Genomic DNA, 112,045 nt, shown 5'->3' on the forward strand with positions numbered 1-112,045 from the left:
CTGGCCTGCGTGCTGTTCGGCGCGGTGATGCTGGCGGTGGCCTTCCTGCGCCTGCCGGAAACCCTGCCGGTGGTGCAGCCCCTGCCGGGCCTTGCCGGCATGGCCCAGGCTTACTGGCAGCTTGCCCGCCTGCGCTCCTTTCGCTGCTACACCGCGATCACGGCCTGCAGCACGGGTGTGTTCTTCGCCTTCACCGCAGGTGCCCCCCGCGTGGTCATGGATGGCATGGGGCATTCGGCCAGGGCCTATGCGCTGGCCTTCATGGCGATCTCGGTCGCGTTCGGCATCGGCTCCTATGTCGCCGGGCGCTTCTCCGCCCGCATGGGGCTGGAACGGATGCTTCGCTGGGGCCTGCTGCTCAGCTCGGGCGGGGCGTTGCTGGGGGTGCTGATCCAGTGCCTCATGCCGCCGCAGCTGGCACTGTTTTTCCTGCCCATGGCGGTGGTGGCGATCGGCAACGGCATCTCGCAGCCGGCCGCGGTTGCCGCGGCGGTGAGCGTGCGGCCGCAACTGGCTGGCACCGCCTCCGGCCTGATCGGCGCTCTGCAGATGGGAACCGGCGCGGCGATGACGCTGGTAGCCTCGGCCCTGGAATTCGGCGCCGGGATCGGCACGGCGGCGGCCATGGCCGGTTGCGCGTTGGGAGCCCAGTTAGCCATGCGCGGTGCTCGCGCCGCCGGGTGAGGCACGGTTCGCGTTGACCGCGGCACAGCCCTGCGTCACCGTCGAAGCGTGAAGTGCCTCGATCCCCAGATCACCGAACAGCTCGCCGCTGAGTTGCCCGCAAAGGTGTTCCTGCTTGTGCTGGAAACCTATCGGCTCGATCTCGTCCGCCTTGGCGAGGAGATGGGTGAAGCGGTACGGCGGAGCGACAAGGCCGGGTTCCGACGTGCGGCGCATGCCCTGGCTGGTGCCGCAGGCGGCATCGGCGCCACCGAGATCCAGCGGCTGGCGAGGAAGGGCATGGACGAGGCTGCCGATCCGGCACCGATGTATCCGCCTCTGCGCACGGCCATCCTGCAAGCCTGCGAAGCCATCGATGTCTTGGCGGACGGCGTGACCGGCGGACATCCCTCCTGAGGCTTCGAGGGCGCGCGGCAGAATTTCCGGCGAAAAAACCACACAAAGAAAGAATTCAGCAACGCTACTACGCATTAAATAGTCTAGCTGGGAGGATAAGCCCGGCTTCCGCCGGACACCGTTCGCGGAGCCGTTTGGATCGGGAAGAAAGGCACTTCGCCGGATGGATCGGGTCTGGACCTGTCTGACACAGGAACATGACGCCAAGCTGGTGGTGCTGGCGGCTGTGATCTGCATCGGCGGCGCCTTTATCGGCCTGGGAGTGCTGCGCCGTGCCGCCGCCGCCACGGCGCGCGCCCGGGCCGGATGGCTGGTGATGGGCGGCATGACCGCGGGCTCGGCGGTCTGGTGCACTCATTTCGTGGCCATGCTGGCCTATGAGCCCGCTCATTACCTGGGCTTCCAACCCCTGCTGACGCTTGCTTCCCTGGTGCTGGTGATCCTGTCCGCCACCGCAGGCTTTGCCCTGGCCATCAGCAGTTTGCCGGCCGCGGCCATGCTGGGCGGCGCTGTGTTCGGGCTGGGCGCCAGCGCCATGCACTACACCGGCATGGAAGCCTTCGGTGCCAATGGCATTCTGCTCTACGACCTGCCCTTGCTGACAGCCTCCGTTCTACTGTCAGTGCTGCTCTGCGTCGCAGCACTGTCCCAGGCGCTGACACAGCGCGGCGGATGGGATTTGGCCGGGGCGGTGCTGCTGTTCTGCCTCGGCATCGTGGCACTGCATTTTACCGGCATGGGCGCAGTGCTGCTGCTGCCGCTGCCTTACGACCTCCGGGCACAGGGCAATGGCCATGGGGTACTTGCGCTGGCCATCGGGCTGGTGGCCTTGATGGTCATGTCAGCCACCGCCGCGGCCTGGCTGATCGACCATCAGAATCGCGCTGAGGACCTGCTCCGCATGCGCCGCCTGGTGGATTCCGCGATCGAAGGTCTGGCTGTGATCCAGGATGATCGCATCGTCGAAGCGAATGCCAGCCTGCAGGCCTTGACCGGCCTCTCCCGCACGCAGCTCATGGGACAGAAGATGCCGGGCGATCTGTTGCCCGTGCTGGTCATGCCGGAAGGCGAGGCCACGGTGGAGACGCAGTTGCGCAGGCCAGATGGCAGCCTGGTGGATGTGGAGCTGGTGGTTCGGGAAAACGTTCCGCTGCCAGGCAAGCGGGTGTTCGCCCTGCGTGATCTTCGGGAACGACGGGAGCAGGAGCGCCGGTTGCGCCATCTCGCGTTGCATGACGCGCTGACCGGCCTGCCCAATCGCAGCGGCTTCGGCCAGCAGATCGATCCCGTGCTGAGGGATGCCGGACTCGCACGGCGGAGGCTGGCCCTGTTGCGCATCGGTTTGAACAGGTTCAAGGAAATCAACGACCTGCATGGTCACAGCGTTGGAGATGCCTTGCTGCGCGACTATGCGGCGGTTCTGGCGGCGCTGACGCCGCCCGGCGGCCTGACGGCCCGCCTCGGCGGTGATGAATTCGTGCTGCTGCTGCCCTTCGCTGAGCTGCATGAGGTGCAAAGTCTGGCGGCTTCGATGGTTGAGGTCGGAACAAAGGCACGGCCGCAGGGTTCAGGCACCACCGCCGCCATCGGGATCGCCCTGTTTCCGGATGATGCCGGGGACGCCGAGGCTCTGATGGCCAATGCCGATGTGGCAATGCGCCGGGCGAAGTCGACGCCGGCGGCCGATATCTGCTTCTACCAGGCGAGAATGGATGCGGTGGTGCGGGACCGCCGGCGACTGGCGGATGACCTTCGCATGGCGCCCGGGGCGGGGCAGCTGAGCCTTCACTACCAACGACAGGTGGAGACTGGCACTGGCCGCGTTTCCGGCCACGAGGCGCTGATGCGCTGGCAACATCCGGTCCGGGGCTTTGTTTCACCAGCCGAATTCATCCCCGTGGCCGAGGCAACCGGTTTGATCCTGATGCTGGGCGAATGGGCGCTGCGCACGGCCTGCGTCCAGGCCGTCGCCGAGCCGAGGCTGGGCAAGGTGGCGGTAAATCTTTCGCCCGTGCAGTTCCGCCAGCCTGGCCTCCCGGCGCTGGTAGCGGATGTGCTGCGGCAGACCGGTCTGCCGCCGTCGCGGCTGGAGCTGGAGATTACCGAATCCACCCTGATGCAGGATCCGGCACGCACGCTGGAGATGCTGCGAGAGATCAAATCGCTGGGCGTCAGCGTGGCGATGGATGATTTCGGCACCGGCCACTCCTCGCTGGCGACGCTGCGTGCCTTTCCGTTCGACAAGATCAAGCTGGACCGCAGCTTCATGCCGGAGGTGGACAGCAACCAGCAGGCCCGTGCCATTTTGCGGGCCGTGCTCGGCATCGGACGCGGCCTGGGCATTCCGGTCCTAGCGGAGGGTGTGGAGACCTCGGCCGTGCTCGACAGCCTGCGTGACGAAGGCTGTGCCGAGGCCCAGGGCTACCTGCTCGGCCGTCCTCTCCCGGTGCAGGCCCTGGACTTCCCGGACACCAGCAAGGAAGCCGCCTGACCGACCTTCCCGTGCCCGGCTAACCTTCGGCCTCAGCCGCGCCGGATCATGAGCGGCCCAAAGGTCTGGCAGACCGGCATGAGCTGGAGGGTGTTGATGTTCATCCGCGCGGGCCGTGTGGCAACCCAGTGCACAGTCTCGGCAATATCCTCGGGCGTCAGGGGCTCCGTGCCCTCATAGACTTTGGCGGCCTTGGCATCGTCGCCGCCGAAGCGAACATTGGAAAACTCGGTTCCGCCCACCAGGCCGGGCTGAACATCGGTGACCCGGATGGCCGTGCCGCCGAGATCGGCTCGGAGATTCAGGCTGAACTGGTGAACGAAGGCCTTGGTGGCCCCATACACGTTGCCGCCCGGATAGGGCCATTCGGCCGCGGTGGAGCCGATGTTGACGATGTGGCCCCGGTTGCGCGCCACCATGCCCGGCAACACGGCATGGGTCATGGCGACCAGCCCCTTGACGTTGGTGTCGATCATGGTTTCCCACTCGGGGAGGCTGGCGCGCTGGGCCGGCTCCAGCCCCAGGGCGAGTCCGGCATTGTTGACCAGCACGTCGATCTCCGCCCATTCGGCCGGCAGGTCAGCGATAACAGCCGCGAGGGTGGCAGTGTCGCGCAGGTCGAGCACCATGGGATGCACCCGCTCCGCGCCGAGCTCGGCGGCCAGGGCCTCCAGCCGATCGGCACGCCGGCCGGCGGCGATGATGCGGGCGCCGTCGGCGGCGAAGCGGCGCGCAATGGCGGCGCCGAAACCGGCGGTCGCACCGGTGACGAGGATGATCATGCTGCGAAGCTCCGCTTGAACAGGTTTCCGGTATGGCAGCGCCCGGTGCGTACGGGAACCCCCGGGGACTGGCGGGCCGCGGTCAGTCGGCACCGGCCCGCAGCAGGGCGGGGCCATGCGCGCGCAGCCAGGCCTGCGCAGCCTCGCGATGCGGGCTGAGTTCCGCCAGATGCGCCCAGAACCGGTCGGAGTGGTTCATCTCCCGCAGATGCGCCACCTCATGCGCCACGACGTAGTCCAGAACCCAGGGCGGGGCCATGACCAGCCGCCAGGAGAACGCTAGTGTTCCGTCAGCGGCGCAGCTGCCCCAACGACTGCGGGTATCCTTGAGGCGGATGGTTCGCGGCCGCACCGCCAGGGTTAGGGCATGAAGGCGGGCACGCGGCGCGATGCGCAGCGCCGCCTCGGTGCGCAGAAGCGCCCGGACCCGCAGCGGCACGGCCTCAAGCCGTCCGCCGACCATGATGCCATCCGCCTCCAGCACAGCGGGGCCGCGCCGCGTGACACTGTGCCGGATCGGGTGGGAGCTATCGCCGAGCGGTACCTTGGCGCCAGGCACGAAGCGCAGCGGCGTCGGCAGAGCGCGCAGCCGGCCTGCCACCCAGTCGGCATGGCGGCGCAACAGCGCCAAGCCGGCCTGGCGCCCTGCTCCGGGCGGCAGGGTGATGACGGCGCCCCCCAGCACCGGGTCGATGCGCAGCGTCACCCGCTTCGCACGCGAGGAACGCCGCCAGCGCAAGGGACAGTCAAGAGCAACGTCCGCATCCCGCCCCACCGGTGCAAGCAGGATGCTGTCAGCCTTCATCCATGGCGCGCCGGATAGCCTGCCGCAGATCGGGGCCGAGATAGGGCTTGGTCAGAAAAACCGCGTTGGGAACCGCCTGCGCGGCCTCGGTCGCCCCGTAGCCGGAGGCGAACACCACCCGCAGCGCCGGCAGCCGGGCCCTTGCCTGCCGTGCCAGTTCCAGCCCGGACATGCCGGGCAGCCCGATATCGGTGAAGAGGACGTCGAACTCATGCCGGTCCAGCTCCCGCAGGGCGCTACGCGCATCGCGCGCCCCGATGACGCGGAAGCCGTAGCCGGACAGCAGATCCTCGCTATCCATCAGGATCAGCGGGTCATCCTCTACCAGCAGGACGCGGGCGGAAGGCGCGGGCGCAGCCGGTGGCTGCTCGGGCACGGCAAGATCGGCTGCGCCGCTGCGCTGCTGGGCCAAACCGGCCAGCATCTGGCGGTGGTTGTTGAGCGTGTGGCGCAGCTTCCGCGCTAGATCCTCCCGCCGGTAGGGTTTGGACAGCAGCGCCACACCGGCATCGAGCCGGCCGCCATGCACAATGGCGTTCTCGGTGTAACCGGATGTGAAAAGCACGGCGGCACCGGGATGGAGGGCCTGTACCTGGCGGGCCAGATCAGGGGATCGCACCGGGCCCGGCATGACCACGTCGGTGAACAGCAGGTCGATGGCGATACCGCTTCGCGCGATGGCCAGTGCTGACTCGCCATCCTGCGCCTGCAGCACCGTGTAGCCGAGCCCGGCGATCAGATCGACCACGACCTCCCGCACCACCGGGTCGTCCTCGGCCACGAGAATGGTTTCGCGCCCGCCGGTCACGGGTCCGGTCAGCGGTTGCTCCAGGACGGCCTCCGCTTCGTGCGAGCGTGGCAGGTAGAGCCGGATGGTGGTGCCCTGGCCAGGCTCGGAATAGATCTTGATGTGGCCTTGGCTCTGCTTGACGAAGCCATAGACCATGGACAGGCCCAGCCCCGTGCCGCGCCCTTCCCGCTTGGTGGTGAAGAAAGGCTCGAACACCTTCTCCATCACCTCGGGCGTCATGCCGCTGCCGGTGTCGGAAACGGCCAGCATGACGTAGTCTCCTGCCTCCACATCCCCATGGCGGGCCGCATAGGCTTCGTCCAGCACCGCATTGACGGCCTCGATGGTCAGCTTTCCGGCATCGTCCATGGCATCGCGCGCGTTGACGGCCAGGTTGAGCACCGCGTTCTGCACCTGAAGCGGGTCGGCCAGGGTGTTCCAGAGCGCGTCCTCGATCACCAGTTCGATCTCGATCGCCTCGCCAATGGTCCGGCGTAGCAATTCGTCCATCTCGCTGACCAATCGGCCCAGATGCATCACCCGCGGCTCCAGCGGCTGCCGGCGCGCAAAGGCGAGGAGCTGGGCGGAAAGCCGTGCGCCACGCTCTACGGCACCCTGCGCCACGCTCATCCGGCGCAAGTCCTCGGGCGCCGAAAGTGCCGGTTGCAGCAATTGGAGATTGCCGCTCAGCACCTGCAGGAGATTGTTGAAGTCATGCGCAACGCCGCCGGTAAGCTGACCGATCGCCTCCATCTTCTGCGATTGACGAAGTGCCTGCTGGCTGGCTTCCAACTCGGCGGTGCGGCTGCGCACCATTTCCTCCAGGTGATCCCGGTAGACAGCCAGCTCATCCGCGATGCGTTTCTGCTCCGACACATCGTAGCCAAGCACGAAGATACCGGAGACCTGCCCCTCGCCGTCCAGGATGGGCTGAAAGACGAAGTCAAGAAAGCGCTCCTCAAGCGTGCTGCCATCCGGGGCACGCAGCCGGGCCGGCATGGACAGGGCGTTGAAAGCCCGGCCAGTGGCATAGACCTGGTCGAGAATGCTGAGGAAGGGCTGTCCATCCAGCTCCGGCAGCGCTTGCCGCACCGGATGGCCCAGAATGTCAGCGCGGCCCACGATGCGCAGATAGGCCGCATTGGCAATCTCGAAGACATGCTCCGGTCCACGCAGGAAGGCGGCAAAGGCCGGCGCCTGCTCGACCAGCCGGCGCAGTTGAGTCCGCTCCGCATCCAGGACGAGGTTGGTGCGTGCCACGGCCTCGGCTCTGCGCATAACGTCGGAGCCGTTGGCGCTGCTGAAACTGATGGTGGCGTCGCGCTTCAGTGCAGTGACGTCGTCGGTCTGCTGCAGAATCTGTGCGAGCCGCCCCTCCTCATCGAAGATGGGAGTGTGGGTCGCACTCCAGAACCGTTCGTCAAACTCGCCGCCCGGCATGGGAATGGCATAGCGGATCAGGGCGATGGTATGCGGCTCACCCCGATCGAGCACAGCGTCCAGAGAAGCGCGCAATTGCCGCTCCGCCTCGCCCCCCGGATCGTGCCCGTTCGATGGAAAGGCGTCGAAGACATTGCGGCCGACCAGGGCATCAAGGGCGCGGCCGGTAGCCGCCAGATATGCCCGGTTAGCCCAGAGGATGGTCAGTCTCGCATCCATGACCATGTAGCAGCGAGGCGCCGCATCCAGCAGCGCCCGGAAATCCAGGTTTGCCATCGCAGCGTCGCTCAGCCGGGATGGGCCTTCAGCTCGATCTCCACGAAGCTGAAGGGTTCCTGGCCGGCATTGACGACGTTGTGCTCGGCGCCGGCTGGGCGCTCATAGCTGACCCCGGGGTTGATGGTGACTTCGTTCATCGTACCGCCCGGAAGCTCCACCCGCATGGTGCCGGCCTGGATCGGCACAACGATGTAGGCCCAGCCATGCCGGTGCCAGCCGGTCTCGGCACCTGGTGGGAAGTCCCATCGCGTCACCCGCATGATCTCGGTATCGATCTGCAGCGTCGCCGTGGCTGGCGGGCGGCAGCGCAAGGGCTCGGGGGCCGGCTTGCCGCCGGAGAATGTTGTGTCACCCATGACTGCCTACTTTCCCCTGACTTGGTCGTCCGGCCATTCCCCCGGCCAGTCCACCACATGGTCTTCCAGGTCGCCCGCCCGCCGCTCGGCAATGGCTCGGCCGCGGACCGAAGCGCCGGACTGGTGAACCGTTTCGGCCGAGCCGGAGACCAGCGGATGCCACCAGGGCAGGTCCCGCCCCTCCTGCACCAGACGGTAGGCACAGGAGGGCGGCAACCAGTCAATGGCCGCCAGGCGCCTCGGCGTCAGCTTCACGCAATCAGGCACGTGGGCACGGCGGTTGGCATAATCGCTGCACCGGCAGGATTGGAGATCCAGCAGGCGGCAGGCGACGGCGGTGTGCGCCAGCGCCTCCGTTTCCTCATCACGCAACTTGTGCAGGCAGCACCGCCCGCAGCCGTCACACAGGCTTTCCCATTCGGCCCGCGTCATAGCGGACAGGTTCTTGCGCTTCCAGAACGGCAGTTCGGCACCCATTCGATCAATCTAGGCCTCGCAGGCTTGACGCGGGAGGGAACGGAGAGCGAACATAGCACGTCATGTCGGAACTATCCCCCCCAGAACGCACTTTGCGCGTATGTCGCGCCGCTGCCCGGCTTTGCGGCAGGCTGAGCTGGGCACCGTTGCTGGAGGTGCCGCTGCCGAGCGGCCGACGGCTCGACATCCTAGCACTGGATGCCGAGGGCTGCCTCGCCGCTATCGAGGTGAAAAGCTGCGCCCGCGATTTCCAGGCTGATCTGAAATGGCATGAATACCGGGAATGGTGCGACCGCCTGTACTTCGCGGTGGATTTGGATTTTCCGCAATCCTTGTTGCCGGAGGATGTGGGGCTGATCGTCGCCGACGAGGGAGATGCCGCCATTTTGCGGCCGGCGCCGGACCACAGGCTGGCACCGGCGCGGCGCCGGTCGCTGCTGCTGCGTTACGCCCGGCTCTCGGCCGGACGGCTGCACGGCATGATCGATCCGGCGGGCGCTCTGGAACTGCGCGCCGCGCTCAAGGTCGAATGAAACGCAGGGGAAAGCCTTCAGGCGATTTCGGCGGGAAAGAGGTGCGTGCCGTCCGGTTGCAACGGCAGCGGCATGGCCCATCTTACGGCTGAAAGCGGCAGCTTGCCATAGAGGTGCGGAAACAGGCCAGGGCGCGATCCCTCCGAAGCCTCCCAGCGGAGGGTGGTGCCAAGAGCCTCCGCATCCGCCGCCACCAGCCAAAGATCGGGCTGCCCGGGGCGGTGCCGCGCAGCGCTCTCACGCAGTTGCGCGGCAGTGGAGAAATGCAGAAAGCCGTCATGGGCGTCCTCGGCACTGCCGATGTAAGCTCCGGCGGCGCGGGCTTCCTGCCAGTCCTCGTCACGGACCATGGTGTAGATGATGGAATCCATGGATACCGGTGTAGCGCGCCATGACCGAGGGGGGAAAGGCACGCCAGAGCGTCAGCGGGGCATGATGCGGTAAAACAGCAATCCTCCAATCTCCTGAACTGGCGCCTCGGTCACGGCCCAGGACGGCAGTTCCTCGACGGGATGGGCATGGGTGGCGCCTCCGGTAGGGTCGGCCAGCATCCCGGCGGCGGCACGGGCGGCAATGCGGCGACAGATCGCCATGGCCGGATCGCCCGGCGGGATGGACAACATCAGCAGGTGCCGGATGTGGTTCCGGTTCCAGCAGGAGAACTGGAAGGGCGCACGGCACACTGCCGACACGCCCCGGCCCCAATGCGTGGCAGCCCCGCTCTCGGCCAGGGCCACGCGATTCATGATGGTGGCCGCAAGCGCTTCGATGGCGCGGACCGGTTGGGTACCGGCCTCCGCCCAGAGGGTCATGGCCAGCACCTCCTGCGACGTGAGGATCTTGGCGTCGGCGACGGCGTCTTGCTGGGCGAAGCGCATGGGAGAGAAGCCTTTCGGGGAAGGATCAGGCGCGGTCGTGGGAGCGCTGGCCAAGCTGCGCCGCCTGGATGGCGGCGGTCGCGGTGGCAGCGCGGGTGGCGGCGTCCAGCTTCTCCTCGATGCGCAGCAGGTGCTGGCTGAGGCGCTGATCCACGTCGCGGATCAACGACAGCGGGACATAGGTGCGGGCGACCTCCAGCTTGAAAGCCGCTAGGTCTTCGCGGGTTCGGGCGAGCGCGTCGGCCGGAACCGGCAGCTCGCAACGCGGGGAATTTTCGGGCGCATCGCAATGCTGGCCGGGCAAACCGCGGCGCAGCCCGTGCAGCATCCAGAACAGCAGCGCCAGCATCGGTGTTTGCACGATGGTAGCAAGCGTTTCAGGCTGCAGATCGAGCGGGTTCATACGGGCCCTCCTCGGCCTATCGGAACGGCAAGGCACCGGCCGCGCGAATGCGGGCCGGGGCTGCGCCGGGTTGAAATTATGGAGACATGGAGAAGCCCGCCCCTTCCAGTGGGGACAGGAACGGGCGGGCTCAGGGGGGTTACCAACAGGGGGTCAGGGCGTTCGGAGGAGGGTCCGTCGCCGGCGGGCGCAATTCACCCGCTGACGCAGCCATCCATAATCCAGGCACTGCAGCAATGCAAACAAAAAGAGAACAAATTCGGCGTTGCCCGATGGCTCCATCCGTCCGGATGCAATGCGGCCGGCCGGAAAACGCTTCGGCTCAGCGCCCATGTTCGATCCACGTTCCTGGTCGCGAAGGGGCATCATCAACACGCCCAAAGGACGTGGCGGCGCTGGGGCAGGCAATATGCTGATCGGACCCGGCTCGATCGGTGCCTGGGCCCTCAACCAGGCCGGATCAGACCCCTCGCCATCCCGCGCCACGCACAACGGCTGGCGCACCCGGCAGGCGCACCGGTTCAGCAAGAATGCAGCCGGAGAGGGCATCGAGTGCATCGTCGCGCGTGCCTGCGGCATCCGGCTTCCACTCCGCCATCTCCACCGGAAAGGGTGTGCGGAATACCCGCTCATGCGCATGCAGTTTACGCGCCGCCAGCAGCGGATCGAGCGCTGAAAGGATGCGCTCCTGCTTCGCCCGACGGCTATGGCTCTCCACCACGGCACAAGCAGCACCGGCGCGTGCCATCTCTCGCTTCAGCAACGCGGGCAGGAAGCGTCCGATGCCATTGGTCTCGACACGCAGCACCGGCAGCAGAAGCTCCCGTGCTGCCGTGGCGACCATCCGGCATTGCTGCGTCGCCGGATCCATCGCCGCATCCGGCTCGTGCGTCAGATAGGCCAGGCGATGCAGGTAGTGGTTTCCCTCCTGATCGGCGTAGGTCGCGGCCAGCACACTGCCATCGCCGCTGCCCGGCCGGCCATAGGCGGGGTCCCAGAAGCCGCCACCCGAAACCAGGCGGCGGCCCAGCAGGTGCAGCACAGGCCGCTGCTGCGCCTCCGAATACTCGGTATCCTCGGCGTAGCGGATGATGCGGGACGGATCGAGCCGCGCCGCTCCCCCTGCCACGGGCCGCAGCATCATCTGCCGCCCGAAATGGATCGGCCCGACGCGCTCGGACAATCCCGCGATCATGGCCTGCGAGAAGCGCTCTGGCCAGGCGCTACGTCCAGCACCGTCCAGCAGCGGCACCACCATGCGGTGGTAGCCGCCGAGAAAAGCCTCACCCTCAGAAGGAGCGCGATAAAGGCTCTCGGCGCAATGCGGCGTCCCGACGTAGAGGATGGTGCCGCCGGGAGTCAGAATGAACTCCGTTTCCGCCAAACGCTGCCGCAGATCCTCGCGCTTTCCAGCAGTGTCGCAATTGCCGGCGACCTCGACATCATCGCAGATGATGACGTCGGCGCGTGTCCCGGTGATGTTGCCATAGAGGCCGGCGGCCAGCATGGATGGATCCCGCAACGCGCCAGCCCGCTGCACGGTGAAGCGATCCACGGCCCAGGCTTCCGGCGCTTGGGGGATCAAATGCCGGCACAATGGGTGCCGCTCCAGGATGCGCCGTACCGACGCCACCATTTTTGTGGCCAGCATATGATCGGCAGCCACAACCAGAATGCGCGTTTCCGGCCACCGCGACAGAAGCCAGGCGCAGTACAGCCCGACCAGCGTCGACTTGCCGCAGCCACGAAAGGCCATCAGCAGCAAGCGGCCGTCGCCGCAGCTTCGCCGGGCTTCAAGCCAGCGCAGGATGCGGCGATGAACGATAGGGGTACCTTGGCCGGCCTCGCTGTTCCAGATCCAGACGAACTCCGTGAGGTCAGCCGGAGGATTCGTCATCGCGCTCGCGCTCCTCATCGTCCGGAGCCGCAGCGATGGCTCTGCGTGCGCGGCGCAGCAGATCGGCGGCGTGATCAACGTGACTTTCCTGATCTCCCGACGCAGCCGCTCTCGCCAGCTTCAGAAGATGCTCCAGATGCGCGAGGGCCGACTTTGCGGCGGCATGATGCGCAGCAAAAGCCTTGGCGTCATCATGCGTACCTGGTGCCGGCCCGCGCTCCAGAAAGGCGTTGTAGTCTTCGACGACGCGGCGGATGGCGCGCTGGACTTCCTCCGGCGGCAGATCATCCTTCCGGCTTGTGTGACGCGCCACTTGCGGCATGGTGGTTCAGAGCCTCGGTTTGGTGCAGGTGACGTAGAGCTTGCTGGCCGGAATCGAAACCGTTGCGGCAGACAGGTTCTCGATCCAGACAGTTGCTGCATCGCTGCCCGTGCAGATCGCTGCAAGGCGAAGCTGGGAGATGAAGCCAGTCTCGTTGTTGTCCGGGTAAATGCCGACGGTTGCGGCATCGCCGCCTCGCGCCCGAGGCAAACTCACGGGAATGGAGATACGTGCGCCTGCGGCCAGGCCTTGCATCGCGACCGGCACAACAGCCGTGCGCTCGCGCTGCCCCCAGGAGCGGCCACCGCCATAGATCAGCGCCGGCGACCGGGTGGGATCGCAGTAGAGACGCAGGCTTCGCAGCAATGCACCCGCCTCACCGCCCCGCACACCAATGATGGCATAGGCGCAGGACGCATGTAGCCGGATACGCTGCAGCTGGTTCACACCCTCCACAACATCGACGACCGAGCCCGCGTAGTTGATGTTGAGGGCTTGGTCGAGATTGACATTCATCTCCCACCAGTAGGAGCTGCCAAGCCCTTCCACGACCTGCTCCGCCGCGTTGCGTCCCGGATTCCAGAGCATGTTTGCCGCCGACAACGTCACTGGCGCGGACTGGCCAAGCAGGTTCTCCGCCGCGTCGAACTGCATGACGACCAGGCGGAGCTTGCTGCCATCCGCCGCAACCACGATCTCCTTGCAGTCCCGCGTGTTGACCACGAAGCCCAATGCGCGCGACGTGTTCAAACCGACGGCATCCCCGGTCAGCAGGGTGTTCGTGCCGTCGATCAATGTCAGGCCAGCGAAGGCGGCGTTGCTCAGCGTGGTCGGCGCCGTGCTTGGACTCCCGGCCAGCACCGCCATCTCATCGAAGCCGATGGCACCGGTCAGGCCCGCCCCAGTCACCGAAACAGTTGTATCCCGGTATGCGCGCGCGCGTACATTCGCCGCACTGGCAAAGAGCCGTGTGGCTGTAACGGCACCGAGTGCAAGATGCCTAGGCTGGACTACGACACCGTTACGAGCGACACCGGGACCGTAGAGGACGTCGTTGCCGACCCATCCGTAAGTCCCCGTGTAGCCAACAGAGAAGAAGCAGTCCGAAACCTGCCCAGTCACCTTGGCGACGTAGCGGGAACATCCCTCCATACGCAGATCATGTCCGGCGATGGTGCGAGCGTCACCCACTTCGAACAGAAACGGAATAGCCTCCACAGTACCTGGATTGCCTTGTCGCTGAAGCTCGAAGCCAGGTCCGTGGAACACATGTGCATTATGGCGATCATATGCGCCCGGCGCGGAGGAAAAACGCACGCCGAATCGGCTCATGGTCGGATGAACACTGCTGGCATTGGCAAAATGGCCGCCGATGTAGCGGATCGAGTTGTTCCAGGCAGCCGCCGTTTCAGTCCTCACATCGAGACCGATGCGATTGTTCACGATGCGGCCGAGATTGATCGTGCTATCCTCGAAACCGAGCTCCACACCCAGGGTTCGTATGCCGATGGTGAAGCCTTCCACCTGACGGATCTCCACCTGGCAGGCATCAAGGTTGCGCAGAACAATGCCGATGTCTCGCTCGTCCAGCCAATCGGAAATGGTGGCCCGCAGCACGCGGAGCCCGCTGTAATGCTTGGCCTGGTTGCGCATGGCGGCGCCGTCGCCGATGGTCAGCGCCGCGATGCCCGCAGGCCCTGCATACAGGATGCTGCCGCGCATGCTGAGACCGGCGGCCGCACCTGGCAGAACCAGCGGGATGGTGGTGCGATGCACCCCCTCTCCAATGTCGAGATATTTGGCCGAGGCTGCCGCGGCGTTCATGGCTGCCTGCAACGCCGGTCCATCGTCGGTGATGCCATTGCCAGTCGCGCCAAAGTCCCGGGCCGAGAGCCGCTCTCCCAGCTTATCCTCGACAGTCCGAGGAATGGCGCCGCCGAACGGCGCCAGCAGCACCGGATCACGCGGCACTGCGGTGATGGCACCGAGGCTATCGAAGCCCAATAGTCGATTGGCTCGGCCATCGCGAAGTGGCAGCACCAAATCCGCGGGGCTATCGCCCGGATCAATACGGATCGCGTTCGACAGATCCTCTCGAACCTCCTGCAACGAGGCGACCTGCCGGTCCATCTCGTCGTTCAGCACGCGTGCGCGCAGGACGCCATTCGGCTGGAAGTCGGAAACACGCTCGATAACCATGCGCCGACGCAGCACAACCTGCCGACCGCTGACAGGTGCCTTGTGGAACACCACCGTTCCGCCCTCAGAGTCACCGGCACCGGTGATGGTGAAGCCTTCGGACTGCACCAAGCCGTCGAGACGGACCTCCAGGTTGTCGGCTTCGAAGATTGGAAACGGGTAGACGAAGATGCTCTGCGCGCCGTCCGCCGCGTAATGCACACGCGGCGCAACGTCGCCGATGCGGATATGATCGGCCATGCGGGATCTCTCATGCGGATAGTGGAAGAAGCGCGGCCAGCCGGCCGCGACGGCAGTTCAGTCCAGCAGCGAGCGGATCGCGCCGCCGAAGCTGTTGCCGGCGCGCAGCCAGGTGGTCAGCGAGCCATCCGTGTTCAGCAGTGATGAGCGACCCGCGGCCATGCGCGCGGCAAAAGCATCATTGCTGTCGGCAGCCGCCTCCGCGGCATCCTGCTCCAGCCCAGCGGTGATGGCGCCGGCAGAGCCTTGGTCAGGGTTCACGCCGGAGGCAGCGAGCCGTGCACGGGTGGAGGCGACAGTGCGTTCCAGCCGATCCTGCCGGGAGCGGGCCTCGCTATCCTGCGCGGCGGCGAGCTGCTGCTGCCGGGCCGCCAGGTTCGCCGCCTCCTGCTGCTGCTGTGCCTTGGCCTGCGCGGCCTGGGCCTGCCCCTGCCGCACGGTGCCATAAAGCGAGGCACCGGTGCCGACCAGGGTAGCGATAGGTGCGAGCTGGGCCATCAGGCGGTCATCCTCGTCTCTGTGGTGACGGAAAGCAGGCTGAGCGGCAGGGGTATGTTGCCTTCGATGCGCCAGAGTGGCGCCAGCGTGTCTCGCTTCCAGCCAAGGCCGCGCATGGCGACATCGCCGGTGAACTCGGGTGGCGCTGCGTCCAGCAACGGAGTGTCCATGCGTCGGAACGGCACAGCCTGAAGGCCGCGCCCCAGATCGGCCGTGAGCGCAGCGCTGCGGAGCAACCTGAAAGTGACGCGCACCAGGCGCATCGGCGCATCTGGCGCACCTCCGGCGGAGGCGACCTGCGGCGGCAGTGGCTCGATCACATGCGAATAGCCGAGCCCGATCTGCACCGTTCGCGCACCGGGCTCGAGGGTCACCGCATTTGCCACGATCCGCGCGGTGCCACGCGGCGCACCATCCGCTACCACCTGCACCTCCCGATCATAGAGGTGCTGCAGCCCGCTCCAGCTTGCGCGTTCGACACCGCTTGCGCCATCCAGCGCCGCGTCTACCTGGAAGGTGTCGTCGAAGCGCTCCAGGCGCATGCCGCCATCACGCTCCACCACACACCAGACCGCGCCGTCTACCTCGGCGATAGTGCGGAAGGCACCAGCGGTGTCCTGCCGTGTCCAGGCTGTCACCTGTTCGGCGCGATACAGCGTCAGCGTGGCGATCCATCCCTCCTTCATCACCACATGCAGCAGACGCCGCTGCTGGTCGTAGGCCATTGCCACGGGTGTCTCCACCAGATGTCGTGCCACCAGCGCCAGATCGTTCGCCTGGTAGGCCTGCTGCACGTCGGTGTAGGCATATTCGTGCACCGCCTGCCCTGTGCGTCCGATGAAGATTGTGCTGCCATCCACGTCGACGGGCTGGATAATGCGTGTGACCGGAGAGCCGATGCGCGTTTGCCTGTGCAGCTGAATGGAGGCCGGCGTCATCGGATCGCCCGTCACCATCCATTCGGCACCGGAGGTGAAGACCTGAAGATGCCGCCCTGAGAAAACAGCACGGATCGCATTCACCTGGTCGGATAGCAGGCCAAACTCGATGGCCTGGTCGTCCAGGCCAGTGCCGAGATCGAAGTTGAAAAGGTCTCCGGACCGCGACAGCCACAAACGGTTCGGCAGATCCCGTGATCCACCCAGCACCAGCCGATCCTGGTGGAAGCAGGCCGTTGCCGGCCATCCGTGCACACCGCTGAAGGCGGCTTCGTCCCAATCCGTGGTGGCGTCGCTGCCGGCAAGCTCATCGATCACCGCCGCTGTCGCAATGGTGGCCGAGGTGATGGACGTGACCACGAGGCGGCGTCCACTGACGCGAAGCTGCGTCCCCACATGTCCGGCAACGAAGAAGGCCGTGTTGCTGGTCAGCGTGATGCTGCCGGTTGTGGCGGACGGCGTCAGTGCCACGCCGGGCGGCGCGAAGCGATAGAAGGGACGCGCCACCCAGGTCCAGGGCGCAATGCTCCAGGCTGAGTGGCCGGTACGGGTGATGCGCTGCGGCTGCATATCTGGATGCAGCAGCAAAAGGGTGTCCGCACTTTGCGTCCAGGCAATCTGGTCCAGCATGGCTGCGGTCCAGGGCGCTGCCAGACTTGCCACTTCGGCATCGCCCATGAAGACCTGCAGGCGCCCATGCGTCAGCGCCAGAAGATAGGTTTGCTCGGTACTGAACTCGAAGCCGATGAGCTTCGCCGCACCAGGCAGCATGGCAACATGGCGGAGGCCGGGCCGCCGCGTAACGCCGCCGGTGGGCTGGATGAAGACATTGCGCAGGCGCCGCGCGCCGTTCTCATATGCACGCAGGTCACCACGCCCCAGCAGATGATCGCCGAGTTCGCCCGCGGTGAAGCTGGTCTTGGTGCTGCGGCCACCGGCCATGATCTTATCCCCTTGCGTTGATCAGCGGGAAGTCGTCCAAGCCCCGCGGCGTGTCCTGCTGGCTGTCCACCAGCCGCGCATGGCGGAACTCGGTCTCCGCGAGGCGCTGCATCATCTCGGCGCGAGAAGTGCTCTCGGTCAGAGGGATGCAGAACTCGGCGGCCAACTTCGCGACCAGAGCACTGGCGAAGAAGGGCGGCAGCGCACTTTCCGCAGGACGGAAGAGATAGGTCAGCGTCACCCGCGATGCATTGCTGTGCAGGCGGTTCTCGTGCAAGCGGTAGTCCACTCCGCGACCACGCCCTCCACTACCAGCCGAGAGTACCCGCAGGAAATCCGCCGGAAGCTGGAATGCATGAGCGTAGTCGGCGCGCGGAGTGGCCAGCAGGCGAGGCAAATCCATCTGGCCAGTGGCAAAGGACCAGGGATGAGCGGAGATCAGCGCATCGCGCGCCGAGGGATAGAGATGTGCGGCGACCTCCGCCTCGGCGGTTCCCTCGTCGAGGGAGGCGATGGGCTGCGCACCGATCTTGAGCAATGCGCGCGAGCAGAGGACGAGGGCGGAGAGCGCCATCGGTCGGATACTCCTGGTAGGAAGGCTCGAGAATGATCCGGGCAGGAGATCGCTCTCCTGCCCGCGCCTTCGCGGCTTACTCGGCGGCCGGCATCCGAACGACGCCCGCCGGGTCGATCAGCGTCGCGCCCTGGCTCATCATGTTGTTGACGAAGAAGGCGGCGTGATCACCGTGCCAAGTGATGTCGCTGGTGACTTCCTGGGCAACGGCGTGGCCCACGGCGGTCTTGTGGTAGAAGTAGCAGAAGCGCTTGCCGCTGTTCAGGGTCAGGCCCGAATGTGGCATCCAGGTTGCGCCCAGCCAGCGCTTCGCCTGCGTACCCTTCCAGGGCAGGTCCTCATCGCCGACATACTGGGTGTTGGCGAATTCTTGAATCTGCAGCAGCTGGCTCCACTGTTTCCAGCCGACAATGGCGAAGCGCTCGCCGTCATCGGGAACATCGGCGGCACCGAGCATCTCGAAGGCCAGCAACACCTTGGCGCGGGTCAGCCCATCCGCGTCACCTGTGCCCGGCGCCGTGCCGACAGCCTGGTTCGGCGCGGTGTCCAAAGCCTGGATGATCAGTTCGTCAGTCTTGCGGCCCAGGGCATAGGCGCCGGCATTGGCCACCACCTGGCGCTCGTTGATATTGGTCTTCAGCTCGTCGAGCCGGTCGATCCAATCGCCGGCATAATAGTCGGACAGGAAGCACTCCACCTGTGAATGGGCCAGGTTCATCACCGGCACAGTTCCGTTGCGGGCCTTGGAGGCGGCAACGCCGCGGCCGACGATCGGGAACAGGGTGGAGGAACCGCGGACGCCGCTCTTGCTGCGCACCGTCGGGCGCAGCTTGCTGCCCATGCGCTGGTAGGCGTCATGCACTTCGGACTGGAACTGCTTCGCGAAAACCTGGTCGATGGAAGCGGACATGCCGATTTCCTTGCGGGAATGGATCAGGGGAATTGGGGGGCGGCAGCCCGGCGCCATGGTTGCTCCCGTTGCCGGGGCCTTGACGCCAAGCACGTCACGGCGCTCCGCGCGGCGGTTGACCGCGCGGGGTTGGTCCATGACGAAATCTGGTGGGAAAGGCTGGGCTCAGCCCTGGCCGAAGAGGCGCTTGAAGCCGTCAGTCACACGCTTGACGTATTCCGGCTCGCGGGTACGCCAGTAACGCGGGTCGCGCATCATCTTGCGCAGCGCGGCTTCGTCCACGGCCTCCGGGGCGTCCGCCTCGCGCGCCAAGCTCGGCTCGCCGCTGCCCATCATACGATGCAGCGCCAGCACGCCCTCGGCGGTGGTGGACAACGCCTCGAAGACCGGCTTCGCCAAGTTGGCGCGGCCCCAAGCGGCGATCTGCGGAGCGACGCGGCGGAACTGCTCCTCGCCACCCAGCGCTTCCGACAGCTTCGACATCTGCTTCTGCGCCTCGTAGTCGGCGGCAGCCTCGGCGATCAGCGGCAACAGCCGCTCGGCCGCCAGGTCGTAGACCAGCTGCACCTGCTCGCAGGTGAAGCCCGCCTCGTGCAGCCTGGCGTTGATTGCGGCATCTGGCCCGCACAACTCGTGCTTTGCCTCGATGCTGTATTCTTCGGCCGTCTCGGGCACGCCGATGGCACGGCGGAAACGCAACCGGTCCTCATCCGGTGCGTCCTTGCCCGGCGCGGCGAAACGCTGTGACAGCCGCTTCTCCAGCTCGCGATACGATTTCAGCAGCGCATCGACGCGCAGCTTGCCGGTCTCGGCATCGCGGAACTTCTCCGGGATGTCCTCGGCGCTTGGCGCCTCCGGCTCCATCGCGGCGTCCAGCAGGTTCTCGGACATGCGGGGGCTTACTCCTGGATAGGGTTCAGGATCCCGGCCGGCGCGGCAAGCGTGCGGGCCAGGTATTGGGTGACGGCCGGGATGTCGAGCTGCGCCGTGGCCTGCGGACCCAGCGCCGCCACCGACTGCAGGAACAGCAGTGTGTTGGCGGCATCGGCCCGCCCCTGGATGCGAGCCAGCGGCGACTGGTAGGTCAGCCGCACCTCTCGCCCATCCAGCAGCAGTGGCGGCACCTCGCCCCTGCGACGCAGGATGGCAAGGCAGCGGCCGATCAGTGGTGTCAGCAACTCGGCCTGCAAACGACCAAAGGTGGCGCCCAACAGGCGGGCGGTTTCACCGCTGCGCTCCAGCACCTCGGTTGCCGTCATGGTTCCGGCACGCGGCGCATTCAGCCGGTCGGCGAGCAGCGCATGCCGGATGCGGCCACGCAGATCGTCGAGCATCAGCTGCGAGACGTCGAAATTGCCCGGCGCCGCCAGCGGCGTGAGCCCGGAGGATCCCGGCGCCTTGGGGATGATCGCGCCGGGCACAAGCCGCACGGTGGCAGGGTTGAGCACCCCGTCATCCTCCGCCTGCCAGATGCCCGTTGCGGCGATGGAAGCGTTCTTCAGCACCAGCTCGACCACCTTGTTGGCGGTTCGGATATCCGGCAATGCCTTCATCACTGGCCCGCGGCCATAAACCTCGCCAGGCACCTTCATCCAACGGAAAGCAATGAACGGATTGTCGTTGAAGCGGCCGGTGGCCAGCGGCACTGCCTCGCCCTCATGGTCCAGCACTGCGGCGAAGCCGCTGCCACCACGATCCGGCCAGACCGCCTCAACAACACGGAAGCGCCGGAGCGTCGCCGCGTCCTCCCGATGCGTCAGCAGAGCCGGCGGCAGCACGGCCTCGGGATAACGCGCGACGATCGCCACCGCATCCAGGCTGACGCTGCGATAAACGGTATCAAGTCGACCGGTCGGACCTTCCTCCAACACCGCCTCACGTAGCGGCACTGCGGTGAAGCGCAGCGCCGAAACGGCGCCAGGCGCGGCTTCTTCCACCAGCAGCACGCCCGTGCCGGCGACCACCAAGTCCAGAAAGGCCTGGTGCATCTCGACCGCGAAGTTGGAGCGGTCAAAATGACCCTGCAGGGTTTCAACCGCATCCTCCAATGCGGCGGCGACCGCAGCGGCATCCGGCCCCTCGGCCAGCGCCCGGCTCGGCGCCAGGCCAAACCAGCGGGACCAGGGCGGCGTCAGCTCCGCCAACAAGCTGGCGGAAAGCTGCTCAGCCGCGTCTGGCGCGGTGGCGTCGTACAAGGCAGGGCCGCCACTGCCCGGTGTGCCGTTCAGCACGTGATCGTAGCAATCCTGCCAGATGCCCTCCCAAGGGCGCCGGCGGGCTTCCGCGGCGGCCTGGCGGGCCAGCAGTGTTTCTGGGGTCAGGCTCATGATGGCCTCACTCGCCCAGAAGGGTTTTGCGCGCGCCTGCCAGGCCTGCTGGCGCCGGCTCCAGCACGCCTCGGGCCGAGGTCGCGATCGTACCGGCGACCCCGCGCCGGGCACGCTCCTGATTTTCCTGCCGCGCAGCCTGAGCGGCGGCTTCGGGAGTCGGTCCGGCAGCAGGGGCCGCGACTGGTTGGGCCGGCGTCACCACCACCGGCTTGGGAGCTTGGAACAGGCCACCCATGCGTGTGCGGTCTCCTCTGCGATGCAGGCTGTTGGGAACAGAGTCCCAAACGACAATGGCCCGCCTGGAGGGATCCAGGCGGGCCGTTGTTCGTTCAGGGAGGATTTTGTCGTCGGGCGCAGTTCACCCGCTGACAAGACTGTATTTAGCGGCTCGCCGGCTCCGCGTCAATGACTTTATTCCTATTGTGAAGAAGTTTTTCCAAAGCCCGGAAGAGTTGCCGCGGAGTCAGGGCAAGAGGAGCTCCACTGCCCAACAATCCACGACAAACTGAGACGCAGGAATAAGGCAGCAAGCTCGGCAGAAAGGAGCAGGCGGGCGCTCCCGGCTCGAAGGGCCCAAGCAGGCTCAGTCCAGCCCGGCGGTAGAAGGCCGGAAGATCAAAGCCCGGCTCAACATCAAGACGCGCAACAAGAAGGCGGCCGGACAATGGTTCCACCACCGTCCAGCCGCGCTCATCCTGCAAAACCGCGAAACAGTGCCGAAAGCCTGGCCGCAGCAGCCGCATCCAGGATCGGTCGGCCCGTCCGCCGAAGCCGATCCACACCCACTGCTCATCCACCGCCAGTCGCCGTGGTGCCAGGCGCGGCACCTTGCGAGAGGCCTGTTTCATGTTACTCCGCCTCATTCAACCGGGCGGAGCGGCAGCGCAACCACAACATCTTCTTCCGCTGCGGCGAAGCCTGGGCCATCCACAATGCCCTTTACCCGCAGCGGCCAGTCCAGGCGCTGCATCGCCTCGTTCCAGATCTTCCAATCGGCCTGCTCGCGCTGGTAGCGAGGGTTCGGTGCCTCGCCACGCTCGCCCCAAATGCGCAGGATGCGGGCATGGGTCATGTCGATCCGGCGCTGGCGGTACAGCCGGTCCAGGCACTTCACCACGTCATCGGGCTCGCAGGGGCGCTGGGTCTTGCCGGCACCAGCCACGATGCGGGCGCCTTCGCGGCGCGCCACCAGGGCAGACATGGTCCAGATCCAGGCCTCGTCCGCGCTGCGGAAGGGCTCCGCCTTGCTCAGGCTGGAGAGAACGGGGGCAGAAGTGGTGCGGAGCGGAGCGGCCATATCGTAGGATCTTTTTCGCCTGTCGGTTGCGATGGGCAGATCATTTACGAAATGGTTGATAGGCGTCAACACCTATTTGTGAGTAATTTCCTATTGCATTCGGCTGCCGAGTTTAGGATAATCCACCCATGCGTCATGACGACATCTGGCGGGCCGTGGATGCGTTGGCCGCTGAGCACGGCCTCTCACCCTCCGGCCTCGCTCGCAAGGCCGGCCTGGACCCGACCGCTTTCAACCCTTCCAAGCGGGTCGGAAGTGATGGCCGCGCACGCTGGCCGTCCACTGAAAGCATTGCCAAGATCCTCGCGGCCACCGATACCGCCATGGACAGCTTCGCCTCCCTGGTCACCGGTGCACCGGCGCTGAGCAGCGTCAGCCGTCCGCAGCCAGGTCGACGCATCCCGCTGATCGGCATGGCCCAGGCCGGTGGCGACGGTCATTTCAGCGATGGCGGCTATCCGGTTGGTGGCGGGTGGGACGAGATCAGCACGCCCGAGCTTTCCGATCCGAATGCTTACGCGCTGGAAATCTCAGGCGATAGCATGGAGCCGGTCTTCCGCGACGGCGACATCGTCATCGTTTCACCCAACTCCCCCGTGCGCCGCGGTGACCGCGTGGTCTGCCGCACGATGCAGGGGGAGGTCATGGCCAAGGAATTGCTGCGGCAATCCGCCCGTCGCGTCGAGCTGGCGAGCCTGAATCCCGCCCATCCGAACTACAGCTTCGACTTGTCGGAGGTCACTTGGCTGCACCGCATCCTCTGGGCCAGCCAGTAAGGCCACGCGGAGGCTATCGCCGCTGGGAGAGCGCCTCCAGCAGGCGCTGCGGATCACGTTCGGCCCGGCAGGCCAGGAAGCGCCCATCGCCCAGCGGCACAGCCGCCAATCCCGTATCCTCATAGGCGCGGAGCAACTCCGGCCCGACCTGCCAGAAGGCATGGTCCACCCCGTTGCGCTCGCACAGGTCGCGGAACCGCCATAGCGCCGCAATGCACGCCGAGGCCTCTCCTGCCGGATCGCCCAGCCCGATCCAGACATCGTCGCGCCGGATAAAAGCAAAGCCGGCGCCCCGTCCTCCCTCGGCGAAGATGGCACCGTCCGCCGCCGCCGGCACCCGTGCCCCCAGCGCCGCAAGCCTCGCCCGGGTCGGCATGTCATAGGACGGCGCACGGATGCGGGCCGGCCGTAGCAGACGGAACGCCGCAGCCAGCAGCAGCACCCCACACAGCCCGACAGTGAAGCGCAGGGTATGCGGGGTCTCGTCTAGGAAAGGCACGGCCCACCAAGGCTCGTCGGCCACCGGCCCCTGCCAGGCGATCTGAGCCAGCACCAGCACCGCCGCCACGCTGGCCACCAGCGGCATCAACGTGCTGCCGGCCAGCGGCTCGCCGGTCAACCTCGCATCGCGGTAGAAGGCGGTGCGAAAGCACGCCAGCAACCCGGCCAGAACCAGGAAGCCGCCCGAGATGAACCAAGGCTCGCCTCGCAGCAGCGTCACGATGGCGCCGAGCATCATCAACACGATGCCTGTGACCCAGGCAATGCGCAGCCGCCGCACCATGCCGTACGCCATGACCAGCAGCAGAGAGCCGATCACTGAGGCCGCGAAATGGCTGGCCAGCGCCGCCCATTCATTTATCCATTGCGCGAGCGGCGAGCCTTTGGCGGGCAAGGCGCCGATGAACAGCAGCGCCGCTCCGGCCAGCCCGGTCAGCCCGGCCATGGCCGGCCCCTCGAAAGCATCCGTCACATCGGAGGTGGCGGCCCCACCGATCAGGTGCCGCCGCTGGTTGATCTCGAAGCCGGCGAAGAGCGCACCAGCCAGGAACAGCGGCACGATGTAGTAATAGAAGCGGAACAGCAGCAGCGCACCGATCACCTCAGGGGCCGGGATATAAGGCTGCAGCCCGATCAGCACCGCGGTGTCGAAGACGCCTAGGCCGCCCGGCACGTTCGCCGCCAGCCCCGCCGTGTAGGCCGCCAGGTAGATGCCGAGGAAGCGCGCAAAGCTCAGCCCCTCCGCCGAGGGTAGCAGCGCATAGAAGATCATCGCCGTCACGGCGACATCCACGCCCGCCAGCACGGTTTGGGCACAGGCCATGCGGAAGCCGGGCAGGTCGATCCGGTAGCCGAATACGGTGAAATGCGGCAGCAGGCGCGACAGCAGGATATAGGCGCCAACAACGCACAGCAGGCCGACACCGACCAATTGCATGGCCCAGTGCGGCAGATGGGCGGCGATCCAGGGCACCACTTCCGGCTCCCAGATCAGCACGAGGCCGCCCAGCGCCATGCCCCCCAGCCCGAAGGTCAGGGATGTGAAAGCGATCACCTTGGCGATCTCGGCGGGTGTCAGCCCCCAGGCGGCATAGAAGCGGTAGCGTACTGCGGCGCCGGACACCGCTGCGAAGCCCAGATTGTGCGCCAGAGTATAGGCACAGAACGAAGCCAGCGAGGTTCGCACATAGCTGACCGGCCGCCCCGCATATACCGAGCCGAGGCGGTCATAAATGGTCAGCACTGCGTAAGCCAGCACCGTCCAACCCGCCGCAATCCACAAGGTCTGCCGCGGCACCGCCCCGATCGCCGCCTGGATCTCGGCCCAGGAAAGGTGACGAACCTCCCGCTGCACCACGAACAGTGCTCCGGCCAGCAGAGCCAGGCCGAAGACAGTTGGCCCGTGCCGGCGCAGCCAGCCGAGCACGCCTCTCACGCCCCCGCCGCTTCCGCCGCCTGCTCCAGCGGCGGCCGAGCCATTGCTTCCTCAATCAGCCGGACGGTCTCGGGAACGCCATAGGCAGCGGCCAGGGAGCCGAAGCGCGGTCCTTGGTCGGCCCCCACCAAGACTTGGTACAAGGCATTGAACCAGCCTCGCGCCACGCCTGGCGAGCCATCCTTCATCACCTGGATGAAAGGCTCGCGTCGCCCGGCATCATAAACATCCGTCTGGATTCGCTCCGCCTGGGGCAGCCCCGGCGGCAGCGCCTCGATTTCTTTCTGGTGCGCGCGCAGCAGGTCGATCAAGGCCTGGAAACAGGGCCTTTCCTCCGGAGTGGGCGCACGCGGCGCCAGTGTCGGCAGGATGAAGTCGCGCGAATAGGCAACGGCATACTCCACCAGCCGTCCCAACAGAGGCTGGCTGTCCGGCGTCACCCCGGGCGCATAGTTGCGCACGAACTGCCACAAACGCTCCGGTGTGTCGGCGGCAGAGACGGTGGCCAGGTTCATCAGCATTCCAAAGGTCAGCGGCGGCTCGGGGGTGTTCGGCAGCTCGCCTGCATGAATGTGCCAGTCCGGATTGGCCGGGTCATTGTTCGCCCGCAGCCTTTCCCGCTGCTGCAGATACTCGTCCGTTGCGCGAGGGATCACATCGAAATGCAGCCGCTTCGCCCGTCCCGGCTGCTGGTACATGAAGTAGGCGAGGCTCTCAGGCGGCGCATACCGCAGCCATTCCTCGATCGTCAGCCCGTTGCCCTTGGACTTCGAGATCTTCTGCCCGTTCGCGTCCAGGAACAGCTCATAGGTCAGGCTGACCGGCGGCTCCGCCCCCAGTACCCGGCAAATGGCCGAGGACAGCTTGACGCTGTCGATCAGGTCCTTGCCCGACATCTCGTAATCGACGCCGAGAGCGAACCAGCGCATCGCCCAGTCGGCCTTCCACTGCGCCTTCACATGCCCCCCCGTCACCGGGGTTTCGAATTGCTCGCCTGTCTCTGGGTCGCGCCACACCACGGTGCCGGAAGAAGGCCGTACCTCGTCCATCGGCACCTGCATGACGATGCCGGTCTTGGGATGCACCGGCAGGAAGGGCGAGTAGGTAGCCCGCCGGTCCGGACCCAGCGTCGGCAGGATCACCTGCCGCACCTCCTCATGCGCCTCCAGCATCCGCAGCAACGCGGCGTCGAACCGCCCCGACTTGTAGTAATCCGTGGCCGATGCGAAGTCGTACTCGAAGCCGAAGGCATCCAGGAACGACCGAAGCCGGGCATTGTTATGATGCCCGAAGCTTTCATGGGTGCCAAAGGGATCGGGAATGGCCGTCAGGCTCTTGCCCAGGTGCATCCGCAGCATGTCGCCATTCGGAACATTGTCCGGCACCTTACGCAGCCCGTCCATGTCGTCCGAGAAGGCCAGGAGCTTCGACGGCAGCCCGGTGATGCGCCCGAATGCGTTGCGCACCCAGCTCGTCCGCGCGACCTCGCCGAAGGTGCCGATATGCGGCAGGCCGGAAGGGCCATAGCCGGTCTCGAACAGCGCCGATTTCTTGCCCGATGCAGTCAGGCGGTCGGCGACCTTGGCGGCTTCCTCGAAGGGCCAGGCCTTGACAGTGCGGAGCGATGGATCGGCGTTCATGTGTGGCCCCATGCCAGCGAGACGGCGCATGGTCAACGCGCGCGGGCCGCGATGAGCCGCTTCCGCCCACGCAGTTTGATCATCTTTGGGGAAAACACTGGTCTCTCGCTGGCCTCGTTCGCGTTTTGCCCCTAATTTCCCGGCGTGACACCCCTACCGGGCGCGAGCGGCGCCCTGCCCCCCCGGTTGCTGCTGCCCGATGCCCCGGCGCTGGTGACGCCGGCCCCCGGCCGCGCCGCGCTGCTGACCCCGGATGGTGAACTTTCCATGCTGCGCCCTCAACAGGTGGCCGCCGCCCTGCGCGAGCTCGGCCCCCCTATCGTGGTGCACGCTCCAGCTACGGCGAAGCGCCTCAACCTCCCTGGCCTGCCCGGCGCCTGGGATCTGCTGGAGCTGTTCGCCTTCTGCCTTCCTGCCCAGCCCGCCCCTCCGACCCCGCGCGGCCTGGCCCTGGCGCTCGACATGCCGCCTCCGGCGGATGCGGAGTCCGCCGCCGCCTTGCTGCCGGAAATCGCCACCGAGTTGCTGCGGCGCCTCGCCCGCGCCCGCAACGCACCGCTGAACAAGGATGCCGCCATTCTGGCGGCGCGCATGCGCGATGCCGCATCCTGGCCCTGGGCGGACTCGGTTCTGGCCGCGCTCGGGCAACCCACGGCACGCGGCAGCAATGACGGGCTCAAGGTCTGGCGCGCCCTGCCGGAATGGGAGGAACCCTCCCCGCCACCACCACCCGGCAGCCATCCCGTCACCCCCGCCGATGCCCGCACCCGGTTGGCTGAGATTCTTGGTGAAGGCGCGGAACAGCGTCCCTCGCAGGCGGATTTCGCCTCCGCCGCCTCCATGGCCTTCACCCCGCGGGAGGTGCCGGGCGAGCCTCGCCTCGTTCTGGCGGAGGCCGGTACCGGCACCGGCAAGACGCTGGGCTACGTAGCGCCCGCCAGCCTGTGGGCCGAGCGGAACGGCGCGCCGGTCTGGATCGCCACCTACACCCGCAACCTGCAGCGCCAGCTCGACCAGGAATTGGCCCGCCTCTACCCCGACCCGGAAGAGCGGCGGCGCCACGTGGTCATCCGCAAGGGACGTGAGAATTACCTCTGCCTGCTGAACTATGACGAAGCTGCCAGCGGCGCCATGCCCGCCCGCCTTCCTGCTCTGGCGCTGGTCGCCCGCTGGGCACTGGCGACGCGGGATGGCGATCTGCTAGGCGGCGACTTCCCCGGCTGGCTGGTGGAGCTCTTCCCGCCCGGCGCCATCTCGCTCCTGGCCGACCGGCGCGGCGAATGCATCCACTCCGCCTGCCCGCACTGGAAGCGCTGCTATGTGGAGCACTCCATCCGTCGCGCCGCCCATGCCCGGCTGGTGGTTGCGAACCACGCCCTGGTCATGGTGCAGGCGGCGTTGGGCGGCGGTGATGATGGTCCTGCCCTGCGCTACGTCTTCGACGAGGGCCACCACTTGTTCGACGCCGCCGACGGCGCGTTCTCGGCCGCCCTTTCCGGCGCCGAGATGGCCGAACTGCGCCGTTGGCTGCTGGGCAATGAAGGCGGCCGGAGCCGCGCGCGAGGCCTCCGCCGCCGGCTCGAAGAAATGCTCGCGGATCATCCGGTGCTGGTGCCGCCTCTCGAATTGACTGAGCGCGCCGCTCGCGCCCTTCCTTCCGCTGGTTGGTGGGACCGCTGGGCCGCTCTGCCGGAAGCCGAAGCGGATCTTGCCGAGGACGAAGGCGCCACCCCGACCGACCCGCGCCCCATCCTTCCCGCGAACACCATCAACCCGGACATCGCCGAGAATTTCCTGCGCGCGGTGCGTGCCCAGATCCTGGCGCGTACCGAGGATGGCGACCCGCTCTACGACGCCGAATGCGATCTCCAGCCCCTGCATGAGGATCTGCCTGCCGCCGCCATTGTTCTTGAGGACGCCCTGGAACGCCTCCGCGCGCCACTCAAGAACCTGTCCAAGCTGCTGAACGACCTGCTGGAAGATCCGGATGAGGAGCTGGAAACCGGCGATCGCATCCGCCTCGAAACCGCGACGCGCTCCATCGACCGCCGCGCCGTTATGCCGCTGACCGCCTGGATTTCCATGCTGGCCCGACTGCGCGAGCCCCCTGCCGAACCTGGGCAGCGTCCGACCTATGTGGACTGGCTGGCGCTGACGCGCCGTGACGGGCGCGACATCGATGCCGGGCTGCACCGCCACTGGCTGGACCCCACCGTTCCCTTCGCGTCGCAGGTGGCAGGGCCGGCCCATGGCGTGCTGATCGCTTCCGCGACCTTGCGTGATGCCGCCCGCCACGACCCCGAAGCCGCATGGCGCGAGGCCGAGGCGCGCACCGGCGTGCAGCACCTGCCGGCACCCGCCATTCGCGCCGCCCTGCCTTCCCCCTTCGACTATGCTGCCAATACCCGCGCCTTCGTGGTGGAGGACATCACGCGCGACAGTCCCGGCCAGATCGCCGCCGCCATGCAGCAGCTTTTCCTGGCATCGGGCGGTGGCGCTCTCGGTCTGTTCACCGCCATCCGCCGCTTGCGCGACGTGCACGCGCGCATCGCTCCGGCTTTGGCCGAGGCCGGCATCCCCCTCTACGCCCAGCATGTGGACGCCATGGACAGCGCCACCCTGGTGGACATCTTCCGGGCAGAGGAAGATTCCTGCCTGCTCGGCACCGACGCCTTGCGGGATGGGGTGGACGTGCCCGGCCAGGCGCTGCGCCTGCTCGTGTTTGATCGCGTGCCCTGGCCCCGCCCCTCCATCCTGCACCGGGAACGGCGCATCCACCTCTCGGGCGGCCGCCCCGGCGCCTATGACGATGCCATCGCCCGTCACCGTCTGCGCCAGGCCTTTGGCCGGCTGATCCGCCGCGCCGATGATCGCGGAGTCTTTGTTCTGCTCGACCCCCGCACCCCAACCCGCCTGCTGGGCGGACTGCCGGAAGGCGTAGTGCCACAACGCCTGGGCCTGGCCGAGGCTGTCCGCCAGACCGCCGCCTTCCTGTCCGGCGATTGAACCGCCGCCGCAGGAGGGCTACGCATATGCCAAAGGAAGAAGCCGATGCCGCACACCAAGATCCGTTTCACGGCCCAGGAGGCGCTGGTCTGCGCCATGGTGCTGATGTCGGCCGCCGACCAGCAGATGTCCGATGCCGAGCTCGGCATGATGTCCCGTCTGGTGCGGGAGCTGCCCGTCTTCGACGGCTTCCAGTTGCATGAGATCGAACTGGTCACCGAATCCTGCCTGACCCTGCTCGCCGCCCCCGATGGGCTGGACCGCGCCTGCGCCCTGCTGCGCGAAGTGCTGCCCGAGCGCCTGCGCGAAACCGCTTATCTGCTGGCCTGCGAGGTGGCTGCGGCCGATGGGGAGGCGACGCAGGAAGAATTGCAATTCCTGCAGGATTTCCGCATCGGCCTGGACCTGGATCGCCTGATTGCCGGCGCGATCGAGCGGGCCGCCAAAGCCCGCTACCAGTTCGTCTGACCGGATGACCGATCCCCGCCCCACCCTTCAGGCGCCTGACGACGACCCTTACCTCTGGCTGGAAGAGGTCGAAGGTGCCCGAGCCCTGGAATGGGTGGCGGCGCAAAACGCGGCGACCCTTGCCCGCCTTTCGGATGCCGCTGTCGCCGCCGACCGCGAAGTCGTGAAAGCGGCGCTGGACCGGCCGGACAAACTTCCCCTGATCACCCGGCGCGGCCCGCATCTGTACAATTTCTGGCAGGATGCGGTGCATCCGCGCGGCCTTTGGCGCCGCACCACCTCAGCCTCCTATGCCACCGACGACCCTGAATGGGAGATCGTGCTGGATCTCGATCTTCTGGCGGAGGCTGAGGGCGAGGACTGGGTCTGGCACGGCGCCACCACTCGCCCCGGCGCGCACGACCTGGCATTGCTGCGCCTGTCGCGCGGTGGCGGCGACGCCGTGGTGCTGCGGGAATTCGATATCGAGGCTCGTGCCTTTCCCCCCGGCGGCTTCACCCTGCCCGAGGCCAAGGCGAGCGCCGACTGGCTCGACCGCGATACCCTGTTGCTGACCTCTCCCCTTGGCACGGATGCGGCGGGCGAGGCCATGGCCACGCAATCCGGCTATCCGCGCGCCATCCGGCTGTGGCAGCGCGGCAGCGACCCGATCACGGCGCCGATCCTGTTCCAGGTGGCCGCCAGCAGCATGGCCGCCTGGGCACAGATCCACCGGGAAAGGGACGGCACAGAGGCGTTGATCTTCATCGATCAGCTCGGCTTCTTCGACACCGTCCTCCACTTGGGCGACAGGACCGGTCCGAAGCAGCGCATCCCCCTGCCCACAGATGCGCGCTCGACCTGGCAGAACGGCTGGATCGCCGCCACACGCCGCACGCCCTGGGAATTGGACGGCGCCACCCACGCGCCGGACACGTTGCTTGCGGCACCGCTGCCCGACCTGCTGTCAGGCATGGCGGGCTGGCGGGTCCTCGACACGCCTACGCCCCGCCGGGCCATCCAGAATTTCTTCTTCTGCAACGGCCGGCTGATCGTGGGCGTGCTGGACCGGATGCGACCTGTCTTCACCGCCTTCCAACCCGGCGATTGGGACGCCACCCCTATCGCCGGACTGCCCGAGATCGGTGTGGTTGGGCTTTGGCCGCTGGACGAGCGGGAGGAGGAATCCGACGGCACGCTCCTCGCCATGGCGCAGGACCCGGTGACGCCGCCAGCCCTGCTGCGCCTCCCACCGCCGCCACGCCGGGCCGCACCGTTGGTGCTGAAGCGCTCCTCGCCCGTCTTCGATGCCAACGGCCTGCGCGTGACCAGGCATGAGGCCGTCTCGTCCGATGGAGAGCGCATCCCCTACGTCCAGGTCGGACCGGACGGTGAAACGGGCGACGCCCCCGTGCACATGACCGGCTATGGCGGCTTCCAGATTTCCATGCTGCCCAGCTACCGCGGCACGATCGGCCAGCTCTGGCTGGCGCGCGGAGGGACCGGCATCGTGGCCAATCTGCGCGGCGGCGGTGAATTCGGAACGCCTTGGCACGAGGCCGGCCGACGCGAGGGCAAGCGCCTGTCCCATGATGACTTCGCGGCCGTGGCAGCCGATCTTGTGAAACGCGGCGTCACCGTGCCAGAACGCATCGCTGCAGAGGGTGGTTCGAATGGCGGGCTGCTGATCGCCAACATGCTCACCCGGTATCCCGAACGGTTCGGAGCCCTGTTCTGCACCATTCCGCTGATCGACATGCGGCGCTACACCAAGTTGCTGGCCGGTGCGAGCTGGATCGCGGAGTACGGCGATCCTGACAGGGCGGAGGACTGGTCGTTTATCCGCCATTTCTCGGCCTATCACACCGCCGGACCAGACCGTCCCTATCCCCCCATCCTGATCGCCACGACCCGGCGAGACGACCGGGTGCATCCTGGTCACGCCCGCAAGATGGCGGCCAAGTTGCAGGCCATGGGCTACCCTGCCCTGTTTCACGAGCCGGCGGCAGGCGGTCATGGCTATGGAAAGGATAATGGGGAGGTGGCGGGCTTCGCTGCCCTCGGCGCTGCCTTCCTGCGCCGCGCCATCGGGTGGCAGGCGGAAAGCGCGCCCTCCTGAGGGAGGGCGGCACGGCGCGTGTACGGCCTCTGGCCGTTACCCGCCGTCAGACTGCATCAGAGCGGCTTGAGGTTGGTGGCGGCGGCCTTGCCCCGCTCCATGGCCACTTCGTAGCTGATCTTCTGGTTCTCGTTCAGCCCCTGCAGCCCGGCCTTCTGCACGGCGGTGATGTGGACAAACACGTCCTTTCCGCCGTCCTGCGGAACAATGAAGCCGAAACCCTTGGTCGCGTTGAACCACTTCACGGTGCCAATCGCCATGCGATGCACTCCTCTTCGCTTGGGTGGGGGACGAGGCTCGCCCCCGACGATCCAGCCCGGTTCCCGGTACGGCTTGATGGGCGCCCGGGTCTCCGGAGGCACGGCAAGGCGGCGGAAGCGGTTGGCCCGTTAAGTGGGGCAGATCGTTAACGAACTGTCAACGTAAACCGTAACGTTTTGGGTAGCCTCCAGGACCCCGGCCACTGGCGGTCCGGCTTGCCCACGGAGAGACGAAAAAGGGGCGGCCCTTGCAGGCCGCCCCCTCGTCTCAATCCTGGATCCAGCTCCCGAAGGAGCTGGCTTTGGGATCAGAAGTCCATGTCGCCCATGCCGCCCATGCCGCCGCCCGGGCCACCGGCCGGAGCCGAAGGCTTGGACGGCTTCTCGGCGATCATCGCCTCGGTGGTGATCAGCAGGGCGGCGATGGAGGCCGCATCCTGCAGGGCAGTGCGAACGACCTTGGTCGGGTCGATGATGCCGGCCGCCACCAGGTCCTTGTACTCGTCGAGCTGCGCGTCGTAGCCATGCTCGTAGGTGTCGGTGCGCAGCACCTCACCGGCGACCACGGCGCCGTCCTTGCCGGCGTTCTCGGCGATCTGCTTCAGCGGCGTCTGGATCGCGCGGCGCACGATCTCGATGCCGACCTGCTCGTCGTTGTTCAGGCCCTTCAGCGAGGCAAGGCCCAGGCCGGCGCGCAGCAGCGCCACGCCACCACCCGGAACGATGCCTTCCTCGACCGCGGCGCGGGTCGCATGCAGCGCGTCGTCGACGCGATCCTTGCGCTCCTTCACCTCGACCTCGGTGGAGCCACCGACACGGATGACGGCAACGCCACCGGCCAGCTTCGCCAGGCGCTCCTGCAGCTTCTCACGGTCGTAGTCCGAGGTGGTTTCCTCGATCTGCGCCTTGATCTGCTCCACGCGGCCCAGGATGTCGTCCTTGGAGCCGGCGCCGTCGACGATCGTGGTGTTCTCCTTCTCGATGCGGACGGTCTTCGCCTGGCCCAGCATCTGGAGAGTCACGGTCTCGAGCTTGATGCCGAGGTCCTCGGAGATCACCTGCCCACCGGTCAGGATGGCGATGTCTTCCAGCATCGCCTTGCGACGGTCACCGAAGCCCGGAGCCTTCACGGCGGCGATCTTCAGGCCGCCACGCAGCTTGTTGACGACCAGGGTGGCCAGGGCCTCGCCCTCGACATCCTCGGCCACGATGATCAGCGGACGACCGGACTGCACCACCGTCTCCAGCAGCGGCAGCATCGGCTGCAGCTGGGACAGCTTCTTCTCGTGGATCAGGATGTAGGGGTTATCCAGCTCCGCGATCATCTTCTCCGCATTCGTGATGAAGTACGGGGAAACGTAGCCGCGGTCGAACTGCATGCCCTCAACGACGTCGAGCTCGGTCTGGATGCCCTTGGCTTCCTCGACGGTGATGACGCCCTCGTTGCCGACCTTCTCCATCGCCTGGGCGATCATCTCGCCGATCTCGGACTCGCCGTTGGCGGACAGCGTGCCGACCTGCGCGACCTCGCCCGAGGTGGTGATCTTGCGGGTCTTGGACTGCAGCTCCTCGACGATCTTCGCCACGGCCTTGTCGACGCCGCGCTTCAGGTCCATCGGGTTCATGCCGGCGGCCACGGCCTTGGCACCCTCGCGCACGATGGCCTGGGCCAGCACAGTCGCGGTGGTGGTGCCGTCGCCGGCCAAGTCGTTCTGCTTCGAGGCCACTTCGCGCACCATCTGCGCGCCCATGTTCTCGAACTTGTCGGACAGCTCGATTTCCTTGGCGACCGTCACACCATCCTTGGTGATGCGGGGCGCGCCGAAGGACTTGTCGATCACGACGTTGCGGCCCTTCGGGCCCAGCGTCACCTTCACGGCGTCGGCGAGGATGTCGACACCGCGCAGCATGCGCTCACGCGCGCCAGCGCCGAACTTAACGTCCTTAGCAGCCATAATTCTTTACTCCGTTCTGATCTGGGATGAAGCGGTTCAGCGGACCTGGATCAGGCCGCGATCACGCCCATCAGGTCGGATTCCTTCATGATCAGCAGCTCTTCGCCGCTGATCTTCACCTCGGTGCCGGACCACTTGCCGAACAGAACGCGGTCACCGACCTTCACGTCCAGGGCGACAACAACGCCCTGCTCGTTGCGCGCACCGGAACCGACGGCGACGATCTCGCCTTCCATCGGCTTTTCCTTGGCGGTGTCGGGAATGATGATACCACCCGAGGTCTTCTCCTCGGCGGTCAGCCGACGAACGACAACACGGTCATGCAGCGGACGAAACTTCATTGGCCCTCTCCTGACGCCCTTAAAGGCGCATTCAGCGACGGTTTCCTCATCCGGGTGGACGAGCCTGTTAGCACTCACCCCCGGTGAGTGCTGACGATCTAGGCTGCCTGCAAAACCGCGTCAAGCACTCAGCAGCACTCTCAAATCACGAGTGACAAGCCTCTGTTTTCAGAAGATTTTGTTTACCCGGGAGAAAGCACGTCATGGCACGCTCAACCTTTCTGCGCGGAAAGGCCGCGCCGCCTTGCCGGAAGGGAAGCTTTCGCATGCTGCTGAAGGATCTCAACACGATCATCCGCATCCCGGATTGGTGCCTGACCACTGCGGAGATCCTCTACCACCTCCCCGACCATCCCGGATTGCTGCAAAGCTTTATCTGGCAGAAGGTCGATCAGGCGCCGGACTTCCCGGAGTTGACCCGCTTCCTGGTATTCTGGCAGCGCGAGATCGAGGGCCGCCTGCACTCCGTACGCGTCGCCTCCAGCGCCCTGATCCGGCCGGCCGAGTTCCGCTTCGCCGGCGGCCAGTTCACCCTGCACTGAGTCTGGCCAGCAGCCCGTTGGCCAGGATCACAGAGCCCCCAGCAACAGGGCCAGTGTCCCGATCGACAGAATGGTGGAGAGCAGCACGGTTGCGCCTGAGCGCTCGGAGCCCGATGCGTAGCGACGAGCCAGAAAAAAGGCGTTTGCGCCGGTTGGCATTCCTGCCGCCAGAACCGCAACCGCCAACGACAGCGGCGGCAACCCGATGCTCTGGCCGATCAGCCAGACCGTGAACGGGAACAACACCAGCTTCAGGGCGGTGCACAACAGGGCCGAGGGCCAGTCACGCCGCGCATCGAAATGGATCAGGCTCGCGCCCAGGCAGAACAGTGCCACGGGGGGGCCGGCCATGCCCGTCATATCAAGGAAGCGGCGCACCACCTCGGGCAATGCCATGCCCAGGCTGGACACAACCAGCCCGGCCAGCACCGCCATAACGATGGGGTTCCGCAGCACGGACAGAATGGTGGCTTCCAGGATCTGCCGTAGCGGCTTGTCCGATGAATGCGCCATCTCCGCCACCACGGTGCCCAGGGGCAGCAGGATCAGAGAATGGAGCCCTACAATGGCCAGCATCTGCGCCAATCCCGCCTGCCCATAAGCCGCCAGCACCAGCGGGATGCCGATCATGGCGGTGTTGCCGAAGGAAGCATTCAGGGCCAGCGTGCCGCTTTCCGCCATGCTCATCCGCAAGCCGTGCCGCGCCAGCAGCAGCGCCAACCCGTAAACAACAAGGCAGCCGGAAAAGAACGCGAAGGCCGTGGCGCCCCCATTCGGATGCGGCGTCGTCGCGCCCGAGAACAACAGGCAGGGCATGGCCAGGGTGAAGACAAAGGAGGTCATGCCCCTCAGCGCCTCGTCCGAGATCCACTTCCGGCGTGCGCTCAGGTACCCGATGCCGATCAGCACAAAGATCGGCGCCACGACATTCAGCAATGTGTTCATGGGCCTGCCCTGGCGGGCAACAGCCGGGCTGTCGCACCCACGTCCTTCACGGCCGCAGCAGGGTATCGATGAAAGCGGGCAGCCAGGGCTGCCGTGATCCCGCCGAGCGTGCGGCATGCAGGATGGCCTGCACCTGCGCCACCGTATCGTGGAACTCGTGGTTCACCAGAACATGGTCGAAATCGGCCCAATGGCTGATTTCATCGCGTGACGCCCTCATGCGACGCGCAATCTCTTCTGCGGAGTCCTGCCCGCGCCCGTGCAGGCGCCGTTCCAGTTCCTCAAGGCTCGGCGGAAGCAGGAACACGCTCACCACGTCGCCCGGCAACGCTGCCCGCAGCAGCAGGTGCCCCTGCCAGTCGATGTCGAACAGCACATCCCGCCCTGCCGCCAACGCCTGCTCCACCGGAGAGCGAGGTGTGCCATAGCGGCGCCCGAAGACATTGGCGGATTCCAGCATCTCGCCAGCGGCGTCCATGGCCTCGAACTGCTCCGGGGATCGGAAGAAATAGTGCACTCCTTCCTGTTCGCCTGGCCTTGGCGCTCGTGTGGTGGCGCTGACCGAAAGGCGCAGTTCCGTCTCCTGCTCCAGCAGCGCCCGGCTGACCGAGGATTTTCCCGCCCCCGACGGTGCCGAAAGCACCAGACAGAGGCCGCGTCGCGAGATCCGGTTCATTCGAGGTTCGCCGCCTGTTCACGCAGCCGCTCGATGGCCGCCTTGAGATCGAGGGATGTCCGGGTCAGCCCGAGGCTGGCCGATTTCGCGCCCAGCGTGTTCGCTTCGCGTCCGAACTCCTGGGTCAGAAACTCCAGCTTGCGCCCTACCGCCTCGCCCAGGTCTAGCAGCGACCGTGCCGCCGTCACATGGGCGGTCAGCCGGTCCAGTTCCTCCCGCACATCGGATTTTTGCGCCAGCACCGCGACCTCGATGGCCAACCGATCTTCCGGCACACGCTTCTCGCCATCCAGCAACTCGGACAGCGCGGCGAGAAGCCGGGCCCGATGCGCCTCCGGCTGGCTCGCCGCCTCGGCAGCGGCGGCTTCGCGCAATGCTGCGATCTCATCCAGCAGAGCGCCCAGAATAGTCCCGAGCTTTGTGCCCTCGGAGGCTCGCGACTCCGCCAGGGCCTCCACCGCAACGCCGAAGCCGGCGGCGATCACCGCGCTGCGGGCGGCCTCATCCTCCGGGTCTTGCGAGGTCGCCTCGGCCCTCAACACACCGGGCAACAACAGCACCGCCTCGGCCCGTGGCGCCGGGCAGCCGGGAATACGTGCCGCCACCTCCAGCGCCAGGGCGATGGCCTGATCAAGCGCCACCGGGTCGGGGGCCAGCCGCGGACCCCGCTCTTCACGCTTTAGCGTCAGCGTGGCGGAAATGTTGCCACGCCTGAAGCGCGCCGCCACCGCTTCGCGCAGCTTCGCTTCCAGCGCATCGTAGCCATTGGGCAGTCGCACCCGCACATCCAGCCCACGGCCATTGACGCTGCGCAATTCCCACACATAACCCGTGCCGTCGGGCAGGGTGCCCGCATCACGCGCAAAGCCTGTCATCGAGGAGAGAGCCATGCCGGCCTTCTCTCCCCCTCCGCGATCGGATGCAAGCCATGTCAGCCCCGCCAGCGGCCCACCCCTGGACTCGCATCGCCATCACCGGCGCTTCCTCCGGCCTTGGCGCCGCCTTGGCGCTGGCCTGCGCCCGGCCGGGCGTGGTGCTGCATCTGTCCGCCCGCAACCGCGACCGCCTGGCCGCAACCGCCGCGGCCTGCCGCGAACAGGGTGCCGCAGTGCAGGAGCAGCAACTCGATGTGCGTCATGCCGGCGCCAGCCGTGCCTGGATCGAATCGATGCCCGGCCTTGACCTGCTGATCGCCAATGCAGGGATTTCAGGCGGAACCGGCGGCGCCACGGAACCGCCCGCACAGATCCGGGCCATTTTCGAAACCAATGTCACCGGCGTGTTGAACACGGCGCTTCCAGCGCTTGAGCGCATGGCTGGCCAGCCACCTCGTAACGGAGTCCGAGGCCGTGTCGCCGTGATCTCCTCCGTGGCCGCCTTTGTTGCCGCGCCCGGCGCCGCCGCCTACTGCGCCAGCAAATCCGCCATTCAGCGCTGGGCCGAGGCCACCGACGCCACCGAGCGCCATCGTGGCCTGCGTATCCACGCCGTCTGCCCCGGCTACATCCGCACGCCGATGACGTCGGTGAATGCCTTTCCGATGCCCTTCATGCTGGAACCGGAAGACGCCGCCCGGCGGACGCTGGATGGTATCCGACGCGGCCGCACCCGGATCGCTTATCCCTGGCCCACCTACGCCATGGCCCGGGTGGCTGGGGCGCTGCCTCTCGGGCTACGAGCCGCCGTGGCAGCGCGGCTTCCCTCCAAGCCGGTGGCAGCGTCCTGACAGCAACGATGATGGTGCGCTCAGGGGGCCGACCGACTCCGCTCGATCGCCCGCCACTTCGCCACGTTGCGGTTGTGCTCCGCCAGGGTGCGGGCGAAGGCATGTCCGCCCGTACCATCGGCCACAAAGTAAAGCTCGTCCGTCTGCAGCGGCTTCAACACGGCCCGCAGCGCCTCGGCGCCGGGGCTCGCGATCGGCCCCGGCGGCAGACCGCGATTGCGATAGGTGTTGAAAGGGTGCTCGCGGTTGAGATCCGCACGGGTGAGCGGCCGGTCCAGCACGCCCCCATCGGCCGCCGCATAGGCCACCGTCGGATCGGATTGCAGCGGCATGCCACGCCGCAACCGGTTGATGAACACCGCAGCCACGCGCGGGCGCTCCTCAGCCTGCCCGGTTTCGCGCTCCACAATGGAAGCCAGGATCAACGCTTCCCGCGGCGTTTCCAGCGGCAATCCGGCTTCACGCTCCGCCCAGAGACGATCCAGTGTTTCCTGCATGGCCGCCGCGGCCCGCCTGGTCACCACGCTCCTGGGATCGCCGTAGGTGAAGGCATAGGTTTCCGGCAGCAAGTCGCCTTCATCCAGCGCCGGCATTGCGCCGGACAAACCCTCCGTGGCCTCGAGAATCGCTGCCATCTGCCTTGCGGTCAGCCCTTCGGGCAGGGTGATGCGGCGCTGCACGGGACGGGCTGTCCGTAACACTTCCAGCACTGTCTGCAGCGAAGCCCGGGCAGGGAAAAGGTACTCGCCAGCGCGCAACGGACCGTCGTCCCGTGTCAGCCACACCGCTGCGGCGAACAGCCGGGGATCTTCAATGGCGCCGCGCTCGGCCAGCAGCAGCGCGATGGCCTGGGTGCCGCCGCCACGGGGTACCACGATGGCCTGGTCTTGCGCCAAGGGCCCAGGCCCCTGCCACGCTTCGCGAGCGAACCAAGCGGCCCCGCCGCCGGCCAGAACCAGCAGCACCAGCAGGATCAGAAGAAATCTACGCATCGCCGCCCTCTACCGGAGCACCCCTGCCCCGCCCCACCCGGCGTCAGATGGGGAAGCCGGAGGCGCTTGGCGCCCCCGGGTGACGCAATCGTCAGGGCTGCCGGCTCAGGGCGCCTTACGGAACAGGATCGAAGCGTTGGTGCCGCCAAAGCCGAAGCTGTTGGACAGCGCCACGTCGATCCGGCGCTCCTGCGGCTGCAGCGCCACACGGTCAACGACGCTTTCACGCGACGGATGGTGCAGGTTCAGGGTTGGAGGCGCCACATTGTCGCGCAGCGCCAGGATCGAGAACACGCCTTCCACCGCCCCCGCCGCGCCGAGCAGATGGCCGATTGCAGATTTGGTGGAGGACATGGCCAGGCCCTGCACCGCACTGCCGAACATCCGCTCCACCGCCTCCAGTTCCAAATCATCCCCCATCGGCGTGGAGGTGCCGTGCGCATTCACGTACTGAACCTGATCGGGTGCAACGCCGGCATTCTTGAAGGCGGCCTTCATGGCACGGTAGGCGCCATCATGGCCTTCGGCCGGTGCGGTGATGTGATAGGCATCGCCGGACATGCCGTAGCCGATCACCTCGGCATAGATCTTGGCGCCGCGCTTCCTGGCGTGCTCCAGCTCCTCGAGTACCAGGATGCCGGCGCCTTCGCCCATGACGAAGCCATCGCGTTCCCTGTCCCAGGGACGGGAGGCTTCCTGCGGGCGCTCGTTAAAGGCGGTGGACAGGGCACGGGCAGCGGCGAACCCCGCCATGCCGATGTCGCAGATCGCAGCCTCGGTTCCGCCAGAGACCATCACATCGGCATCACCCAGCGCGATCAACCGCGCGGCATCGCCCACGGCATGAACGCCGGTGGCGCAGGCCGTGACCACGGCGTGGTTCGGGCCCTTGAAGCCGTACTTGATCGAGACATGGCCGGAAGCCAGGTTGATCAGGGCAGAGGGAATAAAGAAAGGCGAAAGTCGCCGCGCCTTGCCCGCTGCGACGACCTGGGCATTCTCGGCAATGGCCGGAAGCCCGCCGATGCCAGAGCCGATCATCACGCCGGTGGCGTTGCGGTCATCCTCCGATTGCGGCAGCCAGCCAGAATCCTCGACCGCCTCCGTCGCCGCCACCATGGCGAGCTGGATGAAGCGGTCCATCTTCTTCTGGTCCTTGACCGGGATCCACTCGTTGAAGTCGAGCTTCCCCTCGGCCTTCGGGCCAGACGGCACCTCGCCGGCAATCTGCGCCGGCAGGTCCTTGGCATCGAACAGGCTGATCGGCCCGATGCCGCTTTCGCTGGCCAGCAATCGCTTCCAGACATGCGCGACGCCGACGCCGAGCGGGCACGCAATGCCCATCCCGGTGACGACGACGCGACGCGGCGTCGTCAGAGATCCGAACACGCGTCTACCCCCTGATGGTTATTCACCCGGCGTGGCGGAAGGCCTTCAGGCGGCCTTCTGCGCCTCAATATAGTCAATCGCGTCCTTGACGGTCGTGATCTTCTCGGCGGCATCATCCGGGATTTCAACCCCGAAGGCCTCCTCGAATGCCATCACCAGCTCAACAGTGTCGAGGCTGTCGGCACCCAGATCGTCGATGAAGGACGCCTCGGACGTGACCTTGGCCTCTTCGACACCGAGGTGCTCGACAACGATCTTCTTCACCTTCTCGGCGGTATCGCTCATCGCCCGAGTCTCTCCTGCTCTGCAGTCATTGCCACGTATCCGGGTGGAGACCATCCCCGCCCTCGGCCAGCGCGGCATTAACATGGAAGCCATCCGGGGCATAGAGAACCCCGGAACCCCCATTCAGGTCATGGCCATGCCGCCATTGACGTGAAGTGTTGCACCTGTGACCCACCCTGCTTCGCCCGAGGCCAGGTAGGCGACGGCGGCGGCGATGTCGGCGGGGCTGCCCATCCGCCCCATCGGGATGCGTTCCATCAGCCGTGTCTTCTGCGCCTCGTTGAGCGCGTCGGTCATCGGCGTCTCGATAAAGCCCGGCGCCACCACGTTCACCGTGATGCCGCGGCTGGCCAGTTCCTGCGCCAGCGACTTGCTCATGCCGACCAGCCCGGCCTTGGCCGCGGCATAGTTGGCCTGTCCCGGATTGCCGGTGGTGCCGACAATGGAGGCGATGGAGATGATCCGCCCGGTGCGGCGCTTCATCATGCCGCGCATGGCGGCACGGGCCAGCCGGAAGGGAGCGGCAAGGTCCACCTCCAGCACATCGGCGAAGTCCTTGTCCGACATTCTCATGGCCAGACCGTCGCGGGTAAAGCCGGCATTGTTGACCAGGATGTCGAGTTGCCCGAGTCCGGCCTCGACCTGCTCTACCAGCGCCAGCGGGGCGGCAGGGTCAGAAAGGTTGGCTGGCGCCACCAGGGTTCGCTCACCCAACTCGGCGGCGAGCGCCTCCAGCACCTCGCGCCGCGTGCCGGAAAGCGCCACCTTGGCGCCCTGCCGGTGCAGCACGCGGGCGATCTCCGCGCCGATGCCGCCCGTGGCGCCAGTGACCAGCGCGACCTTGCCGTCGAGTGCGAACATGCGGGCTCCGCTCAAACCGTCTTCAAAAAGGCTTCAATGTCGGCAGGGTTGCCAACAGAGCTCGCCGCGGCATCTGGGGCGAGGCGCTTCATCAGCCCAGTAAGCACCTTGCCGGAGCCGATCTCCACGAAGCGGTCGCAGCCCAGCTCCAGCATGGTGCCGATGCACTCGCGCCAGCGCACCGTGCCGGTCACCTGCCGCACCAGCAGTTCGCGGATCTCGGAAGGGTCCGTCGCCTTGGCTGCGGAAACATTGGCCACCACCGGCACCAGGGGCGGCCGCAATTCGGCCTCGGCCAGGGCCTGCGCCATGGCATCGGCGGCAGGTGCCATCAAGGCGCAGTGAAACGGGGCCGAGACCGGCAGCAGCATGGCCCGCTTGATGCCCTGCTCCTTGGCCAACGCCACGGCCCGCTCCACCGCCGGGCGGTGGCCGGAAATCACCACCTGGCCGCCGCCATTGTCGTTCGCGGCCTCGACCACCTCGGCCTCGCCCTCCGGGCCATGAGCGGCCTTCTCGCAAATGGCGCGCGCCTGCTCCATCTCGGCGCCCAGCAGGGCTGCCATGGCACCGGTTCCAGCCGGCACGGCCTTCTGCATGGCTTCGCCGCGCAAGCGCAGCAGCCGGGCGGCCGTGGCCACGTCGAAGCTCTGGGCCGCGCTCAGGGCGCTGTATTCGCCCAGGCTGTGCCCAGCCACCAGCGTCACCCTGGACTTCAGGTCAAAGCCGCCTTCGTGCTCCAGCACCCGCATCACCGCCAGCGACACCGCCATCAGCGCCGGCTGGGCATTGGCCGTCAGCGTCAGTTCCTCGGACGGCCCCTCGAACATCAGGCGAGACAGGTTCTGCTTCAGCGTCTCGTCCACCGCCTCAAACACCTCGCGCGCCGGGGCGAAGGCCTCGGCCAGTTCGCGCCCCATGCCGACGGCTTGGCTGCCCTGGCCGGGAAAGACGAAGGCGATGGGCATGGTGTTGCTGGCTTTCCTTGATGACGGCTGCGATTCGCGCGCCTTACGTTCGATGCAATGGGCGCCGGATCCGGAAAGGCGGCGGGGTAACGGCCTGTTTTTTTCTTGTCAACATTTGGTTTGCATCCTTGGGCGCCCTGCCAGGCGGCGCGCCCGCACTGGCTGAGCCGCCTGGCAGGGCCTTCGTCGCCCCTGCTTTTCCTTGCGCCGAGGGGGGATTCATGATTTACGCCCCGCTCCCCTGCCGGGTGCGTGGCATCGCGCCCGGCTATGCCCGTTTGCCTGCGGCACGGTGCCGCGCGGCCCAGGGCTGAGACAGCCACAGGGAGATCCCATGCCGCTTTACGAGACCGTGCTTATCGCACGTAACGACCTGACGCAGGCGCAGGTCGACACCATCACCGACCAGATCTCCACGATCGTCACCGAAGCCGGTGGCGAGGTGAAGAAGCGCGAGTACTGGGGCCTGCGCGGCCTGGCCTACCGGATCAAGAAGAACCGCAAGGGGCACTATATGCTCCTCGGCCTCGACTGCCCGGCCGCCGCCGAGCAGGAGATGGCGCGTCAGCTGGGCCTCAACGAGGACGTGCTGCGCCACATGACGATCCGCGTGGAAGCGATCGACGCCGAGGCGCCGTCCGCCATCCTGGCCAAGCGTGGTGAGGACCGTGAGCGCGACCGCTCCTTCCGTGGCCCGCGCGCCCCGGCCGGCCGCTTCGCTTCCGGCCGTGGCCGCGAGCGCAACGACGACCGTGAAGAGTATCGCGCTCGTCCGCGCGACGAGAACGAAGCCGCCGGCGGCGAGGAGTAATCGATCATGTCCGACACCAACACCGACGTGAACATCGCCGCCCGCCGCCCGGCTGTCGGCGCTCGCCGCCCGTTCTACCGTCGCCGCAAGTCCTGCCCGTTCTCCGGCCCGAACGCGCCGAAGATCGACTACAAGGACGTGCGCCTGCTCTCCCGCTTTCTGAGCGAGCGCGGCAAGATCGTCCCCTCCCGGATCACCGCCGTGTCGGGGAAGAAGCAGCGCGAGCTGGCCAACGCCATCAAGCGCGCCCGCTTCCTGGCCCTGCTGCCCTACGTCATCAACGACTGAGCGCAGCGGACGGGATTTCGGGACGATAGATCAGATAGGCACGGACAGGTGAGCACAGGCCAGAACCGGAACGGACTGCTGAACGATCCCCGCATTCTTGCGGGCGTCGCAGGCGGACTCGTCTCGGCGGTGGCCGCGCTTTCCGCCTTCAGGGGCCTGCCCATGGGGCTTGGGCTGTTCTGGCTCTCGCCCCTGCCGCTGTTCCTGAGTGGGCTTGCCTTCGGCCACGCCGCGGCCGGGATCGCGGTGGCGACAGGCGCCGCAGCCCTGTTTGTCACCTCCCCCGGCGTGCTGCCGGTGCTGCTCTGGCTGGCTCTCTACGGGCTACCGGCGCTGGTGCTGCTGCATCTTGGACTGGGCGGGAACCCGCTGCGGATTGCAACCACGCTGCCCTTGGTCATGCTCGGGCTCTGGCCCGCCGGGCTCACTCTGCTCGCTGCCTTTCTGGCAGCCGATCAGGGCGGCATGGAGGGCGCGCTACGGGCCTCCGTGGAGCTCGGCCTCGCCCGCATGGGCGGTGACATGCCGCAAGGCATGGCGGACCAGATCGTGCAGCTGATGCCGGCGGCACTGGCCTTGTGGTTCGGGCTCGCCCTCGTTGCCAACGCCGCCGCGGCGCAGGGTTTCCTGCAGCGCCGCGGCTTGGCACTGGCGGCTGCGCCTGGGTGGCGCGAAGCACGGCTGCCCAACTGGTATCCGGCGCTGCCGGCGCTGGCGGGGCTGGCCTGGCTGCTGTCCGGTGACTCGTTGCTGCTTATGTCGCTCTGCCTGGTTCTGGCCGTGCCGCTGCTGTTGCAGGGGCTGGCCGCCATGCACCGACGGCTGGCCAATTTCAGCGGCCGCCTGCCTTTGCTGATTCTGCTCTACGTCCTGATTCTCGTCTTCAGCCTGCCGGGCGCCCTGATCCTTGTGGCGCTCGGTCTCCTCGAACAATACGGGCGCCGCAACCCGCCCGCGAACATGTGAGATCGGGGTTACACCGATGATCGAAGTTATCCTGATGCAGCGGGTCGACAAGCTCGGCCAGATGGGCGAGCTGGTGAAGGTCCGCCCGGGCTATGCCCGCAACTTCCTGCTCCCGCAGGGCAAGGCCATCCGCGCCAACAAGGACAACCTGGCCCGGTTCGAGCGCGAGCGCGCTCAGCTGGAAGCCCAGAACCTGAAGCGCCGCGAGGAAGCCGAGCGCATTGCCGAACGCATGGACGGCCTGACCGTCGTGCTGATCCGCACCGCCGGTGAGGCGGGTGGGCTGTACGGCTCCGTCTCCAGCCGCGACATCGCCGAGGCCTGCAAGGAAGCCGGCCTGACCATTTCCCGCAACCAGGTGCTGCTGGAGCAGCCGATCAAGAATGTGGGCATCACCACCGTCAAGGTCGAGCTGCACCCGGAAGTGTCTCTGCCGGTGCAGGTGAACGTCGCCCGCTCGCCGGAAGAAGCCGAGAAGCAGGCGCGCGGCGAGGACCTGCGGGCGGAGCAGCAGGCCGAGGAAGACAGCCTGGAAGCCGAGCTGGCGGCCGAGCTGTCCGATCTGGGCGCCGCCACGGAAGACTAATCACCCTCCTCCCGCCAGTCGGGAGGACAGGGCATCGAAGGGGCGCCTTCCGATCGGGAGGCGCCCCTTCTTCATTCATGGAGGATTCTTAAGCCGCCCATCGCTTCCGCTTGACTTTACAGAACCGTCATCGTGGCAGGAGCATCAGCGGACCCTGTGACGATTGGAGGCTCGGACCATGCTGTTCGATCGCGTCCTGTCCCGCATGATCCGCCGCGGGACGCTGACCGTCCGTTACCCGGATGGCCAGACCAGCATGCACCGGGGCGCCGATGGCCCCGCCGCCTGCATGCACATCAGAACCGCCCGTGCTGCCCGGCGCCTTGTCACCAATCCGGGCTTGGCCTTCGGCGAGGGCTACATGGATGGCGAGATCGAGCCGGCCGACGGCACGACACTCTTCGACCTGCTGGACCTGCTGGTCCTGAACATGATGGAGAACAGCCATCCCGGCGAGGCGGTGATGGAGAAGCTCCGCTGGCTGCGCCGGCACATCGACCAGCTCAATCCCGTGGGCCGGGCTCGCCGCAACGTGGCGCACCATTACGATCTCAATGGCCGCCTCTACGCTCTCTTCCTGGATCGTGACCGTCAATATTCCTGCGCCTACTTCCCCACGGGAAACGAGACGCTGGAGGAAGCCCAGCTGCTGAAGAAGCGTCACATTGCTGCCAAGCTGAGACTTGACCGACCAGGACTGGAGGTGCTGGACATCGGCTGCGGCTGGGGCGGCATGGCGCTGCATCTGGCCCGCGAGCACGGTGCAAGGGTTACCGGCATCACCCTGTCCACCGAGCAACTGGAGGTTGCCCAGGCCCGCGCAGCCGAGGCCGGCCTTGCTGATCACGTCACCTTCGAGATGATGGATTATCGCAACTGGCGGAGACCGGTGGATCGCGTTGTCTCGGTCGGCATGTTCGAGCATGTTGGAATCGACCACTACAAATCCTTCTTCCGCACTGTGCGGGGGGCGTTGAAGGAGGACGGTGTGGCTTTGATCCATGCCATCGGCCGCTCAGACGGGCCGGGCAGCACCAATCCCTGGATCGCAAAGTACATCTTCCCCGGCGGCTATTCGCCCGCCCTCTCGGAAGTGCTGCCGGCGGCCGAGAAATCCGGCCTGTGGGTGACCGACCTTGAGGTCTTGCGGCTGCACTATGCCCAGACCCTGGCGCATTGGCGCCGTCGCTTCGCTGCCAATCGCGACGCCATCCAGAGCCTCTACGACGAGCGCTTCTGCCGCATGTTCGAGTTCTACCTGGTCGGTTCGGAGCTGGCCTTCCGTCGCATGGGGCACATGAACTGGCAGATGCAACTGACCCGGAAGCTCGACGCCCTGCCGATCACGCGGGACTACATGTACGAGGCCGAGGGCCAGGCCGCTCGCCTGCGCGACGGCGAAGCCCCCGGCACCCCCATGCGCCTGCCGCCGGCACGATAGGCCGTCGCGCGCCCGGATCGACTCGCTCGCCCCCTCGCGCGGGGGGCGGCGGAGGGGCTAGGATGCGGGTATGAACAGCGTACCCCCGCCCGGCGAAGGCCTGCTCGGCCTGTCGCAGCGATTGCCGCCGGCCAATCTTGAAGCGGAGCAGGCCCTGCTGGGTGCCTTGCTGGCCAACAACAAGGCCTATGAGCGTGTTTCCGAGTTCCTGGCCGCGGAGCATTTCGCCGATGCCATCCATGGCCGGATCTATGCCTCCATCCAGCGCCGCATCGAAGCAGGGCAGCTTGCCGATGCGGTGACCCTGCGCGCCGAGTTCGCCCATTCCGGCGCCCTGACCGAAGTCGGCGGGCCCGCCTATCTGGCGCAGCTCCTTTCCGCCATGGTCGGCATCATCAATGCCGGCGAGTACGGTCGCGTGATCCACGATGCCTGGCTCCGGCGCCAGCTCATCGACCTCGGCGAGATGGTGGTGAACCGCGCCTTCGGGGCAGAGGCCGAACTGGATGCCAAGGAGCAGCTCGAAGCCGCCGAGCAGTCGTTGTTCGACCTGGCCAAGGATGGCGGATCCGAGGGCGGCTTTGTTTCCTTCGGCAGGGCGCTCACCGAGGCTGTGAACCTCGCCGAGAAAGCCTTCACCAGCGGTGGCGGCGTGTCCGGCCTGCCCTCCGGCCTGCGCGACCTCGATGCCAAGACCGGGGGGCTGCATCCTTCCGACCTCGTGATCCTCGCCGGCCGCCCCGGCATGGGCAAGACCGCGCTGGCCACCAAGATCGCCTTCGGCGCCGCGCAGTCCCTGATGCGGGACGCCATCGACGCCGACGGCCCTGCCGCCGTGCCGAAAGGCGGCTGCGCCATCTTCTCGCTGGAGATGAGCGCCGACCAGCTGGCCAATCGCCTGCTCTCAGAATCAGCCCGCATTTCCGGCGACCGCATCCGCCGCGGCGAAATCCAGCAGCGCGACTTCGACAAATTCGTCGAAGTCAGCCGCGAGCTCTCCCGCCTGCCGCTCTACATCGACGACACGCCGGCCATCACCATCTCCGCGCTGCGCACCCGTTGCCGGCGCCTCAAGCGAACGCGCGGCCTCGACCTCATCGTGGTGGATTACCTGCAGCTGATGCGGCCCGCCGCCGGTTCCCGGCCGGAGAACCGCGTCCAGGAAATCAGCCAGATCACCCAGGGGCTGAAGGCCATCGCCAAGGAGCTCGCGGTGCCGGTGATTGCCCTGTCACAGCTCTCCCGCCAGGTGGAGAACCGCGAGGACAAGCGCCCGCAGCTTTCCGATCTCCGCGAATCCGGCTCGATCGAGCAGGATGCCGACATGGTCATGTTCGTCTACCGCGACGACTACTACCTGAAGATGCGCGAGCCGAAGCAGACCGACCACGACAACATGGAAAAGTTCGAGGCCGCCCACTCCTCCTGGCGAGAGCGCATGGAGAAGGCCTACAACCGCGCCGACCTCATCATCGCCAAGCAGCGCCATGGCCCCACCGGCACCATCCCGCTCTTCTTCGAGGCCGAGTTCACCCGCTTCGGCGATCTCGACATCGTTCATGGCGGCGGGCCGGATGGTTACTGAGCCCAACCCCTACGGCGGTGAGGTCACGGTCGATCTCTCCGCCATCACCGCCAACTGGCTTGAGCTGTGCGAGCGACACCAGAGCGGCCATGTCGGGGCGGTGCTCAAGGCCGATGCCTACGGGCTGGGAGCCGGTCCGGTCGGCAAGGCGCTGGCCACCGCCACCTGCTGGAACTTCTTCGTGGCGCAGCTTGCTGAGGGCGTAGCGCTCCGCCGCACGCTGAGCCACGGTCCCATGATCGCGGTGCTCGGCGGCTTTGGCCCCGGCGCCGACCAAGGTGCCGGGCTCACGCCGGTGCTGAACACGCCTCAGGATGTCGATGCGCACCGGACGGCGGGGACGCAGGGCGCCATCCTGCATGTCGACACGGGCATGGAACGGCTCGGACTCAATGCGGAGCAGCTGGCGCAATGCGGCGACCTGACAGGGCTGCGCCTGCGGTACGTGATGACGCACCTGGCCTGCGCCGATAACCCGGTCGATCCAATGAACTCCGCCCAGGCGGCCCGTTTCGCCGCTGCCCGTGCACGGCTTCCAGGTGTTGCAGGCAGCTTCGCCAACTCCTCCGGCATTTTTCTTGGCGAGACTTTCGGCTCGGAACTGGCCCGTCCCGGTTGCGCGCTCTACGGCATCAATCCCACACCCGGGCGTCGCAACCCGATGCGGCAGGTGATGCGGCTGACCGTACCCGTGTTGCAGATCCGCGATGTGGCGGCGGGTACGCCCGTCGGATACGGCGCCACCTGGGTCGCGAAACGTGACAGTCGGGTTGCCACCATTGCCGCGGGCTACGCCGATGGCTACCTTCGCCATCTTTCCGGCCGCGGCATCGCCATTGCCGCCGGCCGCGAAGCGCCAATTGTAGGCCGGGTCTCGATGGATCTTATCACACTCGACGTGACCGATGTGCCGGAGCTGCGCCAGGGCGACCGGGTGGAGTTGATTGGTCCGCACCAGACGCCGGACCAGGTGGCCGATCTCGCCGGTACCATCGGCTATGAAGTGCTGACCTCGCTCGGCGCGCGCTATGCCCGCCGCTACACCACGGCATGATGCGGTTGCCCGTATTTTGCTGAACCCGCTTTTCCTTCTGGGCCTCGTCGGCCGTGCCGCGTTGGCGGCCTGCCGCGCGGTGGGCGCCCTGGCCCTCTTCGCGCTGGATGCGGTGTCGCATCTGCTGCGCCCACCTTTTTACCCACGCATGTTCCTGCGCGCCTTTGTTCAGATCGGTTACTTCTCCCTGCCGGTGGTGGCGCTGACCGCGGTGTTCACCGGCATGGTGCTGGCACTGCAATCCTATTCAGGCTTTTCCCGATTCGGCGCCGAGAGCGCGATCGCCAATGTGGTGGTGCTTTCCATCACGCGGGAGCTGGGGCCGGTGCTGGCAGGGCTGATGGTGGCAGGCCGTATCGGCGCTGCCTTTGCCGCCGAGATCGGCACCATGCGAGTCACCGATCAGATCGATGCGCTGACCACCCTGTCCACCAACCCGATGAAGTACCTGGTGGCGCCACGCCTCCTGGCCGGCACCCTGGCCATGCCGTTGCTGGTGATCGTGGCCGACATTCTGGGTGTGATGGGCGGCTGGCTGATCGGCACGACGCAGCTCGGGTTCACCTCGACAACATACCTGACCAACACGATCAACTTCGTGCAGTTCGAGGACGTGTTCTCCGGCCTCGTGAAGGCCGCTGTCTTTGGCTTCATCATCACGCTGATGGGTTGCTGGAGCGGCTACACCAGCCGTGGCGGCGCGCAGGGCGTCGGCGCTGCCACCACGGCGGCCGTGGTGTCCTCCTCCATTCTGATCCTCGCCTTCGACTACATCCTGACGGCGATGTTTTTCGGCTGATGAGCACGATCCCCAAAATCCGCCTTCGCGGCCTCACCAAGCGGTTTGGCGCCAAAACGGTGCTGGATGGTGTCGACCTGGACATTGCGCCCGGCCAGGGCATGGTGATCCTGGGCGGTTCCGGCTCCGGCAAATCCGTCACCATCAAATGCATCCTCGGCCTGATCCAGCCCGATGCCGGCACCATTGAGATCGACGGGCGCGACATGCTGGCCATGCCACGCCGAGAGCGCGAAGCGCTGCTCGATCGTACCGGCATGCTGTTCCAGAACGCCGCATTGTTCGACAGCCTGCCCGTTTGGGAAAATGTCTGCTTCAAACTGCTGGCCCAGAAGCGCATTGGCCGTGCCCAGGCGCGCGACAAGGCAGCGGAAGTGCTGGCGCAGGTTGGTTTGGCCGCCAGTGTCGGCGATCTTTCGCCCTCCGAGTTGTCCGGCGGCATGCAGAAGCGCGTCGGCCTGGCCCGCGCCATCGCCGCAGAGCCCGAGATCATTTTCTTCGATGAGCCGACCACGGGCCTCGATCCCATCATGGGCGCCGTGATCGACGGCTTGATCGTGGATTGCGTGCAACGCCTGGGCGCCACCGCCGTGTCGATCACGCATGACATGGCCAGTGCGCGCCGCATCGGCGAGACGGCAGCCATGATCCACCATGGCCGGATCATCTGGACAGGCCCTGCCGGCCGGCTGGGCGAAACCGGCAATGCCATGGTGGATCAGTTCGCACGCGGCGAGCGCGAAGGCCCGATCCAGATGGAACTGCGTCGCTAGCAGCCTGCCTGGCTCCCGCCTTTCCGGCTCCGTCCTGCGGCCCGCGCTCAGGCGCGCTCCTGCACCTTGGACGGCTGCTGCGACGGGCCACGACGGTCCAGCGGCAGCCCCGTCAGTTCGCGCAGCGCGGCAGCCAGAACCCCTTCCGAGAGCGGCTTGCGCAACAGCGCCGTCCGCCCCTGCCCGCCGCTGGTCGCCCATCCGCCGGGCAGGCTGCCATAGCCGGTGGCGAACAGCACCGGGACGTTCCGGCGCACCAAAAGATCGGCCAGTGGGAACACCGCCTGGCCGTTCAGGTTCACGTCGAGCACCGCACCAGCCAGCTCTTCCTCGCCGGTGGCCAGTTCCATGGCCCGCTGCAAGGTGGCGGCCGGGCCGACGACGATGAAGCCCAGGCGCCGCAGCTTGCTTTCCAGCTCCATGGCTACAAGCGGCTCATCTTCGGCCAGCAGGATGCGGCGCGGGCCCAAAGGCACCGGCATGTCCTGCGGTGCCGGCGGCGCCAGGGCCGGCGTTCCCGAGATGGACACAGGACCGCGCAGCGAAATACGCTCGGCGGCGATGGTCATGGCGCAATGCAGCCCCTCGGGTCGCCACTCATAGGCAATGCGCCCGCGGAACTGGCTGCGCACTGTGGCATCCACCAGCCGCAGCCCGAATCCCCGGCGGGAAGGGCGTGTCAGCGGCGCGCCCGGCCCGACCTGCTCAACCCAGGCGATGCGCAGTGTGCCGTCCGGCGCCGCTTCCCATTGCACGGCGAGCCGTCCGCCCTGCCGCGCCAGCGCACCGTGGCGGATGGCGTTGGTCGCCAGTTCATGCGCCACCATGGAGGCGGCCTGCACCGCCTCGGGCGAGAGCCACACCCCCGGCCCACCGATCACAACCCGCCCGGCGGCAACAAAGGAGGCGAGCTCGGCCTCGAGCAGGTGGCGCAGATCGCTGCCGGTCCAGTTCTCTGCGGCCAACAGGGTATGGGCCCGGGCCAGGGCACCGACGCGCCCCTCCACCACGGCGGCGAAATCGGCCGGGTCCGGCGTCTCGGTCATGCGCAGGATCGACTGCACCACCGCCAGCGCGTTCTTGGCGCGGTGATCAACCTCCCGCATCAGCAGAATCTGCCGCTCCTCGGCAGCGCGCGGATCAGTGATGTCCTCGCCCGAGGCGACAATGGCGGAAAGCCGCCCCTCGGCATCGTGCAGCACGGCATTGTGCCAGGCGATGAGGCGCTCCTCGCCATCCGCCCGTAGCACCACACCCTCGCTATTGCCCCGGATGGGCTCGAAGCTGCCACTGGCGATGCGCCGGTACATCATGCGCATCTCCGGGCGGGCCTGCAGCGGAAGAAATTCGGACACCCAGTCGCGGCCGATCACCTCATCCTCGTGCGACAGGCCGAGCACCTCCAGGCCGCGCCGGTTGATGCCCTGGACCTTGCCATCCGGCCCCAGGATCAGCAGCATCACACCCGCCACGTCGAAATACAGCCGGGCCCGATCGCGCTCCGCCCTGAGGGCCTGGGCCGCGGCTTCCGCCGCCTGCAGCCGGCCCTCCGCCACCGCCCGACTATGGATCGCCTCCGCCGAGCGCCGCAATCCGAGCCGCAACGTCTCAAACTCGGCCACCGGCACGGGGCGGTGCAATTGCGGATGGCTGTGTCCGGCCGCCATGGCCTCGGCCTCCCCGGCCAGGGTGCTGAGCGGATGCAGCAGCCGACGAGCCAGCATCATGGCCAGGATCAATCCGGCCGCAAGCAGGGTGATGCCGCCGATCACCAGTCGCTCCACTGGCGTGCGCCACGCCGCCACATAGGAATCGAGCGGCACCGACACCAGCGCCGTCCAGGGCAGCCTTTCCAGCCGACGAAAGGCACTGACCACGGAACGGCCGTCGATCGTTGTGCCTTCCGCCATGCCATCCCGCTGGGAACCCACGGCCGAAGCGACCCAGAGCGAGGCCGGCTGTCCTCCAGCCGCGGCGTTGCCAAGGCTTCGGGCGATGATCATGCCCTCGGTGGCATGCACGGCAGCCGAAACCTCGCCGGGCCTCGCGCCGGACATCAGCTTCGCCAGGTGCCGCGAGTCGAAGGCCAGCACAACAACAAGCCGCGGATCGCCAAAGGAGGCCGTGATCCCCGGGCGCGGATGCACGGGTGCGAACACCGCCAACATCGGCCGCTGGGTGCGAGGCGTCAGGAACATGTCGCTGACCGCCGACTGGCCACTGGCCAGAACCTGGTCGATCCAGAGGCGGCCGCGGAACAGGGGCAGCTCCGTACCGAGCGGATGCTCGGTGCTGAACAGTTGGGTGCCGTCCTCGCGGACCACGGTCACCCATCCGCTGAAAGCCTCACCTACCAGCGTTGCGTGATCGTAGAACTCCTGGATATCGCCAGGGGAGGCTTTGGCGATGTGCCGCAAGGCTGGCCAAGCGGCAAGACCGGCGGCGCTGGTGGACAGCACTTCCAATTCACGGTCCAGTGCCAAGGCCACCGCCCGTGCTGATCCCCTCAGCCCGATCTCGACTTGCCGGCGCGACGATTCAGCGAGCTGCCAGGCCGTGGCCACGCCGGCGGCCAGCGCGGGCACCAGCACCAGCAGCACCAGCACCAGGAGGTGCAGCCGGAGCCCGAGCCTCGGCGTCAGCCGCTGCGAACGTACCGGTCCTTCACCCGCGCCGCGCAGCATCCCGCTCTCCCTCTCCCGCTGGGGCCTGGAGTTGTTCCGCCATCTGCCGGCCCGTCATGGGGCGCGCGCATTTCATGCAGATGGCCGGCGCGACACGGTTCTCATGTCGGTCCAGGCAGCCACCACCTTCCCCGGAGCCATGAAGCCGGCAGAGGGCAGCATCAGGAAGCGAGTTCGAGCCATCATCACAACCATCAGTATGGGGGCACCTTAACCTTTGCCCTCCCCCCCTGAAACATCTTCCTGAACACCGAAGCGTCAATTCTTGAGGGATTCTGCCCCCTGAGGCAGAAATGCATAGCATCTTAGACGCGCGGCACGACTCAAGATCTCCGGCAAAACACCCGGGTGGGGGTGCCAGACGCCCGCTTCTGTCGCGACGGTGGCGACATCTGCGGCAGCGCCGCTGCCAGATCGTTTCGGCCTCCACTGGCCTCACGCCCTCTGGCCAGCCTGATGACCCATATGGAGGTCGCGCGTCGCCTGTTTCCCAGGGGGAGAACACAATGCCTCGCCAGGGATTGGTGCCGTCACGCCAACGGGACTTCCCCCGCAACACCGGGCGATCCCGAGCCAGTGCAGCAGGGATCCGGCAGGCGCTTCAACCGCGCCTGCCATGCAGCCCCCCATGACCTCAGGGCACCTCGGCCACACGCTGCAACCGGACCCGGCTGGGCCGCCGGCCAGCCATGCTTTCCACCGTCAGCATCAGCTCGCCACCAGCCACGTGATCGCCCTGCACCGGCAAGCGGCCCAGACGCCACATGAGGTAGCCGGCGACGGTAGAATAACGCCCGGCGGCATCCGCCAACCGCGAACCAAGCGCCTGGTCGACGCTGTGGAGGTCGAGTTGAGCATCGACCATCCAGCTTTCCTCGTCCTCCGCCTCCAGCAGCGGCTTCCCGTCCTCGCCTTCCTGGAAGGTACCGGCAATCGCCTCGAAGATATCGGTGGGCGTCGCAACGCCCTCCACCGTGCCGAACTCGTCCAGGATGATGGCCAGCTGCACAGGGGCGCTGCGCAGCCGTTCCATCAGCTGCAGCACGTCCAGGCCTTCATGCACCAGAAGTGGCGCGCGAACCGAACGCTCCGGGTCGATCCGTCCCTTTTCCAGCAGATCGCGCAGCAGATCCTTGGCCAGGGCAATGCCCACGATCTCCTCGATCTCCCCGCGTGCCACCACAAACCGGGAACGGCCGCTCGCGATGATGATCCGCCGATGCTCCTCTGGCGTGGCCTCCACATCGATCCACGCCACCTCGTTGCGCGGCGTCATGATGGACCGCACGGGGCGTTCCCCGAGCCCCATCACGCCCTGCACCATGGACCGCTCCTGCGGTCCGAAGATCGGCTCCTCCTGCGCGGCGCCGGGCTCGTCCCCGGTGCCTGGGGCCGGTTCCTCGGGACGGCCGCCACCCAGCAGGCGCAGCACCGCCATGGCCGTGCGGTCGCGCATGTCGCCGCTGGACAGCAGCTTCTCCCGGTTGCGGCGGGCCAGCTGGTTGAATGCCTCGATCAGCACGGAGAAGCCGATTGCGGCGTAGAGGTAGCCCTTGGGGATGTAGAGGCCCAGTCCTTCCGCGATCAGGCTGAAGCCGATCATCAGCAGGAAGCCCAGACAGAGGATCACCACCGTCGGATGCGCCGAAACGAAGCGCATCAGTGGCTTACTGGCGGCGACCATCACGATCATTGCCGTGATCACGGCGATGTACATGATCGACAGGTGCTGCACCATGCCGACCGCGGTGATCACCGAGTCGAGCGAGAACACGGCATCCAGCACCACGATCTGCGCCACCACCTGCCAGAAGCTCGCCCACACCTTGGGTCCCTGCTTGACCCCGTGATCGCCTTCCAACCGCTCGTGCAGCTCAGAGGTCGCCTTGAACAGCAGGAACAGGCCACCCAGCACCAGGATCAGCCCACGTCCGGTCACCTCGTAGCCGGCGACGTTGAACAGCGGTGCCGTCAGCCCAACGATCCAGGCGATGCTGGCCAGCAGGATCAGCCGCATCCCCAGCGCAAGGGACAGGCCGATGATGCGCGCCTTGTTGCGCTGCTCCGGCGGCAGCTTGTCGGCGAGGATGGCGATGAAGATGAGGTTGTCGATGCCGAGCACCAGCTCCAGCACGATCAGCGTCCCGAGACCCAGCCAGGCTGTCGGGTCGGCGATCCATTCCATGGTCGGTTCAGTTCTCCGGAAGAAAAAGTCGTTGGTCGCGCGGCGTTACGGCAGCCGGGCGGCGAGGCTGACGGCCGTATCGCGCAGCAGCCCGGCATCGGCCGCGCCCGTAAGCGCGAAGCCAAGTCCTTCCTGCCGCCAGTAGGCGACTGGCTCGCCCTCGCGCGGGACGGCGAGGCGCAGACCGCGCTGGCCCTCGGCGTGCTGCACCAGCAGCGAGAAGGGGCCGCCACGCGGCGTTCGGAACACCAGCAGGACGCTCATGCCATGCGTGGCAGGGAAAAGCTGTGCGTCCAGGATGCGCCAGGCGACGGGCCATTCGGGCAAGGCGATCCCGGTGGCCGCCAGCATCTCCGACCGATCGAGGTCGGGCGCCTCAGGCTGCGACGGCATGGCGGCGCGCAGCATCGCGGCGCGGTGCGCCTGCACTGCTTCTTGCACATGGTGCGGCACAGGCCCCGCGGCCTCGCCCACTTCGCCCCGGGCGGCGAGCCAGCCCAGCGCCACGCAGCCCAGGGCCACCGCCGCATGGCGCAGCCCGCGCATCAGCGGCACTCGCGTCAACCCACGCCCCAGGCGCTCGGCCGCCGCGACGCTGCCCGCCCTGGTCGTCGCCTGCTCTCGCGCGGCCAGTCGCAGCGCATCGCGCACCCGCAGATCGGCCATGACCTGGGCCGCCAGCTCCGGGCGGGCGGCCAGCCATTGCTCCACCCGGATACGTCCTGCCATGTCGAGCTGGTCGTTCAGATAGGCGTCCAGCTCCATCTCGGACACGGGTTCATCGATCAGGGTCATGCGAAGCTCCCACGATGCGAAGGGAGGGGCGATGGTCCGCCGGCACCGGCTGTTCCGCGTGGCGCAATCCGGCCCGAACACGGCTGACGCGTGACATCACCGTGCCGGCCGGCACGTTCAGGATCTCCGCCGCCTGTCCGTAGGACAGCCCTTCCAGCGCCACCAGGTGAAAGGCGGCGCGCTGATCCTCGGGCAGGGACAGGTAAGCCCGGTGGATGCGACCGAGTTCCAGCGCGTGCTCCTGGGCCGGGCCGGCATGCTCGACGGCCAGCGTGCCGAGGGCGGCAATGCGCGCCTGTTCGGACGCCCGGCTGCGCCACCCATCGATGAAGGCATTGTGCAGGATGGCCAGCAGCCAGGCCGCCAGGTCCTGTCCGGGCTGGAATCCAGCCCGCCGGTCATAGGCGCGCAGCAGCGCGGTCTGCACCAGATCCTCGGCATCGGCGGCATGCCGCGTCAATGCCCACGCATAGCGTTGCAGCACACCCAGATGCGCCGTGACGTCAAACCGCTTCCAGCCGAGGCCCATGCGCAGCATACGGAGCGGAGCCGCCTTTTCTTCCATGCCCAGTCCGATTTTTTTGCAGACGCGCGGCTGCTATCGCGTGTCCCTGTTTTGTTCTAAAATCAAGCCATGGCCAAATCCGCCTCTCGATTCATCTGCCAGAATTGCGGCGCGGTGCATCCGCGCTGGCAAGGCCGCTGCGATGGCTGCGGCGAATGGAACACCATCGCCGAGGAAAAGCCCGAGCCCATCCGCGCACCCGGTCCGGCCGGCAAGTCGCAAGGCGGACGGGCCCTGGAGTTCGTCGGTCTCAAGGGTCGCGCCGCACCACCCCCGCGCACCCGCACCGGGCTCGAAGAACTGGACCGCGTGCTGGGCGGCGGTTTCGTCCCCGGTTCGGTGGTGCTGGTGGGCGGCGATCCGGGCATCGGCAAGTCCACGATCCTGCTGCAGGCCGCCGCCCGCATCGCTAGCGGCGGAAAGCGCGCTCTCTATATCTCGGGCGAGGAGGCGATCGACCAGGTGCGGCTGCGCGCCCTGCGCCTCGGCCTGACGGAAAGCCCGCTCGGCCTCGCCGCTTCCACCAACCTGCGCGACATCGCGGCCAGCCTGGAGGAGGAGGCGGACTGCACGCTGGTGATCATCGACTCGATCCAGACGGTGTGGCTCGACAGCCTCGACTCGGCACCCGGCACGGTCAGCCAGGTGCGCGCCTGCGCCGCGGAGCTGACGCGGCTGGCCAAAACCCGCAACTTCGCCGTTGTGCTGGTGGGCCACGTCACCAAGGAAGGCACCCTGGCCGGGCCCCGGGTGCTGGAGCACATGGTGGACGCCACGCTGTACTTCGAAGGCGATCGCGGCCACCAGTTCCGCATCCTGCGCGCGGTGAAGAACCGCTTCGGCGCGACCGACGAGATCGGCGTGTTCGAGATGACCGACAAGGGTCTGATGGAGGTCGCCAATCCTTCCGCCCTGTTCCTGGCCGAACGGCGCGGCAACATTTCCGGCAGCGCCGTCTTCGCCGGCATGGAAGGCACGCGCCCCGTGCTGATGGAAATCCAGGCGCTGCTTTCCCCTTCCGCTTCCGGCGGTTCTCCCCGCCGGCAGGTGGTGGGCTGGGATTCGGGGCGGCTCGCCATGCTGATGGCCGTGCTGGAATCACGCTGCCGCGTCAGCCTCGGGCAGAACGATGTCTACCTGAACATCGCCGGCGGCTTGCGCATCAATGAGCCGGCAGCCGACTTGGCCGTCGCCGCCGCCCTGGTCTCGGCTGCGCTGGACCGACCGACCGACCCCGACCGCGTTTTCTTTGGCGAGGTCGGCCTGTCCGGCGAGGTGCGGCAGGTCTCGCAAACCGACCTGCGCCTGCGGGAGGCCGCCAAGCTCGGCTTCGCCGCCGCCACCACCCCCCGCCGGGTGGCCCGCAACGGCCGGGCGCCGGCGGCCGGACCAGACGGGCTGAAACTGTCCGAGGTCGGGCACCTGGCCGACCTGGTCGCGCCTCTCGCCGCCGCCGCTGCGCAGCGCGGCCCGGCGAAGCCCGCCGAGGAGCCGTGACTTCGCAGCCCCGCTTGGCTATAGGCTGGCGGCCATGACCTGGGTCGATGCCATTGTCCTGGCGGTGATGGTCCTCTCGGCCTTCGTCGCCTTCTACCGCGGCTTGGTACGCGAGGTCCTGGGCGTCGGCGCCTGGATCGGCGCGGCCGTGCTGGCGCTGTCTTTCACCGGGCGTGCCTCCTCCCTGGCGGCCAGCTTCATCCAGCCCGCATGGCTGGCCGAACTCATCGCCGCCGCCACGATCTTCCTTGTCGCGCTCATCGTGCTGAAGTTGTTGATCGCCTGGTTCGCGGCGCTTGTCCGTGCCTCCGTGCTCGGGGGTCTGGATCGCGCGCTCGGCATGGTGTTCGGCCTCGCGCGGGGTGCTTTTCTGCTGGTGCTGGCCTATATCCTCGGCGGTCTGGTGCTGCCTGCCGTCGATCGCTGGCCAGAGCCGGTGCGTCAGGCCCGTTCACTGCCGATTGTGGCGGACCTGTCCGACAAGCTTGTGTCGCATCTGCCGCCGGAGTATCGCCCGCGACTTCCGGACATGCCGCCCAGCAGCATGCCGGCCATGGACGAATTGCTGCGTCCCCCGGCACGGAACCGCGGCTGAACGCCCCGGCCCGGCGCCTGCTTCCTCCGGCCTTCGCCCTTGCCTGGGTGCCGGCCGGTCAGCCTTCCCCGGGCCGGCGGCATCGCCAGGGCCGGATCGTCGATGCGCCCCCCTGTGACGCCTCCGGCTGCGCCCTTCCAAGGCACCCGAAGGTGGGAGATGAGGACTACGATGCAGCCCCTGGCCTCCACCAACCCGCATGACGAGGATGACGGATTCCACGAGGAATGCGGCGTTTTCGGCGTCTGGAACGCGACGGACGCGGCGGCGCTGACCGCCCTGGGCCTGCATGCCCTCCAGCATCGCGGGCAGGAGGCCTCGGGTGTCGTCACCCTGTCCGACCACAGCACCGATCAGGGCGAGTTCCACGCGCATCGTGGCCTCGGGCTTGTTGGCGACATCTTCGGCGATGCCAAGGTGATGGCGCAGCTCAAGGGGCGCTGCGCCGTTGGCCACAACCGCTACGCCACCACGGGCGAGACGGCGCTGCGCAATGTCCAGCCGCTCTTCGCCGATTTCGAGTTCGGCGGCCTGGCAGTCGCCCACAACGGCAACCTGACCAACGCCACGGCGCTGAAGCGCGCCCTGGTACGCCGTGGCTGCCTGTTCCAGAGCACCACCGATTCCGAAGTGTTTGTCCACCTCATCGCCATCAGCCTCTACGCCAACGTCGTGGACCGGTTGATCGACGCGCTGAAGCAGGTGCAGGGCGCCTACTCCCTTGTTGCGCTTCATAATGGTGCACTGATCGGTGCGCGCGATCCGTTGGGCGTCCGTCCGCTGGTGCTCGGTCGCATCGGCCCCGAGGTCGGCGGCAGCTACGTCCTGGCCAGCGAGACATGCGCCCTGGACATCGTCGGCGCCGAGTTCGTGCGCGACATCGAGGCGGGCGAGATCGTCGTCATCGATGAGAACGGCCTGCGTTCCATCCGCCCCTTCGGCCGGACGCAGAGCCGCTTCTGCGTCTTCGAATACATCTATTTCGCTCGCCCGGATTCGGTGGTCGAGGGCACGCCGGTGTATGGGACACGCAAGCGCATTGGCGCCGAGCTGGCCCTCGAAAGCCCGGTGGAAGCCGACGTGATCGTGCCGGTGCCCGACTCCGGAGTACCGGCGGCCATGGGCTACGCCGCCGAAAGCGGACTGCCCTTTGAGCTGGGCATCATTCGCAACCATTACGTGGGTCGCACCTTCATCGAGCCTACCGACCAGATCCGCCACCTCGGCGTGAAGTTGAAGCATTCGGCCAACCGCGCCATGCTCGAAGGAAAGCGCGTGATCCTGGTGGATGATTCCATTGTGCGCGGTACCACCTCCAAGAAAATCGTTGAGATGGTCCGGCAGGCAGGCGCCCGCGAGGTGCATATGCGCATTTCCTCGCCCCCCACCACTCATCCCTGCTTCTACGGCATCGACACGCCGGAACGTGCCAAGCTGCTGGCTGCCAATCACGATGTGGAGGAAATGGCCCGCATCATCGGCGCCGACAGTCTGGCCTTCATCTCGCTGGACGGCATGTACCGCGCCCTTGGCCGTCCGGGGCGCGACAGCGAGAACCCCGGCTATTGCGATGCTTGCTTCACGGGCGACTACGCCATTCCTTTGACCGACCTCATCGGGCATCCGGAGCGCGAGCCCGCCCTGCTCGCCGCAAACGGGCAGTAGGCGCGTGGCCGGTCCGCTTGCGGGGCAGATCGCCCTGGTCACTGGCGCCAGCCGCGGCATCGGCGCGGCCCTGGCCATCGAGCTGGGGCGGCGCGGCGCGCATTGCGTGCTGGTCGCCCGCACCCAGGGCGGCCTGGAGGAAACCGACGACGCCATCCGCGCGGCGGGGGGCAGCGCCACCCTGCTGCCCTTCGACCTGGCCGGCAAGGAAGCCGACAAGATCGACAGCTTCGGCCCCTCCCTGGTCGAACGGTTCGGGAGGCTTGACATTCTGGCGCATGTGGCGGGGGCCCTGGGCAGCCTGACGCCCATCGCGCACATTCAGCCCCGCGACTGGACGCAGCTGATCGGCGTCAACGTGAATGCGAGCTGGCGGCTGATCCGTTCCTGCGATCCGCCGTTGCGCGCCGCGCCTGCCGGCCGCGCCGTTTTCGTCACCACGGGCCGGGTGCAGCGTCCGAAGCCCTACTGGGGCCCTTACGGCGCGACCAAGGCGGCCATGGAGCACTTGGTCAGAACCTGGGCGATGGAAGTCGAGGCCTCGCCGCTGCGGGTGAACCTTTTCGACCCCGACATCGTGGCCACCAAGATGCGCGCCACGGCCATGCCGGGCGAAGACCCTTCCACCATTGCGCAGCCCGCCGATGTGGCCCCTGGTCTGGCCGATCTGTGCATGCCGGGCGAGACGCGCAACGGTGCCACGGTGATGTTTAGGCCCGGCTGATCCCGGCCACCCGGCGCATCAGGACCACCGGGCCGCAGGGAAGCACAACCCTCGCGGCCCGCACCCATCCCAGCCCTTCGTAAAGACCTTCCGCTCCGGCGGTGTAGAGCCACAAGGCTCCCTCCCCTTGTCGCGCGGCCTCCTCTTCCACCGCCGCGACGAGGCGGCGCGCGTGGCCGCGCCCGCGATATTCCGGGGCCACATATAACCCCGCCAGCCAAGGCGCGAGATCCGGCCGTTCCTCCAGATCCCGCGCCGCCAGGCTCGCCGTCCCGGCTGGAACGCCGTCTTCCAGCAGCACGAAGCTTTGCGGCAGGGATGATGGCCCGGCGGCCGTCGCGACCAGCGCCTCGACCTCAGCCAGGCCGGTGCCTCCCTCCCGCCAGAACGCCTCCCACAGCCAGGATGCCACCACCGGCGCCAGATCAGGCCGCGTGGCCAGGCAAACAATCTCCATATCGGCACCTCCGCAAAAAGGCAGACCTCACTAGGCTCCGCCTATGCCATCAGGTAAGCACTAATCAATTCTACATCCGGCCATGCTCCGCCTCCGGCATTCCGTGGAAATAGAGGCGCGGCCTTGCTTGACGGCGCCCGGCCGTTTGAGGCAGATGCGTTGCATGTCCGCGATGATCATCATCAAGCGCATTACCAAGACGACCGCTCCGGCGGGGCGTTCTCTGGGGCATGCGCGGTGAGGACCACGGCATAAACCAGAAGGCCCCGCCGGAGACGGATGGGGCTGGCAAGGCACCGTCTCTCCCGGCCCACGCAAGAGAGACAGCATGCTCACCCTCGAAGACGCCGCCAGCTCCCAGCCGCATCAGCGCGTGGCGGACAACCCGGTCGTCGCCATCGTCGGCGCCACCGGCGCGGTCGGCGTCGAACTGCTGCACTGCCTGGAGGCACGCGGCTTTCCCCTCTCCCGCCTCAGGCTGCTTGCCTCGCCGCGCTCCGCCGGCAAGACCATGCGCTTCAAGGGCCAGGACCTCACGGTGGAAGCGTTGGACGAATCCTCGTTCGACGGCGTGCACATCGCGCTCTTCTCGGCCGGCTCGGGCATTTCCAAGCGCTTCGCCGCCGCCGCGGTGAAGGCAGGCGCCGTGGTGGTGGACAATTCCTCGGCCTTCCGCATGGATGCCGAGGTACCGCTGGTGGTGCCCGAGGTGAACGCCGCCGCCATGGCCGCCCATCGTGGCATCATCGCCAATCCCAACTGCGTTGCCGCCATCGCCACTGTGGCGCTGGCGCCGCTGCAGGCCCGCTTCCGCATTCGGCGCCTACACGCCGCGACCTACCAGGCGGCCTCCGGCGCCGGCGCTGCGGCCATGGAGGAATTGCGCGAGTCAACCGCCGCCTACCTGCGCGGGGACAGCTTCGAACCGAAGGTGCTGCCGCACCCTTACGCCTTCAACTTCTTCAGCCACAATGCCGATATGGACCCCGAGAGCGGCTACAATGGCGAGGAGCTGAAGGTGGTCGCGGAAACCCGCCGCATCATGGGACTGCCGGAACTACCGATCGGCATCACCTGCATTCGCGTCCCGATCCTGCGCGCGCACGGCATGGCGCTGACAGTGGAGTTCGAGGAGCCGGTCACGCCCGAGCAGGCCCGCGCCGCCTACGAGGGCGCGGCGGGGGTGAAGCTGGTCGATGACCGCGCCCGCAACTATTTCCCCATGCCGTCCGACGCTTCGGGACAGGACGATGTGCTGGTGGGCCGCATCCGCGCCGATCTCGGCGATCCCTCGGGCCGCTCCATCGCACTCTTCGTGGTGGGCGACCAGCTGCTGAAGGGCGCCGCGCTCAACGCCGTGCAGATCGCCGAGGCGCTGCTGAAGCGGTGAAACTGTTGCGGGGCGGCCGCGCCGCCCCGCATGCCGGCCTCAGCGCCAGGCGGACAACGTGCCGTTATCCGACAGCAGGACCAGGGTCTCCTGGGCCACGGCGCCCGGCAGGGTGGTGCTGCCCGGCAAGCTCAGCCGTCCCGTGACCTGCCCGGAAGACGGGTTGATCTGCAGTGCCTCGCCCTTGCTGGAAGGCAGGATCAGCACGCCGCCCGCCAGGATGGGGGCGGCGAAGCTGGCGGGCTCGTCATCGCGCTCCTTGCCCTCTGGCGGTGTATTCAGGTCGGTGATCCAGCGCACGCGGGCGTCCTCGCGCCCCATGGCCACCAGCGTGCCGTCGCCTCCAACGAGGAACAGCCAATCCCCCACCGGAAGCGGCGTCTCGGTGCCACCGAGCTCACGCTCCCACAGCCGACGACCGGAACGCAGGTCGACGGCCATGGAGGTGCCGCCCATGCCGATGGCATAGACCCGCCCGTCCTGGATCACCGGCAAGCCGCGCACCCCGAAGATTTCGGCGAGCCCGCCCAGCCCGGCACCGGCCAGGCTTTCGGTCCAGATGATCTGCCCATCCTCGGGCCGCAGTGCGATCAACTCGCCCGAAGGAAAGCCAGCCACCAGGAAATCCTCGAACACGGCCGGGGACGGCAGGCCCAGCGGTACGGCGGGCGTCGCCTGGCTGCCATAGCTCCAGAGCTGTCGCCCATCCTCCGCGGACAACGCTGTCAACCGCCCGTCGATACCCGGCACGAAGACGCGGCTGCCTGCGATGGCGGGCGCGCCGCGCGAGGGCGCCGACAGGCCAACGCGCCAGCGCGGCTTGCCGGTGGCAGGGTCCAGCGCCATCACCTCCGCCATGCCGGTGGCGACATACAGCGTTCCATCGGCGAAGGCGCAGCCTGCACCCACGGCGCCGGTGCTGTCGTCATCCGGCCTGGTGTCGAAGCGCCAGCGGCGGCTGCCAGTGTTGAGGTCAAAGGCCGAAACCTGCCCATAGGCGTCGGCGGCGAAGACCTGGCCTTCAGCGATCACCGGCCCCGCCGTCAGGCGACGACGGTAGGCGCTTCCGCTGCCCGCCGACGCCCGCCACAAACGGCCCGGCGAAGCTGACAGGGCGGCATGCCCTGGCGAATGGGTGACATTCCCGCCCGGCTGCGGCCAGGCCGCCCCGGCAGCCGGCGGCGGCAGGCTGAACGGGCCGCCGGCAGCGGCGTTGTCCACCGAAAGCCCACGGCGTTCCGCCATGATGGACCGCCGCTCGCCCGGCAGCTTGTCCTTCTGGGTACCGAACCAGCTGTCGATGGTGCTGCAGCCCGCCAGCATGCCCGCGCCACCCAGCAGCGCGGCGCGTCGCGTCCAGATCGTCCCGCTCATCAGACCCCCATTCCCGCCGCCAGCCTTTCCGCCCGCTCGCGTACGCCCCGGGGGGCCGTCACGTCGCCGGCAAGGGTTTCCAGAATGCGCTTCGCCTCATCCCGATCGCCGCGCCGCAGCGCGATCAATCCCTGCATCTCGCGCGCCGAGGCGCTCCAGGCCTGCCCAGTCGCCGCCAGCGGCTGAATGCGTGATGCCAGCGCCGCCGGGTCCTGCGAATCGAGCCCGTGCAGCACCCACATCAGGCTGCCGAGATCACGGTAGAGCTGCGGCGCGGAGGCATCGGCGGCCAGCTCGTCCCAGATGGCGAGTGCCGCGGCACGGTCGCCGGTTTCCGCTTTCAGGGCAGCGGCACGCAGCCGGGCCAGGACACGGTACCCGGTGGGACTCTCAGCGGCGAGGGCGCCGAATCGCTCACCCATGGCGCGAAGATCGGCGCCCTCGGCCTCGGTGGCGCGGTTCAGCTCCAGAAAGGTGGTGGCGAGCCGGTCGGCCTCGCGCTGCTGGTACCATTGCCAGCCCTGCCAGCCACCGATGCCCAGCAACGCCAGCAGGGCCAGCCCCGCCGCCATGCCGCCATACCGCATGCCGAGCTTGCGTGCCCGCTCGGCCCGCAGCTCCTCCTGCACTTCGTCGAAGATATCCGGCAAGGTCCGGCCCCAATTCGAAAACGGCGCGGACCATAGCCGCCTGCGCCGCCCACGTTAAGGGCGACGCTTGCTACGGGGTCCGCGATGATGCCGGGCCTTGGCCTCGGCGACAGCGGCCGAAGCGTCAGCGGAACCGGACCGTACGGCCCTGAGGCTCGCCCTGCACCTCGTCCTCACGCATGGCCACATGCCCGCGAATGATGGTCATCACCGGCCAGCCCGTCACCTTCTGGCCGGCAAAGGGCGTCCAGCCGCAGGGCGAGGCGATCCAGCTTTCCTCGATGGTGCGGCCGCGCTTCATGTCCACCACGGTGAAATCGGCATCGTAGCCGGCCGAGATCCGCCCCTTGCTGAGCGCGCCATAAACCCGCGCCGGTCCGTCCGCCATCAGCTCCGCCATGCGCGTCAGCGTCAGCCGGCCGGCATTCACATGGTCCAGCATGATGGGCGCCAGGGTTTGCACTCCAGTCAGCCCCGCCGCCGTCTGCGGCCAGGGCTTCTCCTTGTTGGCGCGGGAATGCGGCGCATGGTCGGAGCCGATGCAATCCACCCGGCCATCCGCCACTGCGGCCCAGGCCGCCGCCATGTGCCGCGCATCGCGGATCGGCGGGTTCATCACCGCGTAGCCGCCCAGCCGCTCATAGGCCTCGTCGGTCTGCGACAGGTGGTTGACCAGCAGCTCCACCGTCGCGATGTCGCGGTAATCGCGCAGGTAGTCCAGCTCCTCGGCGGTGGACACGTGGAGGATGTGCGCCGGGCGATCGGTCTCGCGCGCCAGCGCCATCAGCCGCCGGGTGCCGAGCAGCGCGCATTCCACGTCGCGCCACTCGGCATGCAGCCTGTGCGGGCCGCCGGCGGCGTAGAGTGGCTTGCGCTCCTGCAGCCGGTACTCGTCCTCGGAATGGTAGCAGATGCGGCGGCGGCCCGACCGCATCACCCGCTCCAGCGAAGCATCGTCCTCCACCAGCAGGTCCCCGGTGCTGCTGCCGGCAAAGACCTTGATGGCGCAAACATCCGGCTCCAGCTCCAGCGCGGCCAGGGCGGCGATGTTGGATTTGCCGGCACCGACATAGAAGCCGATGTCGCACCAGGACTTGCCCTGGACATAGGCCCGCTTGTCTTCCAGCGCCTTCTGGCTGGTGATGGACGGGGTGGTGTTCGGCATGTCGAACACGGCGGTGATGCCGCCCAGGATGGCCGCCCTGGTACCGGTCGGAATGGTTTCCACCGCCGGATCGCCAGGGTCGCGCAGATGCACATGCGGGTCGATCAAGCCTGGCAGCACATGCAGCCCAGCACAATCGATCACCTCGGCGGCACCGGCGGCACCAAGGTCGCCAATGGCCGCGATCCGCCCCGCTTGCACCGCCACATCGGCCGCCACCTCGCCCCATGGCAGCACGCAGGTGCCGCCCCGCAGAATAAGATCGTACTGGGTCATGGCGGCTGGCTCCTGCAGGTTGCGGGGAAGAAAGGCTGGTCTATGACGTTTCATGAAAGGCGGCCAGGGGGCGGAACGCGGCGTCCTGGATCCAAAGCGCGGAATTCCATGGGACGTCGGCCCTCTCGAACCCGCATTGCCGAAGGCCGGCACACCTTCGGATAGGCGTTCATGGCGCCTTCAGCGCCCCCCCTGGCGAGAGGGCGGCGAGGCCGCCGGACCGCGCCCGTGAGCGCTGGTCGGGAACGACGTCTCCGCAAGGGTGGGGTTGAGGGGCAGGATCCCTCAACCCCGGCCCATCAGCCGCAAACCTCGGCCAAGGCACGGTCAATGGCGGAGGTGATGGTGTCGATGTCATCCGGCGTCGCGATCAGTCCGGGACTCAGGCAGAGCGTGTTGTTCAGCCCGGGCAGGGAGCGGTTGGTCATGCCGATGATGACGCCGTGCTCGCGGCACTTGGCGACCACGGCGGCGACCTTGGCCTCGGCCAGCGGCTCCTTGGTCGTGCGGTCGGCCACCAGCTCAGCGCCGTAGAACAACCCCTTGCCGCGCACGTCCCCGACGACCCGGTGCTTCTCCATCAGCGCGCGGAGATTGCCGTCCAGCCGCTCACCCATGGACACCGTGTTGGCCAGCAGGCCCTCATCCTCGATGATCCGCATGTTCTCCAGTGCAGCCGCAGGACCGGCCAGGCACCCGCCATAGGTCGAGATATCGCGGAAATAGCTCATCGGGTCCGAAGGGTTGTCCTTGAACATCTCGAACACCGCCTCGGTGGTCACGGTGCAGGAGATGGCGGCGTAGCCCGAGGCCACTCCCTTGGCCATGGTGACGAAATCAGGCTTCACCCCGTATTGCTGGTAGCCGAACCAGGTGCCGGTGCGGCCCAGGCCGCAAACCACCTCGTCGATATGCAGCAGGACCTCGTACTTGCGGCAGATCTCCTGCACCCGCTCCCAGTAGCCCTTGGGAGGCGTAATGACGCCGCCACCCGCGGTGATCGGCTCCAGGCAGAGCAGGCCCACCGTGTCGGGCCCTTCGCGCAGGATGACGTCCTCGATCGCGTTGGCGGCGGCCAGGCCATAGTCTTCCGCATCCGGGTACTGGTTGCGGTATTCCAGGCAATGCGGCACCTCGACGAAGCCTTCCGGAAATGGTCCGTACTGCTCGGCCCGCTGCGGCTGGCCGCATGCGGCGAGCACGGCAATGGTGGTGCCGTGATAGTCGCGCTCGCGAAACAGGATCTTGGACTTGCGGCCGCCGTGATGACGCGCGGAAATCTGCCGCACCATCTTGAAGACCTTCTCGTTCGCCTCGGAACCCGAGTTCGAATAATAGACCCGGGTCAGTCCCGGCATCTTCTCGATCAGCTTCTGCGCGAAGCGCGCCCCCGGCTCGCTGCCCGCGGCGCCCGCGAAATAGTTCAGCTTCACCAGCTGGTCGCGCACAGCGTTGGCGATGGATTCGCGGCCATAGCCCACATTCACCGTCCACACGCCGCCCGCCACAGCGTCGAGATACTCGCGCCCCTTGGCGTCCCAGATGCGCAGCCCCTTGCCCTCGATCATGATCGGCGGGTCGCTCGTCTCGTACTGCTTGTGCTGCGACAGGTGATGCCAGACATGGGCGCGATCCGCCTCGATGATGCCGGCAATGTCGTTGGGCTTGGGGACGAAGTTCATGATCGGTCCTTCAACGGTCCCGCCGGGCCGCCCACGGCGCGGGAATGGAGAAAAGCCGGCGGGCGGCTCGATGCGTCAGGGGCCATTCGCGTCGCGGGCGGGACATGTGCCCCGGTCGGGACCACCTGTCAGTTGATCACCGGCGTCGGCGGCACGTTCAGCGGCGCGGAAACATCCAGGGGGTTGGCGATGAACAGCCCTGGCTCCGGGTAGTAATCGACGAACATGTTGATCCGCGCGTTCTTGCCCTTGTTCCGGGTCGAATGCCGCATGCGGTTGTTGAAATCGTAGGCATGGCCCTTGAGCATGGTGAATTTCCGCCCGTCGATCTTGTATTCGACGCTCGGCGTGCTGCTCAGCGACACATGGATGCGGTGGGCCTTCACGGCCATGAGCTGCCCGTCAATATGCGGCGGCACCTGCGTGCCGCCTCGCAGCCGCACCAGTGCCACGCGGGTGACCACGCCGCGCGGCTTCTTCAGCGGCGCGATGGCCTGCTGCACCACCGGCTCCAGCACGTCCTTGTACCGGTTCCAGTCGGGCATGGTGAAAACTGGCCAGAGATCGGTGTTTTCCTTGGCAATCGGCAGGTAGGGACGATGGTCGATCCCCTTTTCCTTGGCCCAGACGAACACCAGGTCCTCGAAGGTCAGGATGCCGGTGCGGCTGGCGGAGGGATGCCACTCGGTCTTGAACAGAATGTTGTCGGCGGCGTCGTGAACTCCGGCCGAGAGCATGTCGCGGCGGAAATTGTTGCCGGTCCAGTCTTCCTCGGTCAGCGTCTCGATCATCTTCAGCACGCCGGAAACATCGACCGGCCCCAGGTCGCGCAAAGGTACTCCGATATCCATAGGCCTTGTCCCCCTTCTCTTGCGGACGTTGCTCCCGCCTCGAGGGGCAAGTCAACGCCCCCTGCCCGACCCCAGTGTCCTGCATGCCAGCAAGGCGGCGCGGCGGGGGCGCCGCGCGTGGTTTCGGTTCCCCGCGCCCCGGTTCCGGGCTAAAGCCAGCCTCATCATGCTCCCCCGTATCGCCATCATCGGCCGGCCCAACGTCGGCAAGTCCACGCTGTTCAACCGCCTTGCGGGCCGCAAGCTCGCCATCGTGGACGACACGCCCGGCGTCACCCGCGACCGCAAGGAGGTCGAGGCGCGCCTTGGCGGCCGTGCCGTGCTGCTGCTGGATACGGCAGGGCTGGAGGAAGCACCGCCCGACACCGTGGCCGGCCGCATGCGCGCCTCCTCGGAGGTCGCCATCCGCCAGGCCGACCTGGTGCTGTTCGTGATCGACGCCCGCACCGGGCTGACGCCCTCCGACCGCGCCTTCGCCGCCTGGCTGCGGCGCCAGCCCACCCCCGTGCTGCTGGTCGCCAACAAGACCGAGGGCCGCGGCGGCGGCATGGCCGCCATGGAGGCCTATGAGCTCGGCCTCGGCGATCCGGTGGCCATCTCCGCCGAGCATGGCGAGGGCATCGCCGACCTTCACACCACCGCCGCCGAACTGCTGCCTGAGGAAGAGGACCCCGAGGCGCGGGACCGTGACCGGCCGCTGCGCCTGGCCATCGTCGGCCGCCCCAATGCCGGCAAGTCCACCCTGCTGAACGCCCTCCTCGGCGAGGAGCGCATGATCACCGGTCCCGAACCCGGTCTGACCCGCGACGCCGTGGCCGTGCAGTGGGAGGATGACGAGGGCAAGGTGCGGCTGGTGGACACCGCCGGCATGCGCAAGAAGGCCCGGATCAGCGAGAGCCTTGAGCAGATGTCGGTGGGCGCGACCATCGGCGCACTGAAGGAAGCGGAGGTCGCGGTGCTGGTGCTCGACGCCACCCTCGGCATGGACGAGCAGGACCTGCGCATCGCACGCCTGGCCGAGCGCGAAGGCCGGGCCGTTGTGATCGCCTACAACAAGTGGGACGCCGTGGAGGATCGCGCCGCCGCACGGCAGGTGCTGGAAGACACGCTGCAAACCTCCCTGGCGCAGCTCAAGGGCATCGCCGTGGTCGCCCTCTCGGCCATGACCGGACGCGGCGTGGACAAGCTGATGCCCACGGTGCGCCGCACCATCGAGCGCTGGAACCGCCGCATTCCCACCGGCGAGCTGAATCGCTGGTTCGAGGGCGCGGTGGCCAAGCACACGCCTCCATTGGCCGATGGCCGCCGCATCAAGCTGCGCTACGCCACCATGCCGAAGGCCCGCCCGCCCACCATCGCCGTGTTCGGCCCCCGCGCCGAGGACCTGCCGGAGGATTACCGCCGCTATTTGGTGAACAGCTTCCGCGACACCTTCGACATGCCCGGCGTGCCGATCCGTCTTCACGCACGGGGCGGCAAGAACCCCTTCGTCGAGGAATAGCGGGCGGGGGGCGGGCTCAGGAGCGCGCCACCAGCGCGCCTCCGGCCATCATCGGCAGGCTGACCGGAACGGCGAAGACACAGGCCGTGCCTGGTCGCTCAGCCGTTCTTCATGGTCATGTCGCCGTTAAGGTCGATGCGGCTTCCGGTCGCCGCCGAGCGGTAGAGGGCCTCGATGATGCGGATGTCCCGCAGCCCCATCTCACCCGGCGCATCCACTTCGCCATTGCTGGCGATGGCTTCCGAAAGGTGGTCCATCACGCTGGTGAACTGCTCGGCGCTGGTGGCCTCGGAAAGGATCTGGCGCTGTTCCTCGGCCGTGGAGACGATGAGCTTATTGTCCTTGTAGGCCGTAGCCGGGTCCAGCACCGCCACCGCCTTGTCGCCCCACAGATCGATGCGCTTCTTGTCCGCCGTGTAGCCGGAGGAGATGTTGGCCCGTGCGCCGGACGGAAACACCAGCTGCGCCTGCACGATGTTCTCGACCTCGGCGAAGCGGTCGTCATCGGGTGGCGAATGGAGTGTGGCGGCAACCGAGACAGGGCTTTCGCCGAGGAACCAGATCAGCCCGTTGATCGAGTAGATGCCGATATCCACCAGCGAGCCCCCACCGGCGATCGCCTTGCGCACCCGCCACTGGTCGCGTGGCTGCGAAGGCTTCAACGGCCTGTGGTGATCGGCGGAGGCGAACCATACCTTGCCCAGCTCGCCGGCCCGCAGCATGTCCCGGGCGCGCATGTTGTGCGGCTCGAAATGGGCGCGGTAGGCGACCATGAGCTTGCGGCCCGCCGCCTTGGCCGCGTCGATCATGCGCTGGCACTCGGCCGGAGAGTTCGCCATCGGCTTCTCGCACAGCACATGCTTGCCGGCCTCCAGCGCGCGCACCGTCAGCTCGGCATGGGTGGAGTTGGGCGTGATGACATAGACCACCTGCACCGCCTGGTCGTCGCTAAGCCCCGCCATGTCATAGCCGTAGCGATGCTGATCGCTGATCCCGTAGCGGGCACCAACCTGCCGCAGCTTCTCGGGACTGCCCGAGATCAGCCCCGCTGGGCGGGACATCAGGGCGCGGCCAAGAGCGGGCAGCATGTAAGCCTGTGCGAAATGCCCGAGCCCTGCCACCGCCCAGCCGATACGACGATCCTCCGCCTGCTGAGGCGGGCATTCAAGCTCGGGCTCCGGACGTCCAGTCGGGCCGGCGGGAATGCTTTCGCCAGTAGCAGCAGCTGAGGCCTGCGCCGCCGCCGGAACGGCCATCAACGCTCCCAGCGAGCTGACAAGGGTGCGGCGCGAGGCAGCAGGCAAGCGGTTCTCTGGCAAGATCATGGCCCCGGTTGTGGATGCAGCGCAAACCCCTACCCGGTCATCCTGTTTCTTCACGCCCGCGTTGAGCACAAGCCCGGCCTTTAGAAGACTGCGTCTCCTGCTACCGCAGATTGAGGTAGTGGAAGGTGTCACCCTCCGGCAGGACGCCTTCCACATGACGACGATGCCACAGCGCGTAGAACAACAGATGCCAGGCAGCGAAACCCTCCCGCTTGCCGGAGGCTGCCCGAAACAGCGCCGCCACCCTTTCCGGGCGTGCGATCTCCATCACTCCGGGCTGTGCCGCCACCAACGGCCCCAGCGCCTCGCCCCGCGACGCGATCCAGGCGCCGATCGGCACGGTGAAGCCCTGCTTCGGCTTGTGCGGGTCGGCGGCCGGAAAGTTCCGCGCCAGCCATTCGCGCAGCAGCCACTTGCCGGTATGACGACGTACCTTCAGCCCATCCGGCAGGCGAAAGGCCGCCTCGGCGACAGCGGTGTCGAGAAAGGGCGTACGCCCTTCCACGCCATGCGCCATCAGGCAGCGATCGAGCTTGATCAGCAGATCGTTCGGCAGCCAGTCGGCCATGTCCAGGGCCTGTGCTGCCATCAGGCGGGTCCGCCCCGGCGTGGCCGCAGCCGATTCGGCGGCCGCAATGCCGTCGCGCCAGCCGGTCGGCTCCCTCCGCAGCACATCCACCCGGTCGAAGGCCCCCCGTGTGCGCGGCGCCTTGCCCCCCAGCCACCAGGGGCGCATGGCGGCGCGATAGCGGCCATAGCCGCCCAGGATCTCGTCCCCGCCCTCGCCCGAGAGCACCACCTTCACCTCCTGCCGCGCCCGCCGAGCCAGGAACCAGGTGGGGATGATGGCGTAGTCGGCCGCCGGGTCGTCCATGGCGGCAACGATCTCGGGCAGGTGTTTCCACACCTCGGCCTCGGTCACATGCACCGTCTCGTGCTTCGCGCCGGCGGCCCGGGCGAAGCCGGCGGCGCGCTCGCGCTCATCCGCCGCGCCCTGGACGTCGAAGCCGGCGGTGAAGGCGCGCACAGGCGCCTCGTTCAGCCGAGCCATCATGGCCAGCACCGCCGCGCTGTCCGTGCCGCCGGACAGGAACATGCCATAGGGCACGTCGCTCCGCTGGTGCATCTCCACGCTGTCACGGAAGGCGGCGTCGAAGCGGGCCAGCGCCTCGTCCTCCGTGGCGGCGACCGGGCCGCCCTCAGGCAGGGCAGCGCGGTGGCGGCGTTCCAGTACCTTGCCCTCGGCCAGGGCGATGCTCTCCCCCGGCAGAACGCGGTTAATGCCCTCAAAAATGGTTTCGGCACCGGTGGTGAACTGCATCTGCAACAGCTCGGCACGCGACTCGGCCCGTACCCGGGGGCGCACCAGCCCTGCCGCGACCAGTGCCTGTGCCTCGGACGCAAAGGCGACGCCTCCCGGCACTTCCGCCATGTAGAGCGGCTTGATGCCGAAGGGGTCGCGCGCCAGCACCACCTGCCGGGCCGAGCGGTCATGGATGGCCAGGGCGTACATGCCGCGCAACCCGTCGGCGAAGGCCACCCCGTCGCGGCGGTACAGATGCAGCGGCGGCTCGCAATCGCTGCCGGTGGCGCAGCCGAGCTGGTAGGTCTCTCTCAGCTCCCGGTAGTTGTAGACCTCGCCATTGCCGACCAGCGCAGCCGGCCCGGCGAAAAGCGGCTGGTCGCCAGTCTGCAGGTCGATGATGGCCAGCCTGGTATGCGCCAGCGCCACATTCGCAGCCACATGGTGCCCACCGCCATCGGGCCCGCGATGCGCCAGCGCCTGGGTCAGCCTTTGCAGGGTGGTGGCGTCGGGGGTCTGCCCCTGGCGCAGGATCAGGCCGGCAATGCCGCACATGCAGGATTATGGCTCCACCCGCCCGGCGGTCGGGAACGTCGCGGCCCCGGGGCGGGCAACCGGGACTACGCCACCTGTTGCAGGAAGCCGCGCCAGCGCGCAAGCACCGGCGCCTGGGCAAATTCAGCGGCATAGGCGGCGCGGCCCGCCGTGGCCAGCACCTCCCGCCGCGCCGGATCGGCCAGCAGGGCGGCAATCGCCGCCGCCATGGCCCGATGATCTTCCGGCGGCACCAGCATGCCCGTCCGGCCGTCATGGATCAGCTCGGATGGTCCTTGCGCGGCGGCCGCAACAACCGGGCGCCGGGCGCTCCAGGCCTCGATGACCATGTTGCCCAGCGGCTCATGGCGGGAAGAGCAAAGGAACACGTCGCAGGCCGCGAGCAGCGCCGCGGCATCCTGCCGCCAGCCCAGGAAGCGCACGCGATCGCCCAGCTCCAGCTCAGCGGCCAGCCGATGCAGCGCTTCCCGCTCGGGCCCTTCCCCGGCCAGCAGCAGCACCGCACGGGGCAGCAGCGCCAGGGCCCGGAGTGCAGTGTCAAAGCCCTTGTTGCGGTGAAGACGCCCCAGCCCCAGCAGCACGGGTGCTTCCGGCGGAAGGTCCAGCGTCGCAGGCTTGGCGTCGCCCATTTCAGCCACGAAGTTCGGCAGGTAGTGCGTGCGCTCGGCCGGCCAGCCCTGCGCCGTGATCCAGCGCGCGAGGTCCCGCGTGTTGCCAACCAGATGATCGCAGCGACGGTAATACTTCAGGTCGTAATAGCCGCCCAGCCGACCGACCAGGGGCCAAGCTCCGCGCGGCGCCTTCGCCGCCGCCCGGTTCATCCACGCGACCGCCACGTTCGGGCGGAAGCGGCGCAGCGCTCGCCCGAGCAAAGGCCGGGTCATCAGATCGAGCGGTCCGCCAAAGGGCAGTTGCAGCGGCGCGAGGCCCGCCGCCTCCAGCCTCGCGGCCCGGCCGGCATCGTGTCGGATTGCCGGCAGCACGGCATCGCCGGACTCGTGCAAGGCAATGCTCAGCCGCTCGAAAAAGCCCTCCGCCCCACCCATGGATGCCCCGGCCATGATCTGCGCGACGCGCATCAGGGGTGGCGCTCCGGATATTGTCCGGGCTTTCGATGCGGCAGCAACCCGGCACAGCGGGCCGGCAACATGCCCCCTCCACTCTCCCGGCGAGGCAGCAGGAGCCGGGCGGGAGGCGCGCAGCAACACCGCAGGTGGCCACTCGGCCGGCCGATCTTGCCAGTCAATAGCGGATTGGCGGCGCGGGCGTCGGAACACATGTTGACCCGCCGCGGCGTATCCGGGATGGCCCGGTCCACCGCATTGCCGAAGCCCGGACCGCCGGTGCGGGCCGGAGGTTGACCGCCTTTCTTGCGGGCAACGATGGCCAGGCTCAGCCTCGGGGTCATGCGTTGTCCTTTCTCAGCAGCCGCGTGGCCGCCTCCAGAGCGGACTCCACGGACAAAGCCTGCATGGGCGCGGCGCCCAGCGGCCCGTCAGCGACCACGGCACGCGCGCAGGCGCCGACCGGCGCGTATTCATCCGCCGGGGTCGGGCCGAACAGGCCCAGTGTCGGAACCGCCGCAGCCGCCGCCAGATGCATCAGACCGGAATCATTGCCGACAAACAGCGCGCAGCGCGACAGCGCCGCCGCCGCCTCGGGAAGTTCCAGCTGCCCCACCAGATCCACACTTCCTGGCAACCTGGCCAGCACCGGCGCGGCCATGGCGGCCTCCGCCGCCCCCGGTCCGGCCAACACCACCGGCCGCGCGCCGGGCAATGGCCCGCTGGGCGCCGCCAACGCCTGGAACAAGGCGACAAAGCGCTCCGACGGCCAAACCTTGCCGGCCCAGTTGGCGCTGGGGCCAAGGGCGATGTAAGGCCCCGTCCCCGGCAACAGCGATGCCGCGCGGACCGCATCGGACGCGTCGAACCAGGCAACCGGCGGTGGGGGGGAAGGCAGCCCCAGCACGGCCGCCAGATGGCCGATACGATGCCCCGGCCGACGCCCCCCCCGCATCACCGCGCGCCGCCGCGCCGGCACCAGCCAAGCCAGGGCGGAGCCGCGCAGATCCACCACAAGGTCCCAGCGCTGCAGCGCCACCTGACGCCACAGCCCCAGCCAGTGGCGGGAAAAGCTTTGTTTGGTCAGCACGATGGTCGCTTCGCGCCGTGGCATACGGGCGAACACGCCCTCGGCGACAGGTCCGCAGGCGACCGTGATCCGCGCATCCGGATAGGTCCGCAGCAGGTGGTCGAGCAATCCGGTGGAGAGCACCGCATCCCCGATCCGGGTGGCGGTCACGAAAAGGATGCGCATGGTCGGGGCCGCGCATAGCATGGTTGCGCGCGAAGGTGCAGCGCCGCCGCTTGCCCCGAGGCCGGTTCGCGCCAAAATCTCTGCCATGCCGATCGCAGCCCTGACCCACCGCACCGTCATCGAGATCACCGGGGAGGATCGCGTTGCCTTTCTCCAGGGACTCGTCTCCAACGATGTCACCGAGGCCGCGCCCGGTCGCGCCGTTTGGGCCGCACTGCTGACGCCACAAGGCAAGTGGCTAGCCGACTTCTTTCTGTTTGCCGAGGACGGACGCCTGCTGATCGATGCCGAGGCGAGCCAGCGCGACATGCTGATCCAGCGCCTGTCCCGCTTCCGGCTCCGCTCCAGGGTGGCGCTGACCGCGGCCGAGGGCCTTGCGGTCTGGGCAGGGTGGGGCGATTCGGCCATGCCCGTAGGCATCGCCGCCGCGGATCCCCGCCTTCCCGAAGCCGGTTGGCGCGCCCTGCTCCCCCCCGGCGAAGCGCCGCACGGCACCGTCGGCGACTACGCGACGCATCGCATTGCGCTTGGGCTGCCGGATGGCGCACCGGATCTGGAGCCCGAGAAATCCGTGCTGCTGGAAGCTGGCTTCGACGAGCTGCACGGCGTGTCCTGGAGCAAGGGCTGCTACATGGGCCAGGAGCTGACTGCCCGGACCAAGTATCGCGGCCTGCTCAAGAAGCGCCTTTTCCCGGTTCGGGTCGATGGCCCGTTGCCCGCCCCGGGAACCCCCATCCTGCGGCAAGGTGCCGAGGTGGGGGAGATGCGCTCCGGCATCGGGGGACACGGACTGGCCCTGATCCGCCTCGCCGTGCCCGTGGGCGAGGAATTGTCGTGCGGAGAGGCGACGCTGCACGCTTCGGTACCGGGATGGATGAGGCTTCCGGAGAAAGCGGACTGAGCATGCCGTCAGGAGGGGACGGCCACCCCGGGGCCCCGGCCGGGGTGACAGCGTCGAACCCGGATCGAGCCTGCCATTGGGCACGGCGCTTGACCGGGCTCGATCGAAAAGCAGGGCCACAGACCTTGCTCCGAGGGCGTGCGGCGCCCGAAAGGCCGTGACTGTCGGCACCTTGGGGTGGTTTTACGCACCCCAGTGTGTTGCTTCCCCTCAGGCCGTCCGGTCGGACCCGCCCGAGAGCGCTGCCTGGGCCGCCGCCAGCCGCGCTACCGGCACGCGATAGGGCGAGCAGGACACGTAGTCGAGTCCAGTGGCCTCGCAGAACTGGATCGAGGCCGGGTCGCCGCCATGCTCACCGCAGATGCCGAGCTTGAGGTCCGGCTTCACGCTCCGCCCCTTCTGCTTGGCGATCTCCACCAGCGCGCCGACACCTTCCGGGTCAATGGAAACGAACGGGTCCTTCGGCAGGATGCCCTTCTCGACATAGTAGGGCAGGAACTTGCCGGCATCGTCGCGCGACAGGCCGAAGGTGGTCTGCGTCAGGTCGTTGGTGCCGAAGGAAAAGAAATCGGCCGCGCCGGCAATGGCATCCGCGGTGAGCGCCGCGCGCGGCAGCTCGATCATGGTGCCCACCAGGTATTCGATGGTGGTGCCCGCCTCGGCGAAGACCTCCTTCGCCACCTTGTCCACCTGCGCGCGGGTGATCTCCAGCTCCTTCTTCGTGCCGACCAGCGGGATCATGATCTCGGGCACCGGCGCGGCGCCCGACTCCTTGGCGATTGCCACCGCCGCCTCGAAGATGGCGCGGGCCTGCATCTCGTAGATCTCGGGATAAGTCACGCCAAGGCGGCAGCCGCGATGGCCCAGCATCGGATTGGCTTCCGACAGATCCAGGGCACGCCGCTTCATGGCGGCCAGGTCGGCGCCGAGGCTCTGCGCCACCTCGGCCAGTTCCTCTTCCCGATGCGGCAGGAACTCGTGCAGCGGCGGGTCCAGGAGGCGAATGGTCACCGGCAGGCCCGCCATGATGCGGAACAGCTCGATGAAATCCTTGCGCTGGAAAGGCAGAAGCTTGGCCAGCGCGTCGCGCCGCCCGCCCTCGCTCTCGGACATGATCATCATGCGCACGGCGCCGATGCGCTCAGGGTCGAAGAACATGTGCTCGGTGCGGCACAGGCCGATACCCTCGGCGCCGAACTTCTTCGCCGTGTCGGCATCGAGCGGCGTTTCGGCATTGGCGCGCACCTTCATGCGGCGGATCTTGTCGGCCCAGCCCATCAGCGTGGCGAAGTCACCGGACAGTTTCGGCTCCACCATCGCCACGGCGCCCAAAAAGATCTCGCCCGTGGCGCCATCGAGGGTGATGGTTTCCCCCGCCTGGATGGTCTTGCCGCCGGCCGAGAGCTGCTGGCTGTGATAATCCACCACCACGCCGCCGGCACCGGCGACGCAGGGGCGACCCATGCCGCGGGCCACCACCGCCGCGTGGCTGGTCATGCCGCCGCGCGTGGTCAGGATGCCCTTGGCGGCGTGCATTCCATGAATATCCTCGGGCGAGGTTTCGATCCGGACCAGGATCACGCTCTCGCCCTTGGCAGCGCGCGCCTCGGCCTCGTCAGCGGAGAACACCACCGTGCCGCAGGCCGCGCCGGGAGAAGCCGGCAGGCCTTTGGACAACACCGTGCGCTTGGCTTCCGGGTCCAGCGTCGGGTGCAGGAGCTGGTCGAGAGAGCCGGGAGCGACGCGTCGGATCGCCTCGGCCTCGTCGATCAGCCCTTCCTGCGCCATGTCCACGGCGATCTTCAGACTGGCCGCGGCGGTGCGCTTTCCGTTGCGGGTCTGCAGCATGTACAGCTTGTTCTGCTGCACGGTGAACTCGATGTCCTGCATGTCCGTGTAGTGCTTCTCGAGCGTATGACGGACCTGCACCAGCTCGGCATAGGCGGCGGGCATGGCTTCTTCCATGGAGCGCTCGCCAGGCTTGGCACGCGCGCTAGACATGGGCTGCGGCGTGCGGATGCCGGCCACAACATCCTCGCCCTGGGCGTTGATCAGGTACTCGCCATAGAAGATGTTCTCGCCGGTGGACGGGTCACGCGTGAAGCATACGCCCGTCGCGCAATCATCGCCCATGTTGCCGAACACCATGGCCTGCACGTTCACCGCCGTGCCCCACCCCGCCGGGATGTCGTGCAGCCGGCGGTAGGTGTTGGCGCGCTGGTTCATCCAGGAGCCGAACACCGCGCCGATCGCGCCCCAGAGCTGCGCCTCCGGCTCCTGCGGGAAAGGCTGGCCCAGCACTTCCTCGACCATCGCCTTGTACCGGGTCACGACCTGCTGCCAGTCCTCGGCGGTAAGCCCGGTATCCTCCGTGACCCCCTTGTCCAGCTTGGCGTCCTCGATGATCTCCTCGAAACGGTGGTGGTCGACGCCCAGCACCACCGAGCCGTACATCTGGATGAAGCGGCGGTAGCTGTCCCAGGCGAAGCGCGGGTCGCCGGAGGCGCCGGCCAGCCCCTCCACCGTGCGGTCGTTCAGGCCGAGGTTCAGCACCGTGTCCATCATGCCCGGCATGGAGACGCGAGCGCCGGACCGGACCGAAACCAGCAGCGGCTTGGCCTCGTCGCCGAACTTCAGCCCGACCGCCTCCTCGATGCGCGCCAAAGCCTCCGCCACGTCGGCCTTCAGGCTCTCGGGATACTGCTTCCCATGCTCGTAGTAGTAGGTGCAGACCTCGGTGGTGATGGTGAATCCAGGCGGCACCGGCAGCCCGATCGAGGCCATCTCGGCCAGGTTGGCGCCCTTGCCACCCAGCAGGTTGCGCATCTCGGCCTTGCCGTCATTGCGACCGGCGCCGAAGCCGTACACCCACTTCTGCATCCCTAGCGTCCCCTTCAGCCTTCGATCTTGGAGAAATCCGCCACCTGGTCGATCGCGTCCCGGAGGCGGGCCAGAAGCCCCAGCCGGTTGCGGCGGATCGCCGCATCGGCGTCATTGACCACAACCTTGTCGAAGAAGGCATCCACCGGTGCCCGAAGCTCAGCCAGTGCCGCCATGGCGGTGGCGTCATCCTCGGCGGCAAGAGCGGCGCGCGCCTTGGGAAGCGTCATGTCCAGCGCGGCGGAAAGCGCCCTCTCCTCCTCCGCGGAGAACAGGGCCGCATCGGTTTCCGGCCGGTGCGGGCCGTCCTTCTTGTCCTCGATGCGCAGGATGTTGGCCGCCCGCTTGTAGGCGGCCAGCAGGTTGGCGCCGTCCTCACCTTCCAGGAAGCCGCGCAGGGCGGTGGCCCGGGCCAGCAGGCGCACCAGGTCGCCACCGCCGCCCGCGGTTCTTCCGTTGGGAAGAACCGCCGCCAGCACGTCGTGCCGCTCGCCCTCGGCACGGAGTTGTACCCGCAACCGGTCGGCCAGGAAGTCGAGCAGCCCGGCGGCGAAGGCTGCCACCATTGGCGGGTGATCCGATCTCGGGTCGGGCTGGAAGCCCTCCTTCATCGCATCCTGCGCCACCGCCATGCCGAATTCGGGGCTGGCGGTGCTGCCGACCGCCTGCGGAAAGCCGAAGAAGGCTTCGGCAAGCGCATCGCCCAGGTCGAGCCGCAGCCCGTTCTCGCGCAGAATGCGGATGACGCCCAACGCCGCGCGCCGCAGCGCGTAGGGATCGCCCGAACCGGTAGGCCTCTCATCCGCCGCGAAGAAGCCCGCCAACTGGTCCAGCTTGTCCGCCAGCGCCACCGCCATCGAGACCGGCTCTGCCTGAGCGGCGTCACCGGGACCCATCGGGCGGTAATGCGCCGCCACGGCTTCGGCCACGCGCGGGTCCTCGCCATCCTTCAGCGCGTAGTAGCGGCCGATAATGCCCTGAAGCTCCGGGAACTCGCCCACCAGTCCGGTCGCCAGATCGGCCTTGGCGAGCCGCGCGGCACGGGCGGCCAGCTTCGGATCGGCGCCCAGCTTCGGTGCCAGCCAAGCGGCGAGCCGCTCGAGGCGCTGCACGCGCTGCCCCTGGGTGCCGAGCTTTGCATGGAACACCACTCCGGCAAGCTTCGGCAGGTAATCCTCCAGCTTCTGGCGGCGATCCTGATCCCAGAAGAAGCGGGCGTCGGACAGGCGGGCGCGCAGCACACGTTCATTGCCCTCCACCACCGCGCGGCCGCCATCGCGGGCCTCGATGTTGGACACCACGGCAAAGAACGGAGCGGCTGTGCCATCCGGGTGGCGCAGGGCGAAGTAGCGCTGGTTCACTCGCATGGTGGTGCGCATCAGCTCGGCCGGCAGGTCCATGAAGGCGCCGTCGATGCGGCCCAGCAGCGGCGCCGGCCATTCAACCAGCCCGGCGACCTCCGCAATCAGCCCTTCATCCGGCACCACCTCGACTCCCTCGGCAGCCGCCAAGGCCGCAATACCGTCACGCACCAGCTTGGCACGCTCCGCGGGGTCGATAACCACACGCCGCTCGCCGAGTTGCGCCGCGTAATCGGCAAACCCGGTCACTGAAAATTCACCCGGCGCCAGGATGCGGTGACCCTCTGTGACCGCGCCCGAGGCCAGCCCATGGCCGTCATCATCGCCCTGGGCCAGGGTGAAGGGCACCACCGCTCCGTTGAACAGACAAAGGATGCGCTTCAACGGCCGCACCCAGATGAAGTTACTGGTGCCGCCCCAGCGCATGGATTTCGGCCAGGGAAAGCGCCGCAGCAGGGCGGGAATGATCTCGGCGAGCACGGCGGGCGTGGGCCGGCCCGGCCGCCGGATCACCGCGTAGAAATAGGCCGTGCCCTTGACCTCGCGGGTTTCAAGCTGCTCGCGCGACAGGCCTGTGGAGCGCAGAAAACCTTCCAGCGCCGGGCCTGTGGCGTCGGCGCGGGGGCCACGCCGCTCCTCCTCCACCGCCGCTGTGCCGGCGGGCAGCTCCGCCACCAGTGTCAGTCGGCGCGGACCGTGCAAGGTGCGCAGCCCTTCGGGTTTCAGCCCCGCACCCTTCAGCGCCTCACCCAGCAGCCGTGCCAGATCCTCAGCCGCACGGGCCTGCATGCGGGCGGGAATTTCCTCGGAGAACAGTTCGAGCAGAAGTTCGGGCATCAGGGCGGGGCCTTATCGTCGGGGCCGGAAAGGAGGCTGGCGCCGGAATGGGGCGCCGGCAAGGCGGGAAGGCTGGGGGTTGGGGCTCAGCCGCGCTCCGTGCCCTCGCTCAGCCAGGTTTCGCAGCAGGCCTTGGCCAGGGTACGGACACGCCCGATAAAGCTCGCCCGCTCCGTCACCGAGATGGCGCCGCGCGCATCGAGCAGGTTGAAGGTGTGGCTCGCCTTGATGCACTGGTCATAGGCCGGCAGAGCCAGCCGCTTCTCCACCAGCGCGGCGCATTCCACCTCCGCATCCTTGAAGTGCTGGAACAGCAGCGCCGTGTCGGCGTGCTCGAAGTTGAAGGCGCTGTATTCCTTCTCGGCGCGCAGGAACACGTCGCCATAGGTCACGCCCTGGCCGTTGAAGTCGAGGTCATACACGTTCTCGACGCCTTGGATGTACATGGCCAGCCGCTCCAGCCCGTAGGTCAGCTCGGAACAGGGCTTCTCCACCGCGATGCCGCCGACCTGCTGGAAATAGGTGAACTGCGTCACCTCCATGCCGTCGCACCACACCTCCCAGCCCAGGCCCCAGGCGCCGATGGTGGGGCTTTCCCAGTCATCCTCGACGAAGCGGATGTCGTGCAGAGTGGGATCGATGCCCAGTGCCCGGTAGCTCTCGATCAGCAGCGCTTGCGGGTCCGCCGGGCTCGGCTTCAGGATCACCTGATACTGGTAGTAGTGCTGCAGCCGGTTGGGGTTCTCGCCATACCGCCCATCGGAGGGCCGGCGGGAGGGCTGCACATAGGCCGCCTTCCAGTTCTGCGGGCCCAGGGCGCGCAGCGTGGTGGCGGGATGAAAGGTTCCGGCACCCATTTCCATGTCGTAGGGCTGCAGGATGACGCAGCCCTGGGCCGCCCAGAACCGGTGCAGGGTCAGGATGATGTCCTGGAAGCTGAGGGGCTTCCCGGTGAACTGGCTCATGCGGCGGCATCTCGGTATGATGGAAGTCAGTGTCGGGCTTGCGGCCCTGTTGCGCGCCGCAGCATAAGACGTCGCTCACTCCCCCGGCAAGGAAGGGCGCCGCACGGCATGACCACCACCGAATCCCTGATCCGCTCCTATTATGCCGCCTTTAACGCCGGGGATGTGGAGGGCATGCTCGCACTCCTGGACGAAAATGTGATCCACGACATCAACCAAGGAGAGCGCGAGCGAGGTATTCCGGCCTTCCGCACCTTCATGCAGCGGATGAACCGCCATTACCGCGAGGAGCTGCGGGACATCGTGGTGCTGACCGACGGCACCGGGCGGCGCGCCGCCGCGGAATTCACCGTCCACGGCACCTACCTCGCCACCGATGCCGGGCTGCCGGAGGCGGCCGGCCAGGGCTACATCCTGCCTGCCGGTGCCTTTTTCGAGGTTCATGGCGGACGCATCGCCCGGATTTCCAACACCTACAACCTGGCGGACTGGGTGCGGCAGGTGGGCGGCTGAGTTTTTCGGGAGAGCTTTGCCCCCCTCCCGAACCCCCTACCAAGGCCCAAGGCCTTTGAGCCCGCATCCGCGGGGCTGATGCCAGCGCCCTGTCTCGGGAGCGCAACGCATGCGGCATGCACCGACAAGTCGCGGACGCAGGAAACCCTGTCCCTTGCCAGGCTAGCTCGATGGGCATCGCTGCCCTTGGCCGGCTTCAGCCATAACCCAGGCTGCCGCGCAGCGCCGCCACCCGCTTCGCATCGGGCCGTGACTGCCGGGTCCAGGATACTCCCTCCCGGATCAGCCGCGCCGGGACGCCTGCCACCAGACTGCAGGGTGGCACGTCGCGCGTCACCATGGCCTGGGCCGCCACGATCGACCCCCGCCCCACCGTCACGCCTTTCATCACCGTGGCGCCGGCGGCCAACCAGACATGCGGGCCGATCGCCACATCCTCCGGCAGGTTCACCTGCTCGCCCGTGGCAAGATCGACGATGCCGTGGGAATCGGCGTTCCGGATGTTGATGCCCTCGGCGAACATGGCGTCATCGCCGATGATCACCTGTCCCGGCCCTTCCACCATGGCATTGCCGCCATTGCTGGACGAGTCTCGGCCCATCAGGAACAGCGCCCTGCCCGTGCGCAGGGATACGGTGAGGGCATGCCGCCCCTTGCCGCCGCCGACAACAAAGAGATGCCCGCTGCCAGCCAGCTTGAGCTGAAACCGGCTGCCCGCGGTGCAGCCGCCCACCGCGAACAGGTTGTCCCCGCAATCGGCCCGGCCGAAGCGCAACCGCAACTCGGCGAAAGGCGCCTCCGCCTCCAGCAGCAGGCGGTTGCCCGGGGTGCGCGGCCCCTCCGCCACAATACCGTACCGCTTCAATTCGGCAGGGTCGGCACCGTCCAGCCCGATCTCCAGCGCACCTTCGGCGAAGAGGGGCAGCGAGAAGCCCTCTGGCAGCCCGCCCGCCAAGCGTGGGTGAGACCTCAGCAGGGAAGCGGCCTCCTCCGGCCCCAGCCGGCGTGGCTTCAGACCCATTCACCCTTCCGCATCACGGGGGTGGCGCTGCCATCGAAGCCGATGCCGTCCACGTCGATGGCGGCCGAGCCGATCATCCAGTCCACATGGATCAGGCTGGAATTGCCGCCGCGCCGGGCGAACACCTCATCGGTCATGCTTTCCGGATCGGTGAAGCACTTCTTGTAGGCCTGGCCGAGCGCGATGTGGCTGGCCGCGTTCTCGTCGAACAGTGTGTTGAAAAACAGCAGCCCGCTCTGCGAGATGGGCGAGGAATGCGGCACCAGCGCGACTTCGCCCAGCATCCGCGCGCCCTCATCGGTCGAGATCAGCTTCTGCAGCACGCCTTCCCCGGTCGAGGCATGTGCTTCCACGATCCGGCCGGCCTCGAAGCGCACGCGAATGTCGCGGATCAGCGTGCCGGCATGGGCCAGCGGCTTGGTGGCGGCGACGGTGCCCTCCGTCATCGCGGCATGGGGGGTGGTGAACACCTCCTCGGTCGGGATGTTGGGGTTGCCGGTGATGCCGTTGCGCGCCTTGGAGATGCCGCCCATCCAGACATGCTCATCGGCCAGGCCGACGCGGAGGTCGGTGCCCGGGCCCTTGAAGTGCAGGGCGCGGAAGCGGCGCTCGGTCAACATCCTGCGCCGGGCCATCAGCGCGGCGTTGTGCTCGGCCCAGGCCGCCACAGGGTCGGCGCGATCGACGCGGGTGCTGCTGTAGAGCGCGTCCCACAGCTTCGCGACCGCCGCGTCCGGCAACAGGTCCGGGAACACCGTGCGCGCCCAGGCGCGCGAGGCGAAAGGCACCAGCGTCCAGTTGATGGCGGACGCCGTGATCAGCTCCAGCGCCGGGCGGTAGGCCTTGGACCGCGCGCGGTTGCTGCGCGAAACCTTTTCCGCATCCTGTTCGGCCAGCAGATTGGGATCGTCGCCGACGATGGCCAGGCGCGCGGCGCCGCCCTCGAAGGCCTTGGCCATGGCCTCGAACATCCAGGCCGGCGCGTGGTCGAAGCTGGCGTCGGGGGCGTGACGATAGCGGGCCAGGGTCGATTCATCGTCGGAGAAGAACGTCGTCACCTGCGATGCGCCGGCCTTGTAGGCCTCGGCGGTGATGCGGCGGACCAGGGGCAGCGCCTCAATGGACGCCGTCATCAACAATTCCTGCCCGGGATGCAGCCCGCCCAGCCCGACCCGCACGGCAATCTCCGCCAGCTTGTCCAGGCGCGGATCGGCGGCGGTGCTGGTGTCGGGCTGGTGCTGGTCCATGGGGGCGCTCCTTCGGCGTGCAAAGCTGAGCGGGGATTGCCACCCCCGCCCCGCCGCCTGTCAAGCGCCGCGGATCACAGCCCGATGCGCGCCCAGGCCGAGCGTTCCTCCAGCCGGTGCTCCGCTTCCGCCATGGCGCCGCGCAGCAGCCGCATCGGCAAGGGCGGCTTCTTGGCGCCCAGCGGCACCACCTGCGCCTTGTCGCCGAACCGGCGCTCGATCTCGCCCCGCGCGTCGCCCAGCCGGTCGATGAGTCCGAGCGGCAGTGCCTCCCGCCCGGTCCAGAAGCGGCCTGTGAAGAGTTCCTCCTCGGGCGCGGCCAGGCGGCTGCCGCGCCGTCCGCGCACCCAGCCCTTGAACTCCGCGTGCAGCCCGCCGAGCAGTTCCTCCAGCCGCTCCTGCTGCCAGGGCTCCACCGGACGGAAGGGATCGAGAAATGCCTTCTCGCCGCCCGCCGTGTTGACCCGCCGCTCGATGCCGAGCTTTTCCGCCAGCCCTTCCACCCCGAAGCTGGCCGAGATCACGCCGATCGAGCCGACAATGGAGGACGGGTCGGCCACGATCTCGTCCGCCGCGCAGGCGATCCAGTAGCCGCCTGAGGCCGCCGCATCCTCGCACACGGCGACAACAGGCACCTTGTGCTTCTCGGCCAGTTGCCGGATGCGCTGCGCGATCAGGCTGGATTGCACCGGCGAGCCGCCGGGGGAGTTGATGGCCAGCACCACCCCCTGGAGCCGCTTCAGCCCGAAGGCACGGTCCAGCACCGGCCCCAGGGACTGGATGTTGAGGCCGCCGCCCCCGGGCGGAAAGCCGCCGCCACGGGCCGCGATGATGCCGGAAAGGCGGACCAGCGCCACACGGGGGGCGCGGTTCATGAACGGGATCTGCATGATCCATCAGATTGCCCCGCCCAGGCCCGGCGGCAAGCGCCCCTTTCGTCCCGTGCCGCGGCATGCGAGGAGAAGCGCGGTTTTCGCCAAGAGGAGCCGCCGCCATGAAGACACGCGCCGCCATCGCCTGGGAGGCCGGCAAGCCGCTTTCGGTCGAGGAGGTCGATCTGGAAGGCCCCCGCGCCGGCGAGGTGCTGGTCGAGGTCAAGGCCACCGGCCTCTGCCACACCGACAAGTACACCCTCTCGGGCGCTGATCCGGAGGGCATCTTCCCCGCCATCCTCGGGCATGAGGGCGCGGGCGTGGTGCTGGAGGTCGGCGCCGGCGTCAGCAGCCTGCGGCCAGGCGATCACGTCATTCCGCTTTACACGCCGGAATGCCGCGAATGCGACTACTGCCTCAGCCGCAAAACCAATCTGTGCCAGAAGATCCGCATCACCCAGGGGCGCGGGCAGATGCCGGACGGCTCCAGCCGCTTCTCCTGCAAGGGCAAGCCGATCCACCACTACATGGGCACTTCGACCTTCGCCAACCACACGGTGGTGCCGGAGATCGCCCTGGCCAAGATCCGCCCCGACGCGCCCTTCGACAAGGTTTGCTACATCGGCTGCGGCGTCACCACCGGCATCGGCGCGGTGCTGTTCACGGCCAAGGTGGAGCCGGGCTCCAACGTGGTGGTGTTCGGCCTCGGCGGCATCGGGCTGAATGTCATCCAGGGCGCCAGGATGGTCGGCGCCGACAAGATCATCGGCGTGGACATCAACCCCGAGCGCGAGGCGATGGCGCGCCGCTTCGGCATGACGCATTTCGTCAACCCGAAGGAGGTTGAAGGCGACCTGGTCGGCCACCTGGTGGAGCTGACCGGAGGCGGCGCCGACTATTCCTTCGAGTGCGTCGGCAACACCAAGCTGATGCGCCAGGCACTGGAATGCTGCCACAAGGGCTGGGGCGTCTCCACCATCATCGGTGTGGCCGAGGCCGGTGCCGAGATCTCCACCCGTCCCTTCCAGCTGGTCACCGGGCGGCGCTGGATCGGGTCGGCCTTTGGCGGGGCACGCGGCCGGACGGACGTGCCGAAGATCGTCGACTGGTACATGGACGGCAAGATCAACATCGACGATCTGATCACCCACACCATGCCGCTCGAGAAGATCAACGAGGGCTTCGACCTGATGACCCGTGGCGAGAGCATCCGCGGCGTCGTCGTGTACTGAGGCGCGGCGGCGGCGGGGAACCATCCCGCGCCGCCCCGCGTTCCCGCTGCTCCATGCCTACGGAGCCCGCGCCATGACATCCCGCACCTTGCGCGCCGTGCTGGCGCTGCCGCTGCTGCTGGCATCGCTCACGGCTGGCGCCGAGGACCGTGCCCCCACGGCGGCCGAGCGCGACCGGATTGAGCAGGTGCTGCGCGGCCATGGCTTCTCCTCTTGGGGTGAGATCGGGCTGGATGGGGGCATCTGGTCCGTGGACGATGCCCACGACGCCCAGGGCCGTGAGCGCGATATCCGCCTGACCCCGGGAGAGTACCGGCTCGTGGCGGATGACGAGGAGGATCGCCAGGCCACGGATGAGGAGTTCCGCCGAATCGAGGCAGCCCTGAAGCGCGGCGGCTTCGTTGAAATCACCGGTGCGCGGCTTGAAGACGGACTGTGGGAGGTGCAGGACGCCCAGGGGCCGGACAAGCGCAGCTACTTCCTGGTCCTGGATCGTGAAACGCTGCGCATCCTGCACCGCGCGCCCCGCAGCTGAAGGAGTTCTCCCATGGCAACCGACGGTCTGGACGACGAGACGATCCGTGAATTGCTGTTGAACACGCGCCGCATCGCCGTGGTCGGTGCCTCGGCCAATCCCGCACGCCCTTCCCACGAGGTCACGGGCTTCCTGGTCGGGCGGGGTTTCGACGTCACGCCGGTCAATCCCGGCCTGGCCGGTCAGCGGCTGCATGGCGCGACGGTGGTGGCCAGCCTGGAGGAGGCGGGACCGCTCGACCTTGTGGACATCTTCCGCCGCTCGGAGGAAGCCGGGCGCGTGGTGGACGAGGCGATTCGTCTCGGAGCGAAGGCCGTCTGGATGCAGCTCGGCGTGGTGGACCACGCGGCGGCGGAACGCGCCCGCGCCGCCGGGCTGATCGCGGTGATGGATCGCTGCCCGGCCATTGAATGGCCCAGGTTGAGGCTTTCGCTCGGCGCCTGAGTCTCACATGTCCGATTTGTAATTTTCCTCTTGAAAGCGTTGGCGGGCCGGTCCAGATCGTTGGCTCGCACTGGAGCTCCGGCCCCGGCGCGGAATGACGCCACTGTCTGGAAAGGCCCCTCCCGGGGATCGGACATGACCGAAGAAGAACGCCGCATCATCTCCGCCTTTGTCGAGCGCATGGCCGGGGTCTCCGCCCCACAGGCCGCGCCCTCGCCCTGGGGCGGCAGCAGCGTGCCCGCTACCCAGTCGCGCCCGCCCCTGCCCCCCGTGGACCCGGAGGCCGACCGCCTGATCGGCGACCTGTTCGCCCGCTACCCCGAGGCGCGCTATCGTCTGACCCAGACCGCCTTCGTGCAGGAGCACGCCCTGGTTCAGGCGCAGAACCGTATCCAGGAGCTGGAATGGCAGCTGGAGAACAGCCAGGCGCAGGCGCAGCAGGCCCAGCAGGCCCCGGCGCGTGGCGGGCTGTTCGGCGGCATGTTCGGCGGCGGCCAGCAGCAGCCGCAGCGCCCGATGCCAATGCGCCCGCGCCCGCAGCCTGTAATGCCGCCCCAGGGCATGAATCCCGGGATGATGCAGCAGGGCCGCGGCGGATCGGGCTTCCTGGGCTCGGCGCTGACCACCGCGGCCGGCGTTGCCGGCGGCATGATCATGGGCAACATGCTGATGAACATGTTCTCGGGCGGTGGCGCGGCCGAGGCCGCCACAGGCATGGCCAATGAAGCTGGTGCCTTCGGTGAGGAAGCGGTCGGTGCTTCCAGCCCCTGGACTGATCCGGCGGCCGATGGCGGACAGGACGCCCACGCCGAGAATGCCGGCTATGCCGACGACACCGGTTACGCCGACGATGGCGGATTTGCCGATGATGGCGGCTTCGACGACGAGATCTGACGTCGGGTCGAGGCCCACCGGAGCTTCATGAACGCGGCCCGGGGAGACACCTCCCCGGGCCGTTTCTGGTGGAATGGGATGCCGGGGCCGGTTTGACACATCGGCACCGTCAGGCGCAGCTTCGGAAAAACGCCGCCGCGCAACCCTGCGCGCGCGGCCCGAGGACCCGTCCGCCATGCCGCCCCCAGGCCCGACCGCCACGTCCCACCCTTCCATGCAGCACAACCGGGACTGGCGCATCATCGGCCTGATCGGCACCGGCCATTTCCTGTCGCATTTCTACATGCTGTGCCTGGCGCCATTGTTTCCTCTGTGGCGCGAGGAATTTGGCGTCTCGTATTTTGCTCTCGGCCTGTCGGTCGCACTGATGAGCGCGGTGACGGCGCTGCTGCAGACGCCGGTGGGCTTTCTGGTGGACCGCCATGGGGCACGGCCATACCTCGTGGGCGGCACGCTGATCATGGCCTTGTCCATCTCGGCCATGGCCTTCGCGCCGAACTACTGGACGATCCTTGGCCTGGCCCTGCTGTCAGGCATCGGCAACAGCGTGATCCACCCGGCCGATTATGCGATTCTGGCGGGCAGCATCAACAAGGCGCGCATGGGCCGTGCCTTCGCCTGGCACACCGTGACCGGCAATCTGGGCTTCGCGCTCGCACCGCCGGTGATCGTCCTGCTCTCCTTCTGGATCGGCTGGCGGGAAGCGCTGCTGCTGGTCGGACTGCTCGGCATCCCCGTGGTCGGCGCCATCCTGTTGCAGAGCCGCATCCTGGTCGACCAGGCGAAGCCGCGCGGGAGCCAGGGCGAAGGCGGCGCGGCGATGCTGTTCAGCAGGCCGATGCTGATGTTCTTCGCCTTCTTCCTGCTGTCCGCCATGGCGGGATCGGGCATGCAGGCGTTTCTGATCACGGTACTCGACCAGCTCTGGGCCATTCCCATCGCCCAGGGATCGTGGGCGCTGACCGGCTACATGGCCGGCGCGACCTTCGGTGTGCTGATCGGCGGCTGGTTCGCCGATCGCTCGCAGCGCCACGCCAGCTTCGTGATCGCGCTCACCCTCACGGCCGTGGCCCTGATCCTGTGCCTCGGCCTCGTTCCCGTCTCCGGCCCGGTGGCCATCGGCATCGCCCTGTCGGCCGGGCTGGCGCTCGGCGCCAGCCGTACTCCGCGCGATGTGATGGTGAAGGACGCCGCGCCACCAGGCCAGATCGGCAAGGTGTTCGGCTTCATTTCCGCCGGGCTGCCGCTAGGCGGCACCTTGACCCCTGTCTTCGGCCTGTTGCTGGATGCGGGCCTGGCGCATTGGGTGCTGCCGCTGGTTGCGGCCATTCTGGCACTGTCACTGCTGTGCATGGGCACGGCGCGCGGCGCCGTCTCCGCAACGCGGCCCCTGCCCGCCGAGTAAAAGGCACCGCCGCTCACGTGCCTTTTGCCCTGCTGCTGGAACTTCTGAACTACGTCGGCTCCGCCGCCTTCGCCACCGCGGGTGCGCTTACCGCCTCGCGCAAGCAGATGGACCCGGTCGGCTTCATTCTGATCGCGGCGCTGACGGCGTTTGGCGGCGGATCGTTGCGCGACGTGCTGCTGGGGAGGCCCGTGGCATGGCTGGGCTCACCCGGTCCGGCGCTCATGGTGGCGGTGGTGGCGATCGCGGTTTTCTTCTTCGCGCACCGTTTCGAGCGGCGCACTGTCCCGCTCCTCTGGGCCGATGCCGTGGGCATGGCGCTGTTTGCCGTGCTGGGCGCCGAGGCCGCCATCGGTGAGGGCGCCAGCCCGTGGGCCGCCATCCTGCTTGGCACCATCACCGCGACCTTTGGCGGCGCGCTGCGCGACGTGGTGTGCGGCGAGGTGCCGCTGATCCTGCGCAAGGAAATCTATGCCACGGCGGCGGCGCTGGGTGCGGCGCTGTTCGTGGCGCTGCACATGGCTGGTGTGCCGCGCGATGCCGCGGTGGTGGCCGGCATGAGCGCGGCCTTCGCGCTACGGGCGGCAGCGCTGTGGCGAGGCTGGTCGCTGCCGGCCTACAAGGCGCGGCCGGGCCGGGACTACTGAAGCACTCCTAAAGCAGCTTTTCGAAGAACAGGTCGGGATAGGGATCGTCGTTGAACCGCGGGATCTCCACCCAGCCGGTGCGACGATACAGCGCCACCGCCTCCCCCAGCGCGCTATTGGAGTCGAGGCGCAGCGCGCGGATGCCGAGGGAGCGGGCCGCATTCTCCGCCTCCTGCATCAGCCGCCGCCCCAGCCCGAGTCCGCGTGCCGCTTCGGACACCCAGAGCCGCTTGATCTCCGCGCTGTCCCCTCCCTGCCCCTTGAGCCCGACACAGCCAACCGGCAGTCCGTCCGACGCCGCCACCAGGAACACGCCCCGTGGCCGGAGCATGTCGGCGGCGTCGGGATCGCGCGAAAGCGAGACGTCGAAGCCGCGCGCGAAGCGTCGGGCAAGCTCCGCATAATACTGGCCGAGGCAGTGGCGGGACACGGCGTCGCGCGGATCCGCTTCCCGCACCGTCACCCGGTCGCGCCCGAAGGCCGAGGCGATCAGATCCATCGCCTCCAGCAGCGCCGGGGCGTTCGGATGCCGGGACAGGAGCGAGCGGGCCTGTGCGTTTGAAAGATCCTCGTAAGCACGGAACTCGGCCTCGCCTTCAGGCGTCAGGCGGGCAACACGGCGGCGGGCATCCTCGGGATGCGCCTCAGTGCGGATCAGCCCTTCTTCCTCCAAGCTCCGCAGCAGGCGGCTCATCAGACCGGAGTCGAGGCCGAGATAATCCCGGATCTCCGAAACCTCGCCGCGTCCGTGGCCGATGGCATTGAGCACCCGCGCCGCGCCCAGCGCTCGCCCACGGCCCAGAAAGGAATTGTCCAGCACGCCCACCTCGGTGGTCACGGCACGGCTGAAGCGGCGGAAACGCAGGATGGCATCGTCGAACATTTTTCTGACTTTAGTCAGGTAAAATTCTGGGTCAACCTGCTTGTGCCGCCCACTGCCTCGCTGCCGCCCCAAGACGCTCCGCCGCGCCGCGAAGAGCGGCGGGCGCATGTCCGGAATAGCCGATCACGAACCCGTCGGGCCCACCCTGTTCCAGCCTCGTTTCCGAGATCAGCCAGCCCTCCACGCCCGCGGCGATGCGCAGCGCCGCCGCGGTGCCTGGGGGGGCTTCTTCCGGCAACCATGCCAGAAGGTGCAAGCCCTGGTCAGGCACCACCACACGCAGCAACCCGCCCGAGGCCTCCAACAGCACTGCCGCGACAAGATCGCGCGCCGCCCGGTAGCGGCCACGCATGCGCCGCACATGGCGGGCAAAGCCGCCGCCAGCCATCAGCTCCGCCACGGCGCCATCCAGGAGGCTGGGTGGAAAGCGGTCGGACACGGCGCGGGCGGCGACCATGCCCTCCACCAGCGTGGAGGGAAGCACGGCGTAGCCCATGCGCAATCCCGGAAACAGCGTCTTGGAGAACGTGCCCACATAGATCACCCGCCCTTCCGGATCGATCCCCGCCAGTGCCGTCAGCGGCGGACCGGCAAAACGGAACTCGCTGTCATAATCATCCTCGATCACCCAGGCGCCGGCTTGCCGCGCCCAGTCCAGGAGGGCGATACGGCGCTCCATGCTCATGGTCACGCCGGTGGGGAACTGGTGCGAGGGTGTAACATAGGCGAGCCTGGCATCGGGCGCCCGCCGGCGGCCTTCTGCCACCTCCAGCCCGGCCGCATCCACCGGCACCGGCACCAGCCTCGCGCCGGCTGCCTCCAGGATGCGCCGCGCCGCCGGATAGCCGGGATCTTCCATCCAGACCTGCTCCCCCGGCCGCAGCACAACATCGGCGCAGAGCCGGACGGCCTGTTGCGTGCCGCTGGTGACGAGGATCTGTGCGGGGTCACGCACAACGCCGCGCGTGGCCGCCAGATGGGAGGCAATGGCGGCGCGTAGCTCCGCACTGCCGCGTGGGTCGCCATAAGCGAAGTGCGCCGGATCGGTCGCAGCCAGCTGACGCCGCATGATGCGCGCGATCCAGGCCAAAAGGTCGGGGTCCGGATGGGTCTGACCCAGGGCGAAGGGTCCACGCGGCGCGGGCGCCGCCGCCACAGATGCGGGGATAGGGGGCTGCGCCGGCGCTCCCGGCAGCCTTGCCGCGACATAGGTGCCGTCGCCGACCCGCGCCTCCGTCAGTCCGTCGGCCAGCAGATGCTCGTAGGCGGTGACCACGGCATTGCGCCGGACACCCAGCTGCTGGGCCAGAGCGCGGCTCGACGGCAGGCGCAACCCTGCGCGCAGGCGTCCCTCCAGAATGGCCGCGCGCAATCCGGCATGCACCCTTGCTGGCTGGCCACCTTCTTCAACCAGGCGGAGCGGAAGGTCCAACACATCGCTCACGACAGAATTGGTTGGCATATCAAGCTCCCGATTGGCCCTCGCGCCGACCAATTTCCCGGCGCGATACTCCCGGCGTCAACCCCGCCGCTCCGAGATGCCGCCATGCCCCGCGCCGAGATCCCCGCCACTGACACCGCTTATCCGGTCGATCATCTCAACCGGGTGAAACGCCGGCATGATCGCGGCTTCTACGACCATCCCACGGTGCATGCGCTGCTGGATGCCGCCATCCTCTGCCATGTGGCGTACGCCATCGATGGCCAGCCCTTCTGCACGCCCACCCTGTTCTGGCGCGAGGGCAACCTGCTCTACTGGCATGGCAGCAGCGCCAGCCGCATGCTGCGCAACCTGTCGAAGGGTGAACCCGCCTGCCTGACGGTCACGCATCTGGACAGCCTCGTGCTGGCGCGCTGCGGCTTCAACCATTCGGCCGATTACCGGTCGGTCATGTGCTTCGGCCAGGCCAGGCTGGTGGCCGATCCGGAGGAAAAGCGACGGGCCCTGGTGATGATGGTGGATCGCTTCTTTCCAGGCCGCACCGCCGGTCTACGCCAGAGCACGGAGAGCGAGATCAAGGCCACGGCGGTGATCGTCATGGAGATCGAGCGCGCCTCGGCCAAGATCCGCGCCAAGGGTGTGGCGGATGACGAGGAGGATTACGCGCTCCCCATCCATGCCGAACGCCTTCCGGTCCGCACCCTGATCGGCACGCCGGAGCCCTGTCCACGCCGCCTGCCCGGCGTGGAGCGCGGCAGCGACCTGGCGGAATACAGCGCCGGCCGCGCTCTGGAGGAGGCGCTGGCAGAGGCGCATCGCCGGGCCTATCCGGGATAAGGCGGACCGGGCCCAGGCTTCGCCGCCGGCTGGGACAACGCTGCAAATTGGTGCTGCGCCGCGCAATCATGGCTTGGCAAGCGGCTCGTCCTGCGGCACCTCCTGCGCCGCGATGAACCCAGCTGATTCCTTTCTGGCCGCCCAAGGCTATGGCACGGCGCGGCGCGATCCACTGCCACAGGATGCGGGCCACCGCCGCTATACCCGGCTGTCGGATGGCCCACGCCCGGCGCTGCTCATGGATTGCTCCGGCGCGCCGGCCGTTGGCGTGACGCCCGAGGAAGACCTGCTGCCTTTCATCAGGCTGGCCCGCCACATCGCCGGGATCGGTCTTTCGGTGCCGGTCATCCTGGCGGAGGATACGCCAAACGGCTTGCTGCTGGTGGAGGATCTGGGGCCTGCCACCCATGCCCAGCTTCTGGATGGCGGAGCCGATCCGCAACCGCTCTATGAAGCGGCGGCGGAAACCCTGGCCGCGCTGCATGCCGCCCCCCCGCCTCCTGGCCTGCCCGGCTGGGAAGCGCCGCGCATGGCGGCCACCGCCGGGCTGACCTTTCTGGACTGGTGGTGGCCCGCCAGTTTCGGCGTCCAGCCCTCCCCTGCCATCCGGGACGAGTTCGCCGCGGCGATGCGAGCCATGCTTGCCCCTTTCGAGGGCGCCGGCTCCCTGGTGCATCGGGACTACTTCCCGGCCAACCTGATCGATCTGCCGGGACGCTCGGGGCCGCGCCGCACCGGCATTCTGGATTTTCAGGACGCGGCGACGGGCCATCCGGCCTATGATCTGGTCAGCCTGGTGGAGGATGCCCGCCGCGACGTGGCGCCGCACATCCGTGAAGCGGCGATCGGCCGGTACCTGGCAGCCCGGCCGGAGCTGGAGGAAGACGCGTTCCGGGCCGCCTTCGCCGCCCAGGCGGCGCAGCGCCACCTGCGCGTCGCAGCCCTCTGGGTCCGGCTCGACCGGCGCGACAACAAGCCTGCATACCTGAAGCACGGGCCGCGCTGCTGGGCTTTGCTGGGCCGGGCACTGCAACACCCCTCGACCGCACCGCTCGCCGCCTTTCTCGACCGCCATGTTCCGGCCGGCCTGCGCCGCAACCCCGACCAGCTCCCAAGGATGCCTGCCGCGTGATCACCCTCAACTCCGCCATGGTCATGGCTGCCGGCCTCGGCACGCGGATGCGCCCGCTGACCGAAGCCACGCCCAAGCCCCTGTTGAAGCTTGCTGGGCGCAGCCTGCTGGATCACGCGCTGGATCGCATCGGCGATGCCGGCATCGGCAACACCGTGGTCAACGCCCACTGGTTTCCCGAGCAGGTCGAGGCCGCCTGCACCGCCCGTTCCCGCCCGCCGGTCGTGGTGCGGGAGGAGGATGTGCTGGAAACCGGCGGTGGGGTGCGCAATGCCTTGCCGCATCTTGGGGACGCGCCGTTCCTGGTCGCCAATGGCGATGCCTTCTGGCTCGATGGCCCTCGCTCCGCCATCGCGCGGCTGGCGGAGCGCTTCGACCCGGAGCAGATGGACGCGCTGCTGCTGGTGATGCGCGTCGCATCGGTGGAGGGAGAGGTCGGGCGCGGCGATTTCCGCATGGATCCGATGGGCCGCCTGCTGCGACCCCGCGAGCGCGAGATCGTGCCCTACGTCTATGCCGGCGTGCAGATTGTGCATCCGCGCCTGTTCGCCGACGCGCCGGAAGGCCGCTTCAGCACCAATATTCTGTGGGACCGCGCCATCGAGGCGGAGCGCCTCTATGGCCTGGTGCATGACGGCGTCTGGTTCCACCTTTCCACGCCTGCCGACCTACGGAAGGCCGAGGCTCTGCTGGCCCATAACCTGGTGAAGCCGCTGTTCTGACGGCTGGGTGAGGAATCGTAACAAGGGACGTGCAGCGGCATTGCCGGGTTGCGAAGACGCTCGCATTATGACGGAACCATGTCGCGAACCGGGGACAACCCGCGGGACGCGGCGCCGTTTCATCCTCACCACGGCTTGACCCGCCGGGGCGCGGGCCACAGGAACGGCCAGTCAATTGGGAGAGCAGTCGCTTGCATCATGGTGCCACACCCCCTGGCGGGACCGAAGAGCCGCGCCAGACCTTCGGGACGGCCGATATTGCGGCGATGGATCGCCCCGGGGCCGTCACCCGGTTCTTCATGGGCATCGTCGCCTGGGCCGAAAAGCTCAACCTGAAGCATACCCAGGTTGGCAATCCGCCGGTTTACGACAACGCCACCTTCCCCTGGGCCGCCGAGGTCGAGCGGGAATGGCACCTGATCCGCCGCGAGCTGGAGCAGGTGTTGGTGCGGCAGAGCGAGTTGCCGAGCTTCCACGACATCTCGACCGACGTGCAGACGATCAGCAAGGACAGCGCCTGGAAGACATTCTTCCTGACCGGCTACGGCAAGTCGTCGGAGAAGAACATCGAGCGCTGCCCCGAAACCTGGCGCATCGTGCAGAAGATCCCGGGCCTCAAGACGGCGATGTTCTCGATCTTTGAGCCGGGCAAGCACCTGCCGCCGCATCGCGGCCCCTATAACGGCGTGCTGCGCCTGCATCTCGGGCTGATCGTGCCGGAGCAGAGCGAGCGTCTGGCGATCCGCGTCGACAAGCAGGTCTGCCACTGGCACGAAGGCCAGGCGCTCATCTTCGACGACGCCTATGAGCACGAGGCCTGGAACCACACCGACAAGACTCGAGTGGTGCTGTTCGTCGACTTCGTGAAGCCGCTCGGCTTCCCAGCGAAGCTGGTGAACTGGATGCTGCTCAACCTCGCCGTGTTCACGCCCTTCATCCGCGAAGGGGTGGACAATCACAAGGAATGGGAAAAGAAGTTCTACGCCGAGGCCGAGAAGTTGCGGAACCGCCCCAACTGAAGCAGCCCGGCGAGAGCAAGGAAACGCCGATGTCCCGCTTCACCATGGATCACATCCACCTCCGCAGCCCCGATCCGGATGCGGCGGCACGCTTCTACACGGAGAAGCTGGATGCGACCGTGGCACAGCGGCTGGAAGGTCCCGACTCGCTGCGCGTCGTGGTGGATCTCGCCGGCCTCAAGCTGTTCATCGAGCGCGTTCCGGCCGACACGGTTTCCGTGCCGCCGCCGCCCTTCCAAGGGCTGGAGCATATCGGGCTGGCGGTGAAGGACATCGATGCCGTGGCCGCCGAGCTGAAGAGCAAGGGCGTGGAGTTCACCCTTGACCCGATGAGCCCGAAGCCGGGTATCCGCATCGCCTTCTTCAAGGCGCCCGACGCAGTGCGTATTGAGATCCTGGAACGGAGCTGACCCGTCCCTTCCGCGGGTGACTCGGGCAGGGGCGTAGCGGAGACTGCCCGCATGCCCTCTTCCCCCAAACGCCCGCCGCTGTGGCTGCTGGTGCTGATCACCACCTCTGGCACGCTGGGTATCCATATCTTCGTTCCCGCGCTGCCGCAGGCGGCCGCCGATCTGGCGGTGTCCAGCGGCACGGCGCAGCTGGCCATCAGCCTCTACATCCTGGGGTTGGCGGTGGGGCAGCTCTTCTACGGTCCGCTTTCCGACAATTTCGGCCGCCGGCCAGTGCTGCTGGGCGGGCTCGGGCTGTATGCCGCGGCTGGGCTGGTGGCCGCATTGGCGCCCGATGCCACGGCGCTGATCGCGGCCCGGCTGATGCAGGCGCTGGGCGGCTGCGCCGGGCTGGCGCTGGGTCGCGCCATCGTGCGCGACACCTCGGAAACACGCGAAGCCGCCTCGCGCCTCGCCGCACTGTCGCTGGTGGTGTCCATCGGCCCTGGCATCGCGCCCGCCATCGGCACGGCGCTGTCCGAAACCCTGGGCTGGCGCTCCATCTTCGGGCTGCTTTCCGGCCTCGGCGCGAGTACGGCGCTGCTGGTCGCTTGGCGCCTGCCGGAAACGCGGGCCAGCGGCGCGGGACGCAGCACCTCGGCGCTGGTTGCCGACTATGCCGGACTGCTACGCTCGTCACGCTTTCTGGGTCTGGCCCTGGGGGGCGGCTGCGCCACCACCAGCTGGTACGCCTTTCTCGCCGCCATGCCCTTTGTGCTGGTGCAGCAGCTCGGGAGGCCAGCGCATGAGGTCAGCCTCTACTATCTGCTGCTGGTCGGCGGCACCGCGGTCGGCAACATCCTGGCCAACCGGATGGTCGGGGTCTTCGGTTTCCGGCCCCTAATCCTCGGCGCCAGCGCGGGCGGGCTGATGGGCGCGCTGTTCTACCTCCTGGTGGTGCTGACCGGTTCCATGACGGTGCTGTCGGTGATGGCGGGGCCGGTGGTCTTCGCCATCGGCGTCGGCTTGGCGTCGCCCCTGGCACTGACCCAGGCGGTCAGCGTCAACCCGCAGGTCATCGGCTCGGCCGCCGGATTCTATGGATTCAGCCAGATGGCGGTGGGGGCGCTTTGCGCTTCCCTGGCCGGGCTGGGGCGCGACCCGGCCTTGTCCTCGTCGATCGTGCTGGCCGGGGCTGCCCTGACGGGGCTGGTTGCTTTCTGGATCGCGCTGCGCCCGGCGAGGCCCCGCTGATACCCGGCGCCGAAGCCGACAATCATTGCCACCGCCCTTCCGCCTCTTGCTTCGGCGGCTCTACTCTGCCCCCCTGCTTTTCGACGACATCAAGGGAGCGGCGGCGGATGACCCCGGAGAAACGGACCATGCGGATCGCGGTGCTGAAGTTCTCGCATGAAACCGTGACCTTTTTGCCCTTCGACACCACGGAGGATGATTTTATCTTCCCCGGCTCGCCCGCTTCAGGCGAGGCGCTGCTCGCTTCCGAGCCCAAGAGCTATATTGGCGGCTTCGTGCAGGTGGCGCGCGAGTATGACGGGGTGGAGCTGGTTGGCATTGAATCCCCGCTGGATTCCAAGCGGGGCTCAGGCTCAGGCTGGATCACCACCGCCGCCTTCGAACGCTTCGTCGGCAGGATGGTCGAGGAGCTGAAGGCCAAGGGTCCTTTCGACGGCGTGTACCTTTCGCTGCACGGCGCCATGGGCGTGCGCGACGTGCCCCGCCCCGAGGCCGAGATCGCCCGCCGCGTGCGCGAAGCGGTCGGGCCGAAGACGCTGATCACCGCGACCTTCGATCCGCATGGCAACGAGGATGAGGAATTTCTTCGCCATGCGGATATGGGATTCACGGTGAAGTACTACCCGCATTACGACGCGCATCTGCAGGGCCAGCGTGCTGCGCGCATGCTGGTGCGTGCCATTCGCGGCGAGTTCAAGCCGAGCCACGTCACGGTGAAGGTGCCCGTCATCTCACCCACCGTCCTGCAATGGACGGGCGGCAACTCCCCCTGGGCGGCGCTGATCCAGCGTGCCCTGGTGTGGGAAGCGCGCGAGCCGGATGTCTACGTCAACGTCTTTTTCGGCTTCCCCTGGTCCGACGTGCCCGATGTCGGCCTTTGCTTCCAGGCCATCACGGATGGCGACCCCGCCCTGGCAAAGAAGGTCGCGGACGACATGGCCGGCTTTGCCTGGCGCCAGCGCGAGGCGCTGCTGAACGCAGCGAAGATCTGGTCCATCGGTGATGGGGTCAAGCGCGCCAAGGAGGCCGTGGCCGAGGGGAAAACCCCAGTGGTGCTCTGCGACCACAGCGACCGCTCCGGCTATGCCACCTGGCTGCTGCGGGCCATTGTTGAGCAGGGGCTGAAGAACACGCTGGTCGCCACCCTGGCCGACAAGGCCGCCGTCGAGAAGCTGCTGGCCGGCGGTATCAAGTCGGGCGACGCCTTCGACATGGAAGTGGGAGGGCTGGCCGATGAAAGCTCGGGCGAGCCGGTGCGCATCCACGGCAAGGTCCGGCATGTTGTGGAGGGCCCGCGCCGCTCCTCCACCCAGACCTGCATCGCCATCGAGTTCGGCGAAGGCAACCTGCTGATCCTGACACCCTTCCTGACGCAGATCATCGAGCTGCACACCCTGCACGAGATGGGCGTCGATCCTGCGAGCTTCGACGTCATCGCCATCAAGTCCCGTGTCCATTTCCGCCGCGGCTTCGACGACAACGGCTTCGCCAAGGAGATCCTGCTGGTGGAGCCGGACCAGCCCTTCCTTGGAACGGTACGGCTCGACGGCCTCACCTATGAGCATGTGACGCTGGACCACTACTACCCTTACGGCAGTCCCGGCTTCGGCTGAGCTCCCGGGAGGGGGCTATGCCCCTTCCGAACCCCTGGAGCCCCTCGACAGGTCTGCCCCCCATCGGTAAGCAGTTTCATCGGAAACTTCTTATCTTTGAGCGGGTGCCCGAATGCTGCGCCGATCCCTCCTGGCCGCCGCCGCCCTGCCCTTCCTGCCGCGTTTCCCGGAGGCGGCGCCTGGCGCAACCATCACCTTCTCCTGGCCGGTCCATGCCGGGCCGCTGCACCCGCACCGCTACTCCCCGAACCAGATCTATGCCCAGTCCATGCTCTACGAGCCGCTGGTGCGCTACGTCGAAGGCGGGGAGATCGCCCCCGCCCTGGCCACCTCCTGGCGGCAGGAAGGGCGTGACTCGATCTTTACTCTGCGACCCGGTGTACGCTTCACCGACGGTACGCCCTTCGACGCCGCCGCCGTGGTCGCCAACGTGGAAGCAGTGCTGCGCCAGCGGGACAAGCATGCCTGGCTGGACCTGATAGCGCAGATCCAGGGCGCGGAGGCGATCGATGACGCCACCGTCCGGTTGCGCTTCCGCAATGCCTATTATCCCACGCTGCAGGAGCTGGCGCTGGTCCGTCCGCTTCGCTTCGCATCCCCCGCCGTGCTGCGGCCGGATGGCGAGATCACGGCGCCGGTCGGCACCGGCCCCTGGCTCCTGGCCGAAATGCGGCGCGGACAGCACGATCTGTTCACCCGCAACAACGGCTATTGGGGCGGGGCGCCAAAACCCGCCCGCATCCTGGTCAAGGTGGTGGCCGACCCGAATACCCGTGCACTGGCGCTGGAAACGGGCGAAATCGACCTGGCCTATGGCGCCGACCAGCTCGATGCCGACAGCTTTCGCCGCCTGGCCGCCGATCCACGCTTCACCGCAGCCATCTCCCCGCCCCTGGCGACCCGGCTGCTGGCGCTGAACTCGGGCCTGGCGCCGACCGATGCGCTTCCTGTGCGGCAGGCGATCGCGCGAGGGATCAACCGCGACGCGCTGGTGCGTCACGTGCTGCTGGACACCGAGCCCGCCGCCGCCACGCTTTTCGCCGAAAGCATGCCTTATTGCCGCCTCGGCCTCACCGCCCCGCCCTTCGATCCCGCCGCTGCCGCCGCGCTGCTGGAGGGAGCCGGATGGACGTTGTCGCCTGGCGGGCGCGTGCGCCGCAAAGCCGGGCGCGACCTCGCCCTCGACCTTTGCTTCACGGGCTCGGACGCGTTGCAGAAGGCGGCGGCGGAGGCGGTGCAGGGCGACCTTGCCCGCATCGGCATCGCCGTTTCGCCGAAGGGAGAGGACGCCGCCACCGTCTACGGCCGGCAACGATCGGGCGAGTTCGGCATGATCTTCGCCGACACCTGGGGCGCGCCCTATGACCCGCACGCTTTTCTTGGTTCCATGCGGCAGCCTGCCCATGCCGACTACCAGGCGCAACGCGGTCTGCCCATGAAGCCCGAGATCGACCGCCGCATCACCGCCGTGCTGACCTCAACCGACGAGGCGGCGCGCGCCGCGGATTATCGCTGGTTGCTGACCACCTTGCACGAGCAGGCGGTGTACTTCCCCATCTCCTTCCTCACCAACAAGCTGCTTCACCGCAAGTCGCTCGGCACCATTCCCTTCGGCGACACGCGCTACGAAATCCCCTTCGAGCGGATCGGCTGAGCCGGTGGGCGGCTTCATCCTGCGGCGCATCTTGTCGCTGTTTCCTTTGCTGCTGGCGGCCTCCTTCGCCTTTTTCGCGATGCTGCGCCTGGGGCGCGGTGACCCGGCCATGGATTACCTGCGGCTGGCGCAGATCCCGCCCAGCGACGCGGCACTGGCGCTGGCAAGGATGGAACTCGGCCTCGACCGCGCGCTGCTGGCGCAATACGCTTCCTGGCTTGCCGACGCGTTGCAGGGCGACCTCGGCTTGTCCTGGTTCACCCGCCGCCCGGTGACGGAGGATCTGCTGGCGGCACTTCCGGCGACATTGCAGCTGGCGGGCACGGCCATGCTGCTCGTGCTGCTGGTGGGGCTGCCGCTCGGCATCTTCGCCGCGCTGCACCGCGACCGCTGGCCCGATCATGCGACGCGGCTGATTGCCTTTCTCGGCGTCTCGCTGCCGAACTTCTGGCTGGGCTTCCTGCTCGTGCTGCTGTTCTCGGTTACGCTGGGCTGGCTGCCTTCCATGGGGCGCGAAGGACCCGCCAGTCTTATCCTGCCCGCCATCGCCACCGCCGCCATGTCCTGCTGCGTCATGCTGCGGTTGATGCGCGCCTCGGTGCTCGGGGTGCTCGGCGAGCGCCACCTCGCCTTCGCCGCCGCGCGTGGCCTGCCCAGGCGCACGGTTCTCGGGCGGCATGTGGTGCTGAACGCCATGGTGCCGCCACTCACCGCCATAGGCCTGCATCTGGGCGAGCTGATCGGCGGCGCCATGGTGGTGGAGATGGTGTTCTCCTGGCCCGGCATGGGCCGCTATGCGCTGATCGCCATCACCAATCGCGACTACCCGGCGCTGCAGGGCTTCGTCATGCTGCTGATGCTGGTCTTTGTTCTGGGCAACCTTCTGGTGGACATCGCCTATGCCTGGCTCGATCCCCGCATCCGGCTGGGCGGCGGCGCATGAGACGCGCGCTGCCCTGGGTCGGTGCCACCCTGGTGGCGCTGCTGCTCGCCGCGGCGGTCCTGGCACCGTGGATCGCGCCGCACGACCCGGCCCTGACCGATCTCGCCAGCCGCCTGCAAGGGCCCTCCGCGCGGCACTGGCTCGGCACCGATCATCTGGGACGCGACCTGCTGTCCCGCCTGCTGCACGGCGCCCGCGCCTCCCTCGGCGCGGTGGCTTTGATCCTCGCTTTGGTGCTTGCCATCGGCTGCGCGGTGGGCAGCATCGCCGGCATGGCGGGCGGCATTGTGGATGCGGTGCTGATGCGTATCTGCGACGCCTTCATGACGGTGCCGACACTTGTGCTGGCGCTGTTCATGATCGGCGCGCTTGGCACAGGGCTCGGCAATGTGGTCATCGCCATCGCGCTCTCGCACTGGGCCTGGTATGCGCGGTTGGTGCGCGGGCTGACGCTGTCGCTGCGCAGCCGCGACCACATCGCCGCCGCACGGCTGGCGGGACTGTCGCGCCTCGCCATCATCCGCCGCCACATCCTGCCGGCGGTGGCCGGGCAGCTGGCCGTGCTGGCCAGCCTGGATCTCGGCCACTGGATGCTGCACCTGGCAGGTCTGTCTTTTCTGGGCCTTGGCGTGGCGCCGCCGGCGCCGGAATGGGGCATCATGATCAACGATGCGCGGCCCTTCTTCCGCACCGCGCCGATGCTGGTGCTGCTGCCGGGCGCGGCCATCCTGCTCACCGTGCTGGCCTTCAACCTGCTGGGCGACGCGCTGCGCGACCGGCTCGACCCCGCGTTGCGGGAGCACGCGCATTGAAGCTGGAAGGCCTCACCCTGGCCGCCGGGAACCGCGTGCTGGTGCGCGACCTGTCGCTGGAGATCCGGCGTGGCCAGGTGCTCGGCCTGCTCGGCGCCAGCGGTGGCGGCAAGAGCCTGACGGTGATGGCAATGCTGGGCCTGCTGCCGCCGGGCGTGCGGCAGGTGGCCGGGCGAGTCACCCTCGATGGGCAGGAGGTGGATCCGGCCAGGCTGCGCGGCGCTACGCTGGGACTGGTGCAGCAGTCGCCACGCGGCTGCTTCAACCCGCTGGTCAGCATCGGGCGGCATTTCCGCGAAACCCTGTCCTGCGAAGGTCTGCGCGGGGCCGAAGCCGAGCGCCGAGCGGCGGCGCTGCTGCACGAGACCGGCTTCGCGGACCCTAGGGCCATCCTTGCCCTCTATCCTTCGCAGATGAGCGGCGGGATGCTGCAACGAACGATGCTCGCCCTTGCCCTGGCGCGTGACCCCGCCTTTCTGCTGGCGGACGAACCCACCACGGATCTCGACCTTGTTGTGCAGGCACGCATCCTCGACCTGCTGGAAACCCTGGCACGGCGCCGGGGCCTGGGCGTGCTGCTGGTGACGCATGACCTGTCCGTGCTGGCGCGGCTGGCCGACGATGTGGCGGTGATGGAGGGCGGCCGCATCGTGGACGGCGCGCCGGTGCAGGACTTTTTTGCCGCGCCGCGCCATCCGCGCAGCCGGGCGCTGCTGGCCGCCCATCTGGCGCTCCATGGCGAGGCGCTGCCATGACGGTGGTTGCGCTGGAGGGCATCAACCTGTCCTATCGTGGCGGCGGGCTGTTCAGCCGCCATCCGCCCCGGACCGTGCTGCGCGACGCGGCGCTGCGGATCAACGAGGGTGAGTGCGTCGCTCTCCTGGGCCGCACCGGCAGCGGCAAATCCACACTGGGCCGCATCCTGCTCGGGCTGGAACGGCCGGATGCCGGAACGGCCAGCTTCCGCGGTGCGCCGCTGCTCAACGGGCGTGGCCGCATGATTCCAGCAACGCGCCGGGCCTTGCAGGCGGTGTTCCAGGACCCCTATGGCGCGACCAGCCAGCGCCACACCGCCTTCGATGTGGTGGCGGAGCCGCTGCTGCAGGATGGCCTGCCGCGCGCCATGCTGCGCGACCGCGTGGCTGCGCTCATGCATCAGGTGGAGTTGGACCCGGCGCCGATGGATCGACTGGCCCACCGCATGAGTGGCGGGCAGTTGCAGCGCCTTTGCATCGCCCGCGCCCTGGCGCCTTGCCCGGCGCTGATCGTGCTGGATGAAGCGGTGAACAGCCTCGACGCCGAAACCCAGGCGCATCTGATGGTGCTGCTGCGCCGGCTGCGGCAGGATGGCATGGCCTTTCTGTTCATCACCCATGACCTGCGGCTGCTGCGCGGCTTTGCCGACCGCGTCTGCGTCATGCAGGATGGCCGGCCGCTGCCCGTGCCGCCGCCCGGCAGCGGCATGCCCGAGCCTGCCGCCCTGGCCGAGTTGCGCGCCGCGCTGCTGCCTGCGCGCCCACCCGTGCGGGATGGCGCGCGGCGGGAAGCGCATGCTATCGCGTGAGGGGATGGCCAGCTTCCGCTTCATCCACGCCGCCGACCTGCATCTTGACAGTCCTCTGCGCGGCCTCGATGCCGATGACGCAGCGCCTGCCGCCCGCATCCGTGGCGCCAGCCGCGCGGCGCTGACAGCGCTGGTGGATCTGGCGATCGCCGAGCAGGTGGATTTCGTGGTCATCGCCGGCGACCTCTACGATGGAGACTGGTCGGATTACCGCACTGGCCAATCATTGGTGGCGGCGCTGGGAAAACTCACCCGCGCCGGCATCCGCGTCTTCGCCATTCGCGGCAACCATGACGCCGAAAGCGTGCTGAGCCGCGATCTGCGCCTGCCGGACGGCGCCCGCATGCTGTCCAGCCGCAGCCCGGACAGCATCGATCTGCCGGAACACGGCGTAGTGCTGCACGGGCAAAGTTTCGCCAGCCGTGCCGCCACGGAAAACCTTGCCGGGGCCTATCCCCGCCCCCGGCCCGGGCGCTTCAACCTGGGCCTGCTGCACAGTTCCGCCGATGGCCGCCCGGGTCATGCCACCTATGCGCCCTGCTCCGTCGCGCAGCTTGCCGCGCATGGGTACGACTATTGGGCTCTTGGCCACATCCATGCGCGGGAAATCCTGCTGGAGGAACCGTGGATCGTTTTTCCCGGCAATCTGCAAGGGCGCCACATCAACGAGGCAGGGGCCAAGGGCGCCAGCCTCGTGACGGTGCGCGACGGGCGTGTTGCCGCGGTGGAGCATCACGCGTTGGACCAGGTGCGCTGGGTGCGTGTCGCTGTTGATTGCACCGGCGCCGAGGACCGTGACGCCGCGCTGAACCGCGTGCTGCGCGCGGTGGATGCAGCGGTGGGCGACGCGCGCTCGCGCCTCGCCGTGCTGCGGATCGAGCTGACGGGAACCACCGCCGCGCATGCCGGACTGGCCAGGGACGCGCAGGACACGCTGGGCCGCATCCGCGCAGCCGCACTGGAAGCGGCGTCGGAAGAGGATGTCTGGATCGAGGCCGTTCGGCTGCGCACGGCCGCTCCCCGCGCCAGGGCCACGCGCCCCGAGGCGGTGGAGCGCCTCTTCGCCGCCATTGACGGACTGGCCGGGGGCGGTGCCCTGCCGCCGGACCTTGCCGATTATGCAGCCAGGTTGCTGGCGCAGTCCGGGCTGCGCGATGCGTTGGGCGAGGATCACCCCGCGGTGCAGGCTGCCGAAGGCAGGCTTTCCCCCGAATGGAGGGAGCGCGCGCGGGACCTGCTGCTGTCTCGGCTGGACGAGGCCTGAAGGATGCGGCTGACCCGCCTCGCCCTGCGGCAATACGGCCCATTCGCCGAGGCAGCGCTCACGCTCGACCCCATGCCGGGCCGGATCAACCTGGTGCTGGCGCCGAATGGCGCCGGCAAGTCGGTGCTGCGCGGCGCCTGGCGCGACCTGCTCTTCGGCATCGGCGCCCGCACGCCCATGGATTTCCGATTCGGATATTCCGGCATGCAGGTCGCGGCGGAGGGCGTGGCGCCGGACGGCACGCCCTTTGCCTTCACCCGCCGCAAGGGCCGTGCCGGCACCTTGCTCGGGGCGGATGACCAGCCGCTCGATCCGGGCCTGCTGCCCCGCCTGCTTGGTGGCGCAGACCAGACGCTGCTGGAACGGCTCTTTGCCCTGGACACCGCGCTGCTGCGGGAAGGCGGCGCCGGGCTCCTGGAATCAGGCGGCGCGCTGGCCGAGGCGCTGTTGCAGGCCGCGGGCGGGCTGCGCCGTGCCCAGGGCGTGGCCCAGACACTCGACAAGGAGCGCAACGATCTGGCGCCGGAGCGTCGCACGGCGAGCCGTCCGTTCTACCAGGCGCTGGACCAGTTGAAGGAAAGCCGCAGGGCATTGCGGGCGCATCTGGTGAAGCCCGCCCAGTGGCGTGATGCCGAAAGGGCCCTGGAAGCCGCGGCTGCCGCCCGCGACGCCGCGCGGGAGGATGCGGCCGCCGCCGCCCGGGCCTTGTCACGACTGGAAAGGGTCCGCCGGCTGCGCGCGCCCCTGCTCCGGCTGGACCTGGCGGAGTCCTGGCTGGCGGGCCATTCCGGCGCCCCCGCCCTGCCGGCGGACGTGGCGGAAACCCTGCGCGGCGCGCGCGAGGCCCGTTCGGCGGCGCTTCGCGCCCTTGCCGAGGACACCTTGCGCAGAGAGGAGCTGGTGGCGCAGATCGCCGGCATCGCGCCGCGCAAGGCGTGGCTGGAGCGTGCTTCCCGCATTGCCGCCCTGCGCGAGCAGGCTGGCGCCGCCGAGAAAGCCCGCCGCGACCTTTCGGCCCAGGAAACCGCACTCCTTGCCGCGGAGGCGACCATCGAGGAGAAGCTGCGTGAGCTTGGCCTGCCCTGGCCCGCCGCGCGGGCCGCGGAGCTGATGCCGGCGCCGGCACTCCTGGCGCAGGCGCGCCGCCTGCTGCGTGAATACGGGGACGAGGATCGTGCCGAGCGCGAAGCCCCTGCGCTGCTGGAACGCCACCATGCCGGGCAGGGCGCCGCCGCCGCCGCATTGGCTGCGCTGCCCGCCCCGCGCGACGCAGAGGCGCTGGCCGCGCTGGTTCAGGCCGTCTCGGCCGAGGGCGAGCCGGTGGCGCTGGCCGCACGCGATGACCGGACCGTGGCCGAGGCAAGGGCGCAGTGGGCTGTCCGCCTCGCCACCTTGCCGGAACCCTGGCGGGACCTTTCCACGCTGCGCGGCCTGGACGTGCCGTCGCCGGACAGGCTGCGCCGCCTTGCCTCGACCCTGGAAGCGGCTTCCGCCGCCCGCCGAGAGGCGGAAGCCGCCGCCAGCCGCGCCGCCGCGACATTGAGTTCCCAGAAGGCCGAACGGGCCGCGCTGGGCAGCGACGGGGCTTTGCCCGATGCCGCCAGCCTGGACGCCGCCAGGGCCTTACGGCAGGAGCTCTGGACCGCGTTGCGCGGGCAGGCCGCCCCCGAAGCCAGCTTGCTGGCCTTCGAGGCCGCGCTGGTGGAAGCCGACCGCATCGCCGACCGGCGCTTCGACGAGGCCGAGCGTGTAGGCGCTGCCGCAAGGCTCGATGCGGGAATCGCACGGCAGGAAACCGAAACAGTCGCGGCGCGACGGCTTGCCGACGCCGCCGAGGCCGAAGAAGCGGCGGCCCGGGCGGAATGGGCCGGTGCGCTGGCACCGTTGTCGGTCCACCCCGGCACGGGCCTGGATGGGCTGCGTGAATGGCTGGCCGCGCGTCAGGCAGCCCTGGACGCGGCGGCGGCGCTGGAGGCTGCCCTTGCTCTCGCCGCCGAGCGCCAGACGGTGCATGACGGCGCCGCCCGCCGCTTGGCCGGCGCCCTGGAGGTTCCGCTCCCCGCCGGCCCGCCTACCCTGGCGCTGCGCCTGTTGCTGGACCGGGCCGGTTCCGCGTTGCGTGCCGACCGCGAAGCCGCCGCCGAGCGCGCCCGGTTGATCGAGGCCGAGGCCACCCATGGTGCCGCTCTGCGGGAAGCCGGGCGCCAGGCCACCCTGCGGCGGCAGCGCCTCGGCCAATGGAGCTCGCAATGGCAAGACGTGCTGCGGGCGCTGAAGCGGCCGCCTGATGAAAGGCCGGAAGACAGCGAGACAACCCTGGCGTTGCTTGAGGCCCTGGGGCCGCTGGTGCGGGAAGCCCGTCTTGCCCGCGCGCGACGCGACGCCATGCGGGCCGAGATTGCAGCCTTCACCGAGGCCTGTGCCGCCCTTTGCGCCGAGCTGGAAGAGAAGCCGCCCGCAGACCCTGTCGCGGCGGCGCGCATCCTCGGGGCGACGCTGGAAGAGGAGCAGGCGGAGCATTCGCGCCTCGTCCTGCTGCGCGGCCAAGCCGAGCAGCAGGCTCGGGCACTGGAAGTGGCCCAGCGGCACCTCGCAGCCAGTGAGGCCCGGCTGCGCGACGTGGTGGCCGCAGCCGGGGCTGAGAATGTGGAGGACGCCGAGGCACGTATCGCCCTGTCCGCCAACCGTGCGGTGCAGGAAGCGGCGCGGGACGCGGCCTTGTCGGAGATCGCCACCCTGTGCGATGGGCTGGAACTGGAGGTTCTGCGCGCCGAGCAGGCGGCGCATCCGCCGGACAGCCTCGAAGCCGCGCTGGCCGAAGCCGAACGCCTCCGGGAAGCCGCCGAGACGGCGCGCGAGGATGCCGTCGGCGCCCACACGCAGGCCGCCCGTGCCCTGCACGACCTTGGCCATGACGCTCCGGTTCACGCGGCGGTGGCGGCCGAGCAATCGGCCCTGGCCCGGCTGTCGCGGGCGCTGGAGGAGGCGGTGGTCCTGCAGGCCGCCCGCTCCATGCTGGGTGAGGCACTGGCCGAGGTGCAGCAGGCCGGCGATGATGCCACGCTGCGCCGGATCGGGGCCGTGTTCGCCACCCTGACCGATGGCGCCTACCCTGCCGTGACCTCGCGCGAGGATGACCGTGGCGTGGCGCACCTGATGATCGGTCGCCGCCACCCGGCCGAAACCCTGGCAGTGGACGCCCTGTCCGAGGGCACGCGGGACCAGCTCTTCCTTGCCCTGCGGCTGGTAGCGATCGAGGATCATGCGGCGCACTCGACGCCCTTGCCGTTTCTGGGCGACGACATCCTGCAAAGCTTCGACGATGCCCGCGCCGCCGCCGCCTTCCGTGCGCTGCACCGCTTCAGCGAGACAACGCAGGTGATCCTGCTGACGCATCACAGGCATCTGGCGGAGCTGGCCCGCGCCACCCTGCCGCAGGGAGCGCTGAACCTGCAGTCGCTGCCGGAGTGATGGCGGACCGGAAAAGGCTCGCCACGGCCGGAAGGCCGACCAGGGGCATGCCCAGGGCCCTGACCGACAACCGGGTTCCAGCGGACCCGCCGCTTTGCCCAGGGCCG

Annotated in this window: 103 protein-coding genes (1 of these 103 running past the window's edge); 47 read left to right on the forward strand and 56 right to left on the reverse strand. The window is 68.0% G+C overall.

Annotated features, from left to right (window positions below; all coding sequences use genetic code 11):
* The 3 genes from ACFOD4_RS17170 to ACFOD4_RS17180 form a co-directional block, all read left to right on the forward strand.
* Positions 1-684 carry the 3' portion of a multidrug effflux MFS transporter gene (locus ACFOD4_RS17170; RefSeq protein WP_379598375.1) on the forward strand. It extends 576 nt beyond the left edge of the window, so only the last 684 of its 1,260 coding nucleotides appear in the window; its start codon lies off the left edge, out of view; the stop codon is at positions 682-684.
* Positions 685-789: 105 nt separating this feature from the next.
* On the forward strand, positions 790-1,080 hold the full coding sequence (locus ACFOD4_RS17175; protein WP_379598377.1) for an Hpt domain-containing protein: 291 nt from the start codon (positions 790-792) through the stop codon (positions 1,078-1,080).
* 163 nt (positions 1,081-1,243) lie between these two features.
* On the forward strand, positions 1,244-3,571 hold the full coding sequence (locus ACFOD4_RS17180) for a bifunctional diguanylate cyclase/phosphodiesterase (RefSeq protein WP_379598379.1): 2,328 nt from the start codon (positions 1,244-1,246) through the stop codon (positions 3,569-3,571).
* Between the two features lie 32 nt (positions 3,572-3,603).
* Here ACFOD4_RS17180 and ydfG read toward each other — a convergent pair whose 3' ends face one another.
* The 5 genes from ydfG to ACFOD4_RS17205 form a co-directional block, all read right to left on the reverse strand.
* Entirely contained in the window at positions 3,604-4,353 is a 750-nt protein-coding gene (gene ydfG / locus ACFOD4_RS17185; RefSeq protein ID WP_379598381.1) for a bifunctional NADP-dependent 3-hydroxy acid dehydrogenase/3-hydroxypropionate dehydrogenase YdfG, read from the reverse strand.
* 82 nt (positions 4,354-4,435) lie between these two features.
* Positions 4,436-5,158 carry a M48 family metallopeptidase gene (locus ACFOD4_RS17190; RefSeq protein ID WP_379598383.1) on the reverse strand — a complete coding sequence of 241 codons (723 nt, stop codon included), beginning with the start codon at positions 5,156-5,158 and terminating at the stop codon, positions 4,436-4,438.
* Positions 5,148-7,664 carry a hybrid sensor histidine kinase/response regulator gene (locus ACFOD4_RS17195; RefSeq protein WP_379598385.1) on the reverse strand — a complete coding sequence of 839 codons (2,517 nt, stop codon included), beginning with the start codon at positions 7,662-7,664 and terminating at the stop codon, positions 5,148-5,150. Before ACFOD4_RS17195 ends, ACFOD4_RS17190 begins: the two co-directional genes overlap by 11 nt.
* Before the next feature lie 11 nt (positions 7,665-7,675).
* Complete coding sequence (locus ACFOD4_RS17200) at positions 7,676-8,023, reverse strand: cupin domain-containing protein (protein ID WP_379598387.1); 348 nt, start codon at positions 8,021-8,023, stop codon at positions 7,676-7,678.
* Positions 8,024-8,029: 6 nt separating this feature from the next.
* On the reverse strand, positions 8,030-8,500 hold the full coding sequence (locus tag ACFOD4_RS17205; protein ID WP_379598389.1) for a YcgN family cysteine cluster protein: 471 nt from the start codon (positions 8,498-8,500) through the stop codon (positions 8,030-8,032).
* Positions 8,501-8,562: 62 nt separating this feature from the next.
* Here ACFOD4_RS17205 and ACFOD4_RS17210 point away from each other — a divergent pair, with 62 nt between their 5' ends.
* Positions 8,563-9,033 carry an MmcB family DNA repair protein gene (locus ACFOD4_RS17210; RefSeq protein ID WP_379598390.1) on the forward strand — a complete coding sequence of 157 codons (471 nt, stop codon included), beginning with the start codon at positions 8,563-8,565 and terminating at the stop codon, positions 9,031-9,033.
* Between the two features lie 17 nt (positions 9,034-9,050).
* Here the strand turns inward: ACFOD4_RS17210 and ACFOD4_RS17215 are convergent, their stop codons facing one another.
* The 15 genes from ACFOD4_RS17215 to ACFOD4_RS17285 form a co-directional block, all read right to left on the reverse strand.
* Positions 9,051-9,404 carry a DUF952 domain-containing protein gene (locus ACFOD4_RS17215; RefSeq protein ID WP_379598392.1) on the reverse strand — a complete coding sequence of 118 codons (354 nt, stop codon included), beginning with the start codon at positions 9,402-9,404 and terminating at the stop codon, positions 9,051-9,053.
* A gap of 51 nt (positions 9,405-9,455) precedes the next feature.
* Entirely contained in the window at positions 9,456-9,911 is a 456-nt protein-coding gene (locus ACFOD4_RS17220) for a cell wall hydrolase (RefSeq protein ID WP_379598394.1), read from the reverse strand.
* 25 nt (positions 9,912-9,936) lie between these two features.
* Positions 9,937-10,314 (reverse strand): hypothetical protein, encoded by a 378-nt coding sequence (locus ACFOD4_RS17225; RefSeq protein ID WP_379598395.1) that lies wholly within the window; start codon positions 10,312-10,314, stop codon positions 9,937-9,939.
* A 460-nt stretch (positions 10,315-10,774) separates the two neighbouring features.
* The gene (gene terL / locus ACFOD4_RS17230; protein WP_379598396.1) at positions 10,775-12,211 is read right to left on the reverse strand and encodes a phage terminase large subunit; all 1,437 of its coding nucleotides are present in this window, start codon (positions 12,209-12,211) and stop codon (positions 10,775-10,777) included.
* On the reverse strand, positions 12,192-12,533 hold the full coding sequence (locus tag ACFOD4_RS17235) for a hypothetical protein (RefSeq protein ID WP_379598398.1): 342 nt from the start codon (positions 12,531-12,533) through the stop codon (positions 12,192-12,194). The genes terL and ACFOD4_RS17235 overlap by 20 nt, the downstream gene beginning before the upstream one ends.
* A gap of 6 nt (positions 12,534-12,539) precedes the next feature.
* Complete coding sequence (locus ACFOD4_RS17240; protein WP_379598400.1) at positions 12,540-14,972, reverse strand: phage tail fiber protein; 2,433 nt, start codon at positions 14,970-14,972, stop codon at positions 12,540-12,542.
* 57 nt (positions 14,973-15,029) lie between these two features.
* The gene (locus ACFOD4_RS17245) at positions 15,030-15,470 is read right to left on the reverse strand and encodes a hypothetical protein (protein ID WP_379598402.1); all 441 of its coding nucleotides are present in this window, start codon (positions 15,468-15,470) and stop codon (positions 15,030-15,032) included.
* Complete coding sequence (locus ACFOD4_RS17250) at positions 15,470-17,350, reverse strand: hypothetical protein (RefSeq protein ID WP_379598403.1); 1,881 nt, start codon at positions 17,348-17,350, stop codon at positions 15,470-15,472. Before ACFOD4_RS17250 ends, ACFOD4_RS17245 begins: the two co-directional genes overlap by 1 nt.
* 4 nt (positions 17,351-17,354) lie before the next feature.
* Positions 17,355-17,924, reverse strand: a complete 570-nt coding sequence (locus ACFOD4_RS17255; protein ID WP_379598404.1) for a hypothetical protein — start codon at positions 17,922-17,924, stop codon at positions 17,355-17,357.
* 76 nt (positions 17,925-18,000) lie between these two features.
* Positions 18,001-18,972 carry a phage capsid protein gene (locus ACFOD4_RS17260; RefSeq protein WP_456316903.1) on the reverse strand — a complete coding sequence of 324 codons (972 nt, stop codon included), beginning with the start codon at positions 18,970-18,972 and terminating at the stop codon, positions 18,001-18,003.
* A gap of 27 nt (positions 18,973-18,999) precedes the next feature.
* Entirely contained in the window at positions 19,000-19,725 is a 726-nt protein-coding gene (locus ACFOD4_RS17265) for a capsid assembly protein (RefSeq protein ID WP_379598405.1), read from the reverse strand.
* Positions 19,726-19,733: 8 nt separating this feature from the next.
* Positions 19,734-21,161 (reverse strand): portal protein, encoded by a 1,428-nt coding sequence (locus ACFOD4_RS17270; protein WP_379598406.1) that lies wholly within the window; start codon positions 21,159-21,161, stop codon positions 19,734-19,736.
* A gap of 7 nt (positions 21,162-21,168) precedes the next feature.
* On the reverse strand, positions 21,169-21,399 hold the full coding sequence (locus ACFOD4_RS17275) for a hypothetical protein (RefSeq protein WP_379598408.1): 231 nt from the start codon (positions 21,397-21,399) through the stop codon (positions 21,169-21,171).
* A 145-nt stretch (positions 21,400-21,544) separates the two neighbouring features.
* Positions 21,545-22,012 (reverse strand): hypothetical protein, encoded by a 468-nt coding sequence (locus ACFOD4_RS17280; protein WP_379598410.1) that lies wholly within the window; start codon positions 22,010-22,012, stop codon positions 21,545-21,547.
* A gap of 11 nt (positions 22,013-22,023) precedes the next feature.
* Positions 22,024-22,461 (reverse strand): hypothetical protein, encoded by a 438-nt coding sequence (locus tag ACFOD4_RS17285; protein ID WP_379598411.1) that lies wholly within the window; start codon positions 22,459-22,461, stop codon positions 22,024-22,026.
* A gap of 128 nt (positions 22,462-22,589) precedes the next feature.
* Between ACFOD4_RS17285 and ACFOD4_RS17290 the strand changes: the two genes are divergently transcribed.
* Positions 22,590-23,237: a S24 family peptidase gene (locus ACFOD4_RS17290; protein ID WP_379598413.1), complete on the forward strand. Its 648-nt coding sequence runs from the start codon at positions 22,590-22,592 to the stop codon at positions 23,235-23,237.
* Between the two features lie 13 nt (positions 23,238-23,250).
* Here the strand turns inward: ACFOD4_RS17290 and ACFOD4_RS17295 are convergent, their stop codons facing one another.
* Both ACFOD4_RS17295 and ACFOD4_RS17300 read right to left on the reverse strand, forming a co-directional pair.
* Positions 23,251-25,173, reverse strand: coding sequence for a phosphatidylglycerol lysyltransferase domain-containing protein (locus tag ACFOD4_RS17295; RefSeq protein WP_379598414.1), 1,923 nt, complete (start codon positions 25,171-25,173; stop codon positions 23,251-23,253).
* Positions 25,170-26,813: a lysine--tRNA ligase gene (locus ACFOD4_RS17300; protein WP_379598415.1), complete on the reverse strand. Its 1,644-nt coding sequence runs from the start codon at positions 26,811-26,813 to the stop codon at positions 25,170-25,172. The genes ACFOD4_RS17295 and ACFOD4_RS17300 overlap by 4 nt, the downstream gene beginning before the upstream one ends.
* Before the next feature lie 174 nt (positions 26,814-26,987).
* On the opposite strand from ACFOD4_RS17300, the gene ACFOD4_RS17305 reads away from it, so the two are divergent.
* The 3 genes from ACFOD4_RS17305 to ACFOD4_RS17315 are packed head-to-tail and all read left to right on the forward strand — an operon-like array spanning position 26,988 to position 32,385.
* Positions 26,988-29,819 carry an ATP-dependent DNA helicase gene (locus tag ACFOD4_RS17305; RefSeq protein WP_379598895.1) on the forward strand — a complete coding sequence of 944 codons (2,832 nt, stop codon included), beginning with the start codon at positions 26,988-26,990 and terminating at the stop codon, positions 29,817-29,819.
* 45 nt (positions 29,820-29,864) lie between these two features.
* Positions 29,865-30,287, forward strand: a complete 423-nt coding sequence (locus ACFOD4_RS17310) for a tellurite resistance TerB family protein (protein WP_379598416.1) — start codon at positions 29,865-29,867, stop codon at positions 30,285-30,287.
* Positions 30,288-30,291: 4 nt separating this feature from the next.
* Positions 30,292-32,385 (forward strand): prolyl oligopeptidase family serine peptidase, encoded by a 2,094-nt coding sequence (locus ACFOD4_RS17315; protein ID WP_379598417.1) that lies wholly within the window; start codon positions 30,292-30,294, stop codon positions 32,383-32,385.
* A 56-nt stretch (positions 32,386-32,441) separates the two neighbouring features.
* Here ACFOD4_RS17315 and ACFOD4_RS17320 read toward each other — a convergent pair whose 3' ends face one another.
* From ACFOD4_RS17320 to groES, 3 genes are all read right to left on the reverse strand, one after another.
* Positions 32,442-32,645: a cold-shock protein gene (locus tag ACFOD4_RS17320; protein ID WP_379598419.1), complete on the reverse strand. Its 204-nt coding sequence runs from the start codon at positions 32,643-32,645 to the stop codon at positions 32,442-32,444.
* A gap of 308 nt (positions 32,646-32,953) precedes the next feature.
* Positions 32,954-34,600 carry a chaperonin GroEL gene (gene groL / locus ACFOD4_RS17325; RefSeq protein WP_379598420.1) on the reverse strand — a complete coding sequence of 549 codons (1,647 nt, stop codon included), beginning with the start codon at positions 34,598-34,600 and terminating at the stop codon, positions 32,954-32,956.
* A 50-nt stretch (positions 34,601-34,650) separates the two neighbouring features.
* Positions 34,651-34,941 carry a co-chaperone GroES gene (gene groES, locus ACFOD4_RS17330; protein WP_076958178.1) on the reverse strand — a complete coding sequence of 97 codons (291 nt, stop codon included), beginning with the start codon at positions 34,939-34,941 and terminating at the stop codon, positions 34,651-34,653.
* Positions 34,942-35,207: 266 nt separating this feature from the next.
* On the opposite strand from groES, the gene ACFOD4_RS17335 reads away from it, so the two are divergent.
* A complete protein-coding gene (locus ACFOD4_RS17335) occupies positions 35,208-35,483 on the forward strand; it encodes an usg protein (RefSeq protein WP_379598421.1) in 276 nt (91 codons plus the stop codon).
* A gap of 27 nt (positions 35,484-35,510) precedes the next feature.
* On the opposite strand, the gene ACFOD4_RS17340 is transcribed toward ACFOD4_RS17335, so the two are convergent.
* Genes ACFOD4_RS17340 through ACFOD4_RS17350 form a run of 3 tightly spaced genes read right to left on the reverse strand, consistent with a single transcriptional unit; the run spans position 35,511 to position 37,994 of the window.
* Positions 35,511-36,428 (reverse strand): AEC family transporter, encoded by a 918-nt coding sequence (locus ACFOD4_RS17340; RefSeq protein WP_379598422.1) that lies wholly within the window; start codon positions 36,426-36,428, stop codon positions 35,511-35,513.
* A 46-nt stretch (positions 36,429-36,474) separates the two neighbouring features.
* Positions 36,475-37,104: a guanylate kinase gene (gmk, locus tag ACFOD4_RS17345; RefSeq protein ID WP_379598424.1), complete on the reverse strand. Its 630-nt coding sequence runs from the start codon at positions 37,102-37,104 to the stop codon at positions 36,475-36,477.
* Entirely contained in the window at positions 37,101-37,994 is an 894-nt protein-coding gene (locus ACFOD4_RS17350; RefSeq protein ID WP_379598425.1) for a YicC/YloC family endoribonuclease, read from the reverse strand. The genes gmk and ACFOD4_RS17350 overlap by 4 nt, the downstream gene beginning before the upstream one ends.
* Positions 37,995-38,032: 38 nt before the next feature.
* Between ACFOD4_RS17350 and ACFOD4_RS17355 the strand changes: the two genes are divergently transcribed.
* Positions 38,033-38,830, forward strand: a complete 798-nt coding sequence (locus tag ACFOD4_RS17355; RefSeq protein WP_379598426.1) for an SDR family NAD(P)-dependent oxidoreductase — start codon at positions 38,033-38,035, stop codon at positions 38,828-38,830.
* Positions 38,831-38,850: 20 nt separating this feature from the next.
* Here ACFOD4_RS17355 and mltG read toward each other — a convergent pair whose 3' ends face one another.
* The 5 genes from mltG to fabD form a co-directional block, all read right to left on the reverse strand.
* Positions 38,851-39,822: an endolytic transglycosylase MltG gene (gene mltG / locus ACFOD4_RS17360; protein WP_379598427.1), complete on the reverse strand. Its 972-nt coding sequence runs from the start codon at positions 39,820-39,822 to the stop codon at positions 38,851-38,853.
* Between the two features lie 105 nt (positions 39,823-39,927).
* The gene (gene fabF, locus ACFOD4_RS17365; protein WP_379598428.1) at positions 39,928-41,211 is read right to left on the reverse strand and encodes a beta-ketoacyl-ACP synthase II; all 1,284 of its coding nucleotides are present in this window, start codon (positions 41,209-41,211) and stop codon (positions 39,928-39,930) included.
* Positions 41,212-41,256: 45 nt separating this feature from the next.
* Entirely contained in the window at positions 41,257-41,496 is a 240-nt protein-coding gene (locus ACFOD4_RS17370; protein ID WP_120009070.1) for an acyl carrier protein, read from the reverse strand.
* 123 nt (positions 41,497-41,619) lie between these two features.
* Positions 41,620-42,357 carry a 3-oxoacyl-[acyl-carrier-protein] reductase gene (gene fabG, locus ACFOD4_RS17375; RefSeq protein WP_379598430.1) on the reverse strand — a complete coding sequence of 246 codons (738 nt, stop codon included), beginning with the start codon at positions 42,355-42,357 and terminating at the stop codon, positions 41,620-41,622.
* A gap of 11 nt (positions 42,358-42,368) precedes the next feature.
* Positions 42,369-43,325: an ACP S-malonyltransferase gene (fabD, locus tag ACFOD4_RS17380; protein ID WP_379598431.1), complete on the reverse strand. Its 957-nt coding sequence runs from the start codon at positions 43,323-43,325 to the stop codon at positions 42,369-42,371.
* A gap of 334 nt (positions 43,326-43,659) precedes the next feature.
* Between fabD and rpsF the strand changes: the two genes are divergently transcribed.
* From rpsF to ACFOD4_RS17425, 9 genes are all read left to right on the forward strand, one after another.
* Positions 43,660-44,136, forward strand: coding sequence for a 30S ribosomal protein S6 (rpsF, locus tag ACFOD4_RS17385; protein WP_379598432.1), 477 nt, complete (start codon positions 43,660-43,662; stop codon positions 44,134-44,136).
* Positions 44,137-44,142: 6 nt separating this feature from the next.
* Complete coding sequence (gene rpsR / locus ACFOD4_RS17390) at positions 44,143-44,424, forward strand: 30S ribosomal protein S18 (protein WP_007003584.1); 282 nt, start codon at positions 44,143-44,145, stop codon at positions 44,422-44,424.
* A gap of 48 nt (positions 44,425-44,472) precedes the next feature.
* Positions 44,473-45,390, forward strand: a complete 918-nt coding sequence (locus tag ACFOD4_RS17395) for a DUF2232 domain-containing protein (protein WP_379598433.1) — start codon at positions 44,473-44,475, stop codon at positions 45,388-45,390.
* Between the two features lie 16 nt (positions 45,391-45,406).
* Entirely contained in the window at positions 45,407-45,976 is a 570-nt protein-coding gene (gene rplI / locus ACFOD4_RS17400) for a 50S ribosomal protein L9 (RefSeq protein WP_379598435.1), read from the forward strand.
* 178 nt (positions 45,977-46,154) lie between these two features.
* The gene (locus ACFOD4_RS17405) at positions 46,155-47,417 is read left to right on the forward strand and encodes a class I SAM-dependent methyltransferase (RefSeq protein WP_379598436.1); all 1,263 of its coding nucleotides are present in this window, start codon (positions 46,155-46,157) and stop codon (positions 47,415-47,417) included.
* A gap of 70 nt (positions 47,418-47,487) precedes the next feature.
* On the forward strand, positions 47,488-49,002 hold the full coding sequence (locus tag ACFOD4_RS17410; RefSeq protein WP_379598438.1) for a replicative DNA helicase: 1,515 nt from the start codon (positions 47,488-47,490) through the stop codon (positions 49,000-49,002).
* Positions 48,992-50,056: an alanine racemase gene (gene alr / locus ACFOD4_RS17415; protein ID WP_379598440.1), complete on the forward strand. Its 1,065-nt coding sequence runs from the start codon at positions 48,992-48,994 to the stop codon at positions 50,054-50,056. Before ACFOD4_RS17410 ends, alr begins: the two co-directional genes overlap by 11 nt.
* The gene (locus ACFOD4_RS17420; protein ID WP_379598441.1) at positions 50,031-50,855 is read left to right on the forward strand and encodes an MlaE family ABC transporter permease; all 825 of its coding nucleotides are present in this window, start codon (positions 50,031-50,033) and stop codon (positions 50,853-50,855) included. The genes alr and ACFOD4_RS17420 overlap by 26 nt, the downstream gene beginning before the upstream one ends.
* Entirely contained in the window at positions 50,855-51,628 is a 774-nt protein-coding gene (locus ACFOD4_RS17425; RefSeq protein WP_379598443.1) for an ABC transporter ATP-binding protein, read from the forward strand. Before ACFOD4_RS17420 ends, ACFOD4_RS17425 begins: the two co-directional genes overlap by 1 nt.
* Before the next feature lie 47 nt (positions 51,629-51,675).
* On the opposite strand, the gene ACFOD4_RS17430 is transcribed toward ACFOD4_RS17425, so the two are convergent.
* The 4 genes from ACFOD4_RS17430 to ACFOD4_RS17445 form a co-directional block, all read right to left on the reverse strand.
* A complete protein-coding gene (locus tag ACFOD4_RS17430; protein ID WP_379598445.1) occupies positions 51,676-54,312 on the reverse strand; it encodes an HWE histidine kinase domain-containing protein in 2,637 nt (878 codons plus the stop codon).
* A 634-nt stretch (positions 54,313-54,946) separates the two neighbouring features.
* Positions 54,947-56,497, reverse strand: coding sequence for a TerC family protein (locus tag ACFOD4_RS17435; protein ID WP_379598446.1), 1,551 nt, complete (start codon positions 56,495-56,497; stop codon positions 54,947-54,949).
* 45 nt (positions 56,498-56,542) lie between these two features.
* Positions 56,543-57,292 (reverse strand): anti-sigma factor family protein, encoded by a 750-nt coding sequence (locus tag ACFOD4_RS17440; protein ID WP_379598448.1) that lies wholly within the window; start codon positions 57,290-57,292, stop codon positions 56,543-56,545.
* Positions 57,276-57,857: a sigma-70 family RNA polymerase sigma factor gene (locus ACFOD4_RS17445; protein WP_379598449.1), complete on the reverse strand. Its 582-nt coding sequence runs from the start codon at positions 57,855-57,857 to the stop codon at positions 57,276-57,278. Before ACFOD4_RS17445 ends, ACFOD4_RS17440 begins: the two co-directional genes overlap by 17 nt.
* A 69-nt stretch (positions 57,858-57,926) precedes the next feature.
* Here ACFOD4_RS17445 and radA point away from each other — a divergent pair, with 69 nt between their 5' ends.
* The 4 genes from radA (at position 57,927) to ACFOD4_RS17465 (ending at position 62,338) form a co-directional block, all read left to right on the forward strand.
* A complete protein-coding gene (gene radA / locus ACFOD4_RS17450; protein WP_379598451.1) occupies positions 57,927-59,354 on the forward strand; it encodes a DNA repair protein RadA in 1,428 nt (475 codons plus the stop codon).
* Positions 59,355-59,388: 34 nt separating this feature from the next.
* Positions 59,389-59,949 carry a CvpA family protein gene (locus ACFOD4_RS17455; RefSeq protein ID WP_379598452.1) on the forward strand — a complete coding sequence of 187 codons (561 nt, stop codon included), beginning with the start codon at positions 59,389-59,391 and terminating at the stop codon, positions 59,947-59,949.
* Positions 59,950-60,120: 171 nt separating this feature from the next.
* Entirely contained in the window at positions 60,121-61,614 is a 1,494-nt protein-coding gene (gene purF, locus ACFOD4_RS17460; RefSeq protein ID WP_379598454.1) for an amidophosphoribosyltransferase, read from the forward strand.
* A gap of 4 nt (positions 61,615-61,618) precedes the next feature.
* Positions 61,619-62,338 (forward strand): SDR family NAD(P)-dependent oxidoreductase, encoded by a 720-nt coding sequence (locus tag ACFOD4_RS17465; RefSeq protein ID WP_379598455.1) that lies wholly within the window; start codon positions 61,619-61,621, stop codon positions 62,336-62,338.
* Here the strand turns inward: ACFOD4_RS17465 and ACFOD4_RS17470 are convergent.
* Positions 62,325-62,795, reverse strand: a complete 471-nt coding sequence (locus ACFOD4_RS17470) for a GNAT family N-acetyltransferase (RefSeq protein WP_379598457.1) — start codon at positions 62,793-62,795, stop codon at positions 62,325-62,327. The two genes, ACFOD4_RS17465 and ACFOD4_RS17470, sit on opposite strands and share 14 nt — an antisense overlap.
* A 328-nt stretch (positions 62,796-63,123) precedes the next feature.
* Here ACFOD4_RS17470 and ACFOD4_RS17475 point away from each other — a divergent pair, with 328 nt between their 5' ends.
* On the forward strand, positions 63,124-64,185 hold the full coding sequence (locus tag ACFOD4_RS17475) for an aspartate-semialdehyde dehydrogenase (protein ID WP_379598458.1): 1,062 nt from the start codon (positions 63,124-63,126) through the stop codon (positions 64,183-64,185).
* A 39-nt stretch (positions 64,186-64,224) separates the two neighbouring features.
* On the opposite strand, the gene ACFOD4_RS17480 is transcribed toward ACFOD4_RS17475, so the two are convergent.
* The 5 genes from ACFOD4_RS17480 to ACFOD4_RS17500 all read right to left on the reverse strand — a co-directional run bounded on the left by ACFOD4_RS17480 (position 64,225) and on the right by ACFOD4_RS17500 (position 70,183).
* Complete coding sequence (locus tag ACFOD4_RS17480) at positions 64,225-65,559, reverse strand: outer membrane protein assembly factor BamB family protein (protein WP_379598460.1); 1,335 nt, start codon at positions 65,557-65,559, stop codon at positions 64,225-64,227.
* Positions 65,559-66,209: a tetratricopeptide repeat protein gene (locus tag ACFOD4_RS17485; protein ID WP_379598461.1), complete on the reverse strand. Its 651-nt coding sequence runs from the start codon at positions 66,207-66,209 to the stop codon at positions 65,559-65,561. Before ACFOD4_RS17485 ends, ACFOD4_RS17480 begins: the two co-directional genes overlap by 1 nt.
* A 124-nt stretch (positions 66,210-66,333) precedes the next feature.
* A complete protein-coding gene (locus tag ACFOD4_RS17490) occupies positions 66,334-67,650 on the reverse strand; it encodes a dihydroorotase (protein ID WP_379598462.1) in 1,317 nt (438 codons plus the stop codon).
* Between the two features lie 299 nt (positions 67,651-67,949).
* Positions 67,950-69,332 carry an aminotransferase family protein gene (locus tag ACFOD4_RS17495; protein WP_379598463.1) on the reverse strand — a complete coding sequence of 461 codons (1,383 nt, stop codon included), beginning with the start codon at positions 69,330-69,332 and terminating at the stop codon, positions 67,950-67,952.
* A 128-nt stretch (positions 69,333-69,460) separates the two neighbouring features.
* Complete coding sequence (locus ACFOD4_RS17500; protein WP_379598465.1) at positions 69,461-70,183, reverse strand: aspartyl/asparaginyl beta-hydroxylase domain-containing protein; 723 nt, start codon at positions 70,181-70,183, stop codon at positions 69,461-69,463.
* Positions 70,184-70,349: 166 nt separating this feature from the next.
* On the opposite strand from ACFOD4_RS17500, the gene der reads away from it, so the two are divergent.
* Entirely contained in the window at positions 70,350-71,684 is a 1,335-nt protein-coding gene (der, locus tag ACFOD4_RS17505; RefSeq protein WP_379598466.1) for a ribosome biogenesis GTPase Der, read from the forward strand.
* Between the two features lie 98 nt (positions 71,685-71,782).
* On the opposite strand, the gene ACFOD4_RS17510 is transcribed toward der, so the two are convergent.
* From ACFOD4_RS17510 to ACFOD4_RS17530, 5 genes are all read right to left on the reverse strand, one after another.
* Complete coding sequence (locus tag ACFOD4_RS17510; protein WP_379598467.1) at positions 71,783-72,988, reverse strand: Gfo/Idh/MocA family protein; 1,206 nt, start codon at positions 72,986-72,988, stop codon at positions 71,783-71,785.
* Between the two features lie 121 nt (positions 72,989-73,109).
* Positions 73,110-74,867 (reverse strand): asparagine synthase (glutamine-hydrolyzing), encoded by a 1,758-nt coding sequence (gene asnB, locus ACFOD4_RS17515; RefSeq protein ID WP_379598468.1) that lies wholly within the window; start codon positions 74,865-74,867, stop codon positions 73,110-73,112.
* A gap of 65 nt (positions 74,868-74,932) precedes the next feature.
* Complete coding sequence (locus tag ACFOD4_RS17520) at positions 74,933-75,946, reverse strand: glycosyltransferase (protein WP_379598469.1); 1,014 nt, start codon at positions 75,944-75,946, stop codon at positions 74,933-74,935.
* Positions 75,946-76,275 (reverse strand): hypothetical protein, encoded by a 330-nt coding sequence (locus ACFOD4_RS17525; protein ID WP_379598471.1) that lies wholly within the window; start codon positions 76,273-76,275, stop codon positions 75,946-75,948. Before ACFOD4_RS17525 ends, ACFOD4_RS17520 begins: the two co-directional genes overlap by 1 nt.
* Entirely contained in the window at positions 76,272-77,186 is a 915-nt protein-coding gene (locus ACFOD4_RS17530; RefSeq protein WP_379598473.1) for a glycosyltransferase family 9 protein, read from the reverse strand. The genes ACFOD4_RS17525 and ACFOD4_RS17530 overlap by 4 nt, the downstream gene beginning before the upstream one ends.
* Positions 77,187-77,271: 85 nt before the next feature.
* Between ACFOD4_RS17530 and ygfZ the strand changes: the two genes are divergently transcribed.
* Complete coding sequence (gene ygfZ / locus ACFOD4_RS17535; RefSeq protein WP_379598474.1) at positions 77,272-78,087, forward strand: CAF17-like 4Fe-4S cluster assembly/insertion protein YgfZ; 816 nt, start codon at positions 77,272-77,274, stop codon at positions 78,085-78,087.
* Positions 78,088-78,297: 210 nt separating this feature from the next.
* On the opposite strand, the gene ppdK is transcribed toward ygfZ, so the two are convergent.
* The 3 genes from ppdK to ACFOD4_RS17550 all read right to left on the reverse strand — a co-directional run bounded on the left by ppdK (position 78,298) and on the right by ACFOD4_RS17550 (position 84,130).
* Positions 78,298-80,967, reverse strand: coding sequence for a pyruvate, phosphate dikinase (gene ppdK, locus ACFOD4_RS17540; RefSeq protein ID WP_379598476.1), 2,670 nt, complete (start codon positions 80,965-80,967; stop codon positions 78,298-78,300).
* A 14-nt stretch (positions 80,968-80,981) separates the two neighbouring features.
* Complete coding sequence (gene glyS / locus ACFOD4_RS17545; RefSeq protein ID WP_379598477.1) at positions 80,982-83,165, reverse strand: glycine--tRNA ligase subunit beta; 2,184 nt, start codon at positions 83,163-83,165, stop codon at positions 80,982-80,984.
* A gap of 86 nt (positions 83,166-83,251) precedes the next feature.
* Positions 83,252-84,130, reverse strand: coding sequence for a glycine--tRNA ligase subunit alpha (locus tag ACFOD4_RS17550; RefSeq protein ID WP_379598479.1), 879 nt, complete (start codon positions 84,128-84,130; stop codon positions 83,252-83,254).
* Between the two features lie 108 nt (positions 84,131-84,238).
* Here ACFOD4_RS17550 and ACFOD4_RS17555 point away from each other — a divergent pair, with 108 nt between their 5' ends.
* The gene (locus tag ACFOD4_RS17555; RefSeq protein WP_379598480.1) at positions 84,239-84,643 is read left to right on the forward strand and encodes a ketosteroid isomerase-related protein; all 405 of its coding nucleotides are present in this window, start codon (positions 84,239-84,241) and stop codon (positions 84,641-84,643) included.
* Positions 84,644-84,839: 196 nt separating this feature from the next.
* Here the strand turns inward: ACFOD4_RS17555 and ACFOD4_RS17560 are convergent, their stop codons facing one another.
* The 3 genes from ACFOD4_RS17560 to ACFOD4_RS17570 form a co-directional block, all read right to left on the reverse strand.
* The gene (locus ACFOD4_RS17560; protein ID WP_379598481.1) at positions 84,840-85,664 is read right to left on the reverse strand and encodes an acyltransferase; all 825 of its coding nucleotides are present in this window, start codon (positions 85,662-85,664) and stop codon (positions 84,840-84,842) included.
* Positions 85,655-86,911: an aminopeptidase gene (locus tag ACFOD4_RS17565; protein ID WP_379598482.1), complete on the reverse strand. Its 1,257-nt coding sequence runs from the start codon at positions 86,909-86,911 to the stop codon at positions 85,655-85,657. The genes ACFOD4_RS17560 and ACFOD4_RS17565 overlap by 10 nt, the downstream gene beginning before the upstream one ends.
* 74 nt (positions 86,912-86,985) lie before the next feature.
* On the reverse strand, positions 86,986-87,786 hold the full coding sequence (locus ACFOD4_RS17570) for a S49 family peptidase (protein WP_379598483.1): 801 nt from the start codon (positions 87,784-87,786) through the stop codon (positions 86,986-86,988).
* Positions 87,787-87,905: 119 nt separating this feature from the next.
* Between ACFOD4_RS17570 and ACFOD4_RS17575 the strand changes: the two genes are divergently transcribed.
* The 6 genes from ACFOD4_RS17575 to ACFOD4_RS17600 all read left to right on the forward strand — a co-directional run bounded on the left by ACFOD4_RS17575 (position 87,906) and on the right by ACFOD4_RS17600 (position 92,940).
* On the forward strand, positions 87,906-89,015 hold the full coding sequence (locus ACFOD4_RS17575; protein ID WP_379598484.1) for an S-(hydroxymethyl)glutathione dehydrogenase/class III alcohol dehydrogenase: 1,110 nt from the start codon (positions 87,906-87,908) through the stop codon (positions 89,013-89,015).
* Positions 89,016-89,088: 73 nt separating this feature from the next.
* Complete coding sequence (locus ACFOD4_RS17580) at positions 89,089-89,550, forward strand: hypothetical protein (protein WP_379598486.1); 462 nt, start codon at positions 89,089-89,091, stop codon at positions 89,548-89,550.
* Between the two features lie 12 nt (positions 89,551-89,562).
* A complete protein-coding gene (locus tag ACFOD4_RS17585) occupies positions 89,563-89,994 on the forward strand; it encodes a CoA-binding protein (protein WP_379598487.1) in 432 nt (143 codons plus the stop codon).
* A gap of 135 nt (positions 89,995-90,129) precedes the next feature.
* A complete protein-coding gene (locus tag ACFOD4_RS17590) occupies positions 90,130-90,888 on the forward strand; it encodes a DUF2076 domain-containing protein (RefSeq protein WP_379598489.1) in 759 nt (252 codons plus the stop codon).
* Between the two features lie 175 nt (positions 90,889-91,063).
* Entirely contained in the window at positions 91,064-92,293 is a 1,230-nt protein-coding gene (locus tag ACFOD4_RS17595) for an MFS transporter (protein ID WP_379598491.1), read from the forward strand.
* A gap of 17 nt (positions 92,294-92,310) precedes the next feature.
* Complete coding sequence (locus ACFOD4_RS17600; protein ID WP_379598493.1) at positions 92,311-92,940, forward strand: trimeric intracellular cation channel family protein; 630 nt, start codon at positions 92,311-92,313, stop codon at positions 92,938-92,940.
* A 7-nt stretch (positions 92,941-92,947) separates the two neighbouring features.
* On the opposite strand, the gene ACFOD4_RS17605 is transcribed toward ACFOD4_RS17600, so the two are convergent.
* A complete protein-coding gene (locus tag ACFOD4_RS17605; protein WP_379598495.1) occupies positions 92,948-93,823 on the reverse strand; it encodes a bifunctional helix-turn-helix transcriptional regulator/GNAT family N-acetyltransferase in 876 nt (291 codons plus the stop codon).
* 31 nt (positions 93,824-93,854) lie between these two features.
* Positions 93,855-95,285, reverse strand: coding sequence for a MocR-like pyridoxine biosynthesis transcription factor PdxR (gene pdxR, locus ACFOD4_RS17610; protein ID WP_379598497.1), 1,431 nt, complete (start codon positions 95,283-95,285; stop codon positions 93,855-93,857).
* Positions 95,286-95,369: 84 nt separating this feature from the next.
* Between pdxR and ACFOD4_RS17615 the strand changes: the two genes are divergently transcribed.
* The 14 genes from ACFOD4_RS17615 (at position 95,370) to ACFOD4_RS17680 (ending at position 111,938) form a co-directional block, all read left to right on the forward strand.
* Positions 95,370-96,101: a pyridoxamine 5'-phosphate oxidase family protein gene (locus ACFOD4_RS17615; protein WP_379598499.1), complete on the forward strand. Its 732-nt coding sequence runs from the start codon at positions 95,370-95,372 to the stop codon at positions 96,099-96,101.
* A gap of 112 nt (positions 96,102-96,213) precedes the next feature.
* Positions 96,214-97,233 carry an aminoglycoside phosphotransferase family protein gene (locus tag ACFOD4_RS17620; RefSeq protein WP_379598501.1) on the forward strand — a complete coding sequence of 340 codons (1,020 nt, stop codon included), beginning with the start codon at positions 96,214-96,216 and terminating at the stop codon, positions 97,231-97,233.
* Positions 97,230-97,955, forward strand: coding sequence for a nucleotidyltransferase family protein (locus tag ACFOD4_RS17625; protein ID WP_379598503.1), 726 nt, complete (start codon positions 97,230-97,232; stop codon positions 97,953-97,955). The genes ACFOD4_RS17620 and ACFOD4_RS17625 overlap by 4 nt, the downstream gene beginning before the upstream one ends.
* Before the next feature lie 191 nt (positions 97,956-98,146).
* Positions 98,147-98,974, forward strand: coding sequence for an ornithine lipid ester-linked acyl 2-hydroxylase OlsC (locus tag ACFOD4_RS17630; protein ID WP_379598505.1), 828 nt, complete (start codon positions 98,147-98,149; stop codon positions 98,972-98,974).
* Between the two features lie 29 nt (positions 98,975-99,003).
* Positions 99,004-99,384, forward strand: coding sequence for a VOC family protein (locus ACFOD4_RS17635; protein WP_379598507.1), 381 nt, complete (start codon positions 99,004-99,006; stop codon positions 99,382-99,384).
* 51 nt (positions 99,385-99,435) lie between these two features.
* Positions 99,436-100,617 carry a multidrug effflux MFS transporter gene (locus ACFOD4_RS17640; protein WP_379598509.1) on the forward strand — a complete coding sequence of 394 codons (1,182 nt, stop codon included), beginning with the start codon at positions 99,436-99,438 and terminating at the stop codon, positions 100,615-100,617.
* 107 nt (positions 100,618-100,724) lie between these two features.
* Positions 100,725-102,230, forward strand: coding sequence for a M81 family metallopeptidase (locus ACFOD4_RS17645; protein WP_379598511.1), 1,506 nt, complete (start codon positions 100,725-100,727; stop codon positions 102,228-102,230).
* Positions 102,231-102,342: 112 nt separating this feature from the next.
* The gene (gene nikA, locus ACFOD4_RS17650; protein WP_379598513.1) at positions 102,343-103,884 is read left to right on the forward strand and encodes a nickel ABC transporter substrate-binding protein; all 1,542 of its coding nucleotides are present in this window, start codon (positions 102,343-102,345) and stop codon (positions 103,882-103,884) included.
* Positions 103,885-103,888: 4 nt separating this feature from the next.
* On the forward strand, positions 103,889-104,827 hold the full coding sequence (gene nikB / locus ACFOD4_RS17655; RefSeq protein ID WP_379598515.1) for a nickel ABC transporter permease subunit NikB: 939 nt from the start codon (positions 103,889-103,891) through the stop codon (positions 104,825-104,827).
* Positions 104,824-105,639, forward strand: a complete 816-nt coding sequence (gene nikC / locus ACFOD4_RS17660; protein WP_379598517.1) for a nickel ABC transporter permease subunit NikC — start codon at positions 104,824-104,826, stop codon at positions 105,637-105,639. The genes nikB and nikC overlap by 4 nt, the downstream gene beginning before the upstream one ends.
* The gene (locus tag ACFOD4_RS17665; protein WP_379598519.1) at positions 105,636-106,394 is read left to right on the forward strand and encodes an ATP-binding cassette domain-containing protein; all 759 of its coding nucleotides are present in this window, start codon (positions 105,636-105,638) and stop codon (positions 106,392-106,394) included. Before nikC ends, ACFOD4_RS17665 begins: the two co-directional genes overlap by 4 nt.
* Complete coding sequence (locus ACFOD4_RS17670; protein WP_379598521.1) at positions 106,391-107,203, forward strand: ATP-binding cassette domain-containing protein; 813 nt, start codon at positions 106,391-106,393, stop codon at positions 107,201-107,203. The genes ACFOD4_RS17665 and ACFOD4_RS17670 overlap by 4 nt, the downstream gene beginning before the upstream one ends.
* The gene (locus tag ACFOD4_RS17675; RefSeq protein WP_379598523.1) at positions 107,190-108,467 is read left to right on the forward strand and encodes a metallophosphoesterase family protein; all 1,278 of its coding nucleotides are present in this window, start codon (positions 107,190-107,192) and stop codon (positions 108,465-108,467) included. Before ACFOD4_RS17670 ends, ACFOD4_RS17675 begins: the two co-directional genes overlap by 14 nt.
* Before the next feature lie 3 nt (positions 108,468-108,470).
* Positions 108,471-111,938 carry an AAA family ATPase gene (locus ACFOD4_RS17680; protein WP_379598525.1) on the forward strand — a complete coding sequence of 1,156 codons (3,468 nt, stop codon included), beginning with the start codon at positions 108,471-108,473 and terminating at the stop codon, positions 111,936-111,938.
* Positions 111,939-112,045 lie beyond the last annotated feature (107 nt).

Source organism: Teichococcus globiformis, from assembly GCF_042646265.1.
Lineage (GTDB): Bacteria > Pseudomonadota > Alphaproteobacteria > Acetobacterales > Acetobacteraceae > Pseudoroseomonas > Pseudoroseomonas globiformis.

Bases quoted from the DNA above. Each gene is read 5' to 3' on its own strand.
- ACFOD4_RS17180 (WP_379598379.1), top strand. From the start codon at position 1,244: ATGGATCGGGTCTGGACCTGTCTGACACAGGAACATGACGCCAAGCTG.
- ydfG (WP_379598381.1), bottom strand. From the start codon at position 4,353: ATGATCATCCTCGTCACCGGTGCGACCGCCGGTTTCGGCGCCGCCATT.
- ACFOD4_RS17190 (WP_379598383.1), bottom strand. From the start codon at position 5,158: ATGAAGGCTGACAGCATCCTGCTTGCACCGGTGGGGCGGGATGCGGAC.
- ACFOD4_RS17195 (WP_379598385.1), bottom strand. From the start codon at position 7,664: ATGGCAAACCTGGATTTCCGGGCGCTGCTGGATGCGGCGCCTCGCTGC.
- ACFOD4_RS17200 (WP_379598387.1), bottom strand. From the start codon at position 8,023: ATGGGTGACACAACATTCTCCGGCGGCAAGCCGGCCCCCGAGCCCTTG.
- ACFOD4_RS17205 (WP_379598389.1), bottom strand. From the start codon at position 8,500: ATGGGTGCCGAACTGCCGTTCTGGAAGCGCAAGAACCTGTCCGCTATG.
- ACFOD4_RS17210 (WP_379598390.1), top strand. From the start codon at position 8,563: ATGTCGGAACTATCCCCCCCAGAACGCACTTTGCGCGTATGTCGCGCC.
- ACFOD4_RS17215 (WP_379598392.1), bottom strand. From the start codon at position 9,404: ATGGATTCCATCATCTACACCATGGTCCGTGACGAGGACTGGCAGGAA.
- ACFOD4_RS17220 (WP_379598394.1), bottom strand. From the start codon at position 9,911: ATGCGCTTCGCCCAGCAAGACGCCGTCGCCGACGCCAAGATCCTCACG.
- ACFOD4_RS17225 (WP_379598395.1), bottom strand. From the start codon at position 10,314: ATGAACCCGCTCGATCTGCAGCCTGAAACGCTTGCTACCATCGTGCAA.
- terL (WP_379598396.1), bottom strand. From the start codon at position 12,211: ATGACGAATCCTCCGGCTGACCTCACGGAGTTCGTCTGGATCTGGAAC.
- ACFOD4_RS17235 (WP_379598398.1), bottom strand. From the start codon at position 12,533: ATGCCGCAAGTGGCGCGTCACACAAGCCGGAAGGATGATCTGCCGCCG.
- ACFOD4_RS17240 (WP_379598400.1), bottom strand. From the start codon at position 14,972: ATGGCCGATCATATCCGCATCGGCGACGTTGCGCCGCGTGTGCATTAC.
- ACFOD4_RS17245 (WP_379598402.1), bottom strand. From the start codon at position 15,470: ATGGCCCAGCTCGCACCTATCGCTACCCTGGTCGGCACCGGTGCCTCG.
- ACFOD4_RS17250 (WP_379598403.1), bottom strand. From the start codon at position 17,350: ATGGCCGGTGGCCGCAGCACCAAGACCAGCTTCACCGCGGGCGAACTC.
- ACFOD4_RS17255 (WP_379598404.1), bottom strand. From the start codon at position 17,924: ATGGCGCTCTCCGCCCTCGTCCTCTGCTCGCGCGCATTGCTCAAGATC.
- ACFOD4_RS17260 (WP_456316903.1), bottom strand. From the start codon at position 18,972: ATGGACCAACCCCGCGCGGTCAACCGCCGCGCGGAGCGCCGTGACGTG.
- ACFOD4_RS17265 (WP_379598405.1), bottom strand. From the start codon at position 19,725: ATGTCCGAGAACCTGCTGGACGCCGCGATGGAGCCGGAGGCGCCAAGC.
- ACFOD4_RS17270 (WP_379598406.1), bottom strand. From the start codon at position 21,161: ATGAGCCTGACCCCAGAAACACTGCTGGCCCGCCAGGCCGCCGCGGAA.
- ACFOD4_RS17275 (WP_379598408.1), bottom strand. From the start codon at position 21,399: ATGGGTGGCCTGTTCCAAGCTCCCAAGCCGGTGGTGGTGACGCCGGCC.
- ACFOD4_RS17280 (WP_379598410.1), bottom strand. From the start codon at position 22,012: ATGAAACAGGCCTCTCGCAAGGTGCCGCGCCTGGCACCACGGCGACTG.
- ACFOD4_RS17285 (WP_379598411.1), bottom strand. From the start codon at position 22,461: ATGGCCGCTCCGCTCCGCACCACTTCTGCCCCCGTTCTCTCCAGCCTG.
- ACFOD4_RS17290 (WP_379598413.1), top strand. From the start codon at position 22,590: ATGCGTCATGACGACATCTGGCGGGCCGTGGATGCGTTGGCCGCTGAG.
- ACFOD4_RS17300 (WP_379598415.1), bottom strand. From the start codon at position 26,813: ATGAACGCCGATCCATCGCTCCGCACTGTCAAGGCCTGGCCCTTCGAG.
- ACFOD4_RS17310 (WP_379598416.1), top strand. From the start codon at position 29,865: ATGCCGCACACCAAGATCCGTTTCACGGCCCAGGAGGCGCTGGTCTGC.
- ACFOD4_RS17315 (WP_379598417.1), top strand. From the start codon at position 30,292: ATGACCGATCCCCGCCCCACCCTTCAGGCGCCTGACGACGACCCTTAC.
- ACFOD4_RS17320 (WP_379598419.1), bottom strand. From the start codon at position 32,645: ATGGCGATTGGCACCGTGAAGTGGTTCAACGCGACCAAGGGTTTCGGC.
- groL (WP_379598420.1), bottom strand. From the start codon at position 34,600: ATGGCTGCTAAGGACGTTAAGTTCGGCGCTGGCGCGCGTGAGCGCATG.
- groES (WP_076958178.1), bottom strand. From the start codon at position 34,941: ATGAAGTTTCGTCCGCTGCATGACCGTGTTGTCGTTCGTCGGCTGACC.
- ACFOD4_RS17335 (WP_379598421.1), top strand. From the start codon at position 35,208: ATGCTGCTGAAGGATCTCAACACGATCATCCGCATCCCGGATTGGTGC.
- ACFOD4_RS17340 (WP_379598422.1), bottom strand. From the start codon at position 36,428: ATGAACACATTGCTGAATGTCGTGGCGCCGATCTTTGTGCTGATCGGC.
- gmk (WP_379598424.1), bottom strand. From the start codon at position 37,104: ATGAACCGGATCTCGCGACGCGGCCTCTGTCTGGTGCTTTCGGCACCG.
- ACFOD4_RS17350 (WP_379598425.1), bottom strand. From the start codon at position 37,994: ATGGCTCTCTCCTCGATGACAGGCTTTGCGCGTGATGCGGGCACCCTG.
- ACFOD4_RS17355 (WP_379598426.1), top strand. From the start codon at position 38,033: ATGTCAGCCCCGCCAGCGGCCCACCCCTGGACTCGCATCGCCATCACC.
- mltG (WP_379598427.1), bottom strand. From the start codon at position 39,822: ATGCGTAGATTTCTTCTGATCCTGCTGGTGCTGCTGGTTCTGGCCGGC.
- ACFOD4_RS17370 (WP_120009070.1), bottom strand. From the start codon at position 41,496: ATGAGCGATACCGCCGAGAAGGTGAAGAAGATCGTTGTCGAGCACCTC.
- fabG (WP_379598430.1), bottom strand. From the start codon at position 42,357: ATGTTCGCACTCGACGGCAAGGTCGCGCTGGTCACTGGCGCCACGGGC.
- fabD (WP_379598431.1), bottom strand. From the start codon at position 43,325: ATGCCCATCGCCTTCGTCTTTCCCGGCCAGGGCAGCCAAGCCGTCGGC.
- rpsF (WP_379598432.1), top strand. From the start codon at position 43,660: ATGCCGCTTTACGAGACCGTGCTTATCGCACGTAACGACCTGACGCAG.
- rpsR (WP_007003584.1), top strand. From the start codon at position 44,143: ATGTCCGACACCAACACCGACGTGAACATCGCCGCCCGCCGCCCGGCT.
- rplI (WP_379598435.1), top strand. From the start codon at position 45,407: ATGATCGAAGTTATCCTGATGCAGCGGGTCGACAAGCTCGGCCAGATG.
- ACFOD4_RS17405 (WP_379598436.1), top strand. From the start codon at position 46,155: ATGCTGTTCGATCGCGTCCTGTCCCGCATGATCCGCCGCGGGACGCTG.
- ACFOD4_RS17410 (WP_379598438.1), top strand. From the start codon at position 47,488: ATGAACAGCGTACCCCCGCCCGGCGAAGGCCTGCTCGGCCTGTCGCAG.
- alr (WP_379598440.1), top strand. From the start codon at position 48,992: ATGGTTACTGAGCCCAACCCCTACGGCGGTGAGGTCACGGTCGATCTC.
- ACFOD4_RS17420 (WP_379598441.1), top strand. From the start codon at position 50,031: ATGCCCGCCGCTACACCACGGCATGATGCGGTTGCCCGTATTTTGCTG.
- ACFOD4_RS17425 (WP_379598443.1), top strand. From the start codon at position 50,855: ATGAGCACGATCCCCAAAATCCGCCTTCGCGGCCTCACCAAGCGGTTT.
- ACFOD4_RS17430 (WP_379598445.1), bottom strand. From the start codon at position 54,312: ATGCTGCGCGGCGCGGGTGAAGGACCGGTACGTTCGCAGCGGCTGACG.
- ACFOD4_RS17435 (WP_379598446.1), bottom strand. From the start codon at position 56,497: ATGGAATGGATCGCCGACCCGACAGCCTGGCTGGGTCTCGGGACGCTG.
- ACFOD4_RS17440 (WP_379598448.1), bottom strand. From the start codon at position 57,292: ATGACCCTGATCGATGAACCCGTGTCCGAGATGGAGCTGGACGCCTAT.
- ACFOD4_RS17445 (WP_379598449.1), bottom strand. From the start codon at position 57,857: ATGGAAGAAAAGGCGGCTCCGCTCCGTATGCTGCGCATGGGCCTCGGC.
- radA (WP_379598451.1), top strand. From the start codon at position 57,927: ATGGCCAAATCCGCCTCTCGATTCATCTGCCAGAATTGCGGCGCGGTG.
- ACFOD4_RS17455 (WP_379598452.1), top strand. From the start codon at position 59,389: ATGACCTGGGTCGATGCCATTGTCCTGGCGGTGATGGTCCTCTCGGCC.
- purF (WP_379598454.1), top strand. From the start codon at position 60,121: ATGCAGCCCCTGGCCTCCACCAACCCGCATGACGAGGATGACGGATTC.
- ACFOD4_RS17470 (WP_379598457.1), bottom strand. From the start codon at position 62,795: ATGGAGATTGTTTGCCTGGCCACGCGGCCTGATCTGGCGCCGGTGGTG.
- ACFOD4_RS17475 (WP_379598458.1), top strand. From the start codon at position 63,124: ATGCTCACCCTCGAAGACGCCGCCAGCTCCCAGCCGCATCAGCGCGTG.
- ACFOD4_RS17480 (WP_379598460.1), bottom strand. From the start codon at position 65,559: ATGAGCGGGACGATCTGGACGCGACGCGCCGCGCTGCTGGGTGGCGCG.
- ACFOD4_RS17490 (WP_379598462.1), bottom strand. From the start codon at position 67,650: ATGACCCAGTACGATCTTATTCTGCGGGGCGGCACCTGCGTGCTGCCA.
- ACFOD4_RS17495 (WP_379598463.1), bottom strand. From the start codon at position 69,332: ATGAACTTCGTCCCCAAGCCCAACGACATTGCCGGCATCATCGAGGCG.
- ACFOD4_RS17500 (WP_379598465.1), bottom strand. From the start codon at position 70,183: ATGGATATCGGAGTACCTTTGCGCGACCTGGGGCCGGTCGATGTTTCC.
- der (WP_379598466.1), top strand. From the start codon at position 70,350: ATGCTCCCCCGTATCGCCATCATCGGCCGGCCCAACGTCGGCAAGTCC.
- asnB (WP_379598468.1), bottom strand. From the start codon at position 74,867: ATGTGCGGCATTGCCGGCCTGATCCTGCGCCAGGGGCAGACCCCCGAC.
- ACFOD4_RS17520 (WP_379598469.1), bottom strand. From the start codon at position 75,946: ATGCGCGTCGCGCAGATCATGGCCGGGGCATCCATGGGTGGGGCGGAG.
- ACFOD4_RS17525 (WP_379598471.1), bottom strand. From the start codon at position 76,275: ATGACCCCGAGGCTGAGCCTGGCCATCGTTGCCCGCAAGAAAGGCGGT.
- ACFOD4_RS17530 (WP_379598473.1), bottom strand. From the start codon at position 77,186: ATGCGCATCCTTTTCGTGACCGCCACCCGGATCGGGGATGCGGTGCTC.
- ygfZ (WP_379598474.1), top strand. From the start codon at position 77,272: ATGCCGATCGCAGCCCTGACCCACCGCACCGTCATCGAGATCACCGGG.
- ppdK (WP_379598476.1), bottom strand. From the start codon at position 80,967: ATGCAGAAGTGGGTGTACGGCTTCGGCGCCGGTCGCAATGACGGCAAG.
- glyS (WP_379598477.1), bottom strand. From the start codon at position 83,165: ATGCCCGAACTTCTGCTCGAACTGTTCTCCGAGGAAATTCCCGCCCGC.
- ACFOD4_RS17550 (WP_379598479.1), bottom strand. From the start codon at position 84,130: ATGAGCCAGTTCACCGGGAAGCCCCTCAGCTTCCAGGACATCATCCTG.
- ACFOD4_RS17555 (WP_379598480.1), top strand. From the start codon at position 84,239: ATGACCACCACCGAATCCCTGATCCGCTCCTATTATGCCGCCTTTAAC.
- ACFOD4_RS17560 (WP_379598481.1), bottom strand. From the start codon at position 85,664: ATGGGTCTGAAGCCACGCCGGCTGGGGCCGGAGGAGGCCGCTTCCCTG.
- ACFOD4_RS17565 (WP_379598482.1), bottom strand. From the start codon at position 86,911: ATGGACCAGCACCAGCCCGACACCAGCACCGCCGCCGATCCGCGCCTG.
- ACFOD4_RS17570 (WP_379598483.1), bottom strand. From the start codon at position 87,786: ATGAACCGCGCCCCCCGTGTGGCGCTGGTCCGCCTTTCCGGCATCATC.
- ACFOD4_RS17575 (WP_379598484.1), top strand. From the start codon at position 87,906: ATGAAGACACGCGCCGCCATCGCCTGGGAGGCCGGCAAGCCGCTTTCG.
- ACFOD4_RS17580 (WP_379598486.1), top strand. From the start codon at position 89,089: ATGACATCCCGCACCTTGCGCGCCGTGCTGGCGCTGCCGCTGCTGCTG.
- ACFOD4_RS17585 (WP_379598487.1), top strand. From the start codon at position 89,563: ATGGCAACCGACGGTCTGGACGACGAGACGATCCGTGAATTGCTGTTG.
- ACFOD4_RS17590 (WP_379598489.1), top strand. From the start codon at position 90,130: ATGACCGAAGAAGAACGCCGCATCATCTCCGCCTTTGTCGAGCGCATG.
- ACFOD4_RS17595 (WP_379598491.1), top strand. From the start codon at position 91,064: ATGCCGCCCCCAGGCCCGACCGCCACGTCCCACCCTTCCATGCAGCAC.
- ACFOD4_RS17605 (WP_379598495.1), bottom strand. From the start codon at position 93,823: ATGTTCGACGATGCCATCCTGCGTTTCCGCCGCTTCAGCCGTGCCGTG.
- pdxR (WP_379598497.1), bottom strand. From the start codon at position 95,285: ATGCCAACCAATTCTGTCGTGAGCGATGTGTTGGACCTTCCGCTCCGC.
- ACFOD4_RS17615 (WP_379598499.1), top strand. From the start codon at position 95,370: ATGCCCCGCGCCGAGATCCCCGCCACTGACACCGCTTATCCGGTCGAT.
- ACFOD4_RS17620 (WP_379598501.1), top strand. From the start codon at position 96,214: ATGAACCCAGCTGATTCCTTTCTGGCCGCCCAAGGCTATGGCACGGCG.
- ACFOD4_RS17635 (WP_379598507.1), top strand. From the start codon at position 99,004: ATGTCCCGCTTCACCATGGATCACATCCACCTCCGCAGCCCCGATCCG.
- ACFOD4_RS17640 (WP_379598509.1), top strand. From the start codon at position 99,436: ATGCCCTCTTCCCCCAAACGCCCGCCGCTGTGGCTGCTGGTGCTGATC.
- ACFOD4_RS17645 (WP_379598511.1), top strand. From the start codon at position 100,725: ATGACCCCGGAGAAACGGACCATGCGGATCGCGGTGCTGAAGTTCTCG.
- nikA (WP_379598513.1), top strand. From the start codon at position 102,343: ATGCTGCGCCGATCCCTCCTGGCCGCCGCCGCCCTGCCCTTCCTGCCG.
- nikC (WP_379598517.1), top strand. From the start codon at position 104,824: ATGAGACGCGCGCTGCCCTGGGTCGGTGCCACCCTGGTGGCGCTGCTG.
- ACFOD4_RS17670 (WP_379598521.1), top strand. From the start codon at position 106,391: ATGACGGTGGTTGCGCTGGAGGGCATCAACCTGTCCTATCGTGGCGGC.
- ACFOD4_RS17675 (WP_379598523.1), top strand. From the start codon at position 107,190: ATGCTATCGCGTGAGGGGATGGCCAGCTTCCGCTTCATCCACGCCGCC.
- ACFOD4_RS17680 (WP_379598525.1), top strand. From the start codon at position 108,471: ATGCGGCTGACCCGCCTCGCCCTGCGGCAATACGGCCCATTCGCCGAG.